Here is a 115343-nt window from a genome sequence, read left to right as displayed (position 1 = left end):
GTAGTGGCGGTAGTGCCAGCAATAACAGCAAAAGTTTGACTTCTAAAAGCGGACATACTTTAACCATGGATGACGGTGCGGGTATGATTATGCGGGATAAAGACAGCAATTTTATCGAGCTGGATGGAGCCGGTAAAGCAGTTTTCGAAACTAAAGAATCAATCCTGATTAAATGCGGAGAGAGCAGCATTTTTATGGATAAAACGGGAAAAATCATCATTAAGGGAAAGGATATTTTAACACTAGGAGAAAACATCGGAAATTCTGCCTCAATCAGTATTGGTATAGGTGTAGGGCCTGAAGATGGAACACCAACTTCTGGTATCGGGATAGAATCACAAACCTTGGATATTGGTACTAAAACGCTTTCGATGAGTGGCGAAACAGAGGCCAATCTGGCTTCGAAAAAGATTAATGTGGGAGGTGAAAGCGAAACGAATATCAGTAGCGGCACCATCAATCTAAACTAATTTTCGACATTAAAGCTCCATGAACCCGATACAACTGGAATTATTTAAGATAGATAAACAATGGCAACAAGTAGTAAGGCAACATCCATCAGAAACCCTGTTTCTCTGTTTGGGTGAGCGGCACGAAGTAAATTTATTCGAAGCTTATTTTAAATATCAATTAACAGAAGAAAGCAGAACTAACGATATGTTCCTGCTCCATTATCAGGAATTCCAGAACGAAAATGATTACGGTAAAAGTTTGGTTAAAGAATGGAAGGAGATTTTTGACTTATGGCAGAAGGATACAAGAGCCGGTGTTGTTTGGGATATTGAAGTTGGTGAAGGTGCCCGGAATTATAAAACTGATGCCTACTTGCCTGTTACAGCACTTATAAGGTTATGCAATCTTTATCCTGAATTAAAATTAAAGAAAATACATGTTCAGCTGGCACCAACTACCATCTATGATGTAGCTGGCCTATCTGAATGGATTAACGAATGGTGCAGCTGTGTTAAAGCGTTCGATAACCATAATATTAAACTGGTTTATACCGAGCACCATACACACCGTACCTTAAAAAAATTAAAACAGGGTACCGAATTCAGGATCAATATTGATGTGAGCCAGTTGATGCAAAATGCGGCAGCACATACCAACCGGGAGAAGAACGATCCTGAAAGTGATTACCAGCAGCAGATACTGATTGCAAGTAATTATTTAAGTAAAGGCAAACATGAGCAGGCCAATGCAGTTTTAGAACGGGCAATTGTAATCGCCCAGAAACAAGGATTGCACGAGGCGGTAGTGGCAGCAAGAATAATGCTGGCACAGAGTTTAGCCATAAAGAATAAAAGGAGTGAAGCACGCCAACAATATGAGATGGCTTTGGCCCGTGCTGGAGAAAACACACTATTGAGTGCGCATATCCACATGAGCTATGGCAGTTTCTTACTGGCACATTCGGGTAAAGATGAAGCTAAAAAGTACTTCGAAAAGGCAATTAAAATCGCAGAAATTATAGAGAACGATTTTATAGCGATGGAATGTACCCGCTTACTTGGTCAGCTTTCGGAGAGCAAAATAACCGGCTCTGCAAAAGCAATGAATTATTATTTGAAGTGTTTGGAAATTGCCAGAAAAATGCCGGTTGAAAAACGGCGACAAAGTTCGATGGCTTATACCGCATCGATCATGTTAAAAAAATATGGTGAGGAAAGCCTTGAGGGCAAAAAATTAGATATGGATATGCGGCAGGATTACGGAGAAGACTGGAAATCAATGGCTGAAGTACCAAAAAATCACGCCAATCCATTATCATAAAAAATATACGGATGAAAAAAGTAAAAGCGAGTAAACCGAATATGTCTACCGATAGGTCAATTAGCCTATCTGCAAGCCTAACCAAAGCCGAACCAAAAGCAGTTGGCGGCGGTGGTGGCGTTGCCCCTGGAAGTAATCCCCCTGCGGCAAAAAGCACCTTAAAGCTTGTAAAAGCTAAAAAGCCTGGAATGGCCAATACCGCGGTACAACATGTTAGCAAGCATTTTGATGTGGTACTGGCTATCGATTTTCACTGGACAACCATTCCCATTCCGCCATCTTTTGGGTTTATTCCTTTGCCTTTACCACATCCTTTTATTGGGATGGTGTTCGATCCGATGGATTACCTGCATTTCAGTATTCCTATTCCAAAATTTGCGCAAGGTTTAATCGGTACCGCCAGTATCCCGATGGGCGGCTCAATTTATGTACATGGTCGCCACAAAGCCACTACTACCACTACTGTTATGGGTGTTTTGCTCCCGTTTAGGCACATCAGTTCTATTCCAGTTTATTTTATTGTGAATATCCCCGGCTCGCCACATGAGGGCGAGGTATACTGGGGTTCTACTACTGTAAAAGGTCAAGGCTCGGAAATGAGCGGTTCTAATCCCGGCCAGGTGCTTACCTGCTGGTGCCCACCAATGGGTTTGAAACCCCTGCCAACTGTACCTGGTAAATTGAAGAAAAACCCATTGGCTTATTTCGCTTTTTACAGCGATTTATTGAGTATGTATGTACAGATTAATACTGGTAAACCCGTGTTGGTTGGTGGTACATTTGCACCCCATAATTATACGCTGAAAGAGTATTTAATGCGTTTTGCGGCCCTTGGTATTATGAGGGGGCTCACCAAATTAGGAAGTGCCTTATCAAAAGCGGCCTTAAAAGGTGTCAATAAAGTATTACGGGGACTTTTTAAAAATAATCCCATATCAAAAAAACTTTGTCATTGGGGGTTGGAACCTGTTAATTTTGTTACTGGTGCCATGTTTTTCGAATGGACCGATTTCGAACTGCCTGGTGGCCAAACACTGGCCTGGAACAATGTATGGCGCAGCGATAAGCCATATGCAGGTATGTTGGGCAATCAGGTTTACAATAATTACGATTTATATATTTATCCAGATCCTGAAGCTGAAATTGTTGGTTTTAGCCACCCGAAAGAAAATATGGTGATGCCTTTGCCCTATATCGAACCGTATTCAGGCAAACAGTACGATCGTGCACAAAAAATCTGGATGGAACGGCCCAATGAAAATACTTGGGTACTCACTATTGATCAGGATATTTATACCTATACGCTTTTTAGTGGCGCGGTTGATGGCGATATTTACCGCATAAGCAAAATTGAGTACAATAACGGCACCAACCTTACATTTTACTATCAAAAACAACTTTTATCCCGCATTGTAGAAAATTCTGGACGTGTGCTCGAAATGCAGCACAATGAGGCAAGTACGGCAATTAAAGCAGTTTATTATCAATATAAAAACACCAGCGATCTGTTGGTGAGTTACGATTACGATCAACGCGGCAATATGATCAAAGTATACGATCAGGCAGGTAAAGCTATCAGCTTTGAGTACGATGATCACGATCGTGTAGTGAAAAGAACAAACCGTAACGGGATGGCTTATTTCTGGCGTTATGATGAGGAGGGCCGTGTAATCCATACTGAAGGCAGAGATGGTTTTATGAGTGGATCGATAAGCTATTTCCCGGAAGAAGGATATAACGAAGTATATTATCGCGATGGTAAAGTAGAACGCTATTATTATGATGAAAACGATCTGGTGTACAAAAAAGTAGATGCTATGGGTGGCGAAACCTGGTATGAACACGATCGTTATAATGAAGAAAAAATGATTTCCAGCCCTGAGGGCAGGGTAATCGGTTATGAATACGATGAGAGGGGCAATATCACCACTTATCATACGGCAGATGGCGAGCAGTATCAGTATGCATATGATGACAATAATAACCTCATATTGCGCAGTGATCCGGCTGGGTCAAACGAAACATGGTTGTACAACGAGCAGAACCAATTGCTTAAACATGTTCAAAAAGATAATCGTATAGTCGATTTTTATTATAACGAAGGACAAAAATTACCCATATTTTGTCGCGATAATGATGGCTATGAAGTTCATTGGACATATAACAGTCTAAATCAACTAATCGAATCGGTTTCGAGCGAAGGTAATAGACGTCGTTGGACTTATGATGATTACGGTCGACTGATCCGTTTTAGCCCCGATGGTGATCAAACTACGATCTGGGAACGTGATGAAATGGGCCGCGTAATCCTTGTGAAAGATTTTGGAGAAGAGGCTTTACGTTTCAAATACGATGCCTATGATCTTCCGGTTTACGCCACCGATGGCCGCGAAGAATGGCACATGGCCTACACCCCAATGGGTAGCCTAAAAACACAAAAAAGAAGCAGCCAATCATCCAGTCAAAATGCCCAGGCCCTTCATTTTACCTATGATAAGTGGGAAAATTTAAAAGGTATTACCAATGAAAAAGGTGAAGAGTATACCTTTTTAAGGGATGCGAATGATGATGTGGTAAAGGAAATTGGTTTTGACGGGCAAGAGCAACAATATATCCGCAACCAGGACGGGCAGATTATTAAAACGATACAGGCCGATGGAAAGGCCGTGTACCACAATTACGATCTGAGCGGCCGATTGGTATACAGCAGCTATGAAGATGGTACTTACGAAGCCTTTCAATACAATAAACTTGGTTTGCTCATTACAGCAGAGAACGAACTTTCTTCGGTTAGTTTTAGGCGCAATCCGTTGGGTATGATCACCCAGGAAATACAGGATGGCTACCAGATTAATTATCAATACGATGTTTTTGGAAATCTGACAAGTTTAAAAAGTTCATTAGGGGCCGATATTAAATACGATTATAATGAAATTGGTTATCTGAATGGCATCGCAGCTAAAAGTGGCGGATCAGCAGAATGGACAGCAGCTATTGGCCGGAATAAAAACGGACAGGAAACCAGCCGCAGTTTAAGCGGCGGGGTTAGAGCGACATTCGATTATGACCATGAAGGCCATCCAATTAGTCAAAAGGTCGAAGCCAGTCGTTCCATCACAGCATTTAAACAATATGCCTGGGGGCCAAACGATAAACTGAATAGCTGCTTAAACAGCATTACGAGTGGCAGCATCAATTATAGATACGATACTTTTGGTAGTCTTTCTTCGGCAAGTTATAGCGATGGTAAAGTGATTTATAAGAATCCCGATGAAACAGGAAACTTATATAAAACAGGCGATCGCAGCGACAGACGTTACGATAAAGGTGGTAAACTGCTTAAAGATGACCAATGGTATTACCGTTACGATGCCAAAGGCAACCTGTTACAAAAAAGTAAACGGAATATTATCGGTCTGGCAAAAGAAGAAGTTGCTAAATCTGAAGACAATGGCCTATTTGGCAAAAAATTAAACTGGGGAATGGCCAACCCTGATGTTCCCAAAACTGAAATGCTTGATATCTTAGCCGATGCCGAACCCGATTTGCCAGAGTGGAAAAAAGGTGACTGGGCCTACGCCTGGGCAGCCAATGGCATGATGAAAGCGGTTAAAAATCCACATGGCGAGATCATCAGTTTCGAATACGACGCTTTAGGAAGGAGGAAAGCCAAAATTGTTAAAAATACGGTGTATCGTTACGTGTGGGATGGGAATTTACTCCTTCATGAATGGAACTACCCCTTAAACGACCGGCCAAATTTAGTAGTTAATGAAGACGGTCTACTCGGTTATGATAAAACAGAACCGCTGGGCAGTGATTTAATTACCTGGGTTTACGATCAGAATAAATTTAACCCAAGTGCCAAAATTGTTAATGGCCAGTGCTACTCCATTATTAGCGATTATTTGGGTACACCTGTACAGGCTTTTGATGACACAGGTAAAAAAGTGTGGGATTGTGAGCTTGATATTTATGGAAAAATCCGTAAACTTAGCGGCAGCAGGGAATTTGTTCCGTTCAGGTATCAGGGGCAATATGAGGATACCGAAACGGGGTTGTATTATAACCGGTTTAGGTATTATGATCCAGAGATTGGAGGGTATGTAAGTAAAGATCCAATAGGACTGGAAGGAGGGGATAAACTTTATTCCTATGTTGAAGATAGCAACTACTGGTTAGATGTTTTCGGTTTAATGCCATGGGGCGATTTCATGAATGGTGCAACTGCTAAAATAACTGCAGGAGGAAATTCGGGAATCTATAGTAGTTCTCCGAGCGGACATGCTGAAATAAATGGATTAAAAGATTTTTCTCGGAATGGGTGGTTAAATGGTCAAGATGTACATATAACTGATGTAACTGGTGATTTTAATCCAGGAGGAAGTAAGCCGGTAGGAGTTTGTACAAAATGTAGGTCAAATATCTTTAGCGAACTTCAAAGAGGTGGTGCCAAAAGCGTGACCATACCTATAACTAAAGGGAATGTTACAACAGGTACCGTAACAATTCATTCAAAGGATTTTGCCAAGATGCAAGCAGAGATTGATGCGATAAGAAACTCGTCCGGAACTAACAGAACTAAGTCTGACGCTGCATGGAAAGCGTTGCAGAGTTGTAAATAAAATTTTATGAAAATTATTAAGCCAAAAGTCTCAGGTATAACTTACGAGCCGAAAGTAAAAGAACTATGTTTAATCGCCGACCTTAAATTTAGTTACAGTTTAGATTTAAATAAATTTCTTTTAGATGAGAATCCTCATGGAGAACCATCATTAAAAGATATTTTCGATGTTGTTGTAGATGATAAATTCACAACATTATCTTTTAGGTCTATTTATAGAAACAAAGAAACCATCTTCAAACTGGAACGCCAACATGAGATTGACAGTTTAATTTTTGAAGCAATTTCTAGTTTTGATCTTAAGGCTATTGATCAGAATGAATTGGATAAGTTTCAACTCTTCTTTGAAGAAGGGAAATTTAAAGAATTGGATCTTTACAAACAAAATGAAAAATATGAATTAATTGATTCTTTAGCAGTTATAAGTGAAGAAGATGAAATTATTTTGATTAAGCAGAATCCATGGGGTAGGTTTAAGGTTGATAATTTAGCATGCGCTGATCAAAAACAATTAGATTATAGTTTGAATAACGGCGATACAGGAAGTTATCCGCTAGATATTAATAATACTGTTTATAATCTCTTTTCTAAATTCATTGAAATAGGTATTACAACCTAAACTTTATCCTGCAACAACAATTTGATTACATTTTTTAGTGCCGGGTTCCGGTTAGATTCTTTCCAGATCATGTAAAGTTCTGTTCTTTGCGGAATATGGGTAAGCTCTACAAACTTTACGTTTTCCTGATAGCCATATTGCAGGGCGGTGGGTACAATGGCAATGCCCAAACCTTCTTCTACCAGTTTGTAAATGGTTAACGCATTAACCGATTTGTGATAGGTTTTGGGTTTAAAGCCATGATCCTCGCAAATGCTCATCATTAGGTCGTAATAGAATGGACTGTCATCACTAGAGAAAAAGATAAAGGGTTCATTGCCCAATTTTTTTACCGCTTCAAATGATGCCTTTTTCATGGGATGACTTTTAGGCAATACAAGGGAAAAAGTATCCTGATGGATCATGTGTTTAGAAATGCCAGGTTTAAACTGTTGCATCCTTACAAAACCCATATCAAGCATGTCTTTTTCCAACAGTTCGATCTGTAACTTATTGGGCATTTCGTCCAGATTTGTTCTGATTTCTGGAAAATCTTTGTTCAGTTTAAATATAACTTCGGGGACGATTTTTTGTGCTGCTGAGCCTAAAAAACCAATTCGAAGTTCGCCCTGTTTGCCTTCATTAATATTGCTGATCTGTTTTTTAATGTTTTCGATATGGCTGAACAGAAAATCTACCTCATCTTTTAGGTACAGGCCTGCTTCGGTAAGCTCCACCTTTTTCTTATTGCGATCGAACAATGGGGCGTTAAAAATTTCCTCCATCTGTTTAATCTGCCGGCTCAGGCCTGGTTGAGAAATAAAAAGGCGATCTGCGGCCTTTCTAAACTTCAGTTCCTCGGCCAAAACCTGAAAATATTTTAAGTGCCTAAGTTCTATCTGATAACCCATGGTTATTACATGATGATGTAATTGGTATTTATAGGTATCAAATATAGAGCTTATTTTTGTTTAAAACCTTTTTAACATGAGCGAGCAACAGATTTTTAATTATGGAACAGATCATTTAACCGCTAAACTGGCTTTGGCCATCAGCAATGGCGAGATAAAAGGAATATTGAGCCAGGATACCCGCAATAAAGTACTGGAAAGTAGTAAGGTAGTTGAACGGATAGCGGTTTCAGGTAAAGCCGTTTACGGCATCAATACCGGTTTCGGACCACTGTGTACCTCCATGATTTCGGCGGTTGATACCCGTAAATTACAAGAGAATATTTTGAAAAGTCATGCTGTTGGTGTTGGAGAGCCGATAGATAGTGAAATATCAAAACTGATGTTGGTTTTAAAACTACAGGCTTTAGCGCAGGGATATTCAGGTATTAAAATCGAAACGCTCGATCGAATGATCTGGTTTTTAGAAATCGGTGCTATACCGGTAGTACCCAAACAAGGCTCTGTTGGTGCCTCCGGCGATCTTGCTCCTTTATCTCACCTCTTTTTGCCTTTAATTGGCTTAGGAAAAGTTCATTACAAAGGTGAAATTATTGCTACAGCTCAGCTTTTACAAGAATATCAGATGAGTCCGCTGCAGTTGGGGCCAAAAGAAGGCTTGGCCCTCATTAATGGTACCCAGTTTATCGCTGCGCATGCCGTTAAAGTGGTACAGCGATTAGAAAATGTGCTGGCTTCAGCCAATATCATTTCGGCGATGATGATCGAAGGACTACAAGGCTCTGAAAAACCTTTTCATGCACAGCTTCATCAGCTTAGGCCTTATCCGGCAAATATTGCGGTTGCCGGGCAAGTACGTAAACTGTTGCGAGGTTCTGAAATTATGAAATCGCATGCCGATTGCGCCAAAGTACAGGATCCATATTCATTAAGGTGTATTCCACAAGTACATGGAGCTTCCAGAACGGCATGGATGCATTTAAAAGAAGCTTTAGAAATCGAACTGAATTCGGTAACGGATAACCCTGTAATATTTAATGACGATTTAACGATCAGCGGCGGTAATTTTCATGGTCAGCCATTGGCCTTACCGCTCGATTACGCCTGCTTAGCCGCCTCAGAAATCGGAAACATCAGCGATCGTAGGATTTACCTTTCCCTGGAAGGAAATACGCCAGGTGTACCTAAACTCCTGATGAAAGAAACTGGATTAAATTCGGGTTTTATGATTGTTCAATATACCTCTGCTGCTTTGGCCAGCGAAAATAAAGGGCTTTGTTTTCCGGCTAGTGCAGATAGTATTCCAACGTCTTTAGGTCAGGAAGATCATGTGAGTATGGGTTCGATCAGCGGACGTAAAGCCCTGCAGGTGATCGAAAACGTAGAAAAAATCCTGGGTATCGAGCTGTTCTGTGCCGCACAGGCCGTTGATTATCATCACCCATTAAAACCGGGCAAAATACTGGCTGCGGTACACGATTTTGTGCGTACCGAAATTGATCATTTTGAAGAAGATCAGATTATGTATGATAGGATGGAGAATGCCATTAAAATGGTACAAAAAGGTGAAATTGTTGCCGTTGCAAGCGAGGCAGAATCAACATTAGATTAAGCGGTCAAAATTGTAAAACATGGATTTTAAAGCACAGATACTGGCAGGTATTCCTTCAACATTGCCTGCACACAAAAACAGAAATACAGAACTAAGCCATGCGCCTGTAAGAAAGGATGTTTTAAACGCAGGTGAAAAAAAACTGAGCATTAAAAATGCTTTGCGTTATTTTCCAAAAGCATGGCACCAGGCGCTTGCTCAAGAATTTTTGGCTGAACTGGAAAACTACGGACACATTTATATGTACCGTTTTATGCCCGACTATGCCATTTATGCAAGAGACATAACGGCGTACCCCTGCCATACTGTTCATGCTGCGGCAATTATGCTCATGATCCAGAATAATTTAGACCCGGCAATTGCACAGCATCCTGAAGAGCTGATTACTTATGGCGGAAATGGAAGTGTATTCCAAAATTGGGCACAGTATCTTTTAACAATGCAATACCTGGCTACGATGACCGATCAGCAAACGCTGAATATTTACAGCGGGCATCCACAGGGATTATTTCCATCAAGCACCGCTGCACCACGCGTTGTAGTTACCAATGGTATGATGATACCCAACTATTCTTCACCTGAGGATCTTGAAAAGTTTAATGCGTTAGGGGTAACCCAATACGGACAGATGACGGCAGGTTCGTACATGTATATAGGGCCTCAGGGTATTGTTCATGGTACGGCCATTACCTTAATGAATGCTTTCCGCAAAAAGGGTTTTTATGGAAAGGATACTGCTGGCAAAGTTTTTCTTACTGCAGGATTAGGTGGTATGAGCGGCGCACAAACCAAGGCGGGCAATATTGTGGGCTGTATTACGGTGTGTGCAGAGGTAAATCCTAAGGCTGCAACCAAAAGGCATCAACAAGGTTGGGTAGATGAACTTATCGATAACTTAGATGAATTGGTTAACCATGTAGTACTTGCCCAAAAAGGAAAAGAAACGGTATCTCTGGCATACATTGGCAATATCGTTGATGTATGGGAGCGGTTTGATCAGGAAAATATTGATGTGGCTATTGGCTCTGATCAAACTTCGTTACATAATCCGTATTCTGGAGGCTATTATCCGGTAGGTTTAAGTTTTATTGAGGCAAATGAAATGATGGCCCATGCAGCTGATCGGTTTAAAGTTTATGTTCAGGATTCGTTAAAAAGGCATGCCGCCAGTGTTAACAAACATACTGCCAAAGGAACTTATTTTTTCGATTATGGAAATGCCTTTTTGTTGGAGTGTAGTAGGGCAGGTGCTGATATAATGTCTCCAAATGGGATAGATTTTAAATATCCATCTTATGTAGAAGATATTTTAGGCCCATTGTGTTTCGATTATGGTTTTGGCCCATTTAGGTGGGTTTGTGCTTCAGGTAACGAAAAGGATCTCGATTTAACCGATCAAATGGCTAAAGAGGTGATGGAAGAGATTAAGCTTAGTGCCCCGGCAGAAATACAGCAACAACTGCAGGATAATATCAATTGGATCAGCGCGGCAAAGGAAAATAAACTTGTAGTAGGCTCAAAAGCCAGGATTTTATATGCAGATGCTGAAGGAAGAGCAAAGATTGCGCTGAGGTTTAACGAAGCGATTAATACCGGCCAATTATCGGCACCAGTTATTCTTGGGAGAGATCATCATGATGTAAGCGGAACGGATTCTCCATTTAGAGAAACGAGCAATATTTACGATGGAAGCAGGTTTACCGCAGATATGGCTATTCATAATGTAATTGGCGATAGTTTTAGGGGCGCCACATGGGTTTCGATCCACAATGGTGGTGGCGTTGGCTGGGGGGAAGTAATAAATGGTGGTTTCGGGATGGTATTGGATGGAAGCGAACAAACTGCTGAAAAACTACAAAACATGCTTTTTTATGATGTAAACAACGGCATTGCCAGAAGAAGCTGGGCACGAAATAAAGAAGCCCGCTTTGCCATCGAACGCGAAATGGAACGGACTGGTACTTTAAAAATTACACTGCCGAATTTGGTTGATGATGAGGTTTTGGAGGGATTAGAGATAGATTAAAGTTTTACAAAAGAAAAACGCCTTTTTGTCATTCTGAACGCAGTGAAGAATCTTTTCATGTAACAGCACATACAGAAGAAAGATTCTTCGTTTCACTCAGAATGACAAAAAAATATAGATCGTGCAAATTCCGTAACGACCATTTTTCCAGAAAAAACTTATCTCATTTTGCGAAAACCTTAGTGATCTTTGCGGTAAAAACTGTGCTAATTAACTCAATGGCAAAGTAAAATGAAAAACGGAACCCTTACCTTCTTCGCTTTCTGCCCATATCCGGCCGCCATGTCTTTCAATAATTTCGGCGCTTAAGTAAAGCCCGATCCCAAAGCCCGAAATGGTGTGGTTACCCTGCACGCGGTAATAACGTTCGAAAAGTTTATCAATATCTTCCGGCTTTATCCCTATTCCCTCATCTTTAATCTGAATTTCAACCTCAGTATGGTGCAATTTGCAGGTAATCTCGATACGTGTACCATTGTCTGAGTATTTTAAGCCATTGCTGATCAGGTTAGAAAGCACATTCCCGATTTTATTCCGATCGGCATTAATGTTAACCTCGCATGTTGGGTTTAATATAATTTGATGCGAAGATTGTGACACATAAGTTTCTTCGATGGTTTCTTTCAGCAGTTCATCTAAGCTAAAGTTTGTTTTTTCGATAAGCAGCTTGCCCGATTCTAAACGGGATACATTTAAGAAACCATTAATCATGGCGGTCATTTTCCTGATCTGGCTGTGCGCTTTATCTAAAGCAATAATGGCATAATTATCTTCATCTTTTTTTGCTTTGCGCTGCAAAACCTGCACAAAACCATTAATTGCAGTTAGCGGTGTTTTTAACTCGTGACTAACCATTCCGATGAAGTCGTTTTTTCGAATCTCATCTAATTTTTGCTCCGTAATATCGATGAAAAGGCCAGAGTACTCCGTTGGATTTCCCTGTTGATCTAAAAAAACACGCCCGGTTGCTCTAACCCATTTTTCCTGACCATTAATTAAATTGTTAATCGGGTATTCCGTATCACTAGGTAAATGGTTTTTTATGGCATTATCCAGCGCCGAAAAAAGCATGTTATGGTAATCCGGATTCACGGCCTTCATAATCATATCCATTTCTGCAGGTTTATCCAAAGGCAAGCCCAACAAGTCCTTAACAAAGCTCGACATCGTAACTTCAAGTGTTTTCGGATTGATGCTCCATGTACCCATTCTGCCGGTTTCTATCGCCTGTCTGAGTTTTTCCTCACTGTCTGATAGTTTATTGGTGTACTTGATAAGGTCATCATGCGTTTTAGCAAGCTCTTCATTTGTAGTGGCCAGCTCTTCGTTTGCTGCTGCCATTTCCATATTTATGCCTTGCAGTTCTTCCTGATAAAGTTTTCGCTCTGTAATATCAGGACTTACCGTAGCAATGGCAACTATTTCATCGGTTTCATTTCGAATGGCAAAGCCATTCCATTCAATCCAAAAAGGATGTCCTGTCTTTTCATTCCAGAATCGAATCTCCTGTCTGAAGGTATTATTCTTTAAAATCTCTGGTAGAATTTCCTTTGCCTTTAATCGATCTTCTGGAAAAATGCAATCTAAGATTGTTCTGTTCGAAATGCCAGACCAGCCTAGTTTTTGTACTGCGGCAGGATTTAGGTACTGGATTGACATATCCAATTCGGCAATGCCTATAAACTCTGAGCTCGCCTCTATAAGTTTATTTAGATTCAGTCGCTCTATTTCAATTAACTTCCGTTCTGTAATGTCAATGCAGGAGCTAATGTAACCAGCGAATGAGCCATCGGCATGAAAACGTGGAGGGCCGCTAGCAAGCAACCATCTGTAATCGCCTTTTTTGGTGAGTATTCTAAATTCGCCGGTAAAAGGTCTTTTTTCGGCAAGGGCCGAAAGGTAAATATTTATATACCTATCCCGATCTTCAGGATGAATTAAATCTGCCCAGCCAAAGTCGAGCAGATCTTTCATCGATCGGCCCGTGAGTTTTACCCACGATTTATTAAAATAAATGGCATTTCCACTTTCATCAGCAACAGCAATAAAAATATCGGTTCCTTCTGCCATGGTCCTAAAGCGCTTTTCGCTTTCCGAAAGCTGGTTAAAGCGCTCAATAACCCTTAATTCCAGTTCGTTGTTTAAAACGTGCAGCGTTTCTTGTGTTTCCTGGAGCTCTTCGTTGGTGGCCACAAGCTCTTCATTGGTTGTGGCAAGTTCTTCTACTGTTGCCGCCAGTTCTTCATTTAAAGTTTGCTCGCGTTGTAACGCCTCTTCTCTTTCAAGCGCCTGTTCTACAGCCTGCTGTCTAAGTACCCGCTCGCTTACATCAATTGCCGTATGTAAAATGCAGATGGTTTTACCCGCATCGTTTTTTATCGCCCGGTACTCGAAATCAAAATAGAAAGTTTGTAATTCGCCGTCGATTACTATATCGGCGGCAGTGCCTTTTCCCGAAATTACAAGCCCTTCCAACCATACTTTCCTGAACATATCGATAAAAGGTTGTCCTTTAAGTTCAGGTAAAGCCTCTTCTAACGATTTTCCGATTACGCTCCTGTCTTTTCCCCATATTCTGAGCATTGCATCATTTGCCGCCTGAATTATGGCCGTTTCGCCAACATGAACAGCTGTGGCCGTATGGGTCAAATTAAAAACTTCTAATAATTGATCGCTACTTAAAAGGTGATTAGGATAACTCATTATGGAAGCTTAAAGTATTATCTGAAATAATTATTTATCTATTGTTTAAGCAAAATTAAATCAGGGATCTAACCATGATCATTTTCAATATAAACTATATACTAACCATAACCTCCTTAAAAAGTTTTTTAATGATGTGGATTTCTGATGCATACTGGGTGTTTTTCCTACAACCAAAATATAAAGTGTTTGTCAGTTTTGAGGTGCCTTCCCAAATTACTTTTACTTTTTCTTCTTCAACTTCTTTTTTGCAAAGAAAATCGGGTATAATAGCCAGGCCTTTTCCTCCGGATAAGCAGCGTACAATCGAATTGAGGTTCGGTACAATGTAGTTAGGGCGAAAATCGGCATGTTTGCCAAAGTTAAGCTGCCAGAAACGTAGAAGATGTTCCATATCGCCGGCTGTTCCATACCATTTTTGTTGTTTTAACCAGGCTTCCATTCCGGCTAAATCGTTCTTTTTAACCAACGAATTAAAAGTTTGCCCATCAGTTTCTATTCCGCCTACTAAAACAATGGTTTCGGAGGAAAAAGCCTCGTGTTCTACATTGGCCGAATTGCCTTTTTGTGGGGTGATAATCAGGTCTAAAATACCTTTATCCAATTGGTCTAACATTTCAGGATATTCGCCGAAACGGATGATCACATTAAAAGGAAGTGTAGATATATATTGTTCGAGTGTAATCTGAAAAGTTTCGAAACACATGCCTACGCTAATGGTTGGTGTATGTTTCTCAGTGCTTTTTTGAAAATGTTTTTCAGCATCCTCAAGTTTTGTAAGCGGCTCTACAATGAAATTATAAAGCACTTTTCCTTTTTCGGTCGGAATCATCTTCCTGCCCGTACGCTCGAACAGCTTATAGCCGACGTAACTTTCTAAAGAACTTAAATGCAAACTTACCCCGGGCTGCGAAATAAACAGGTTCTCTGCTGCACCGGTTAAGGTTCCCGTTTTATAAATTGCCTTAAAACTTCTGTACCATTCTAAATTAACCATAATTTTGCTATTATAATTCTGATACAAAGCTATGAATTAACTTGTTTTAATAATAGATTTAGGCGCTGTAATTTTGTCTTATCAAATAGAAAAACGAAATGACAAAAATATTCATCATCAACGGGGGACAAAAATTTGGTCACTCAGGGGGCAGGTTTAACGAAACAATAGCTGATGCTACAGCCAGTTTCTTTTCTTCATTGGCAGATTTCGAAGTGAAAACAACTAACATTAATCATGATTATGATCCGAAAGAGGAAGTAGAAAAATATGTTTGGGCAGATGTTGTAATTTACCATACACCCATCTGGTGGTTTCAGTTACCATATGGGTTTAAACAATATATCGATGTTGTGTTTACCGAAGGGCATAAAAAAGGAATCTATGTAAGTGATGGCCGTAAAGCAGATAATCCGACAAGAAACTACGGCACCGGAGGGATGTTGCACGGTCGTAAGTACATGGTAACATCATCGTGGAATGCACCAAAAGAAGCATTTACCTTACCTGAAGAATTTTTTATGGAAACCAGTGTAGATGATGGTGTATTGTTTGGTTTTCATAGAATGAACGCTTTTACCGGAATGGAATGCATAGATGGCATTCATTTTCACGATGTAGAAAAGAACGCAGATATAACGAATGCACTTAAATTGCATGAGGAACATTTAACCCAAAATTTTTTAAATACAGCAGTATATGAGCATTTATCTAACAGCAATTGTTAAAAGTAAGAAAGAAACCACAGCAGCATTAAGAACTATGCTGCTGGATATGGTGGTAAATTCCCGCAAAGAGGAAGCCTGCATTCAGTATGATCTGCATGAATCTGCAATTGATAATACTTTTATTTTTCAGGAGGAGTGGAAAGATCAGGCAGGTTTGGATCTCCACGATCAGCAGCCTTATATTTTAGCCTTTGTAGCGCAAGCAGATACATTGACGGATGGCATTGTAATCTATAAAACAGAAAAACTGGCCTAATTACAGTTTTGCACGCCTGGCTGTTAACGAAGAACCCGCAGAAGCAATAACAACGAAAGCCACGGCAAAACACTCTTTTAAAGTGAGGTATTCTTGTAAAAAAACGAGTGCAGCTAATGAAGCCATGGCAGGTTCGAGGCTCATTAAAATACTGAAAGTCCGGGCAGGGAGCTGCTTAAGGGCTCTCATTTCGAGGGTAAATGGGATGGCGCTTGATAGTAGAGCAAGCGCTGCTCCTAAACCCAGTAATTTTGGATTAAGGCCACTTAAGCCGTCGCTAAAAACACCAAATGGCAAGATGACTATGGTAGCGAATAACATTCCAATGGCAACAGCATCACCACCTTTCATTATTTTTGAGATCCTACCACCCAGTATAATATAGGCTGCCCAAAAAATGCCGGCTAAAAGTGCCAACAATACACCCACAACATTTAGCCCTGTACTAGTCCAGGGGGCAATTAGTGCAATGCCGGCTGCGGCCAGTACTACCCAAAGGAAATCTATAGGTTTTTTAGATCCAAAAATAGCCAGGCCCAATGGGCCAACAAATTCTAAAGTTACTCCTAAACCAATCGGAATTCTTGCTATAGCCATATAGAATACCATATTCATTACCCCTAAACAAACACCGTATAGGGTAACATATTTCCATTGTTTGGCATTTAGTTTAAATAAGTTTGGCCTAAAAGCGATTAATAAGATGATCGCTGATAAACCGATCCGTAACGATGCGGTAGCAGCAGCGCCAATTTGTGGGAAAAGCCCTTTTGCAATTGCCGCCCCACACTGCACACTGATAATAGACAGTAAAACGGCTGGTATGGGTGGGATATTGATTTTGCTTTTCATCTGTCGCTGGTAAATGAGGCGCAAAATTACGGAATTATAACCTGCTAATATTTTAAAATACAAAAAGGGAGAATCAGATTACGCTAATTCTCCCTTCCAATAAAATTTTTAGGCTATTAACAGAAAAGTTCCTGTTCATCTCTATTTTCGGTAGGAATTTTCTTTAAGAAATCATCAAATGCCGGTCCTTCATTATCAGAGTAGATGCCATAAGCATCTAATATATACCCAATGTTTTTCTCCTGATCTTCTACCAGATACAATACTGAATTGTCTGCAGGATCTGAATCTCCTTCAAAGCGATAAGTTTTAACAATGGTTAAATCTTCGGGGCTATAAATTTTTCCGAGCGATTTACTTTGCATCTTACCATGATCAGAAATTTTTAATTCGTTATCTTTTCCTTTCAGCCTCAATTTCTCCAAAATTTGACTTAAAGTGTTCATTGCAATTGGCTGTTCCATAGTTATACGATTTTATACTGTTTAAACAAGTGGCATTCGAAATGGTTTTAGCATCCTTCTTTTTAAAGCAAACTAAATGATTGTCAATCTGTTTCTTATGTGAACTAAATTTTTATAAAATGAAAAAATATCTTTTAAGCTTAGCTATTGCAGGTGTAGCACTTATCAGTGCTTGTGCTAAAACCGACAAAGAAATTGCCCAGGCCACTTTGACCGAAACAGCTGATAATACAAAAACCATTGGAACGGCAAAGTTTTACGAATTAAGCGATGGAAAAATTAAGATGGACATCGAGATGAATTTTGCTGCACGTGCAGACAGTAATGTTGCGGTCCACTTTCACGAACATGGCGATTGTGGCAATATGGGTGAAAATACACACGGCCACTGGAACCCAACTAAAGAAGCTCACGGCAAATGGGGATCTGCCAATTATCACAGCGGTGACATTGGCAACATCATGTTAGATAATAAAGGCCATGCCACGCTTTCGGTTACTACCGATAGATGGAGCATTAAGGATGGCGATATTAAAAATATTATCGGTCGCGGAATTATTGTGCATGGTGGTACCGACGATTATACTACACAACCAACTGGTAACTCAGGGCCAAGGGTGGGTTGCGGTGTAATTGAAGCAGTGAAGTAATATTATATTAATATGATCGTCATTGCGAGAAGGCTTTTTCAGCCGACGAAGCAATCTTAATACGGTAGCCATAAACCCACAGTTGTAAGATTGCTTCGTCGTTCCTCCTCGCAATGACGACTTTTTCTTAAGCGATTAAATTTTTAATCGCTTTTTTTATGCAATTTGATAGCGCTTGTCATCATCATTAAAAACCTAAATTATTATGGCAACATTAAACGAATCTCAAAGCGGCAAGGCTGCGAAAGGAAGAACCAAAAAACCAGTCCCAAGGGTAGATCTTACCGCAATGGTAGATCTGATGTTTTTATTGACTGCATTTTTTATGCTCACCACTTCATTGGGTAGCTTAAATGCGGCAGATATTGCTAAACCAGTTAAAGATGAGGGTGTAGATATTGTACCCTATCCCGAATCACGTACCATGACCATCCTGCTCGGCAAAAACAACAAGGCCGTTTGCTACATGGGAACAATAGAAAAGGCAGATATGCACATTATACCTGTGGCAAATATTCAAAAAGAAATTAGTAAAAATGAGAAACTGGTTGCAGAAACACATCAGCACAATCCTGCCAAATACATGATCGTAATTATCAAGCCAGCTAAAACGGCCAAGTTCCAAAATTTTGTTGATGTAATTGATGAGATGAAGATTGGCAATATTAAATCGTATGCCATTGACGACGATCATATCGCAGAAAAAGAGATAGCATTTATGAAAATGAATGGCATCTGATCAAGCTATTTTTTTAAACCAGACTAATAAAAATCAGCGAATAAAAAGAATGCAAGGCGGTTTCAGGCTAATGAATAAATTGAATATGAAAACTAATACCCTAGTTTTTTGGTAGTGATTGCGTTTTTTATGTGATGGGGGCATTTTTTTGGGGTTATTAACGAATCGTTAGGTTTTTGTTAGGTGTTTAATACTACATCAGTATAGCTAATATTATTACATTCGTCGAAGTGTTTGGCCAAGCATCAGGCGCATCCCGAAAAGCCTTCAAAAGAGTAGGGATCTTAAAACTCAAAAAAAATCTAGTATGAAAAGTTTAGAATTAAAAAATCTTGGTGTTAAAGAAATGAACACAACTGAAATGTCACAAGTTGAAGGTGGTGGTATTATTAACAATACATTAAACGAACTTTTAACTTCTCTTGCAGGAACTTTAAATGCAGTTGGTGCAGACACTTCGACATTTTTAAGCAAAACAGTAACCAATGTTTTGAAACTTGTTTGGAGTCTATAAGCAATTTATTGTATCCGCTGTTCTGGTTTCCAGAATAGCGGATGCTTTACGATTTCAACACTATGGCGCTAACCAGTTACTCTACAGAAAGAATTTCAAATACTGCTCTCGTTTACCGTTCTCAAATTAGTAAATCAAGCCAATTAATTTATGTCGTTGCTGTGGCAGCCATTTTAATTGTTTTGATTGCCCTTCCATTTGTTAAAATACCCATTAGTATAAATGGGACAGGCGTTTTACAATCGACCATCGAAAAAACAGAACTTATTGTACCGGTTAATGGCCGGTTAATACAGTACAAACTTTCGGATAATAAAAGACTTAAGCAGGGCGATACGCTCTTAGCCATTGATGCGGGTTTACCCAAACAGCAGGATGCCTTGGTTGAAACCCGCAAAAACCAGATCACCCATTTTTTACAAGATATTAGCACGCTGTTATCATTTAACGGTGGGTCATCAAATTTGCAAAGCGGCCAATATGTAGCGTCCTGGCAACAATATGTGCAGGAGTCAAAAAATGCTGGTATTGCAAAAAGACAAGCCGCGAGCAATTTTGCGCGCTATAGTAAGCTCTATCAGAATAAAGTACTTACGCAATCTGAATACGAAAAATACAAATACGAACTAGAGCAGGCCGAATCGGTTTATTTAATGGTGCGTACCAAATATAAAACTCAATGGCAAACTGAAGCCAATGGTTACCGGAATGAGCTGCGTCAACTTTCGGGTCAGCAGGCAGAACTTAATGAGCAGAAAAAACAATATGTATTGCGTGCGCCGATAGATGGTTCAGTTCAGAATTTAGTCGGTTTGCAGAATGGCGCATACGTATTTGCCAACCAAAAAGTAGGAGAGGTTTCGCCCGATGCGGGTTTAGCTGCCTACTGTTATATCAATCCTTCAGATATTGGCCTGATTAGAAAAGGACAGGAAGTGCATTTTCAGATCAATGCCTATAATTATAACCAGTGGGGTTTGGCAGTAGGTAAAGTGATCGATATTTCGGACGATATTGTGATCTTAAATGGTAACCAGCCTGCTTTTAAGGTAAAGTGTTTAATGGATAAAAATTTTCTGATGCTCAAAAACGGTTACAAAGGATACCTCAAAAAAGGAATGAATTTTACGGCTCGTTTTAAAGTAACCGACCGTAGTTTATATCAATTACTTTATGATAAGGTTGATGATTGGGTTAATCCGAATTTAATCCAAAAAACATAGAAGCAATGAGTACAAAAGTTAAGCAACGAGATATAACAGATTGTGGTGCGGCTTGTCTGGCTTCAATTGCTGCTCATTATAAATTGGATTTGGCTGTTGCCCGCATCAGGCAGCTTGCCGGAACCGATAAAAAAGGTACAACCGTTTTAGGACTTGTTGAAGCGGCCCAAAAATTAGGATTTGAAGCGAAAGGTGTAAAGGCACCTTTTGACAGTTTATTTAAAATACCTACGCCCGCTATAGCACATATTATTGTGAATGATATCCTTCAGCATTATGTAGTGATTTACAAAGTAAACAGTAAGTTTATAGAGGTGATGGACCCTATAGATGGGAAAGTGCACCGTAAAACGCACGATGAATTCAAAAAGGAATGGACTGGTGCTTTAGTCTTATTGTTGCCATCAGAAGACTTTCAGATCGGCAATGAAAAAAAATCAATCCAGGGTAGATTTTGGAGTTTGATTAAACCGCATAAAGGCATTCTGACGCAAGTTTTATTTGGTGCTATTGTTTATACTGTACTGGGTTTATCCACCTCTATTTTTGTTCAGAAATTAGTCGATTTTGTACTGGTAGATGGTAACCATAACCTGCTAAACCTCATGAGCATAGCCATGATGGTTATTCTGCTGGTACAGCTGTTTATTGGCTCGGCAAAAACAATTTTTACCTTAAAAACAGGCCAGTTAATCGATTCGCAGCTTATTTTAGGGTACTACAAACATCTGCTCCGTTTGCCACAGCAGTTTTTTGATACCATGCGGGTGGGCGAAATTATTTCGAGGATTAATGATGCGGTAAAAATCAGAACATTTTTAAATGATGTATGCGTAAATTTTGTAGTCAACATTTTTATTGTTTTCTTCTCATTTATCATGATGTTTACCTACTACTGGAAATTGGCACTCATCACGCTTACGGTTATCCCGTTATACCTAATAATTTATGTAATTACCGATAAATTTAACAAACGTACGCAAAGGAGGTTAATGGAAGATGCTGCCGAGCTCGAATCGCAATTGGTAGAGAGCTTAAACGCTGTAGGTACCATTAAACGTTTCGGCTTAGAAGATCATGCTAACGATAAAACCGAAACCCGTTTCATCAAGTTGCTCCAGGCAGGCTTTAAATCGAATATAAATGCCGTTGTATCGGGTACTTCTACCGAGTTTATTTCGCGCATGATTACCATTGTATTGCTTTGGGTAGGTGCAGGTTATGTATTAAGCAATTCGATTACCCCTGGAGAACTATTGTCGTTTTATACGTTGATCGGTTATTTTACAGGACCAGTATCTTCTTTAATCGGGATGAATAAAACCGTACAGGATGCTGTTATTGCGGCCGACAGGTTATTCGAGATTATGGATCTGGAACGCGAAAGTGATGAGAACCAGATTGAACTGAGTGCCGATAAAATTGGGGATATTCATTTCGAAAATGTTTCTTTCCGCTATGGGGCAAGGCTACCCGTTTTCGAAAATCTGAATTTAACCATTCCACAAGGTAAATTTACAGCCATTGTTGGCGAGAGTGGTTCGGGAAAATCAACTCTAATGTCTATCCTGCAGAATATTTATCCGATACAGGCGGGCAATGTGCGTATAGGTAAATATGATCTGAAATACATTACCAACTCGTCGCTTCGCAGAGTGGTATCGGTAGTGCCACAGCAGATCGATTTATTTGCTGGTAACGTAATCGACAATATTGCCATTGGCGAAGAAGAGCCCGATATGCAAAGGATTATTGATATTGCCACCAAGCTGGGTTTAATTGGCTTTATTGAGGCTTTGCCTAGGGGCTTTCAGACTTATCTGGGCGAAAACGGTACATCTTTATCAGGCGGACAAAGGCAGCGGATTGCCATTGCAAGGGCTTTATACCGCGATCCGGAAATCCTGATTTTAGACGAAGCCACCTCATCGCTCGATTCGGTTTCTGAGCAACATGTACAACGCATGATCGAACTTTTAAAAGCCGAACAGAAAACCGTAATTGTAATTACGCACCGATCGAGCACGTTGAACAATGCTGATAAAATTATTGTATTGGATAAAGGTTTAGTGGTTGAGCAAGGCAGCCATCAGGAGCTGAAATACCACTTGGCCTAGACTTCGTAAGTTAGACTTACCTCTCTCTGCGTCACCCTGAATTTATTTCAGGGTCTTTCACTCAAAAAGAAAGTTCTTTGCCATAGACGTTTCTGCTGTTAGCCTAACTAGGAATACATAGTTAAGTATGTATTTGTATTGTTTTTGGAAAGCAATTGCAGAAGCTCTTTTTAATGTCGGTCCTGCTTTTCATTACAAATCCGCTCCCGGTGAAGGACCGGGCTTACGGGCTTTTCATTTCAATCAGGTTTGGGTAGGTAGGCCTTTGCTACTATTACCGGAGGTCTGCATAGTTTCAGTGTATTTATTTCTTACAAGGATTATCTCCCCAAGAGCCACCAGCCCAAGTTAACTAAACCCGATAGCAGCGGTACGAAGTATAGCGTATAGCGGGATTATCGGAGCCGATGTACACAGAAACCTGCTTTTCAAAAAAGTTATCAATGATTTTTCGGGTGGTGTAAGGTGTTACCACCTGACACAAATCTATTCAGTCAGCTGGAAACATCTGACCGCACGGTCAAACTCCGCAAGTTTTGCACCGGCCGCAACAAAAAAGGCGTTCTGCATAGCTGCAAGAACGCCTTTTCTATAATTTATTCGAAGAATTAAATACCGAAAGCAGCTTTAACCTGATCTACGTAATCTAATTTCTCCCAGGTAAACAAATCAACCGTAACTGTTTTTTCTTCACCATTCGGTGTCCTGAAAGTTTTGGTAACCGTTTCTGGCGTACGGCCCATGTGTCCGTAGGCAGCAGTTTCGCTATAAATTGGGTTTCTTAATTTCAAACGTTGCTCAATAAAGTAAGGACGCATATCGAAAATCGATTCTACAATTTTAGCAATCTCGCCGTCCGTTTTACCCACTTTGCCAGTGCCGTAAGTATTGATGTAAATACCCATTGGTTTTGCAACACCGATAGCGTATGATACCTGAACCAAAATTTCGTCGGCTACGCCAGCAGCCACTAAGTTTTTAGCGATATGGCGTGTAGCGTAAGCCGCACTTCTGTCTACTTTACTTGGATCTTTACCCGAAAAAGCACCACCGCCATGCGCACCTTTACCACCGTAAGTATCAACAATAATTTTTCTTCCGGTTAAACCAGTATCGCCGTGAGGGCCACCAATTACAAATTTACCGGTCGGATTAATGTGATATTCAATTTTATCATTAAATAAATGTGCGTATGCAGGATTACTTTTGATAATTCTTGGGATCAGGATATTCACTAAATCAGTTTTGATTTTAGCCAGCATTGTTGCCTCTTCATCAAAATCGTCATGTTGTGTAGAAATTACAATCGCATCGATACGTACTGGTTTATTGTTATCGTCGTACTCTAAAGTAACCTGGCTTTTTGCATCTGGACGTAAATAAGTGATTTCGTTATTTTCGCGGCGCAAAACAGCAAGTTCCTGTAATAATTTATGAGAAAGGTTTAATGCCAAAGGCATATAATCTTCGGTTTCGTTGGTGGCGTAACCAAACATCATACCCTGATCGCCAGCACCCTGTTCTTCTTTGTTGCTTCTATCTACACCTTGGTTAATGTCTTGAGATTGCTCGTGTATTGCCGATAAAATTCCGCAAGAGTTGGCCTCAAACATATACTCGCTTTTGGTGTAACCAATTTTCTTGATTACATCGCGGGCAATCTGTTGTACATCTAAATATGTTTTAGATTTTACCTCACCAGCCAAAATAACCTGACCAGTAGTTACCAAAGTTTCGCAAGCAACCTTTGATTCTGGATCGAAAGCTAAGAAGTTATCAATTAATGCATCCGAAATTTGATCGGCGATTTTATCTGGGTGGCCTTCAGAAACAGATTCTGATGTAAATAAATATGACATTTATTAAATAAATTAATGGTAAATAAACAAATTAATACTTGCCAAACCCCTTGGAAACAGGTGTTTAAATGATTGAAAGGAGGCATTAGCAATTTTTTTAAGTGGTTGCAATCCGGTCCCGAGGTGTCGGGATAGCAAATCAATCCACTTTTTTACTGCTGCAAAATTAGCATATTTTCTTTATTTCAAAAATTATAGATTATTTTGTGCACTCATTCTTACACTTTGCACACAAAGATCAATATCCTCTTTATTATAAACCCTATCTCTGGTGGGCGAGGAAAATTACGCATCCCTGATTTTATTGATCAATACCTGGATAAGGAGAAGTTTAGTCCGAACTTTGTTTTTAGCGAATATGTTGGTCATGCCGGCGAATTGGCAGACGAAGCCGCAACTAAAAATTTCGATGTAATTGTTGCTGCAGGTGGCGATGGCACCATTAACGAGGTGGCCAGTAAAGTATTAAAACACAAAAAGATTTTGGGGATTTTACCGCTTGGATCGGGGAATGGCCTTGCCAGATTTTTAAGAATATCGAAAAATTTAAGGTATGCACTTTCCCTGATCAATAATTTTAGGATTGATGAGATTGATACTGCCGAGTTTAACAACAAATGTTTTTTTAATCTGGCCGGTATGGGATTCGATGCCCATTTGAGCGCTGTTTTTTCGAAAGATAAAAAACGCGGTCTGTCAGGTTATGTAAAGCTGGGTTTTAAAGAGGTTTTTAACTATAAAGCACAAACTTATTTGCTAAACATTGATGGCGCCGAATATACCAGAAAAGCTTTTGCCATTAGCATTGCCAATTCATCGCAGTACGGCAACGATGTTTATATTGCACCTAATGCTTCGGTAAAAGATGGCTTGCTGGATGTTTGTATTATTAAACCTTTTCCGATAATAAAATTGCCATTATTGGGTTATGTAATGTTAAGAGGGAAGGCCGAAACATCAGACATGATTGAAATTATTAAAGGCAAAAACATTAAAATTACCAGAGAAAAAGCTGGTGCAGTGCATGTAGATGGCGAGCCCTTACAAATGGGGACTGAGATACACGCGGTAGTAAATCCGCTCTCGCTCAAAGTAATTGTTCCTTGAGTGTTGTGCTAAGCGTGCGGCGGTTGGCGTTGATTCCTGATCAAATAGATTGCTTAGCACACTCAAATCTTGCGCCGCAACTAATTGTTGGGCTATGCACCCAAACGAATGAACAAATGGCCAGTGAACCAATGAACCTTTTATAAAACATGAAACCAAAGAAAAATAGTTTAAGTGATCTTGGCGGAATTATGTATTCTACCAATCCAGAATTCGAATACGAAGAAGAAGTTGATGATACCGTTACTTCGCCAAATAATCAACAGGATTTAAGGGTAATGCTCGATAAAAAGAACCGTGGTGGTAAGGCGGTAACCTTAATTACCGGTTTTAGAGGGCGTACTGAAGATTTAGAAGTATTGGGCAAAATGCTTAAAACTAAATGTGGTGTAGGTGGCTCAGTTAAAGACGGCGAAATCATGATCCAGGGCGATGTACGCGATAAAGTAATGGGCATCCTGCAGAAAGATGGTTATAAAGTGAAAAAAGCCGGAGGATAATAGAAAAAGCTGTCATCCTGAGTGCTAATTTATTGTATAAAAATCAATACTATTGACAGCGGATTTTAATGAATTAATATATTGCTTGGAATCGTCATTCCCAACTTGATTGGGAATCGTAATGCAATAAGCTTTAAGATTCCCGCCTGTGCGGGAATGACGATCATTCTATTGGAGTCTGTCAATGGTAGTGAAGTGCAATATCTTCGAGAAACCTAATTCTTCCCGAATATAAATACTGTCTCAAATCCCTCTTTTACAAAGTTATTCATGCCATATCCTGTTTTAATGTTTCCTGAACAAATTTTTTGCAAGATGTTTATGAAAAATTAAACGCATGAAAAAGATAATTTACCTTATCATCCTATGTTTTCCTCTATACTCACTGAGCCAAGGGAAAAATAACACTTTTTTAAGTGAAGCGAATGGAAATTCAATGTTATATGGTATTACCAGTCCATATTCAAATTGTCCTGTATTGCTTCGAGTTGATGAAAGAACCAAGTGGATTTCTTTTAGTAATCATGAACCAAGTGATCCACTGAAAAATAGTGTTTTCCTTGGAGAGGCAAAAACAATACATCTGGAGATGAGGATACACAAAGACAGCCTAAAATGTTTTAGATATTCGATTGTAGAGAATGATAGCGTTTTCCTCGTAGATGACGCCATTCCAAGTAAGATAAATTTTAGATGGAATAGCAGAAGTGATTTTCCAAATTACCTTACAATGAGTTTAGGTGATTACAATGCAATTGATAAAAAGATTACTATCAAAATATATAAACTACCTCAAAAATTTAAGGTAAGTACCACTGTAATTTATAATCAGCCTCTATTACCAGCTAAGATATTAAGCAAGACTGTATTTTCAGAATCGATTAATACTAAGGGGTTATCGGTTAAAGAGATCGGTGATCTTGTTAAGAAAAAAGGAAGAAGTGCATTTTTCCTCAAAGGAAAGCCTTTTAAAGATGGCGAAACCATAGTAAATGATAGTATTCTGCGGATGTCAATAGGTATTAAAAATACTGGTGTTAATTTTATTTATAAAGTGAAAATAACGAGGTATAGCAATGATTATCCTGAAGAAACAGTTCTAACCGCTAGCAATTGGGAAAATTCGTATATACAAATTGATGCTGAATATTTTAAGAAACCAGGAAAATATAGGGTTTCAATTGCACCTGAAATATATAGATCGCTAGACTTACCACGAGGTTTACCCTTTACGTTAACCGAAACATCATTTAAGTTTACAATTATTGAAAAGAAAGAAAAGCTTTTTACCTCTCGAGAGTTATTACTAATTAGTGTTATAGTAGGCGGCCTTTGTGGTCTCATATCGGTTTTAATCCTTAATAATCGCAAAAAAAAGGCGGCTAAGATACTTGCTCAGAAATCTCAGGAAAAAGAAATCGCCAAACTCCAGCTAGAATCTGTCCGCTCACAGCTAAACCCACACTTTTTGTTCAATGCACTTGCAGGTATCCAAACGCTGATGAACAAAAACGAAACCGACAATGCCAACCGCTACCTTGTTAAATTTGCACGATTAACACGCAATGTGTTAGATCATAAAGAACTCATCAGCTTAACTTCTGAGAAAACCTTGCTTGATGATTACCTGCAGATGGAGCAATTGCGTTTTGGTTTTCAGTACCAGATCACAGCTTCACCTGATTTAGATGTCGAGAATATCGAAATTCCGGCCATGCTTTTGCAACCCTTTGTAGAAAATGCTGTAAAACATGGCATCGCAGAGAAAGGAAATGATGGTAAGATCGGAATTGGTTTTACAGCACAATCAGCAGATCTGGTTTTAAGTATAAAAGATAATGGAAGTGGTTTCGATGTAAGCCAAGATTACGAAGGTTTAGGTTTGGCTTTGACTAAAAACAGAATATCTTTACTCAATTCCATCTATAAAGAAAATCAGTTTTTATTGGATATGAAAGCAGATGCAGATGGGACAGTAATTAAGATCACACTAAGCCAATGGTTGTAAGATGCGGGCAATTTTAGTAGACGATGAAGCAGCGAATTTAGAAAATCTGAGGATTTTACTGGATAAGCATTGCCCCAATATTAAGGTGGTAGCCATTGCCAGTAATATTGGCGACGCCTTTAGCCAGGTTAATCTTCATCATCCGGATTTGCTTTTCCTCGATATCCAGATGGGTAAAACAACCGGTTTCGATTTGTTAAACCAGCTTACGGAGAAAACTTTTGAAGTAGTTTTTGTAACAGCTTACGATAATTATGGTATCCAGGCGGTAAAATTTGCTGCCTTGGATTATCTGCTGAAACCTGTAGATCCTGACGAATTGAAAGTAGCTGTTGAAAAGGCCGAGATCAGGATCAAAAACAAAATACATGGCGAGCAGCTCAATTTTTTACTGAGTCAGATCAAGAAGAACGAGCCAGGTACGCCGAAAATTGCATTGCCGCAACAGCACGAAATCCGTTATGTTTCGGTTGATGATATTATGCGTTGTCTTGCCGATAACACTTACACGTTTTTCTTTTTAAGCAATGGCGATAAAATCCTGATTTCGAAACCACTGAAAGAATATTCCGATCTGCTCAAACCCCACGGTTTTGTGCGGGCACACCAAAGCCACCTGGTTAACCCGAAATTTGTAAAAAGCTGGCTTAAAGAAGATGGTGGAACACTTTTAATGGATAGTGGCGATAAAATTCCGGTGAGTAAGCCGAATAGAGAAATGGTAAAAGAGGTGTTGGGGAAGTAACCAGTATAGGCAAATACTAAAGGATTACCTGTCAATCCTCACCATAAGCCAACCAATGCTCAATGTTGATTTTTAAATGAATAGCACATAGCTACTTTCGTTGAACATTTAAATCAATCAACATGAAACAGTTATTATTTTTACTCTTTTTTATCATTGCTTTTGGCTTACAGGTGGCGCATGCAGAATTTTTGAATCTTGGTGCGGCAGAGATAATAATGCTTTTGGTTGTGGGCTTTTTTACTGTAACCTTCGTTATAGGTTTTATTTTTTTATGTTTATATCTAATTAGACGTGTTAAGCCAGCTAAAAATGAAAAATAAGATAATCTTTGGGTTAGTTTTTATCCTCGCTTATGGTATTCATATTGCCTATGCCGATTTTCTAAATATGGGTAGTGCGGAAATAATTATGCTTTTGGTAGCAGGCCTTGTCTTTTTCGGATTTTTTGGTGGTATTTTTATGCTGATCTACTTTTTGATTAAAAAAAACCGTAATACGTCATCAAACGTTGCCCCGAATACCGTAGCCATAAACTTTGCACCTCCGCTTGATTATCAAAACCCTACTGTTGAAGAAAGAATCGACAAAAAGGATACCGTTAAAGGGGTTACCAGGATAGCGTTACCTCAACAGAATGAAATTAGATATGTTGGTATCGAAGAAATCATCAGGTGCGAAGCGGATAACAATTACACCAACTTCTTTTTTAGCGACGGTGATCAGCTTTTGATTTCGAAATCATTAAAAGAATATTCCGATCTGCTCAAACCCCACGGTTTTGTGCGGGCACATCAAAGCCATTTGGTTAACCCGAAATTTGTAAAAAGCTGGCTTAAAGAAGATGGTGGAACACTTTTAATGGATAGTGGCGATAAAATTCCGGTATCGAAACCAAATCGGGAGCTGGTGAAAGAGGTGTTAGGAAAGTAATTTATATAGCGTTAATTCGCGTTAGGGATTGTAAGGGTTAAGTACCGATTAAGCATATGTTTTTATTTAATCACGGTATGCTTGCTTGTTTCACAGGTCTTCATCGGTACCGAAGCGCAGCGTAGCCCTGAAAAGCAGGACCCTTGCGCAGCTTGGGGAACGCCCAAATAAGCTAACTGTTGGCAATTTACAATTACACCACGGAATTAATAACTTGAAGATTTTAAGAAAGCCACTAAAAACCTGCGAGGTTTAAACATTACATTTTTGTACTTTTGCGGCTATGTCAGTTATTAAACCCTCATTAGCAAAAGGTACCCGTGATTTTTCTCCGGTTGAAATGGTAAAACGCAACTTTATTTACGATACCATTAAAACGGTTTTCAGAAAATATGGTTACGCCGAAATCCAGACCCCAAGTTTCGAAAACCTTTCGACTTTGACAGGGAAATATGGTGATGAAGGTGATAAACTGATTTTTAAAATTTTAAACAGTGGCGAATTTCTTAAAGATCCAAAAAAGAAATCTTTCGATTTTGCAGATGAAGATAATAGCAATAAACTGATTCCGCTAATCTCTGAAAAAGCCTTGCGCTACGATTTAACGGTGCCTTTTGCGCGTTACGTAGTGATGCACCAACACGAAATTACTTTGCCTTTTAAACGTTTTCAGGTACAACCCGTTTGGCGTGCAGACCGTCCGCAAAAAGGCAGGTACCGTGAGTTTTATCAGTGCGATGTGGATGTGGTGGGATCTGAAAGTTTATTGAACGAAGCTGAATTTATTTTAATCTACAACGAAGCTTTGAGCAAATTGGGTTTGAAAGATTTCAGCGTAAAAATTAACAATAGAAAAATTTTATCTGGTATTGCTGAGATTATCGGTAAACCAGATTTAATTATTGATATGACCGTAGCCATCGATAAATTAGATAAAATCGGTTTAGATGGCGTAAGTAAAGAACTTTTAGAACGTGGTTTTACAGAAGCGGATTTAGAAAAACTTCGTCCTGTAATTTTGTTGGAAGGCACTAATGAAGAAAAGCTGACTAGTTTGAAAACTGTTTTGGCGCAATCAGAAACAGGTTTAAAAGGTGTTGCAGAAATTGAACAGGTTTTCGAATATGTAGAAAGTTTGATTTCTTATGGCTTGCCGTTAACGGCTAAACTGGAATTGGATATTACTTTAGCGCGAGGTTTAAACTACTACACCGGCTGCATTTTCGAAGTTAAAACCAACGAAGTAGCCATGGGCAGCATTGGTGGTGGTGGCCGTTACGATGACTTAACCGGTATGTTCGGTTTAAAAGATTTAACCGGAGTTGGTGTTTCTTTCGGTGCCGACCGCATTTATGATGTATTGGAAGAACTTAACCTTTTCCCTGCCTCAGCAGAGGTTGGAACAAAAGTGTTGATCAGTAATTTTGATGCAGAAGCTGAAAAGTATGCTTTGCCAATTGTTCAGCAATTCAGAAATGCAGGGATCTCGGCAGAGTTGTACCCAAGTTCGGCGAAACTAAAAAAACAAATGGCCTATGCCGATGCGAAGAACATCCCTTACGTAATTTTAATTGGTGGTGATGAAATTGCAAGCGGAGAACTTACCCTAAAAGACATGCAAAGCGGTGAGCAGAAGAAGCTTACTGTTTTGGGTATTCTGGAGTTGTTGAAATAATAATTTATATTAACCACAGAGATCGCTGAGTTTTCACAGAGGCGGGAGGTGCGGTCGTCATCCTGAACTTGTTTCAGGATCTATTTGGTAAGTACTATTCTCGCTTGAATACTTTTCTGGTTTTCCCCTCATTAAAGATCCTGAAACAAGTTCAGGATGACGGACTTGGCGAATTTTCTGTGCATTCGATTCCCTCTGTGGTTAAACCTACCGTCCAACTCGCAATAAAACCGGGAAATGAACGTCTTTCTCCGCATCATCTCCCCAGGCTTCTTTTAATTCGGTAAACATATACTCTAATGGGTTGCGTTCATTCGCCTTTTTATAATGCTGCAAAGAAGACCAGGTATTTAAATAGCCAATCAGTTGGTTAAAATTCCAGGTGGTTTTAATCTGAAAATGAGGAGCAATGATCTCTTCAAAGGGAAAGGGGATGGTTTTATACCCCTCTTCAATATAACGGCGTTCGCTGTCCCAATATTTGCCTAAAATATCTTCGTAAAGTTTATGTACAGCCTTATCTACTTTTTTATCGATAAACATTAGGCCATAACCAATCACTGTAAAAAGGCCATTTGGTTTTAGTGTTCGTTTTACCTCAGCGTAAAATGCTTCAAAATTAAACCAATGAATGGCCTGTGCCACCGTAATCAGATCGAAACTAGCATTACCCACCGATGTTTGTTCCGCAGGTTCCACTTTGTAAGTAATATTTGGCAATTGAAAAGCATTTTTTAATTGATTCTCGCTGATATCTGTTGCATAAACGGCATCGAAATATTGGGCCAATACACGCGCAACCTGTCCGTTACCAGTAGCACAATCCCACGCCGTTTCTTTGCTTTTTACCAGCGAAAACAGATAGTCATATAATTCTTGCGGATAAGTTGGCCGGTAGATAGCGTAATCGGCAGATTGGGTAGAAAAATTATCTTTCATTTTATTAATGATTGAATATTGAATGAGAGAAGGAGTGAGTGAATAAAGTGAAAAGGACTCAGCTCTTTCCTTATAAAATTATTATATTTTTGGTTAAGAACTGTTGTTTAAATTAAATTTCATTCAATCATTCAAAACTCTCTCATTCAATCATTATATATTATGGAAAAAGCATTACAACAGAACGAAATTAAAGATATAGAATATCGGTTGAAATCTATTTTTGGTGGTTCGGTCGGTAATCTTGTGGAGTGGTACGATTGGTATACTTATTCTGCTTTTGCGCTTTATTTTTCTCCTGCCTTTTTCCCTAATAGTAATCCAACTGCACAGTTATTAGATACTGCAGGTATTTTTGCAGTAGGCTTTTTAATGCGGCCTATCGGTGGCTGGCTGTTTGGCAGCATTGCAGATAGGTTAGGGCGAAAACGTTCGATGACACTTTCTGTACTCATCATGGCAATAGGCTCATTGATTATCGGTTTAACCCCAGGTTACAAACAGATTGGAATTGCGGCTCCTTTGTTACTCATTTTTGCAAGATTGATTCAGGGCTTGAGCACTGGTGGCGAATACGGTACTTCTGCCACTTACCTCAGTGAAATGGCCACTAAAAAACATAGAGGGTTTTATTCAAGCTTTCAATATGTAACCCTGATTGGTGGGCAGTTACTGGCTTTGGGTATTCAATTAATCTTGCAAAACTGGTTGCTTACACCTGCCGAACTGCACGATTGGGGCTGGCGGATTCCATTTTTTATCGGCGCGATACTTTCTTTCATCGCGCTGTACCTGCGGAGACATATCGACGAAACCTCGGCTTTTAAAAGCAAAAACTCGGGAGACAAAAAAGGTGGCATTACGGTACTGATGAAATATCCAAAGGAAGTTTTTACCGTAGTAGGCTTAACTTTGGGCGGAACGATTGCCTTTTATACATTTAGCACTTATATGCAGAAATTTTTGGTGAATACGGTTCACCTGAGTAAAGAAACCTCTACAACATTATCATTCATTTCTCTGTTGGTTTTTGCCATTATGCAGCCGCTGTTTGGCCTGTTATCCGATAAAATTGGGCGTAAACCTTTATTAATTGGTTTTGGTGTGCTGGGTACTTTATGTACTTATCCAATTTTAACCGGTTTGGCGGGAGAAACCAATACTACTATCATATTCTTGCTGATGATTGGCGCTTTGATTATTGTAAGCGGTTACACTAGCATTAATGCCGTAGTTAAGGCAGAACTGTTTCCCGCTGAAATCAGGGCTTTGGGCGTAGGTTTACCTTATGCTTTAACTGTTGCCATTTTTGGCGGAACGGCAGAATATTTTGCGCTTTGGTTTAAAAATATCGGCCATGAAAATTACTTCTATTGGTATGTAACCGGATGTATTTTAATCTCACTGATTTTATATACCACCATGAAAGATACCAAACACCATTCTAAAATTGAGGACTAATTTCTTGGAGCTTAATACAATATGGGGCGTCATTCCCAACTTGATTGGGAATCTTAATGCAATCAAAACATCCCTTTTTTGTAATGAAATGTTGATGTGTCAGTCTGAGCCTGTCGAAGACCTTTCTTTAAACAACTTAAGTAGTCCTCGTTTGTAACGAGGATTATCGAGATCTGCATTTGTAATGCAGATAAACAAACTAAATGGCGATAAAATCGCCTTTCTCCTCCATCCTCGTTGCAAACGAGGACGATGAAAGCGTTACAATCTCCGTGTCAATCTGTGCTTCCGTGGCAAAAAGTCTTTGCGAGGAGTTTACAAATAATTACTCACCTCAATTAAATTCATATCCGGGTCGCGGAGGTAAATAGAGATGATTTTCCCATTGGCGCCAGTGCGTTCTACAGGCCCTTCCTCAATTTCGATGCATTTTTCTTTAAGTTCCTGCATCACTTCGCGTAAGGGGAAATCGGTAATAAAACATAGATCGGCTGTTCCGGGCATGGGTTTGAAAGCTTTTGGTTCAAACTCACCTCCATATTGGTGCAGGTTAATTTTCTGATTCCCAAATTTCAAAGCCTTTCTGTTTTCGCCAAATTCAATAATTTCCATTCCCAGGGCAAGGCTGTAAAACTTGCAGGTGCTTTCTAAATTGGCAACCGTTAGTACAAGGTGATCTAAGTTTTTAATGTCCATAGTAATAAGTTAGAACTAAAGCATCCGTCCTTTTGTTTTAGCTAAGCGTTATGCTTTCAATATTTGGTTAGTAAATTATCGACAAACAAAATACTCAATTTTTATATATTTACCATTATGCAAAACCTGCCTCCTTTAGCCGAACGTATGCGCCCTCAAAATCTCGATGAATATGTTGGTCAACAGCATTTAGTTGGAGAAGGTGCAGTATTGCGCAAAGCGATCGAAAGCAGTCAGCTTCCCTCCATGATTTTTTGGGGACCTCCGGGTGTGGGTAAAACAACTTTAGCCTATATTATTTCGCAGGCATTAGATCGTCCTTTTTTTAACTTAAGCGCCATTAACAGTGGCGTGAAAGATATTCGGGAGGTGATCGACAGGGCCGCACAGCTGAAGGATAGTTTTTTAGGCCTACCCATTCTGTTTATCGATGAGATTCACCGTTTTAGCAAATCGCAGCAGGATAGTTTGTTGGGAGCAGTAGAAAGAGGTTTGGTTACCTTAATTGGTGCCACAACCGAAAATCCATCTTTCGAGGTGATCTCCGCTTTACTTTCCCGCTGTCAGGTCTACATTTTAAAATCGTTAACTGAAACGGAGTTAGCGGGTTTATTGGAAACAGCCATTAAAAAAGATAGCATTCTTTCAGAGAAGAATATTGCTATAAAAGAGCACGAAGCATTGATCCGTTTATCGGGTGGTGATGCGCGGAAATTGTTAAACGTGCTCGAAATTGCCATTAATGGCATCGGTGGAAATAAAATTGTACTTACCAACGAAAATGTGCTGGCGCATGCACAGCAGAACCTTGCGTTATACGATAAAGCCGGAGAGCAACACTACGATATCATTTCGGCCTTTATCAAATCCATCCGTGGCAGCGATCCCAATGCCGCCGTTTATTGGCTGGCCCGGATGATAGAAGGAGGTGAAGATCCGTTGTTCATTGCCCGTAGATTACTGATCTTGTCTTCAGAAGATATTGGCAATGCCAATCCTAATGCCCTGCTTTTAGCCAATAACTGTTTTACTGCGGTAAATGTAATCGGTTATCCGGAGGCGCGGATTATTTTATCGCAGTGTGTAACCTATCTGGCCAGTTCGCCTAAAAGCAATGCATCTTATGAGGCCATTAATAAAGCACAGGCTTTGGTTAAGCAGACTGGAAATTTGCCTGTGCCTTTGCATATCCGTAATGCACCGACCAAACTGATGAAAAATATCGGTTATGGAAAAGATTACCAATATTCGCATGGATATGAAGGCAATTTTTCACCACAAGAATATTTTCCAGAAGAATTAAGTGGCACTAAACTCTACGATCCGGGAAAAAACCCTGCAGAAGAGAAGTTGCGTGAAAAACTTAAGCAAAACTGGAAAGACAAATACAAATATTAGTGTAACATTTTTTGCTGAATGCATACTAATAGATATATTGACTAAAATCAAACACCTAAACTAAATATGCTGAGTACTTTTTTAAGCCATCAAAGAAAATCTTTCTGGCGTTCGCGAAACAGGGGCAGTAGTATTGCTGGCCAGATTGTTTTGGGCTTTTTTATGCTCTATTTCTTTGCTGTAGCCGTTGGAGTAGGCTTTGGAATGAGTATTTTTCTTCCGAAAATTTTTCCAGATCAAAACATTCTAACAAGCTTTAACGGCATTATCCTCTATTATTTTGCATTCGATTTTATCATGCGCATGCAGTTTCAGGAGTTGCCAACATTAAGTATCATTCCTTACCTGCATCTCAAAATCCAGAAGAGTAAGATCATTAAATTTTTAAATGTTAAAGCACTGTTCTCAGCATTTAACCTTTGGCCATTTTTTATTTTTCTTCCGTTCTGTTTCATCAAAATTGCTCCGAGCCTTGGTGCAGTTACCACCATCATGTACATCGTCTCTATATTTTCGATCATGATTTTTAATAACTACCTGGTGTTGTACATCAAGCGGAAATCGATCACCAATACACTTTATACCTTTTTAGGCCTGGTTGTTATTGCTGCCTTTGCTGCTTTAGAATATTATAAGGTTATTTCAATCATGGCAGGTTCTGATGTGGTATTCAGGGCCATCGCTGCACAGCCGTTATATGGTTTTGTATTTACAATTGCTGCCATTGGTATTTTTTACTTCAATTCTAATTTCTTGCGTAAAAATTTATATGTAGAAGAATTAAGTACAAAGCAAGAGAAAAAAGGCAGTACCGATTATGCTTTCCTTAACCGCTTTGGTAAAGTTGGCGAACTGGCAGCTTTAGAGCTGAAATTAATCCTTCGCCACAAACGCCCTCGTTCTTCGGTTATTCTTGGTTTCTTCTTCCTGTTCTACGGCTTTATTTTTTATAAAGAAAAAGCAATAGATCGCGATGCTTTCGGACAAATGATGTTCGGTGCAATTTTTATGACTGGTGTTTCTATTATTATTTATGGCCAGTTTATGTTTGCATGGCAAAGTGCCCATTTTGACGGGATATTAGCCAATAAAATCAATTTTAAAGATTACATCAGGGCTAAATTTTTACTATTTACCATTGGCTGTACCATTATTACCTTATTGGCGAGTTTTTATGGGTTTTTAAGTCCGAAGTTATTACTCTTACACTTGGCGGCCTATTTATACAATATTGGTTTCGGAACTGTAGTAGTACTTTACCTTGCTACGTTAAACTATAAAAGATTAGATATTACCAAAGCGGCAAGCTTTAACTATCAGGGTACGGGGGCTACGCAATGGCTATTAATGTTCCCTTATGCACTTACCCCCATTTTAATTTATTTGCCTTTTGGCAAACTCGATAAACCTTATTGGGGATTGGTTGCTGTATCTGTTTTTGGCCTGGCTATGTTATTGCTGAGGGGCTTTTGGGTTAATTATATTGCAAAAAGATTAGAATTACAACGTTATAAAATAGCCGAAGGCTTTAGAGAATAATTATGATTTTAGAAGTTAAGAATTTACAAAAAGTTTATGGCGATAAAACCGTTGTAAACATCGAAGATCTGCAGATTGCCGCTGGCGAAACCGTTGGCTTGGTTGGAAATAACGGCGCTGGTAAAACCACTTTCTTCCGGATGCTTTTAGATTTAATCCGTCCAACTAATGGAGAGGTTTTATCAAAAGGCGAAAATGTAATGCACAACGATAACTGGAAGAATTATACTGCATCATTTTTGGATGAAGGTTTTCTGATTGATTATTTAACCCCTGAGGAGTATTTTATTTTTATTGGCAGTTTGAATAACTTAAGTGTAGCAGATGTTTCTGCCTATCTAAGTCAATACGGTGAGTTCTTTAATGGAGAAATATTAAACAGTGGAAAATACATCCGCGATTTTAGTAAAGGAAATCAGAATAAAGTAGGAATTGCGGCTGCCCTGATGCAGAAGCCAGAAATTTTAATTTTAGATGAGCCTTTTGCCAACCTCGATCCAACCACGCAGATCCGTTTAAAGAAATTGTTGAAAGAGCAAACAGGCAACATGACTACCTTTATTTCCAGTCATGATTTAAACCACGTTACCGACGTTTGTAACCGGATCATTTTGGTTGAAAAAGGGCAGGTAATTAAAGATTTTAAAACAGACGAAAATACATTGAAAGAGTTGGAGAGTTATTTCTCTGCCTAGTTTTTGTACTAAGAATGATACATTATCGAAGAGTCTCCGTTATTCGGGAACTCTTTTTTTGTGCGTATAATTTTTATTTAGGGTAAAATTTGGTCAAAACAGACAGAAAATACAGTTCGGTAATTTTTTGGCATTGTGTTTGAATATAAGGAGTAGAAATTATAAATCTAGATTATTATGAGTATTTCAAAAGTAAGAATAGCGACATTAAGTATAGGGTTAGCAGTAGGTTCGATGGCATTCCAAAGTTGTGATAGTTTAACTAAAACACAAAAAGGAGCTGGTATTGGTGCTGCAGCTGGTGGTGTTATTGGTGCATTGATCGGTAAAAAAGCCGGTAATACAGCAGTAGGTGCACTAATTGGTGGTGCTATTGGCGGTACAGCGGGAGCTTTTATCGGCCGTAGAATGGACAGACAGGCAGCTGAAATTCAGAAAGCTATTCCTAACGCAGAAGTTATTCGTGAAGGTGAAGGAATTATTGTAAAATTCGACAGTGGTATTTTATTCGATTTCGATAAAACGGCTTTGAAAGATGCGGCTAAAACAAACATCCAGAGTTTAGCTTCTTCATTAAATCAATATCCTGATACTGATATCAAAATTATCGGTCATACCGATAGCCGTGGTACAGAACAATATAATATGGGCCTATCGGAAAGAAGAGCAGCAGCGGTTAAAGCTTATGCGGTATCTCAAGGTGTTCCATCATCAAGGTTAGTTACCATTGGTAAAGGTTTTGCTGAGCCAATTGCAGATAACGAAACTGATGCAGGCCGTGCAGCTAACCGTCGTGTAGAGATTGTAATCGTTGCTAACGATGCATTAAAAGCGACAGCACAGAAACAAGGATAATATCGCAATTTCCCTCTACCTATGAGGTCATTATAAATGCAGCCCCGGTGTACTCCACCGGGTTTTTTTTGTTGCCGCATGAAACTTACGAAGTCGGCTTGGGCTGCGAGTCTGATAGACTTCGTAAGTTTTCTTGCAGAGTTAGTTGTGGTGTCAGATGTTACCATCTGACACTAGATAATAAACTAGTCTGTTTTTTGAAAAGCAGGTTCCTGTGCACATCGGTTCAGAAAGCCCTGCTAGCCACTTCAAGCCTCCACTTCGTTACGGACTTTCCGTTTCTATCAGGTTTAGTTAACTTGGGTTTTGTGCTGGCCACGCCAAACTTACGAAGTTTTCTAACCGCCCTGCAGTCCCAAATACTTGCACAAACTGAATGATCTAAACGGGATTGAAGCGGCATCCTCCCGATCCCGATTCTTCATCGGATTGGGAGATATAGCGAAAAGCCCGGCTGACATTAAAAAAAGCAAATGGCCTTGCTTTCCAAAAAGAAAGAATCTTATATCTTTCCCTGTTCTTCACCATGACCTGTAGCGCAGCGAAAAGCTACGCAGTAAACCGAGGATTAAGCGAGCTCACCGAAGGTAATTTATTTCAGGGTCTATCTAGCAGGAAGGATGCTGAAACGAGTTCAGTATGACAATCGTGTTAGGCAAAAGTGGCTAAAAACTGCTTACTAAGAATAAATATCTTCGAAATAACTTACCACAAGCGATTTCATCAGCATTTCCTGCTCGAGCATGGTGTAGGGAGGTATTGCTTTAATTAATTTCCAGTGTGGCCAGCCATCCTGATCTAAGCCCTCAAGCTCATAAAAGCCCATTTCGCTCAATAAACGGCAGGTAGCAATGTGCATCAGTTCCTCTTTTTGGCGTTTGCTGTATTTCTTTGGCCCTTTGCCCAATTCCTGAACACCAATTAGAAAAAGCATTACTTTTAAATCAGGAAAATCCGAATCAAATTCCTTTGAAATCTTTTCCTGTAAAACTTTCCACTTGGCATTAATCTCCGACGGCTTCATATCTTGCAAAGATAATGTAAAAAGGTGTAAGGCATAAGTAAAAGCTTTGCTGTTTTAACATAAAGCTTGAATCGTAATTGTATTTTTAGCTACATTTATAACCTATGGATACGAATATCAATAAAACAATTAATGCCGGTTTATTAGCTTATGGCATGTCGGGGAAGGTTTTCCATGCTCCTTTTTTACAGGCACATAGTGGGTTTAATTTAAAGGCTATAGTAGAACGCAGCCATAAAATTGCAGTTAACGATTATCCCAATATTACAAGTTATAATAGCGTTGATGAGCTTTTAAATGATGCAGAAATAGAATTGGTTGTTATTAATACACCCAATAATCTTCATTATGAGCATTCGAAAGCGGCATTAACCAGGCATAAGCATATTCTGGTTGAAAAACCATTTACGGCAACAGCTGCGCAGGCAAAGGAGCTTTTTGAGCTTGCCGATAGTGTAGGAAAACAAATCTTTTTCTACCAGAACCGCCGTTGGGACAGTGATTTTACCTCGGTTAAAAAGGTAATTGAAAGCGGTAAACTGGGGAAATTGAACGAAATGCACCTGCGTTACGATCGCTACCGAAATGTAATTGGGCCGAAGGCATTTAAAGAAAACCCGGTAGAGGCCAGCGGACTTTTATACGATTTAGGCCCGCACTTGTTAGACCAGGTAATCTGCTTGTTTGGCAAACCATTGAGTTACCATAAAATTCTGGGTAAGAATAGGGTAGGTACTTTGGTCGACGATTATTTCTCGATCCAACTGAGTTACCCTAATAGTTTGTATGTTTTTGTTACTTCGAGCATGTTGGTGGTAAACCCACAGGCAGGATTTGTTTTACATGGCGTAAATGGAAGTTTTATTAAACAAAGAACGGATATTCAGGAAGAACAGTTGCTGGCGGGTATGAAATTAACCGATCCGGGGTACGGCGTTGAGCCCGCAAGTAAAGATGGTTTATTAACAACCATTGATGCTGAAGGCCATAAAACCGAGGAGACAATTCCATCAGAAGTAGGAAGTTATTTACCGCTTTTCGAAGCTGTTTATCAAGCAATAAACAACAATCAACCTTATCCGGTTACACGCGAGGATGTTTTGACCCAATTAGAAATTATCGAAAGCTAACCCTTATCTCTCCATCTGTTAAATTCTTATAATCACCCTAAATCTGTGCAATCCTTTAAATCCGTACAATCCTTATTATGAACTCGCTTCCACTTGCCTACTTAATTCCTATTTTTCTAATTGCCCTTTATCTCATCCTTAAAAAAAAGAAGGCTACTGTTGAGCCTTTAACGGATGTAGACCAAAAGATACTGGATGATTATGTAGGGTATTACCATAATCTCGATTCGACGGATAAGCTGAGGTTTGAGCAGAAAGTGGCCGCGTTTTTCAGCACGGTTAAGATAGAAGCGGTGGGTTTAGAAATGACAACATTAGACGAGTTGCTGATTGCCTCGAGCGCAGTTATCCCCATTTTTGGTTTTGACGATTGGCAATACAAAAACTTAACTAGCGTTTTATTGTATCCGGATACTTTTAATAAAGATTTTCAGTTTGAAGGTGGCGAAAGGAATATTATGGGTATGGTAGGAACGGGTTATATGAATGGACAGATGATTTTATCACGCTCGGCCTTGCGACATGGTTTTTCTAAAAGTGCAGGGAAAGAAAATACGGCTATACACGAATTTGTGCACCTTTTGGATAAATCTGACGGCGCAACAGATGGTGTTCCAGAGAATTTAATTGCACATGAATATACTTTGCCCTGGATTAAGATGATGCATGAGGAAATGGAAAAAATTGAAGACAATAAATCGGATATTAACCCTTATGCCATTACCAATCAGGCTGAATTTTTTGCTGTGGTTTCTGAATATTTCTTTGAAAAACCTGAACAGTTAAGGGAAAAACATCCGGAATTATATTCTCAGTTAAGCCGCATTTTTGCGCAACAGCCTGCAGGTTAAAATGGTCAATTATCAAATAAAAATATTTGCAACAATCATCTGGAGCCTGGTCTCTATAACTGCTTTTGCACAGAAAACCTATGTGTTAAGACAAAATTACCCAACGGGTTATAAGTACGATTTCACACTTACTTCCGAACAGATCATTAACCAGAAAATTGCTGGCCGCGATGTGCATTTAACCCAAAGCATTGGAACAGATTATACTTTTGATATTACCGAAGGTCATAGCGGCGAAAAGGATGTGAAAGTAATATACAACAGAATTTTCATGAAATCTGTAGCGATGGGCAACACCATGACCCTCAATTCAGATGATCAGGATAGTACCAAAAAGAATCCTTTTAGCGGCTTAAAAGGGGCGTCTTTTTATATGACCGTAACCCCAAATGGTGGGATTAAAACAGTTGCTGGTATCGATAAAATGCTCGATAATATGGCGGCAAGGATGACTAAGGATACCAGTCAGGTTAAACAGATTAAAAATGCTTTAAGTAAACAATTTAGCAACGAGGTGGTGAAACAGACCATGGAATCGTCATTTAAAATTTACCCTGATAAACCCGTTAAAATAGGCGACAGCTGGACGGTTGATACCAAAATGCAGATGAGTATGCCCATTGAAACAATTACACAATACACATTGAAGGAGGTAAAAGACGGCATTGCTATACTAGGCGTAAAAGGCACATTGGTTTCAAAAGGAAATTTTGAAGTGATGGGCAACAAAATGGAAACTGATTTACAAGGAACCAACTCCGGAGAAACTTCACTTGATATGAAAACGGGAATTGTACTTAACAGCCACCTCCGTGTTGAGCTGTATGGTAAAATGAAATCGATGGGGCAGGACATCGATTTCGAAATGCAGGGTATTAATAAAATTGTAGGGAAAGAGGTTAATTAACTCATTTAGACCTCGCAGGTTTCAAAAACCTGCGAGGTCTTATAGAAAACTACAAACTACCTGTCAAAGCCACCAGAAATTCCGTCGGAATTTCGATATGCGGAATATGTCCGCAGGCATCAAATTCGATAATTTTAGCGCCGATAATTTTGGCTGCAGTCTGCTTCCCTAAAAGTTTATATTGCCCGTGTAAAGCCTGTTGATCTGGCGTAAGCAGGCCTTTGCCGACGATGGTTTTATCTTCCTTACCAATGAACAAAACGGTAGGAACCTTTAAATTCTGAAATTCGTAGACCACAGGTTGTTCATAAATCATGGTGTAAGTTAGTGCAGCAACTTTAGCCCAGCGCGGGTAGTCGGAACTATTGGTTACCCCTCCCGCAATGCTCACCAGGTATTCGTATTCGGGTTTCCAATACGTAAAATAAGAGCCTTGGTAATACCTTCGTACGCTTTCAGGCGTGGTTTTAAGTTCCGTTTGGTACTGTTGTGCAGTGGTGATGTAAGGAATGAAAGTTTTATAATCTTCTAGCCCGATTGGATTTTCGAGCAAGAGTTTTTCAGTTGTTTCCGGGTACATCAAAGCAAAGCGTGTAGCCAGCATACCACCCATACTATGACCTAAAACTACGGTTTTTTGAACGCCCAAGGTATCTAGAAGCCTTTTATTCCAGGTAGCCATTTGGTGGAAACTGTAATGGATAAATGCCTTAGATGATTTGCCAAAACCAATTTGATCAGGTACAATAACCCGGTAACCGATGTTGGTTAATGCTTTAATTACATTGCCCCAGTAATAACCTCCAAAATTTTTTCCATGGAATAAGATGGCTGTTTTTCCATTGGCTGCTGCGGTTGGTGCAACATCCATATAGGCCATTTTAATATCTTGCCCTTCGGTATTGATAGGGAAATATTTAACTGGATATGGGTATTTAACGTTATCAAGGGTGATAGATAGGGTATCTATTTTTTGTGCACGTACATGGCTAAAAACGAACAGGCTGAGGGCAAATAAAAGAAAATATCTCTTCATAATGGGTAATGATGTAAAAACTAAAAAGCTAATTGGCCCAAGTTAAACTTTTGCCAATTAGTTAGCTTAAAAATCATGCCCTTTTTACATAAGAGGAATAAAAGGTATTTGTAAATACATTAAATCGTAAAAAATGAGTGTATCATAAATATAGAGTTGTCATCCTGAGCTTGTCGAAGGAACTGTTTAAGTGCTTTTGATAAAGCGTTTCGACAAGCTCAACGTGACGGGGCTTGAATTTAACCTTATGGTACAGCCTCATTAAAATTATTTCTTAAATAGCTGCTTAAGCAAAGGTGTAGGGATCTGTAATGTTGTTGCATCTGAAAAATCACCTGCAAAGGTTTTCACTTTAACGTTTTGCAGTTTTACACTCGATGTATCTGTTGTTTTGATACTCAGATTATCAAAAGGGAAAGGTTTTTTGCTATTGTCATCCGTGTTTCCGATTTCAATTTCTGATTTATTTGCCGTAATATATAAATCTTTAAAAGCGTTGGTAAAACCACTAAACTTAGTTTTGTTTAGATTGAGGTAAAGTTTTCCGATTTTGGTTGGGTTGATAACACTTGTTATTTTTCCTTTCTCATCGTTGGTTGTAATGTCTCCCGATAAGAATAAACTTCCTCCATTATCAATATCCAACAGTAAGGAATCTGAATGGGCACTAAATTCCAGGAGATCTGCGTTAGCAACTGAAGCTTTGTTAATTTTTGGACAATAAATAACGATAACAATTTTTTCAATGCCATTATCCTCACTAAAATTTTTAATCGATAGTTGAAGTACGCCGTTTGCATCTACCTCATACTTTAAATCATTTTTAAACTTTTCGGGAATCTTAAGGCCATACTTATTATCTTCTTTTACAAAAAGTTGTACACTAAAACCCTTTGCATCTTTAATCTGAACTGCATTGAAAGGCGATTGCAATGAAATGCTAACCCTTTCTTTTGATTTTTGTTCAAAAGACTCATTGTTGATGTTTTGTGTTCCTAAATAGGTGTCTTCAGGACCTTTTTCTTTATAATTTACCTTGATATTTATGCCTACCACTAAAATCGGTATAACAATTAATAGCACCGCCAGGCTAATTAATAGTTTATTGCTTGTTTTCATATTTTTAAGCGTTAAAATTTTCTTTTACAAATGTTTCGTATTTGCTTTTCAGTTCATCAAAGCCAATATTCAATAAATAAATGTTTCTGAATACTACGGGAAGCTCATCGTCCATAAATAGCACTTTTCTATAGCTTTTCACATGGTCAATGGCATCATCGCCAACAAAAAAGCCGATTCCCCTTTTATTATTGATAATGCTCTTATTTTGCAGTAATTCGTAAGTACGCATTACTGTATTTGGGTTAACCTCAAGTTCAACCGCTAATTCCCTAACTGAGGGTACTTTTTCTTCGGCTTTCCATTTTCCGAGCAAAATATGTTCACAAACGTATTCTGCAATTTGAAGGTATATTGCCTTGTTATCTCTAAATTCCATATCTATACCTTTTAATTAAACTTCTTTTTCTTTAAGACGGATGTAAGTAATCGTCCAAATAATTAGGGTGATGATGCTTGTTGCCAATAAAATTGTTAGCAAAACCCAGTCTTTATCTTCTTTTCTAAAATGATGATGATTAGCAACTTTACCCTCCATTAGCCATATCGAAAGTTTAACCACCAGGTAAGAAGCTAGGCCAATGAAAACCATAGCCGAAAGAGCCGTTTTGATATAGTGAAAACGGTTAAAATAGACAGATCCTAACAGGAACAGGCTGGTAATGAGAAAGGGGAAAGCAAAAAAGTAGCCGCAATATTTTCTATAGCCTTCATCATTAAATACCTGATAAGTAATCGTTTCAACTTCTCTAACAGCCCCGTTTTTTGGTAAGAGGCCTTTAAAGGCTTCAAGGTGACCGTTCAGGTATTTTACAAAGGCCAAATCTGTTAAATAAAAGATTAACAGATAGCTAAACAAACTTATTATTGCAGTGTAAACTACACCTGCCAGAAATTTTTCGAATACTGAAGCGGGTGTCATCAGTTCTAAAATGGCCCTCGATTTCTGTCCCAGGATATTAAAATAGCTACTGGCTACGATGCTGATAAAAACAAATCCCAAAATCAGGAAAAGAGGGTAGCGGAAACGCATATCGAGGTTGCCGTCGTAGTCAAAATTATTGTCTTTAAGTGGCGATGGAATACTATAACTATAAAAGCCTACTACTATTCCCAACAGCACAACAAGGCTGATCAGATAGATTTTCCCAAAGTCTAACCACTGTCTTTTAAGCAATAAGCCAAATCGGTTGATATTAAATGTGTTGTTCATCGCTTAACTGAATAAAGGTTTAAATTTGATTTTTTCTGCAAGTATGGCATTGAAAAGAAGCTCCATATCTAATTTGCTGTCTTCTTGATGATAATTTGGCATTACCGCATTATAACCAGAGAGTGATGCCTCTGCATAAATAATGCTGTCATCAATTTCCTTTACTTTTTTGAAAGTTAACTTTGCGGTAATTTCTTCTACCGAAGCTTTAAGTGCTACATCATTTTCATCGAGCATAATCACCGTATCGATCAGATTATCTAAATCCCTAACCTGGTGGGTAGAGATGATGATACACCGTTCGTCTGTCATCGCAGAAGCCATAATTTTTCTGAACTGCGCTTTAGAAGGAATGTCTAAACCGTTAGTCGGCTCATCCATAATAACCAGTTTGGCTTGTGTAGCCAGTCCAAAGGCGATAATTACTTTTTTCTTCTGGCCATAGCTCATGTTGATGAGTTTCTGTTCAACCGGAATATCAAATTCCTTAATCAGATCGGTAAAATACTGGTGATCGAAATTTTTGTAAAATGGAGCATTTGCTTTTAAATAGGCATCTATTTTTACTGAAGGCAAATAAAATTCTTCAGGTATAAAACAAATCTGCTCTAATAGTGCGGGTTGTCTTTTTGCTGGATTAAAGCCCATTACCTCCAAGGTGCCGCTCTGTGCATATACTAAACCGGCCAGATTTTTTAATAAGCTCGATTTGCCAGCGCCATTTTTTCCAAGCAAACCGTAAATATGACCATTGCTTAACCGCATGCTCATATTTTTAAATAATGGCTTATGCTTGCTGTAGCCAAAATTAAGATTGTTAATATTTATCATATCTACTGTATTAGTTAAATAATACACTAATGTATGATGTTGTTTGGTAATCTCCAAATTTTTGTAGAAAAAAGTTTAGCGGTAAGCGAATAGCGGTGGGCGTTTGACACGGAAAACGTAAAATGGATGAGGAAATTGATTTGCGATCTAAAACGATGCGCTTTGTGCCCTCTGTAATTTTCTCTGTGTTCTTTGTGGTTAAAAAATAGATATGCGCTCATCGCTCCACGCACTCCGCCATGGAAAGGTAAAATATGAGTTTAATAACTGTTGCATTAAAACATCCTTGATGAGGAGATTGTATGTTTGTGGAAAAGCAAATCACACGATATGTCTAAATTATTTTCTCCTTTTACCATAAAGGATGTAACCTTAAAAAATAGAATTGTTATTTCGCCAATGTGTCAGTATTCTGCTGTTGATGGTTTTGCAACCGATTGGCATTTGGTGCATTTAGGAAGCCGTGCCGTTGGTGGTGCAGGTTTAATTATCCAGGAAGCTTCTGCAGTAACTGCCGATGGAAGAATCACCTATGCCGATTTGGGCATTTGGAAAGATGAACATGTAGATAAATTGAAACAGATTGTTTCATTTATTCATAATAATGGGGCTATTGCGGGCATCCAGTTGGCGCACGCAGGTAGAAAAGCCAGTTGTGAAGTGCCCTGGAAAGGTGGCGAACAAATTGCCGCTGGTGAAAATAGCTGGAAACCAGTTGCGCCATCTCCAATTTCTTTTAAGCCAGGACAGGTTGAACCACATGAATTAACGATATCAGAGATTCAGGATATTGTTTTTGCTTTCCGGGCAGCTGCTAAACGTGCATTGGATGCAGGCTATAAAGTTGTAGAAATACATGCTGCGCACGGTTATTTACTGCATCAGTTTTTTAGTCCGCTGAGCAATAAACGTACAGATGTTTATGGCGGAAGTTTCGAAAACCGTATTCGTTTGGTAATCGATGTGGTTGAAGCTGTACAATCGGTATGGCCAGAAAATTTGCCTTTATTTGTTCGCATTTCTGCAACGGATTGGACGGAAGGTGGCTGGAACGAGAACGACTCGCTACAATTGGCAGCGGTGTTAAAAGATCGCGGTGTTGATTTAATTGATACCTCATCGGGTGGTAATGTGCCTGATGCATTTATCCCTGCGGGACCAAACTATCAGGTTCCTTTTGCTGATAAGATCAGAAATGAAATTGGCATTTATACAGGTGCTGTGGGGGTGATTGTAGGGGCGCGGCAGGCGGAAGAAATTTTAGAACAAGGCAAAGCTGATTTGATTTTTATTGCCCGCGAATCGTTACGTGATGCTTATTTTCCTACACATGCGGCGCAAGTGCTTGGCGATGATACCGAATGGCCAAACCAATACATTAGGGCCAAAAGGGAAATGGTTAAGAAATAATAATTGGTTATTGCCCTGTGCTAATTTTTCATCTGGTTAAGGGTTTACGTGCCAGAAAGACGCTGATCCCGAACATTCGGGACAGCATGACGATCTTAGAAAAAAAGACAAAGCTGGCATTTGCCGGCTTTGTCTTTTTTAATCAATTATGATGTAGCTGGCACATAGTACCTCAATCCAACCCACCTAAACCCGATATAAGTGGATGTCCCGATTTTCTATCGGGGCAGGAACATTAGCGGGACCGGAGCCAAGCTAAAAGGTACTGCCATTGCTTTCCAAATAAATAATATGATATTAATTGCAAAGCACAAAGTAAATCTATTTAGCTATTAATTTGCCTTTATTAGATTGCTTCGTGCCTCGCAATGACGGATTTGTTTGTTATTTTACCAGTGTAAAAGGAACATACAATCCGAAAGTGATATTTCTACCGGTATTGTACACGCCTAAATTAGGATTCTCCTGATCAAAACGACCTGGTTTAAATCTACTTAAAGCATCATAATATTTCTGATCTAGCAAGTTGTTGGCCGAAACAGATAATTTGATTGGTTGTTTGCCTAAATTAAATGTAGCACCAATACCTGCGTTTAATAGCGTATAACCGCTGGTTGGCGTTTCGAAAACATCATCCACACGTGTTTGTTTAAATGCCGAGTTGATACCAACAGATAGGTATGCATCATTTGTTCCTTTCAGTTTAGGCTCGAAACGCAACTCGTTTCTCAAAGTTCCTGCAGGAATAAATGAAAGTGGCCTGTTTAAAGTGTTATTCTGTGCATGAACGTATCCAAAGGTATTCTCGAAGTGGATAAACGGAACAGGGTGGATGGTTAAGCTTGCTTCAGCACCGTAAAGATTCGCGTTTACCTGTCCGTAACGGTAAACATCATAAAGTGTACCTTCAGCTTCTCTTTGTTCGCCATTGTTGGAAGCGTAAATATAATTGTGGATGTAGTTGTTATAAACACTTGCACTTGCACTCACAATTTTTCCTTCATATTCTAATGCCACATCTACCTGGTAACTGCGCTCAGGACTTAAACCAGAATTACCGATTTCATATCTAAAAGTACCTTCGTGCACACCGTTTGATCCTAGTTCTGCTGGATTTGGCGCACGGAAAGCAGAACCTACGTTAGTTTTAAAGTTCCACTCTTCGTTAAATTGGTGCGTAAAACCCAATGCACCACTTACATTGGAAAACTTATTTTTGAAAGGTGCAAAAAGTTCTTCACCATCATCAAATAATTGTTTTCCGTTGTTTTTTCTAAAATCGTAACGTGCACCGATGCTAAATGTATTGTTCTCCCAGTTTTTCTTGGCAAAAGCAAAAACACCTAAACCAAAAGTATCGTAAGCTGGGATTAAAAATTCTGTTCCTTTATTTTGGCTATGTGCATCATCTACACTTACCCCAAAAACGGGCTGCCATCCATTGGTTTCGTGTATATAATATTTCAGGTCTGCATTGTAGGTTTTAAGATCGAAGAATAATGCAGGGTCCGGTCCATCTAACTCACGGCGTTGGTTTTGTTGATAGCCAAAATCAGCTTTCAAATTGCCGTTACCGATAATGAAATTGTTGTTCAATGCAATTTTAAAGTGCCTGATATCCTGACGAGGGTATTCTAAAGTACGGTTTTTGTAATCATCGTTTGTAAAAGCGCTACCATCTTCTTTTACAAAATTTCCATTGTCATCTAAAGTTGGCTCATAAAAGCCAATATTGTTATGAAAGTTAGAAACGTTTAAGTGGGTATAACCCCAGCTTTTATTTAAACCTACCATACCACTTAAATCGGTTTCGTTAAACCCCGAATTAGGGAAGTAACCTGTTGGTGTTTTAAAAGAGTAAGCATTTTTATACGTTCCGCGAGCTCTCCAAACAAACCCGTTTTCGTTACCATTTAACATTAACGAGTTAGCGGTAAGGCCATTATTTGTAGAATAATTGGTAATAAATTCTCCTTTAATCTGCCCTTCGGGTGCGGTACTTGGCTCTAATAGGTTAATTACACCACCGAGTGCATCAGAACCGTACATTAACGATGCAGCGCCACGTAAAACTTCAATGCGGTCTGATTTAAACTGATCGATTTCAATACCATGCTCATCGCCCCATTGCTGGCCTTGTTGTTTTATCCCATCATCTAAAGTTACAATTCTGTTGTAACCCAAGCCTCTGATTACAGGCTTAGAAATAGATGGGCCAGTAGTAATTTGTGATACACCGGGTATTTTAGTTAAGGCATCAATTAAATTGGTTGAGGGCTGTAAAAGCTGATCCTTGCCAATTACTGCAGAAGAAGCACTATTTCTTTTGCTGGTACTGCTGATCAAACTTCCGGTAATTACAATCTCCTTTGTTTCTATGGCAGTAGGTTGTAAAGAAAATTCTAATCCGGCTGCGCTTGCAAAATTTACCACCTGTGTAGTGGTTTTATAGCCAATATAATGTACCTCAATAAGATAACTTCCTTTTGAAGGAAGGTTATTCAATGTAAATTCTCCATCATTGTTGGTTACTGCCGAAACTTTTAAATCAGGAATAAAAATGGTTGCCCCTGGCAACGTTTGTTTGGTGCTGGCATCAATAACCTTACCTGTTATATTCTTTAAAGCGGCAGCAAAAACAGTGCTGCTTAATAATGTATATAGAATTACCAAGCCAATAAGCTGTAATTTTTTCATGTGTTGTAGTAAATAAAAATGATAGAAAAACCAAAGCAATAGCTAAATGAAGCCAGTTTTAGTTTTTCAAATAAATAATTTGATTAAGCGCGGATGCGCTTGAAAAGAAAAAATTATGCTAAAGGGGGACCTCGTAAGCAAGTGCGCTTTATTTCGGTAAAAGCATTGTTTAAGGTAGGTTCGATTCGGCTAAAAATTTTGGCCGATAAGAAGATTCTGTAAATGTGGTGCGTTTGCACATAATTTTTTTCAAAACTAGCATTACAGATTAAACAGGTATCGCCATGGGCCTGCACGTGGCTAACATGTTTACAGTTGACCTCTTTCTGCACAACCGGAAGAGGGTTATGGTGGTGAAGTACACTCCACGGAGTTAAAGCAATAGCAAATACAATCAGCATAAATGCCGATAAATATTTCTTAATGTTTTGTCTATGCTTTTTCAACAGGCCAAAAGTAGTAATTCCTAAGCAATTATATATATTTACAAAGTAACATTGTATTTATGGTTTTATGACTCGCGATTTAGTCAATGGTTTAAGGGGAGTGATGAGTTTAGTAATAAGTTATGGACATGCCAGTTGTGCGTCAATTTCGTTGTTATACACAATAGGAGGATAGTAAATTATGAAGTTTATCAGGAAAAATATATTCAATGCACTATTTATCATTATCCTTTTGATAATTGTTTTTGTACCTGATGCAAAAGCATTTTTAATTAGGGGATTAATGGAAATTGGTTTTTATTCGCCAAAAGTTGAAAGCCCAAAGGAAATCGCAACGAGCCTTGACGGAATCCAGTTTAAGGATGTAAAAGGAAATGTGATTGATCTTGGCGATTTAAAAGGAAAAGTCATTTTTCTTAATTTCTGGGCAACCTGGTGTCCTCCCTGTAGAGCTGAAATGCCATCGATTAACAAATTATACACTCAGTTTAAAAATGATAAAAATGTTGTTTTCATTTTTGCGGATGCAGATGGCGATTTTGCCAAATCGGGCAAGTTTATGTCCGACCGTAAATATGCGATGCCCGTTTATAAAGTAGAAAGTGAGATTCCTGAAAAAGTATTTGCAGGCGCTTTACCAACCACAGTTATTTTTGATAAACAGGGCCGTTTGTCTTTCAAACATGAAGGCGTAGCCAATTATGCAGATAAAAAGATAGTCGACTTTCTCAATAAGTTAAAGAACACAAAATAACTTTCTCCAATAACCAAAACATTCCTAATCCTTCCTAAAATTTGAGGTTCAAATGATATTTCTATTTGCGATATATGTAGTTAACTACATATCTTTGGCAGATAATATTTAACAATGCAAAACGACTTTAAAATTGAACGGTTAGATAATCAATTCTGTGAAGCGATTATTGGGTTAATTCTACCTATCCAACAAATAGAATTTAATGTAGATATCGATTTGGCGGCACAGCCAGATTTGTTGGATATAGAAAAAAATTATAATGGCTCAGGTGGTGCTTTTTGGGGTGCCATACTAAATGGTGAACTGATCGGTACCATTGCCTTAATTGCTGTTCCTGAGCATCAATCGGGGGCAATCAGAAAAATGTTTGTTAAAAAGGAATTCCGAGGGAAAGATTTGGGTGTTGCGCAAGCTTTATTAAAAACACTTCTAGCCTACTGTGAGGATAATAACCTGAATGAGGTATATTTGGGTACAAAAGACGTATTGCAGGCGGCCTGCCGTTTTTATGAACGTAATGGATTTAAACCAGTTGCAATGGAAGATTTGCCGGTTTACTTCCCTCGGATGGCTGTAGACAATGTTTTTTATAGCCTGGATTTAAAATCTCTTTAATGGAACAAAATGTAATTGATGCTTCTGGTTTATTGGCCATTTCTACCCGATTGCAAAGGCTGAGCGATCAGATCCGTAAAGATGGTCTGTTGATTTATAAAGCATTCGGAATTGATTTTCAACCCAAATGGTTCCCTGTGCTTTATACTTTATATAAAAAATCGACGATGAACGTGGTTTCGTTGTCAGATGAAATTGGTTATGCACATCCTTCTACCATCAGTTTGTTAAAAGAATTGGAGAAGGAGAAACTGATCCGGTCTAAAAAAGATAAAATAGATACCCGTAAACGTTTGGTTGAACTCACAGAAAAGGGTACAGCACTTCTTTCCACTATGGAGCCTGTTTGGGATGTGATTATTAAAGCCACAGCAGAAATTACGAATACGGAAAATAACTTAATGAAGGCTATAAATGAGGTTGAGGCATCGTTAAAGGAAAAAAGCTTTCTGCAGCGGGCCGAGGTTTATATTAAGAAATAATTGAATTAGAGAATGATTGAATGACCGAGAAGGTTAACCAATGATTTTACTATTTTTGCCCCCATGATTTCATTTTTCGAGGCTTCACTTAAGCAACTTTCTATCCACCACACAGGCAATAAATTGCTTGAAGAGTATTATAAATTATCTGATGCTCCTTTAAAAATTGATGATGAAGTGTTGGGAAACCTGTTGATGCAGTATTTCTTAAAACCTTTCGAAAAGGTAAATGAGGCCTACCGTTTTTATCACCCCAACGATAACCTGGAGTTGAACGAAGTATTCCATTTCGTTCATGAAATTTTCGAAAACAACGAACTTTTTCACGAAGATTCGCAACAACTGGCCAAACATTTATACGATGTAGCCAATCACCCAAAAATTAAATCTGGCGAGCTATATGTCGCTTATTTTGAAAAGGTGCAGATAGAAGGCGAGCAATTGGATGTAGTTGGCATTTTTAAATCCGAAACAAAAGATACTTACCTAAAAGTTTACCCTGAGCAGGATGGCTTTAATGTAAGTTACGAGCAAGAAGCCATCAGTATTAATAAATTGGATAAAGGCTGCCTGATTTTTAACGTTGATAAAGAAGAAGGCTATAAAGTTGTGGTGCTGGATCAATCGAAAAGTAGCAACGATTCTGCTGTTTACTGGAAAGATGAATTTTTGAAGCTGAAAATCAGGAACGACAGTTATAACCAAACCAATAATGTTTTAGGGGTTTACAAAAACTTCGTTACACAGAAACTTGATGACGATTACGAAATCAGTAAAGCGGATAAAATCGATCTCTTAAACCGCTCGATGAAGTATTTCAAAGAAAAAGAAACCTTTGATATTGAGGAATTCGGTAATGAAGTAATTGGTAATGCCGAAGGGATTGAATCATTCAAAAACTATAAGAAGAATTACGAGCAAGAGTACGAAAGCCCGATTGCCGATAATTTTGAAATCGCCGAATCCGCTGTTAAAAAACAAGCCCGTGCCTATAAAAGCGTGTTAAAGCTGGATAAAAACTTCCACATTTATATCCATGGCAATAAAGATATGATCGAAAAAGGTTACGACGATGATAAATCGATGAACTTTTACAAGGTGTATTTTAGGGAAGAGGAGTAGGGACTTTAGAGTTGGGCGTTTGGGGTTTTTGAGTTACCTAGCATGTTTCAGTAGAACAGTGCCTCCAAACTCATCACCCTCAACTACAAATTAAATCCGCTGCTGTGCCTTTAATGCCAAATACTGGTTAATTACATTAACAGTAAGTTTTTGAGGTGGGGTAAGGATGGCTAAAATGCCATGTTTGTTGAGTTCTTTAACCATTAGTTTTTTCTCGTAGATAAATTTCTCGGCAATGGTTTTATGGTAAATGCCTTCTACATCTTTTGCAGGTGCTGTGCTTAATTCTTTTAGTTCAGTATTTTCGAAAAATACAACCACCAATAAGTGGTATTTAGCTATTCTTTTTAAATATGGCAACTGTCTTTGCAGTGCCGATAAACTTTCGAAATTGGTAAAGAAAACCAAAAGGCCCCTTTGTTTTACTACTGATCGTACCGCGGAATAAAGTGCTTCGAGATTACTTTCAAGGTATCTCGTTTTTTCCTTGTAAAGCACATTCATGATAGTGCCAAGCTGAGAAGCTTTACGATCTGCTGGTACAACAGCGCCGATATTTTCAGATATCGTAATTAAACCTGCTTTATCTTCTTTAAGCATGGCCACTTTCGAAAGTGCAACGGCTGCATTTATAGCATAATCGAGTAGGCTTAATCCTTCAAAAGGCATGCGCATTACACGCGATTTATCAATTACACAATAAATATTCTGCGATTTCTCGTCTGTATAGGTATTCACCATTAAACCACCTTTTCTGGCCGTAGCTTTCCAGTTAATGGTACGGATATCGTCGCCACCAACATAATTTTTAATCTGGTCGAATTCGCTGCTTTGTCCAACCTTTCTGATTTTTTTGATCCCGAATTCTGTTAAATAGCGTGAAGCGGCCATCAATTCGTATTGACCAAGGTTAATAAAAGAAGGAAAAACAGGCAGAATCTTGGCGCCATCAAAATTATAACGGCGGTTAATTAAGCCCAGAGGTGAACTGATGTACGCTCTAATAAAACCAAAATCATACTCACCACGTTTTGTTGGGCGCAGGTTGTAGTGGATCGATTTTACTTCTGCAGATTTTAGATGAAGTTTAAAATCTTTATCCCGGAGTTGAAACTGAAAAGGTACTTCATCAATCACCCTGGCATTTATCCCAAAACCATAACTATTCCTGATTTCGATTTGTATCGGATTTTCATCGCCATTACTCAAACGTTTCGAGGTAATTCTTTTGGCATCAATCCCTTGAGTATTTCGATATAGAATAAAAATATCGATAAAAAATAAAACAAATACGACGCCAGTGGCAATTTCAGGGATATCGCCCAGCCAGGCAAAAAAGAACTTCAACAAAAAAAGCACAATGCAGAGGCCTAAAGCTGCAAACAAGCGATCGCTTAGGAATAGATTGTTGTAATATTGCTGAAAGAATTTTTTCAATGTTGTTTAATCGGTTAATTGTTTAAACTGGTTAACTGTTAGTAGCCAACTGTAAACTGAAAATTGGCTACCGATAACTGACCTATCGCGGTACTTCAATTTTTTTAATAATCTGATTAACAATGTCGCTTGTGGTTAATCCTTCCATTTCTTTTTCAGGTGATAACAATATCCTGTGCGCCAATACAGGGCCTGCAACGGCAATAATATCTTCAGGTGTAACAAAATCGCGGTTTTGAATAGCAGCGAAAGCTTTTGCGCTGTGTACAATTGCTAAAGATGCCCTTGGCGAAGCGCCTAGATAAAGTGATGAATTGTTGCGGGTTTCATTTACGATTTTGGCAATAAACTCCAATAATTTTGGCTCTACAAACAAATTGCGGATGATTGCTCTAGCCTCTTGTATCTGTTTAACAGACAATACTGGTTTTACATCGTTTAATAATGTTTTATTAACTAAAGTGTGCTGAGCCATTAAAATCGCAGTTTCTTCGGCTAACGAAGGGTATTTAACTTCTATTTTAAATAAAAACCTATCCAATTGTGCTTCAGGCAGGCGGTATGTTCCTTCCTGCTCAATCGGGTTCTGTGTGGCCAATACCATAAAAGGTTCGTCCATGATATAGGTATGGCCATCTATAGTTACCTGGCGCTCTTCCATCACCTCGAACAAGGCCGATTGGGTTTTTGCAGGTGCACGGTTAATTTCATCAACCAGAATAATATTGCCAAAAATAGGACCTTTTCTAAATTCGAAATCTCCTATTTTGGTATTAAAAATCGGGGTTCCTAAAACATCAGATGGCATTAAATCGGGGGTAAACTGAACCCTCGAAAATTGTGCATCAATAGATTTTGCCAGCAATTTAGCGCTCAGGGTTTTGGCTACACCAGGTACTCCTTCAATTAAGATGTGCCCGTCGGCAAGCAAACCAACAATTAAGAAATCAATAACCTGTTTTTGGCCGATAATGATATTTCCAAGTACATTTCTGATTTGATTTACAGCTTCATTTAAGGCACTTAAATCGGTACGTGGGTTAAACTGTTCTTGTTCCATTACTTTGCGTATTTTTATAAAACTGTTCTATGCTTTCGTTTAAATTAATCAATTGGGTATCGCTTAAATCGCCCATTGTTGGCGTTTGGATAAAATGTTTAGTCAGGGTTTTGGCCAGCGCTTCATTAATCCCTGTTTTCTCCATTAGCACCTGAGCAAATTTGCTGTCGATATCGTTGGTCTTTACATAATACCTGGTTCTTAAGTACTCCATAAAGTAATTGATCTTTTTTAAGGCTATATCGAGGTTGTTCCGCTCGTGGTAATAAACACTGCCCACCACATTAACAAAGGCCAAAGAAGAATTAGTAAGCGGATCTGCGATTGGGATAATTCTTTGCCTGCGCTTAATGTCGTACAAGACAAAAACTATCAGGCTAAATATTGCCAGATAGTATGCAAACTCCAGTTCAGGATGTTTAAAGAATACCTTGAGTATATCGGTAGCGGTGTTCTTTTGTGCAGAAAAATATTCGTCGAAAATGAGCTGCTTATTTCCATGTAAATAGCTCAAGGTTTTAGCGGCATATTCTGCACCATATTTATCTAGCAGATTAAAATTAGTGTAAAAACCGGGTTCTGCGATGAGGTAGAGATTGCCTTTTCCGTAAGCATAACGGATAAAGTTAGGCTGGCCTTTCCCATTTACGCCAAGTATTGTCGTTTTGCTGCTGTCTACCTTACTAAAATACTGGCTGCCGATGCCTCTTTCAAAACCATAGTTTGCATCAGTTTTTAGTTCTGGATTGGTGAAATTTAAGGTACTTCCTTCGGGAGACATTGCGGTAGAAGTTTGCACTTTAAGTTCCTTCCTTATTTTTCCTAAATCATAAGTGGCTATAAATACATCATTGCCCGCTTGCATATATTTTATCAGCTGTTCAAGATCAGTTTTACTAATATCTGCCTTTTGTGCAACGATTATATAAGCCGTTTTATTGAATCTTTTAGATTTTAGCGTAGTATAAACAGCTGTTTTCGACTGTTGAATACTTGCCGAGGGCAAAATATCTTTAATTCTATTGTATAAAATATATGTTCCGTAAGGGATTTTATCTTTAATAGCATATGTTGGCGCCCAGTTTGTTGGCGTAGGCTTATTATACTGCGCAATTAAATAACCCAAAATTAGAATGGAACCGATAATCAGGTATAATTTGTAGCCTTTCATTTAATCTGGTTGTTAAACTGGTTAAACGATTGCTTAATAGGGTCGAATTTCACTTCATCGATAGGGAAATCGCCATACCAGATATAATCGAACTGTAGGGTAAGCTGGCTAAAATCGTTTCTCAGCTCTGGCTTACTGATTTCCATTAAATAATTATAATTGGTTTTATCGGGCTGCCATTGGATAATTTCGGCATCGCTCAATTTTTTTAGCGCCCTCAAGTATAAAAGCCTAACGGCCAAACGGAATTTTCTTTCGGCAACTAATCTTTGTAATTCCTGTTCATAATCTATCTCATGGATGTTTTCGGTAATTACATCGTATGGAAGAATTGTTTCTTTCGATTTTTTAGCGAAGATTTTTTCTGCTCCAATAACTTTAACCACAATAAATATGATCAGCGCAACACCAAGTCCGATAAAAATATACCTGGAAAAAATGTTGGATGCTGCTCCCTGAAATAGTTCGCCGATTATACCCCAGAACCATAACCAAAATTTGTCCCATAACGATAATTGTTGTTGACCTATTTCGTCGTATTGAAACTCTTTTTGTTCTTTATAATTGCTTATGGCCTCTTTATCAAATTTCGAGGCCACAACCTTACTGGTATCTGTTTTAATTACAACAGTTACAGGCTTAGGTTTAGCTGTCTGTGCTTTGTTGATTACCGGAATAAAAAACAAAAGTGAAACAAGAAGATATCGGAATAGTGCTGGCTGCATTTTAATATTCTTCAGGTCTGGTATCTATAGGTTTTTCGGTAATGCCAAAATTAGAAATCCGTTCCATTAGGCCGGGGCTTTCTTTTTGTTCAACCAAACTGAAATAGGCCAATGAAATGGTAATGATGGGGATGATGGTAAACACCTGGCATAATGACTGCAAAACTGTTGTAATCATGGTTAGTGTTAAAGACATGTGTGGGGTTTTATGCGTAAACATACCAATCATATTAAATAAACTTGTAGGTAAAACAATCATGCTCATACAGGCAGAAACAATAATCCAAACAACGGCAAGCGTACCGAAAGTAATCCAGAAATTATCTTTTATAATTTTGAAGCTTCTGCTAAAAGAGTAACCTAAAGAACCATTTTCGATTACCATAATGGGGAACATCATGGCCACATAAGGGAATAGCCAGAAGCCAGGTACAAGGCAAAACATAAAGGCTATGCATAACAGGATAATCAATACGATAGAACTGCCAAAAATCCGGAAGAAGTAATACTTAAAATATCCCCATACTTCATCGGTGGTTGGTGTTTGGTTCCCTTTCTGCACATATACAGCGACATAAGAAAGTATGGCAACACTCATACTGACGTAACTTGCCATGCTAAATAATAGTGATAAAAAGTATTCAATACCGTAAATAGACCCGAGTCCCGAGCTTTTGCCATATCTGTTCACAATGCCCGTATTTATTACATTAACCATTTTGTATTGTTGCAATAACATGGTTAACATACTAGCCAGTACAAATAGGCCACAAAATGTGAAATATATTTTAATGAGGGGCTTAAGATTTTGACGCATGAAGGTAAAGGTGTTGTTAATCACCTGTCCGAAATCTCTTCTTTTCTTAAATTCAATTTTCCCTGGCATGTTAATTTAGTGTTGCTTGTTTATTGTAGATTTTTATGGGGTATATAAATACATACCAAATAATGAAAGCTGCAGAAGATAATAAAATGAACATACTTAACCATAGCGGCATCTCAGTATGTCGGGTAACAAAACTCTCAAAAAATGCTGCAACTATAAAAATCGGTATCAGGCCAATTACAATTTTTAATCCATCTTTAGCCCCTTTTAAAACTGAAGCCATACGGGTATACGTTTTGGGAAATAAAAGGCTATTGCCCAAAATTAAACCAGCCGCGCCTGCCAAAACAATTGCCGATATTTCTAATGTGCCGTGAATCCAGATAACCAGAACTGATTGAAAGCCTAATCCCTTACTAAAAAAGAAATATTGGAATGAGCCCAGCATCACGCCATTTCTGAATAATGAAACAATAGAGCCAAATGAAAATATAATCCCCAAAACAAAGGTATATAGCGCAACATAAATATTATTAACCCCAATTTGCATAAACATCATAAACTCATTACTTTGTTTGTAAACCCCAAAAGGATCACCTTTGGCAATGTTTTCGTTTGTCATGTTTACATAACCATCACCCATAATCAATCGCACAAAAGTATCATCGTATTTTGCCGATAAAGCACCAATGGCACAAGAAACCAAGAAAAATGCCAATGCATAAAATACCTGTTTTCTGTGTTGTAGAAATATTAAGGGGAGTTCTGTTTTCCAGAAATGGATAAACCGGTTCGATTTTTCCTTTTTGTTTTTGTAAACGGATTGATGTAATTTAGAGGCTAAGCCATTGAGATAAGCGGTTGTTTTCGAATTTGGATAAAACGTTTTTGAGTAAGCCAAATCGTTAGTGATTTCGATAAACTGATTGGCCACTTCATCAGGATTTGCCTGTTGCATGGAATCATAATGTTGCCACTTCTTCGAATTCTGTTTAACAAATAATGCTTCTCTCATGTAAAGGCTTTACCAAATCTCGGGTTAAAATAGCTAATTTTTTATGGAAATGAAACCGGCATTATATTCAAATCAATTAACCAGGCTTAACAAATATACATAGATGAACAATCTAAATATGAAAATATAAGAAAACTTTAGTTTAAAAAATAAAGATCGGCCTACAGCTATTATCCTTAAAAAAAATTATGTTTGAATATGGATAGCATCAGAATTAGCACTGCTCAAAATATTGATATTGATTACGAAATTGCTGGCCTTGGAGAGCGTATAGCTGCAAGGTGTATCGATCTGGCTGGATTTCTAATTCTCGCTATAATTACTTTAGTGGTAATGGGAGCCGCACAGATGGCGATGTCGGGAAGTGCTGCAATAGTTGTTTTCTTTATTTTCCTTGCAATTTTTACTTTCTACGATCTGGTTTGCGAAATCACTATGGATGGCCAGACTTTGGGGAAGAAGGTGTTAAAGATAAAGGTAATTAGTATTGATGGTACACAACCAACACTTGGACAGTATATTTTTAGGTGGTTATTTAGGATGATTGATTTTGGTTTTCCTTTTGGATGGGGCGTTGTAGCACTGGTTTCTGTAGCAGTAACCAAAAACCATCAAAGATTGGGTGATATATTAGCAAAAACGACATTGATTAAAACTAAACCAAGAACCGAATTTTCTAACGTGGCTTTCAGTTTTAATTTACCTGAAGAATATGAACCGCAGTTTAAAGAAGTTCTGCACTTAAATGATAGAGATATAGAGCTTATTCATGAAGTGTTAACCGGCTATTACCAAACTGGGAATGCCGATTTAATTTATGCCATGGCAGCCAAAACCAAAGAACATATTTTCGTAACCATTCCGGCGGGGATGAATGAACTGCAGTTTCTAGAGGCGGTGCTAAAAGATTATAACCACCTTACTGCTACAATGGCCTAGTTAAGCAGCGAGATAGTTGAATGGTGTATAGGGCAAATTTCTGGCGATCCAGAATATCATTACGATAGCAAAAATTACTTTAGGTGTATTTGGGTTATACCAAAAGCGCATTACCAGGTTCTTCTTTGTTGAAAAAGAATAAATTTTGAAAGCCAGCTGGGTAATAAGTAGTGGTAAGCTGAGTACAAGGAGTAGATTATATCCTGCAGCTTTTTGAATATCGAGGTGAAGCAGGGCATGTATTGCCCTTTGTGAACCGCAACCAGGGCAATCGAGGTGTAAATATTTGTGAAAAGGGCATTCCGGAAAGAAATTGTACATCTCAGGATTAAATTTATAGTAAATTATCACAAGTGCTAACCCTATAACGATTCCTAAGATGTACATTAATTTCATCTATCTGTAATTACTCATCATGGCACCGCCAAAACCTAGCACCACAAAAAATAATATATATAAGACATAAACTCCAATTCCAATAAAGAATCCAATTTTTGTCCATTTGCCAGCGGCTTGAGAGGCTGCCTGAGCCCCTGCATAGTCGCCCATGGCATATTTACTATTAACATTAGCCGCATTTACAATACCAGCTATTCCAAAAGGCAGGCAGCAGAATAATGTAACCAGAATTGATTCTACAAGCCAGTTCTTTGGCGCTGGGCCTTGATTTCCGAATGGTGTTTGTCCAAACGGTTGCTGACCGAAGGGTGCTTGTTCTTGAGGTTTTTGATCTTCCATAGTATCAACTTTTAAGTGTATTAATTTAAATAGTTAAACTAAAATATATTTTTTAATTTAAAAACAGCATAAACAAACGTTTAATTATTTCAATACATTTGCCACTTTTGGTAATAAAGCGGTTGCCCATTCGGTGTACATTTTAGCGCTTGGGTGCAACCCGTCGCTCGCCACTAACGATAAATTTGTTGCAGCATTTCGAGATGCCGGTGTAATGTTGGTATAGTTTACGCCAGCTGAAAGCGTGATTTCTTGGTTTGCAGCGTTAAAGCTATCGATTTCATTGGCAATAGTTTGTGGATTTCGCCCCGAGTTTTTGCCAAAGGGCGTAGCGCCCCAATCTGGAATAGAAACTACAAAAACCTTATTCTTGTTGCCTCCGGCAAAAGCGATTGCCGTTTGTAACAATTCTGTGAACTCCTTTTTGTAAGTATTTATCGGATAACCCCGATATTGATTGTTTACACCAATTAAGAGTGTAACAAAACTATAGGTGCCTGTTAAATTCTCTTTTTTTATAGCGCCCTGCAGCTCATCTGTAGTCCAACCGGTAACCGCAATAATTTTTGGATTTGCTACAGTGCTGCCTTGAGCTTTTAATAAACTTTGAAGCTGATAAGGAAAAGATTCTGCCTGTTTAACCGATTCGCCAATGGTATAAGAATCGCCAAGTGCCAGATATGTAAAATCACCTTCTCCATTTGAAGAAGCGTTTGTTCGGTCGATAACGGGTTCAGTAGGCATAGGCTGTTGTTTTGTGCAGCCCGAAGTTAAGAAAGAAAATAAAATGGCGCTTAATAAAATCTTCATAGCTTAATCTACGAATTAGCGTTCGGTTTAGTTTTATTCAACCAATTAAATCAGCTGCATTTTAAAGAGCTCGGCAATATGATTCTTTAATTTTCCTTTTACCTCTTCCATATCAAGATGATAACCCAGCTCCTTTGCTAAAGAAGTTACAGCCTTATCATCGATGCCGCAGGGCACAATATTTTTAAAGTAATCTAAATCTACATTTACATTAAAGGCAAAACCGTGCATGGTAACCCAACGGCTGCAACGAACACCCATGGCACATATTTTACGAGCCTTTTCGTTATCGGCATCTAACCACACCCCCGTAAAACCGGGATAACGGCCAGCTTCTATCCCATAATCTTTTAAGGTAAGGATAACGGCTTCTTCCAGCGTGCGTAAATATAAATGTATGTCGGTAAAGAAATTATCAAGATCAAGAATAGGGTAGCCCACTAGCTGCCCCGGACCATGATAAGTAATATCGCCGCCCCGGTTTATTTTATAGTAGGTTGCCTGTTTATCTTTTAATCCCTGCTCATCCAATAATAAATTTTCGGGATGCCCGCTTTTACCTAAGGTGTAAACATGTGGGTGCTCGCAAAATACAAGATGGTTTGGGGTAGGCTTATTGGTATTGTTTACACGGTTTTCTGTCTTAATGGCCACCGTTTTATTTAACAGATCTTCCTGTTTATCCCAAGCTTCCTGATAGTCTGTTAAGCCCCAGTCTGTAAAAATAGTTGGCTTTAAATCTGTTGCAATTGCTTTTTCCGCTGTCTCGTTCATCTCCATTTATTTTAAGAATTGCTGGCTACATAGCCTAACATATAACTGTCTTTGGTTTTAAAGTAATTAACGGTCAGCTCTCGCGTACCTGTTGGCAGTTCTACCAATGCGTTTAGTGAGCCTTCGTTTTTTAGCTTAAAAGGTTTAATATGGATATGCTGTTTAAATTCTAAACCCTTTTTGCCATGCCACTTATAAATAGCTTCTTTAGCGCACCACGCAACATATAAGCCATCCGTATTATCGCCAATCTGTTTCTGGGCAAGTTCTACATCGCTTAAAAACTTGTGTTTAATGCTTTTTATCTTGTGCTTAATCAGTTCAATATCAACACCTACAGCATGATCTTTGCTAATCATTACGGCAGCATAATCATAAGAATGGCTTAACGAAATATGATAGTCGAAATTAACCAGATAGGGCTTGCCATGTTCATCAAACTGACAGTCGATATACTCGGTTGTATTAAGCATTGTTCTCAATAGTAATCTTGTGCTTAACCAGTGCAGTAACCGCTTGCCGTTATTTAATGACGAAATAATGTCATGTTCATGCTGCTTAAGCTGCAGTCCAGCCAACAATTCTTCCTCCGTTTCTTCAATTTTCCAAATTGCTAAAACAGAATGCTGATCAATATTTTTATTGTAAATTATTGGCATTGATTAAATTGGAGATTACATGCAAAATTATCTTAAATAAATGATAATTTAGGCCAAAAATACGTATAAAAATGATATTATCTGATAGCAGGATATTAGAAGAAATTGAGAAGGGAACAATCATCATTGAGCCTTTTAAACGCGAATGTTTAGGAACCAACTCGTATGATGTGCACTTAGGGAAATACCTGGCTACTTATAAAAGCCGTGTGCTCGATGCGAAAGCGCACAATGAAATCGAACATTTCGAAATCCCTAAAGATGGTTATGTCCTTCATCCAGGTACGCTATATCTTGGTGTTACTTTAGAATATACCGAAACACACGGGCATGTGCCTTTTTTAGAAGGTAAAAGCAGTACCGGCCGCTTAGGTATCGATATCCATGCAACAGCAGGTAAAGGTGATGTTGGTTTTTGTAATACCTGGACATTAGAAATATCAGTAGCACAACCTGTGAAAATTTATGCCGGAATGCCTATTGGCCAATTGATTTATTTTGTTGTTGAAGGTAAAATAGAAACGATGTACAATTCAAAAGGTAATGCTAAATACAACAACAAAACCACCAGACCAGTAGAAAGTATGATGTGGAAGAATAAGTTTTAGAGATTGCTTAACTGCCGACAGCCAATTCAATTGAAAACTGGTATCTTTTTCTTTTTTGGAAATGAAAGGGAGCGTGCTATGGCCGCTTTAGTCCCGCCATTCGCTGTGGTCCCGATAGAAGGAATCGGGAGCCGCCGCTGCTGTCGGGTTTATGATTGGCAGTCTGTTCTCCGGGGACCAAACATTGTTCCTAAACCCGATTGTCGTGAATGCCGATTTTCATCGGCAGAAACAAAAGCGGGGCTGGTGAGGCCAAGTGATCAGAACTCCTCATTTCCGAATCAATAGCCTAAAGAATATTTTTTGTTTTTGGAAATGAAAGGCAGTGTAACGTGGCCGCTTTAGCCCCGCCATTTGCTGTGGTCCCGATAGAAGAATTGGGAGCCGCCGCTGCTGTCGGGTTTATGATTGGCAGTCTGTTCTCCGTGGTCCAAACATTGTTCCTAAACCCGATTGTCGTGAATGCCGATTTTTTCATCGGCAGAAACAAAAGCGGGGCTGGTGAGGCCAAGTGATCAGAACCCCTCATTTCCAAATCAATAGCTAAAGGAATATTTCCGTTCTTGGAAATGAAAGCCTTGTGCTATGGTTGCTGTTGGGTTTATGAACAACGGACCGATAGAGTTAAGCACACTGAATCCTTCATTTTCAACGCCATATTGATAAATTAATGTGTTTCTGTAGTTATGAACTAAAAATTTAGATTGAAACTAAATTTCATAGTATCTTCATAAAAATATGCCTTAGGTTTTGTACCTTGACACGTATTTATTTGTTACCTGACCACATGAAACTCAAAATTACTCTCGCAATCAGTTTTCTATCTCTACTTATTGTTTTTGCCGCATTTAAAATGGATGATGATCCATTTAGTCAGCTCTTGCAAAAACTCGAAGATTACACCAGTAAAAATCCACAAGAAAAAGTTCACCTTCACTTAGATAAGCCTTATTATGCCATTGGCGATGATATTTGGTTCAAAGCCTATGTTGTAAATACCAAGACTTCGGCCCCTTCGGGCATTAGTAAGATCCTGTATGTAGAGCTGATAAATGAAAAAGATTCGCTAAAAAAACTAGTTAAGTTACCTATTATGGGAGGAATTACCTGGGGCGATTTTAAGTTAACAGATTCACTTGGCGAGGGCAATTATAGAATTAGGGCCTATACCAATTACATGCGGAATTTTGGTACCGAATTCTTTTACGATAAGACAATTAAGATCGGAAATAGCTGGGCTAACAAAGTTTTTACAAAAACTTCTTACAGTTTTATCAAAGAGAACAATGCAGATAAAGTAACGGCAACAGTTCATTTTGAAGATAAAAATGGCGTGGCTTACAGTGAAAATGAAGTAAGTTATGAAGTTCAGTTAGATTACCGTACCGTTACAAAGGGTAAAGTTAAAACAAGTTTAACGGGTGATGCGGTAATTAGCTTCACAAACAATCAATCTTTCCAAAATAAATCAGGGAAAATTATTGCGACCATCGCGCTGGATAATAAACAAAAAGTAATCAAATCTATTCCGATCACTTCCACCTCTAACAATGTTGATGTACAGTTTATGCCAGAGGGGGGAACACTTGTTGAAGAATTGCCCCAAAAAGTTGCTATTAAAGCTGTTAATGCCGATGGTCGCGGTGAAGATGTAGAAGGGAGTATAGTAGACGAAGGGGGAAATGAAGTAACCAGTTTTGCCACCAATTATTTAGGTATGGGTAATTTTGTGTTTAATAATCAGGCAGGTAAGTCATATTCGGCAAAGATTAAATTTAAGGATGGATCAGAAAAAACGTTTAAATTACCTGTGGCCGTTAAAAGTGGTTATGCACTTTCTGTAAATGCTTTAGATACAGGTAAAGTGGTGGTTAAAATTATGGGCAGTGCCGATCTTGTGAATGGCGATGAACTAAAAGTTGTGGCGCAGCATGGTGGCAATGTATATTATGGCTCGAAAGCTAAAATGGATAAACAGGTACTAGTGGCCAATATTCCAAAAAAGAACCTGCCAACTGGTATTGTGCAGTTTACTTTATTTTCAAGCAGCAATCAACCTTTGGCAGAGCGGTTGGTTTTTATTAATAACAAGGCCGAATTAATTGACTTATCGATTAATGCATCAGGAGTTTCTAGTTCAAAAAGAGGGAAAGCGGCCTTTACTTTCGATGCTAATAATGATAATAAACCCGTTTTAGGTAGTTTTTCGGTTGCTGTAACCAATACGGTAAAAGTAACGCCTGATGAAAATAACGAGTCTAATATCCTCACCTCGTTGTTACTTACCTCTGATTTGAGTGGCTACGTAGAGAAACCCAACCATTATTTTTTAAAGGATGATCTTCAAACACAAAAGGAACTCGATAACTTAATGCTTTCCCAGGGCTGGAGAAGATTTCTTTGGAAAAATATTATCAATGGTGTTGGTCCGAATATTACCTATAAACCCGAGCAGTCTATTACCATTAGCGGAACGGTAATGAAAGGCAATAAGCCTGTACCTGGTGGTAAGGTAATGCTAATGGCTACAAAAGGAACGATGTACATTTTGGATACGGTAACCAATGCCGAAGGAAAGTTTGTTTTCGATAATTTAAGTTTTGGCGATAGTACAAAATTTGTTGTTCAGGCCAGAACTAAAACAGAAAGGAAGTTTGTAGATATTAATCTTGATATCGTACCCGGGCAGATTGTAACCAAGAATAAAAATGGAGCCGATATCGATATCAATGTGAATAATACTTTGATGAAGTATATTAAAGAAAGCGATAACTATTTTAATGAGATGACACGTTTAGGCTTGCTGGAGCGGACCATTAAACTTGAAGAAGTAACCATTACTGAAAAGAAAAACCCAGCGAAGAATTCATCCAACCTAAATGGCGCAGGAAGGGCCGATTTCGTGATGACAGCCGATCAGCTCTCTACCTGTGTTACCCTTTCGCAATGTTTGCAAGGGCGGTTACCAGGTGTAATATTTAGAGGTAATGTGCCATATTTAATGCGCAGCCAAAATACTCCTATTCAACTCATTGTGGATGGAATGCCTATGGAAGCCGATTTTCTGGATAATGTTAACCCTAACGATGTAGAATCTATTGAGCTTTTAAAAAGTATCGGTAATACAGCCATTTATGGTTCGCAAGGTGGCGGAGGTGTAATTATCGTTACAACTAAACGTGGTGATGGAGGAAGAAGTACTACCCGTTATGCTCCAGGTATTGTAACCTTTAATCCAAAAGGATTTACGATTTCAAGAGAGTTTTATTCGCCAAAATATGATGCAACAAGCTCAAGCAGCAGGACCGATTTCAGAACAACTATTTATTGGAACCCACAGGTTGTTACAGATAAAGATGGAAAAGCACAATTCGAATTTTATAATGCAGACGAACCCGGAACCTACCGTGTAGTAATAGAAGGAATAGACGCTATAGGGCATTTGGCAAGAAAAGTTTACACTTATGACGTTAAATAGAGAAAAATAGATAAATTTGAATTAGTATGCATGCATAGTTTATGCTGCGGTATATTTATCTTGATCCTAGATTCTTAAATCTTGATACTATTTAAAATATGAATACAATAAAAGTAAGTGTTAAAGACCGCCTGGCAACCATTACGTTAGATAGAGGAAAATCGAATGCCTTAAATCGCGAGTTGATTACCGAGCTTGACGATATGCTTAAAAATATTACCGCCGATGATAACATTGGCGGTGTAGTTTTAACCGGTACAGCACCTTTCTTTTCTGCTGGATTGGATTTGGTAGAACTTTATAACTATAACGAAGAGGAGGCTAAAGTTTTCTGGCAGTTGTTTTTGGGTTTTACAGCCAATATGGTCTCATTTAAAAAACCGATGGTAGCGGCAATTAGTGGCCATAGCCCGGCCGGCGGATGCGTAATGGCATTGGCCTGCGATTATCGGGTAATGGCAGAAGGACAATATATTATTGGACTTAATGAGGTGCCGGTAGGTATTATTGTACCAAATAGTATTTTTCAATTGTATGCGTTTTGGTTAGGTAAGGCTGAAGCCAGTCGTAGTTTGCTTTCAGGTAAACTTTACAGCCCCGAAGAAGCTTTAAAAGTCGGTTTGGTTGATGAATTGGTGAAAAATGAAAGTTTGTTAACGGCTGCCGAGCGTAAGATTAAGAAATACATGGAGCTCGAAAGTAATACCTGGTCGCAAAGCAAGTTAAATATACGCGAGGAATTAATTGCTGCCGTAACTGCAGATCAGTCGGCTACTTTAGAAAAAATGTTAGCACAATGGTGGTCGCCGGCAACACGCCATATTTTAAAAACAATTTTAGCTAATCTGCAGAGAAAATAATCAGTTTGCAGTTGTCGGTTTTCAGTTAGCTAATTACAACAATTAACCGATTAACCAGTTTCAACAGTTAACCATTTTTAGCTTTAACCAATTAACCAATATACTATGTTCAGTTATAATGCACCAATGCTCAGAGAAGACGCTTTAAAAGGAAAAACCATTGTAATTACAGGTGGTGGAACGGGGTTAGGGAAAGCAATGGGCGTATATTTCTTGAAATTAGGAGCCAACCTCGTAATCACAAGCAGAAAACAGGATGTACTGCAAAAAACTGCCGATGAAATGGAAGAAAAAACAGGCGGCAAAGTATTGGCAGTTGCCTGTGATGTTAGAGAAGTAGCACAGGTAGAAAACGTATTGGCCAAAACTTTAGAAAGATTTGGTTCTGTTGATATATTATTGAATAATGCTGCGGGTAATTTCATCTCTCCAACCGAACGGTTATCAGCCAATGCATTTTCATCCATTATCGATATTGTTTTAAAAGGAACGGTTAACTGTACACTTACCTTTGGTAAACACTGGATTAAGGAAAAACAAGCGGCAACAGTTTTAAATATAATTACCACTTACGCTTTTACAGGCTCAGCCTATGTTGTGCCTTCTGCCTGTGCAAAAGGTGGTGTTTTAGCACTAACAAGATCTTTGGCCGTAGAGTGGGGTAAATATGGTATCCGTACCAATGCTATTGCTCCAGGTCCGTTCCCAACTAAAGGCGCATGGGAGCGTTTATTGCCCGGCGATTTAGCCAAAAAATTCGATTTCAAAAACCGTGTACCGTTGAAAAGAGTTGGCGATCATCAGGAACTCGCCAATTTAGCTGCATTTCTGGTGAGCGATTTCTCTGGATACATTAATGGCGAAGTAATTACCATTGATGGCGGAGAATGGCTGCAGGGAGCAGGCCAGATGAATGGTTTGGAAGCAATCCCGAACGAAATGTGGGATATGCTCGAACAAATGACACGAAGCGCTAAAGGAAGCTAGTATTTGATGACAAGTCTTATTACTTGATACTCGCTACTTGTTACTAAAATATTATCTTTGCCGATATGAATATCTTACTTTTAGGTTCAGGCGGCAGAGAAAGCACATTCGCTTGGAAAATGAGCCAGTCTTCGCACTGCGATAAACTAATTATTGCTCCAGGTAACGGTGGTACAGGAGCTTATGGTACAAACATCAACATCAATGTAAACGATTTTGATGCCATTAAAAAAGTAGTGCTTACCGAAAACATTGAACTCGTTGTAGTAGGCCCTGAAGAACCTTTGGTAAATGGTATTCACGATTTTTTCCTTGCCGACAAAGCCATTGCGCACATTCCAGTTATCGGACCTAAAAAAGAAGGAGCTATTTTAGAAGGGAGTAAAGATTTTTCTAAACAGTTTATGGAACGCCATGGTATTCCTACTGCGGCCTCAAAATCTTTCACGCCCGAAACTTTAGAGGATGGCTTGGCTTATTTGCAAAACCATGCATTGCCAGTTGTTTTAAAGGCCGACGGTTTGGCGGCAGGTAAAGGTGTGTTAATCTGTACCGAAACCATCGAGGCTCAGGAAGAATTAAAACTAATGCTTGGCGGTAAATTTGGTGCAGCCGGTGCAACAGTAGTAATCGAAGAATTTTTAAGCGGGATAGAACTTTCGGTATTTATTTTAACCGATGGTGAAAATTATATCACACTGCCTTCAGCTAAAGATTATAAACGGATTGGTCAGGGCGATACCGGTTTAAATACTGGTGGTATGGGCTCAGTTTCGCCAGTTCCTTTTGCCACACCAGAATTTTTGGCTAAAGTAGAAGAACGGATTATTAAGCCAACAGTTGAGGGTTTAAAGAAAGATAATATCGATTATACAGGTTTCATCTTCTTCGGACTGATAAAAGTAGGAGAAGAGCCATTTGTAATCGAGTACAATGCACGTATGGGCGATCCTGAAACAGAGAGTGTGATCCCTAGAGTTGAAAACGACTTGGTAGAGTTGTTTTTAGCTACTGCCAACAAACAATTAAACCAGGTGAGTTTGGTTATTTCTGAGCAAACAGCTGCTACTGTAATGATTGTGGCAGGTGGTTACCCAGGCGATTACCTGAAGGGTAAAGCCATTACTGGAATTGAAAACCTACGTCATTCTAACGCATTCCATGCCGGAACATTGTTAGAAAATGATGTCGTGAAAACAAATGGAGGAAGGGTAATTGCGATTACCAGTTTGCAAAAAGATTTGTTTACTGCCTTACAATCTGCAACTGCTGATGCTGGCAGAATTTATTTCGACGGGAAATATTTCAGAGAAGATATTGGTTTTGACTTAATTTAAAAATAACATAAGTTGAAAAAAGTACTTAAGAAGATCTCCGAAATCGCAATTAAACAAGGAGAGTTTAGTTTTACACCTGAGCAAACCGAAGCAAAGTGGCTAGGCAATCAACCCGCCACCTCAGCCGAAATACAAGAAGCTGAGGTAAGATTGGGCGTAACGCTTCCAACGGATTATAAGGAATTTCTGTTGATTACCAATGGATTTACCACGCCAAATGAACACGTTGATCCGTCGTTTTCAAAAGCAAGTGATATCGCATTTCTAAAGGATGTTGATCCACAGCTAATCGAGATTTGGACAGAAAATGATGAGTTGCTAGAGGTAGCCATTAAACTGGCCAGAAGCATTATTATTGGTGGCTTAGGAGAAGAGCAATATTTTCTTCTAATCCCGCCGGTAATTGAAAATGCAGATTGGGAATACTGGAAATTTGCTTCATGGATTCCGGGAGAAGATCCTTACGAAGGGCTTGAAAATTATTTCATTAACGTATTGGATTTCTTAAAATCTGCATAATACGTTTTCGTATAAACAAAGAAAGCCCCAATTTTAATTGGGGCTTTCTTTGTTTTGAACGCTTTTTTATTTCGATTTACTTCCCAGTAATTCTTGAAGTTTGTCTTGTAAAGCTTGTTCTCTAAGTCCCTTTGCAATAATTTTACCTGTTGGATCAATTAAGAAATTAGCCGGAATGGATTGAATGCCATACATTTGAGCCACTTCATTGCTCCAGCCTTTTAAATCTGATACATGTGTCCAGGTTAACTTATCAGCCTCAATGGCTTTCTGCCATGCCGTTTTGGTAGTTCTGGTATTTCCTCCATCTAAAGAAACACCCAAAACAGTAAAGCCTTTATCTTTAAATTTGTTGTAAGCCACTACCACATTTGGGTTTTCCTGGCGGCATGGGCCACACCAAGATGCCCAAAAATCTACCAGTACATATTTACCTTTAAAATCGGATAATTTAACAGGTTTACCTGCGGTATCAACTTGCGTAAAGTCCATAGCCATGGCACCTACAGCGGTTTTTCTTCCAGCGTCAAATATTTGAGCAATTTTTTTACCTGTAGTAGTTGCCTTCAAGTCTGGCGACAACCCAACAAAAGCTTTTTCTGCTGCTGTTGCCTGATCAGGATCTGCTGCCAATTGGCTAATTGCGCTTAAGCTGATAAATGATTTTGGATTGCCGTTTGCATACTGTAATAATAATGGAGCCATTCCAGCAGCTTCTTTTTCATAACGGGCACCTAAAGCCCCCATAACAGCTTTATCTTGTTTCTGCTCGGGTGTATAGGCTGCATATTCTGCATTAATTGCAGCAAGTTTATCTGCTACAGGTTTAGTTAATGCTTTTAATTTCTTTGCATCGTCATTAACTGGTGAGCCAGTAATTGTTGCTTTTTTTAAAGAATCTGCTGCGGCTAGCTTTATATTTCCTGGCTCTACGTATAGCGATAAAGCATCTAATTTCTCTCCCTGTGCCGGACGGTTTACGTAAGGGTTTTTGTTTAAGAAAAGACTTCCCTGTGCAGGATTTAACAATGTTCCTTTAAATGCAAAAGTGCCATTTGTTACAGTTGCCGAATCAGTAATGTTTTTACCATCTCCCTGATAGATCAGGTAAACCTTATCTCCGGTTTTCAATCCTTTTATATCGCCACTAACTGTAAATGGCTTCTGTGCCAAGGCTGCAAGGGGCAATAGCGCCATCGCAGATAATAATAGTTTTTTCATCTGTATAATATTTTTTTCATTGGTGATAAAGCTATCATGATTTGTTGATTTTACTTTGTGATATTGAAAATCATGATGGTTTCATGAGGTTAGTTTAATTCTGTCCAAATATAGAAATCTGTACCGCTAAAACGTAAATAGCTGTGTAAAATTATGATGGACTGTTTCAGGGATAGCTTTTAGTTAAGTTTTTGGTAGGTTCTCCACCATAAATCGGGCATTTCGCCATTAACAGCAGTCTGGTAATCATCATATCTGCAAGGCACCAGATGGTAACGCTCGTTTTTAGATTGTCCCGAAGGGTAAGGGACCTGCATCCACCAGCGGTCTGATTTTTTGCTTTTCACAAACATCATTTCTCCCGAACCGTCTTTTAAACTGGTTCGATAGATCATAAATTGTGATTTCGGTGTTAGCGGAAAATCCTTTTTGCGGGCATAAAATCCATCAACAAAATACCATACCATTTGAGCAAGTAAGAAGGCAGTTTGTCCATTATTGTCATAGGCCGGATTAAACTCGTAAAAACCAATTGAGGTCAACTTATCATTCATGCCAGCATAACGGGCAATACGACAGGCTTCTTCACCATCAAAACCATTCGGCGTGGTATTCGCATTTGCTGCGGCATCTGCAGAACGGATAGCGCCCATGTCAAAGCTAATCATGTTTGCATTACGGATAATAGGCTCTGTTAGGGTAATGTCCTGAGCAAATTCACCCAAGCGGTGTACATCAAAATATAATTTATCCATCACGCTCAAACTTTCTTGGTTTACAAAATAAGTTTGATAACCCACATTGCTAAAATTGAAAAGGTAATTGGGCTGGTGCAGGAAAATTTTGTTCAGGTAACAGTCTGAGCGGGTAGCAATTCCCTCATTGTCGTCATCGCCAATGTCAAATTGGTTATCAATAACCACCAGATCTACTTTTTGCTCTAAATCTTCATAACCCAGGTATTGGCCATAAGTTAAGTCTTGTCCACCGCCAATAATGATTGGAATAATGTCTTTTTTAATCAGTTCCGAAACCACCATCTTGATGGCAATATAGGTATCGGCAATGGTTGCGCCGTGTTTAATATTGCCTAAATCGACAATCCTACTATTAAAAGCACCTTCGTTGAGTTTATAAAATTTCTCTCTAAAATAATCGGGTGCCAGGGCAGAGCCTTCATTGTTAACGGCGCCTCTTCCATCAAGTACCCCAAAAATTGCCAGATCGTAGGTGTGCTCCTCAAAATCGGGGAACAATTCGGTGTAAATCTGCGCTTTTAACCCCAGCTGACTTGTGAAAAATCCTTGCTTGGGTGTAAAACTATCAGGGTTTATAGGGGAAAAGAAATCCGTTAATGACATATATTTAAAACTCTCGGCTCAAATATCTATTTTTGAATGCGTATTTCCACATATAGCTCGAAAAAAATAAAATGATACTGGTAACCGGAGGAACTGGATTTTTAGGATCTGAATTAATTAAGCAGTTAACCGATAGAGGTTTAACTGTTCGGGCCTTGAGGCGGGAGAAATCTAAAATTCCTTCACAAATCCAGAATATCCCACTCATTGAATGGTTTGAGGCTGATATTAACGAGCCTTCCGTATTGGAAGATGCCTTTATCGGGATTACCAAAGTTTACCATTGCGCAGCTTTTGTGTCCTTCAACCCAAAAGATAAAAAGCAACTTTTCCATGTAAACATAGAAGGAACCTCGAACATTGTAAATCTTTGTGCCGAAAATAATTGCCGTTTATTGCATGTAAGCTCAGTTGCTGCGTTGGGAAATGCTAAAAAGGGCAATAAAATTACTGAAAAAGACTTTTGGGAATATGATGCCAGAGCACACGCCTACGGTTTATCGAAATACGAGGGTGAGATGGAAGTTTGGCGGGGCATTACTGAAGGTTTAGATGCTATCATTGTCAACCCATCGGTAATTATCGGTAAAAATGCGGGCTTTGAGGGGAGTGGAGCAATTTTTAAACTGATAAAAGGTGGTTTTCCCTTTTACACCGATGGGGCTTCTGGTTTTGTAGATGTTGAAGATGTGGCCAAAGCGATGATCCTGTTAATGGATGCTGAAGTTTCGGGAGAACGGTATATCATTTCTGCCGATGATTATCATTATAAAGATCTGTTCAGTGAAATTGCTCAGGGTTTTGGCGTTAAAGAACCAAAAAGAGAAGCAAAACCATGGATGCTCGGAATAGCCTGGAGGGCGCTAAAATTTGCATCCATATTCACTGGTAAACAGCCTTCCATCACTAAAGATGCTGCAAAGAGCAGTTTAACATTAAGTTATTACAATAACAATAAAATAAAAACGGAAACTGGCATTACCTTTAAGCCGGTTGCCGAAAGCATAAAAGAAATTACCCAACATTTAAGATAATGCCCAAACAGAAAGCCTATTACATCATCGATTTTGATAGTACCTTTACACAGGTAGAAGCACTTGATGAACTTGCACGAATTTCGCTAAAGAACCACCCAGATAAAGAGGCGATTTTTCAAAAAATTGAAGATTATACCAATTTTGCCATGGAAGGAAAACTTTCCTTCTCCGAAAGTTTAGCACAACGTGTTAAGCTTCTTGAAGCTAACGAAGATCATTTAAAACAACTCATCAAACATTTGAAAAAGAAAGTGTCTACCTCTTTTTCGCGTAATGCTGAGTTTTTTAAGAAACATGCCGATGAGGTGCTGATTGTTTCTGGCGGATTTAAGGAATTTATTACTCCTGTAGTGAGCCAATACCACATTAAAAAGGAAAATATTTATGCCAATACCTTTGTAACCACTGGCGATGGTAAAATTATAGATTACGATCATACCAATCCTTTAAGTGAAGAGGGTGGCAAAGTAAAATTACTTCAGCATTTAAAGCTCGAAGGCGAACTATTCGGTATTGGCGATGGGTACTCTGATTTCCAGTTGCGCGAAAGCGGTATCATCAATAAATTTTTTGCATTTACGGAGAATATAGCCCGTGAAAGTATTGTTTCGAAAGCTGACCATGTAACACCAAGCTTCGACGAGTTTTTGTACGTAAACGATCTGCCGCGTGCAATTTCTTATCCTAAAAACAGAATCCTTTGCCTGGTAATTGGTGAAGTTGATCCCTTAACGATTTCTATCCTTAAAAATGATGGTTTATCAATTAGGCATAAGACTTCTTTTGAAGATAAATACGTAAAGGATGTGGGAATTATTCTTTTAGCTGATGGCGAAAAAATAAATAAAGAACAGTTAAAAAACGCAGCTAAGCTAAAAACTATAGGTTATTTAGGTAATGCGAAAAATAGAATAGACCTCGATTTATGTACCAAACAAGGTATTGTTGTTTTCGATGACCCTAAAAATAATCCACGTAATATCGATTTTATCCCGAAACGGGTTGCCGATTTTATGAATACCGGAGCAACTTATCTAAGCAGCAATTTCCCTAACTTACAATTGCCGAAAATTGAGAAATCGCATCGCTTAATTCACATCCATAAAAACGTTCCGGGTATTATGGCGAAAATCAACACTGTTTTTGCTAAGCACGACATCAACATTGTGAGCCAGTTTTTAATGACCAACCCTGAGATCGGCTATGCCATTACCGATATCAATGCAGAATATGATAAACAATTGTTTAAATCGCTTAAAAAGATCGAGCATACCATAAAGTTTAGGGTGCTATACTAATTGTGTTGATCGGAGGCTTTGACAACCTTATAGGCTATTTGCCAGTAGGTTGTCAAAGCTTTTTATAGCCTATTTTTAGTATATTGGTTTATTAAGCATTCTTATGGCAAAGACCGAACATTACTATACTAAATTTGAACAAGGAAAATTCTATCACATTTATAACCGATCTATAGATAGGCAACCACTTTTTAAATCAGATGCTAATTATAGGTTTTCCTAAAAAAATTCGATCTATACCTTTCCAATGTTTTAGATGTATATGCATATTGTTTATTAGGGAATCATTTTCATCTGCTAATCCGGGTTAAAGAAAGTTTAAAGGCTAATGACCCAATTAGTGAATTTTCAGTGCATGATATTGTAAGCAAACAATTCAGAATATTTTTCCAATCATACGCATTGGCATTTAATATCCAGCATAAAAGAATAGGTACATTATTTCAAACGCCATTTAAACGTGCTCAGATAAACGACGAATCTTATTTTACAAGGCTTGTTTATTATATTCATTCTAATCCTCAAAAGCATAATCTTATTTCCGATTTCAGAGATTGGAAATGGAGTTCTTACGGTCGGATTTTACTTGAAGCCAATACTAAATTAAAGAAACATTATGTGTTGGATTGGTTTGGTGGAAAAGCAGGGTATCTAAAATTTCACTCTGACATTCAGGATATTATCATGTTTGATGAACTTTGACAGCCTTCTTTGCAATCTCTAGAAGATTATCAAAACCAATTCGATAAGCTTTGACAACCTTCAGGCCTCTTGTTGAGAAGGTTGTCAAAGCTACCTCAAAAACTGATGCCTCTTCAACAACAAATGCTTAGGTGTACCTATCGTTTGCGACCGATAAATTCCCGTATGGCCAGAAAATAAGTAAGCAGTAACACAGGTTAAGGCGATATAAATTCCCGATGAGGTACCAAATAGCTCTACGCCCATAAAAATACAAGCCAAAGGGGTGTTCGCTGCCCCTGCAAAAACAGCCACAAAGCCCATTCCTGCCAACAGTCCAAGAGGTAAGGGGATAAAGAAACTCAAAAAACTACCCAGTGTGGCCCCAATAAAGAAAAGTGGAGTAACTTCGCCGCCCTTAAACCCTGCACTCAGGGTAAATGCTGTTAAAAATAATTTGATCGCAAATGTATAATACGCTTCTTGTTGAACAAAGGATTCTGAAATAACCGGAATGCCCAAGCCGATATATCGTGTATTCCCGATCAGGTAAATAATGGCGATTAAAACTAATCCACCAATAAATGGCCTTAATGGTGGGTATTTGATTTTACTGAAAAGACTTGATAAGCTATGGTTTAAGGCCGAAAAAGATCTCGCCACCAGTCCAAATAATATTCCAGCACCTAAGGATAACAGTAAATTGATCGAATTCATTTCCGGCACCAGAGAAATGGAATAATGGGTATGCCCAACACCCCAGCTTTTGCAGGCATAATCGGCAATAATTGCAGTAATAAATGAAGGAAGAATGGAACTATAGGTTAAACTTCCAATAACGAAAACTTCCAATCCAAATACAGCGCCTGCCAATGGTGTCCCGAAAACAGAGGCAAAGCCAGCAGCGATCCCGCAGATGAGGATCACTTTTCGATCTCTGGCTTTAAGTTTAAACAGTTTCGTAAACTGATCGGCAAAGGCTCCTCCAATTTGCACAGCTGTACCCTCTCTTCCAGCCGAGCCGCCAAATAAATGGGTAATAATCGTGCCTGCAAAAATGAGTGGCGCCATAATCAGCGGAATCACATTTTTGGGCGATTGTAATTCCTCAATCAAGAGGTTGTTGCCCTTTACAACGGCTGCACCCCAGTAATGGTAAGCCAGGCCAATGAGTATACCGGCAATTGGTAAAAAGGCGATAATCCAGAGGTGTTGTTCACGGTAATTGGTTGCCCAGTTTAAAGTTTCTAAAAACAGGGCAGAGGCAGAGCCTATAATCCCACCCAATATTGCAGAAATCAACAGCCACTTTAATGTGCTAATTAAGAGTAATCCGAAGTCGAGTTTAATAAAATGTTTAATAGACAGAAGAAATCCTTCTGTTAGTTTTTTAACAGGCATTTGAATTCAATTTTAAATAAAAATCGTAGGAGTCATCAGCCTGTTTGGGCGGTTTTGGCGGTACTCCATCGCCATTGTCCCAAATGTATAAAATTTAGTTATTTGTTGCAAAATCTTTATCACCTTTGTGCAGCTAACTTTAAACCATGGATTTCACACCCGAAATAAAAGACAAATTACATCAACTGCAAGAAAAGTATACGGCAATGGGGCAAGATATGGCATCGTACCTCGATGGACTCTTATATGCCGATTTCTTAACCTATTGGGACTACATTCATTTGGATACTTTACTGAGCTTGCAGAATCCTAAAACACCAATTCCGGATGAAGAGATTTTCATCATGTACCATCAAATCACGGAACTTTATTTTAAGCTCGCACTGCATGAATGCAGGCAGATTGCTGAACATGAAAATTTAACCGCCGAGTTTTTTACTGCACGCGTAAAACGGATCAACGCTTATTTCAATGCCTTAACCACTTCTTTCGAGGTGATGGTTGATGGTATGGAGAAAGAGCAATTCCTGAAATTCCGCATGTCGTTATTGCCTGCCAGTGGGTTCCAATCTGGCCAGTACCGGATGATCGAGATCTGTGCTACAGATTTTATCCAATTGGTAGATAAAAGCAAACGCGAAGAACTAAGTACTGCAACAATAGCAGAACAATTCGAAAATATTTACTGGAAATTCGGTGCAACCGAGCTGTCTTCGGGTAAGCAAACTTTAACCTTAAAGCAATTTATTAAAAAGTATGCTGCTCAGTTTCTACAACTGGCTAAAGATCGCACTTTAACTAATTTTTCTGCTTTATACCATCAATTGCAAGCGAATGGAGCTGATGTTTCTGCCCTTGCAGAGGAGTTGCGCAAGTTAGATTTGTATGTAAATGTAGAATGGCCTTTATCGCACTACAAATCGGCCGTACGTTATTTGGAGAAAGATCCGGTTGATATTGCAGCAACAGGTGGAACCAACTGGCAAAAGTATCTGCCTCCGCGTTTTCAGAAGAGAATCTTTTATCCGTTCTTATGGACCGGTGAGCAAATGGAAGAGTGGGGTAAAGGTTGGGTGCTTAGTGTACTTAAAACACTCAAAAACAAAGATTAATATTACAAAAAGCTATTAAAAAAGCCTGTTTTTTCTTAATTTGCGCGAAATAATTAATGACAGAATGAGCGAACTATTGAATAAGAGAATGAGCGGTAAAACACTCAACCATTCGATCATTCACCCATTCAAAATTCAAATACAATGACCGAGACATTAGATATAAAAATCACCAAAGCAGCGCAAACACGTTTGGCTGTTACTGATTTTTCGCAATTACCGTTCGGTAAGGTTTTTACCGATCACATGTTTACTGCCGACTACGAAGATGGCGAATGGAAAAATTTACAGATTCTTCCTTATGGTCCAATTCCGATGAGCCCGGCAATTTCTGCACTTCATTACGGACAGGCGATTTTCGAAGGATTAAAGGCTTACCGCCAACCAGATGGTAAAATTAGTGTTTTCCGTGCCGATAAAAACTTCGAACGTTTTAACAAATCAGCCGCCAGAATGTCGATGCCAGGTATTCCTGAAGAAATTTTTATGCAAGGTTTAGCCGCATTAATCAATGTTGATGAGAAATGGGTACCTAATCAAGAAGATTATGCTTTATACATCCGCCCGGTCATGTTTGCAATGGACCCTTATTTGGGCGTTAAGGCATCTGATACCTATAAATTTGCTTTGTTAACTACACCAACTGGTCCATATTACAGTAGTGCACTAAAGGTTAAAATTGAAACTGAATTTACGCGTGCAGACGAAGGTGGTGTAGGCTTTGCCAAAACTGCTGGAAATTACGCACGTTCGTTATATCCTTTCGAGCAAGCAAAAAAAGAAGGTTACGATCAATTGATCTGGACAGATTCGGTAACGCATGAGTTTATTGAAGAAGCTGGAACTGCCAACTTACTTTTTGTAATTAATGGCAAATTGGTTACGCCATCAGTACGCAGTACTGTTTTGGATGGTGTAACGCGTGATACTATTATTAAACTGGCTAAAGATGCTGGAGTAGAAGTTGAAGAACGTAGGGTTTCTGTTAAAGAAGTGATTGAAGGAATTGAAAACGGAAGCTTAACAGAGGCTTTTGCCGCAGGAACTGCAGCTACAGTAACACATGTAGGCGAAATGGGCTATAATGGTCAGAGCTATAAATTGACCGACCCATCTACAAGACATATTTCTAATGGCATTGCTAAAAAATTAAACGATATCCGTTACGGTTTAGCACCTGATGAATTTGGTTGGAACTGGGTAATCTAAGATCACCATCCATAAAAATAGAAACCCAGGTGCAGAATATGCATCGGGGTTTCTTATTTATATATCGTCATTTCGAGCGGAGTATAACGCAGTCGAAAACCCGAAGGCTCAGCGCGAAGCTAATCTATTATAGATCTCTCCATTTCGCTACGCTTCAGTCGAGATGACGACTTTCATATAGTATATTGTTATTTGTAATTTATTTTAGCAAAATTTAGCTCTTTAGGCTTGCCGCCGCTAACTTCGGTCTTCGCGGACCCCGGACTTTCTTTTATTTATCCAAAATCACTACGCCTTTAGCTTCGAAAGCCAATTCTTTTTTAGGATCGGTAATTTTTGCTACTTCTTCAGGAGATTTTTTAGCATCTTCCGCATAGTGGCGTAAAGTTTCTACAGAGATGGTTTGTCTCTTTGCCAATCCATCCAAAACTACTTTTTTGCCAACAATATCCATCGGCATAAAGAACGCATAATCTTTAAAAGTTACCCGCATTGGATCGCCATTAGGCATTTCTAAAGTCATCCAGCAGCCCTTTTTCTTACACACATCTACCACCTTGCCTTCGATTTTCATATCGGCAATTTTTTTATCCCCCATGGCAGCTTCCATCTTTGCAGCAGGTTTTACATCTCCTGGTTTAACTTCTTCTCCAAATTTTTGACCAGTATATGCGCTTTGAGCAAATGAAAATGCCGTAAATAGGCAAAAGCTGAAGCTTAGAATGATTTTTTTCATGGTTTTATAATTATCCGGTTAATGATCTAATCAAAGTTATTTAAAATTTTTCATTAATAATGAAAACAAAAAATCCCCGCTAACATCCATTAACGGGGAAAATCATCCCTATAATTGCAATCACATTTTATGATGTACATTTAAATTATTATAGGCAAACTAGAATCCAAAAGTTTAATTTTTTGTTTTTGGTATAGTTAATGTATTTATATTCAGTTAGTTGTTGTTTTTTTGCTGATTTGTTAATATTCAATGATGTTATAGGAATGTAGAATATTATCTTCTTTCTGTGGAAATTTGTTGAGTTGTTTCCCCACCTTTTATCTATCCAAAAACAAGGCTGAACACTTCTTCTATTTTACTTACTGCTTTAATCTCAAGGTTGTATTTGTTTGTATCAATTCCTTTCAAGTTGTATTTAGAGATGTAAATCGTTTCGAAACCTAATTTGTCTGCTTCGGCAATACGTTGTTCGATTCTGTTTACCGCCCTAATTTCTCCCGATAGGCCTACTTCTGCGGCGAAACAGTTTTTTGAAGAAACAGCGATATCCTGATGCGATGATATAATGGCAATTAATACGGCCAGGTCAATTGCAGGGTCTTCCACTCTAATTCCACCGGCGATATTTAAGAAAACATCTTGTGTACTTAATCTAAAGCCACAGCGTTTTTCTAAAACAGCTAAGAGCATGTTCATCCTTTTGGTATCGAAACCTGTTGCTGAGCGTTGAGGAGTTCCATATGCTGCCGAACTCACTAAGGCCTGTGTTTCAATCAACATCGGCCTTGCACCCTCTAAGGTTGCGGCTATGGCGATTCCGCTCAGCTCTTCATCACGTTGTGAGAGCAAGATTTCTGATGGATTGGAAACTTCTCTTAAACCACTGCCCTGCATTTCGTAGATCCCGAGTTCTGCGGCTGCACCAAACCGGTTTTTGATGGATCTTAGGATGCGATAAACGTGGTGCCTGTCGCCTTCAAACTGTAAAACCGTATCAACCATGTGCTCGAGTATTTTAGGGCCTGCAATAGCGCCATCTTTGGTGATGTGGCCGATAAGGAAAACAGGTACGCCGGTTTCTTTTGCAAAACGCAATAATTCGGCAGTACATTCCCTTACCTGCGATACACTACCTGGTGTTGAATCGATATGAGCGGAGTGCAAAGTCTGAATAGAATCTACAACTAAAATTTCTGGTTCAAGAATTTCGATCTGTTTAAATATATTCTGTGTAGAAGTTTCTGTTAAAATGTAACAGTTGGATGAGGGGCTTTCCTGAATCCTTTCTGCCCGCATTTTAATCTGTTGTTCGCTTTCTTCACCGGAGATATAGAGTAGTTTTTTGCCCTTTAAATTTAAAGCCAGTTGCAACATCAAGGTCGATTTCCCGATACCCGGTTCACCGCCGATGAGCACTAGCGATCCTTCTACTAATCCACCACCTAAAACGCGGTCTAATTCTTTATCGCCAGTTAATATTCTACGCTCAGTTGATGATTGTATTTCATCAACCTTACTTGGTTTGCTTAATTTGCGACTGGTATTATCGCTTTTCCAGGTTGGAACAGAAGCGGAGCTTTTTTCTACAATTTCTTCTACAAAGGTATTCCATTGGTTACAAGACGGACATTTACCCAACCATTTTGCCGATTCGTAGCCACAGCTCTGACAGAAAAATGCACTTTTTGATTTTGCCAATTGATTAAAATTTTAGATTACGAATTTAACCTTTCAGGATTGAAAGTGTTTTTATTTTTTTGAACAATTAATCGTTTGCCCGAATCGTGTTTACGTTAAACCTCGCAGGTTTTCAAAACCTGCGAGGTTCGAAACATCACTATAAAATGCAGCGCCATTGTTGATAAACCTGATAGAACGGAAAGCCCGGAGCGAAGAATGAGTGAGGACTTGGAGGGATAGCAGGACTAAGTGGCCAAAACGCACAGGACAGTTGTTTTCCAAAAATATTGACCACCTAAGTCATCTGAGCACAACTTAATGAGGCACTTAATTAATATTTTAGATTTGAAATACACTTAAACAACAGAAAGCCCAGATTTAAAAAATCCGGGCTTTCTGTTAAATGTGTTTTGAGTTATAACTTAATCTCTTCATCTTTTGCGGAGATGAAGTGAAACTCGGTTAAGTGATACGATGATTGTGCCTTAACTTTAATCCATTGGCCGTATTTAAAGAACCAGCGGCGTTGAAGGTTGAAAATGCCTTTTGTAATGTAAGCTTCGATGTATGGGTGTACGCAAAGGGTTACGCCTTTTTCATTCTGCTCTCTTAAAATATAATTAAGGTTGTTCTCAATATCATCCATTAAAACGATACTCGCTTTAATTTCTCCGGTCCCATCGCAGGCCGGACATTTTTCTACCGTAACAATATTCATTTCCGGACGAACACGTTGTCTGGTAATCTGTACCAAACCAAATTTGCTCGGAGGCAAAATAGTGTGTTTGGCTCTATCCAATAACATCAGCTCACGCAAATAATCGAATAGCATTTTACGGTTTGTTGGTTTGTGCATATCGATAAAATCGATTACCACAATACCGCCCATATCGCGCAAGCGCAATTGACGGGCAATTTCTTTGGCCGCCTCTTTGTTTACCTGTAAAGCATTCTCTTCTTGATTTTCTTTACTGGCAGTACGGTTTCCACTATTCACGTCTATAACGTGGAGTGCTTCAGTGTGCTCTACAACAAGGTAAGCACCGCCTGGTAAGTTTACTGTTTTTCCGAAAGCGTTTTTAATCTGCTTTTCTACACCAAAATGATCGAAGATAGGTTCTTTCTGTTTGTATAGTTTAACGATCTTTTCCATTTCGGGAGAGATGTCGTGAACATAAGAACGGATATCATCGTACAACTCTGGCGTACTCACGTAAACGTTTGTAAAATCAGGGTTCAGAATATCACGGATTAACGTTGATGATCTGTCCATTTCTCCCCAAACTCTTTTTGAAGGTTCGGTAGATGGCATTTTTTTAATGAAGTTTTCCCACTTAGCAATTAAATCTAAAAGATCTTTTTGCATTTCGGCAACCCCTCTGCCTTCAGAAACGGTTCTGATAATGACCCCAAAATTTTGAGGTTTAATACTTTCAATAATCTTTTTTAAACGATTACGTTCGGTATTACTTTTAATTTTTTTTGATACAGATATGGTATTGGAGAATGGCACCAGTACCACATACCTGCCGGCAATCGAAATGTCGGAACTTAAACGCGGTCCCTTTGTAGAAATTGGCTCTTTGGCAATTTGTACAGGTAGGAGCATGTTTTTACTGAGCACATCAGAAATTTTGCCCGCCTTGTTAATATCGGCTTCTAGCTTTAAATTATCTAATAATGTGCCTGTAACCGAGCCATTACGCTTGATCTTCGTTAGCTTAATTAAAGATTGCACCTGAGGGCCCAAATCAAAGTAATGCAAAAAAGCATCTTTTTCATAACCAACATCCACGAAAGCGGCATTCAGGCCAGGCATAATTTTTTTAATGCGGCCTAAATAAATATCGCCTACAGCGTAGTTAATATTGATTTGTTCTTTGTGAAGCTCAACAAGTTGTTTGTCTTCAATCAACGCTATGGTAACTCCGGCAGGAGTCGAATTGATAATTAATTCTTTTACCAACAGCTACAGATTTAAGGCTTTCGCCTATTAACAAATGGATAGTAAATAAAAACAGTGATGTAGCCAAAAACATATACAATAAAAAAATCATATAAATTGTTTAAACCTCATAGTGTTTACTATGAGGTTTAACTGGCTTTATCAAATAAGAAACTATTTTTTCTTATGTCTGTTTTTTCTTAAACGTTTTTTACGTTTGTGGGTAGCCATTTTATGTCTCTTTCTTTTTTTACCGCTTGGCATAGTTTTAAGTTTTAAATGTTTTTATTAATCTGTTAATTAATTTTTATTCTTTAGTTCAGCCACCTTCTTATCAATGAATGAAGATAAGGTTGGGTTAGCCGCTAATTTTTTGCTTGATAGGTAAGCATTTACTGCTTCTTTATTTCTGCCTAAATTTTCTAAAGCTGTTCCTAAATAAAAATAGGCTTCAGGAGTTGGAGCAGCGGCAATTACGGTATTAAAACGAGGAATTGCTTTATCAAACTGACCTGATTTTATAGAGAACAATCCTAAATTCATATTGGCCTTTACATTTTTAGGTTCTTTAGCAACAACTTCTAACAACATTGCAATACCTTGCATTGGTGCGCCTAAGCCGTTTACTATCGTTATACCTAAGCCTGTTTTAGCTTCAATGTTTGTAGAGTCTTTCTCTAATGCATTTTTGTAAGATACATTGGCTTTCTGCAATAAAGCAGGTTGCGCTATGCTATCTTGTGTGCTTTCAAAAGCTTTTATAAATTGATTACCGGCAGCTAACCACGATTTTGATGATGGTTCGCCTTCGGCTACAACTTCTAAATACAGTGCAGATGGCGTAATTTGCTCAACATCGTCCCATTTCTGAGCCAGTTGTTTAGCAAGTTCAATCTTCTCTGCGCCATTTGCGCCTTTGTAGCTGTTTTCTAAAGCTGTAATGTCTGTAGCCAAATTCTTATTGATTACATTCTTTGCAGCAGTAGACGAAGTTTCGAGGTTTAGTACCGATGTATTTGATGGAGAAGCTGCTCTGGCCATTGGGCCACTTGAAGGCATTTTTCCATTTTCTTCCGTTGGTTTAACCAAACCCTTAATGTCTCTTGTAAATAAGAATGCAACAAGCAATACAATCGCTCCAATAACTATGGTTTGTTTTGATCTGATATTGCTATTCATATATAAGACTTAGGCTTCTACGTTAATTTTTTTTGAATTGCTTTTTACTTTATCAACAAATACTTTTGCTGGTTTAAAGCTAGGAACGAAGTGTTCTGGGATAATTATTGCAGTATTTTTTGAGATATTTCTCGCAGTTTTTTGCGCTCTCTTTTTAACAACAAAGCTTCCGAAGCCTCTTACGTATACATTTTCACCGCCAATCATGCTGGTTTTGATAACCTTGAAAAATGCCTCAACTGTTTCCTGTACATCAACCTTCTCAATTCCGGTTTTTGTTGATATTTCTGAAATAATATCTGCCTTAGTCATATTTTATTATTTATTATATATTATGTTTTAATATTACTACTGTTTTGGGGTTGCAAAAGTATTGCTTTTTAATGAGATAGGGAAATAAAAGATGATTTTTTTATCACTAGACTTATCAGGCAATTGCAAGTTTTTTTTTAATCGGATAAATAGACCGTAATTTGCAGTAATGATATTTCAAAATGAACTCATCAATTGGTACCTGATAAATAAGAGAGATTTGCCCTGGAGGCATACCAATGATGCTTATACCATCTGGTTATCAGAGGTTATATTACAACAAACACGAGTAGAACAAGGGCTTCCGTACTTTAATAGGTTTTTAGAGAATTTCCCTACAGTTGCCGATTTTGCCAGTGCTACCGAAGCCAAAGTTTTGAAGCTTTGGCAAGGACTGGGTTATTACTCGAGGGGCAGGAATATGCATGCAACCGCTCAAATTGTGGTGAAAGATTATCATGGAATCTTCCCAAATCTGCATGATGAGCTCATAAAATTAAAAGGGATTGGTGAATATACAGCTGCTGCCATTTCCTCATTTTCGACTGGAGAAGCACGGGCTGTGGTAGATGGAAATGTATTTCGGGTACTCTCCAGGTTCTATGGTTTAGCTACGCCAATAAATAGCCCGGCCGGCAAAAAAGAGTTTTATGCGTTAGCAAATGATTTGCTCTACAAAGATGACCCTGCGCTATATAACCAGGCTGTTATGGAGTTTGGAGCCATGCAGTGCAAGCCAAAATCGCCCAATTGTAGCGTTTGCTCACTTAGTCAGGAGTGTTATGCTTTTAACCATGGCCAGGTAAATATGCTACCGGTTAAAATCCGCAAAGCCGAACAAAAACACCGGTATATTAATTATTTTGTTTGTTTTGAAGATGAAAAAGTATTGATCAGGGAAAGGCAAGCAGGGGATATATGGCAGCATTTATATGATTTCCCTAGCGTGGAAACTACAGAAGAATGCGAGTGGAGCGATTCATTATTCATCGATCGGGTAAAATCTGTATTCGGAAACAACGCCGATTTTACATTTATAAGAGCCAAAAAGCACATATTAACTCACCAAATAATCCATGTACAATTTTTTGCATTAAAAAATTATATATTTAACTTTAATAAACAAAAGGAACTTAATTGGGTTTCTTTAAGTAAATTAGATGAGTTACCGCAGCCAAAAGTAATCCATGATTTTGTTCTGGAATATTTTTATAAGAACAAAATGGAATAACTAACCATCTTATTCGGTGCGCACTTAGAAAACGAAACAACTAACCAAAAATATTTATGTCTGGGATTAACAAAGTTATTTTAGTAGGCCATTTAGGCAAAGACCCTGAAGTGCGACATTTAGACGGTGGCGTAACAGTAGCCAGTTTTCCATTAGCTACCTCGGAAACATACAACAAAGACGGTAAAAGAGTAGAACAAACGGAATGGCACAATATTGTGTTATGGCGTGGCTTAGCAGAGGTTGCTTCCAAATACCTTCAGAAAGGTAAACTGGTTTACATAGAGGGCAAATTAAGAACAAGATCCTTTGAAGACAAAGAAAAGGTTAAAAAATATGTAACAGAAATTGTGGCCGAAAACTTTACCATGTTAGGCAGAAAAAGCGATTTCGAGCAAAGTCCAACTACACCAACGCATCAAAGTTCTGAAGCTAAAATTGAAGATGAATTTACAATTGGTCCATCAGATGAGAATGGAGATCTTCCCTTTTAATTAAAGTTAAAATACATAAAAAAGCTACCTGATGAGAGGTAGCTTTTTTTATGCGCTTTTATTCCGTAGCCATAAAATAATGATACAAAAAAACTCCTGCCAGTTTTGCTAGCAAGAGTTTTTATGATTACACTAAAATCGTTAATTAATTTTAGTATAATAAATATTTAACTTTATCTTATTAGCAGTTGAGCTGCTAGCGCCTATAATCGATCTTTCTGCAGATGTAGCAGTAGGTGTTCTCTGGAAATCGGTATAAGATGTAGGAGCTAGGAATGTGCCATAATCTTCAACGTTTTTATCAATCAAGCTCTGAACGTAACTGGTTATGATAAAAATATAACGTTTCTTTAACGAATCGAAATAACCGCCAAAAAGTGCTGCACCCCCTGAAGCACTGCTTGAAAAAGTTGTAAAATCAGGTATATCGGCTGGTTGATGCGCAATATCCCAACGATATAAAGAAAGTCGTTGAGCAGCATTAAAAGGATATGCTGGTGCATTTTCACCTATCTCTACAACTAATTCTGCCTTATTGATAATTGCTTTCCCGTAAGTATCCTTAAAGCTTGTTAATGCTGGGAAGGTTAACTTGGTTTTTACACCGGCTAAGCCTTGTAAGTAAGTAACATTATATTGTTGAGCCGGATCTGTTGGAACTGCAACATCAATTTGTTTTTGCACTTCCGTGCCGGTATAATCGTGCTTAATGTTTGCGGCTATTCCGGAAATTGAACTGCCACTACTGCTATTTTGAACCAACGCTCCAATTGGAAAGTTAACACTATTGGTGTCTATTCCGCTTGATGAATTGGTTTTTTTCCAAACCAGTTGTAAATATGAATCGGTGCCTGTGAAATTGAAAAAGGCAATACCTCCAACCCCTGTTGAAGATGTTTTATTTACCTGAGCATATAAGCCTTTAAATGCGTCTATAAATTTTGCATTTGTGGATGTTCCTGCGGTGCCTAAGTTTAATATGGCGTTTTGTATAAATGCCTTGTTTAAAGGAATTCTGATCTGTGCAGGTACAGTTTTTAGAGTATCAGCTTTGCCTGGAACAATAATAGATATTTTTCTTTTAGTATTCGGCGCCAGTTTACCTGTAAAATTGCCTAAAAGTGTGTTGTTAATCGCTTGTACATCAGAGCTTTTATAATTCGTAACCTTATTAGCTAACTGATAAACATCAATACTGTATTTAGAATTGGTGGTATCGCCATAAAATTTGGTTAGTGTAGATGTTGTATCTAATTTTAATACCAAAACTGCAGAATCTAATACTGGAGTGGTACCGAAATCTGTATTAACAATTGGGTAAACCGTTAATGCTAAAGCTGCCTCGGTTTTTCCAAAGGTAGGGTCTACCATGTATCCCAATGGATAACGGTTTAATCCGTAGGTATTGGCAGCGTCTTCTTGTACAAGTTGAGCCTTAACCGGCGATACCACCAGCGTTCCGGTAATTGCAGCGTTCGGATCTACATCTAAACCAACACCATCAGGGTTTTTGCACGATGCAAAAAGAAAAAGACCTATCAACAGGGTTAATAAGTCTTGTTTTGTAAATTTCATATTTAAAATAATAATACCTTAATTAAGCAAGTGAAACCAGTTCGTCATTCGAAATTTCTTCATAAAAAGTATAGAAGTTTTCGAAATTCTCGGTTAAGTTAAAAGCTAATGTTGGCTTATTGGAATCTTTAACAAATTTTAACATAGCTGCATTTAGGTTTTCATCTGCTAAAACTACTGCATCAGAATGTGTTATCGCACCAATGTGCATGCTGTCGCAATCAGATGGCAAGAATGCTTTAGTATCATCCTCGGTCATATTGGCCATTACTGCTTTATTCGCGAAATTAGCATTTAATTTCTCTGTAAAGCCATCCTCATAAACAGAATATACTACTTTAGAATTTTTAAAAGTAGGATCATTTTTATAAGTTGTTTTGATATAGGCAGGAACTAATGCACTCATCCAGCCATGACAGTGAACAATATCTGGCGCCCAGCCTAATTTTTTAACGGTTTCCAATGCGCCTTTGCAAAAGAAAATTGTGCGTTCATCATTGTCGTCGAAGAATTTCCCGCTTGCATCTCTAAACACTTGTTTGCGTTGGAAATATTCTTCATTGTCTAAGAAATAAACCTGCATGCGTGCAGCTGGGATGGAGGCTACTTTAATGATTAAAGGATTATCGTTGTCATCGATAATGATGTTCATTCCTGATAAGCGGATTACTTCGTGTAAACGATTTCTTCTTTCGTTGATGTTACCAAATTTAGGCATTAAGATGCGGATTTCGAATCCTTTTTCTTGCATTGCTTGTGGTAATTGGCGCGTGATTTCAGAAATTTTAGTAAGCTCGAGGAAAGGCGACATCTCGTGTGTAACAATCAGCAGCTTCGTTTTGGCCATCTCCATATTCTAAGAAAATATTAAGTTAAATAAAAGATAATGAGCTGCAAAGGTAAGCATAATAATACTATTTATCAATATAGCAAGCATTTGTTTGGTTTCGTTTAGATTAATTTACACCTTTACGGCTTTAATTTAGTTTGTCCAAATTGGAAATATTTAAAACCAAAGCAGCACTTAAGGCTTTTTTAAAACCCTTAAAAGCATCAGGTAAAAAAATAGCACTTGTGCCTACCATGGGTGCCTTGCACAATGGTCATATATCGTTGATAAAAATGGCCCAACAAAATGCAGATATCATTATCTGTAGCATATTTGTAAATCCAACGCAGTTTACAGATCCCAAAGATTTAGAGAAATACCCGCGCCCAATCGAACACGATTTAGCCATGCTGGCCGATGCTGGTTGTAACGGTGTATTTATGCCTAATGTAGATGAAATGTATCCTGCCGGGGCCGACGAGGCTTGGCGCATTGATTTGGGTAATGCCGAATTTCTGTTGGAAGGCGAATTTAGAAAGGGCCACTATCAAGGTGTAACGCAGATTGTAAAAAAATTGTTTGATGCCGTTGAGCCAGATGTAGCCATGTTCGGACAAAAAGATTTCCAACAGGTATTAATGATCAAGAATATGCTGGCTTATTTTAAGCTGCCCATCACCATTATTACCTGTCCGATTATCCGCGAAGCCGATGGTTTAGCCATGAGCAGCCGAAATATCCATTTATCGGCCGATGATCGCAAACATTCGCTCGTGCTGAGTAAATCGCTGCAGTTCGTTGTTGATCATTTTAACGAATATTCACTATCCGAATTAGAAGATAAGGCCAAAGCATTTTACCATAATATTGATGGTGTTGAACTGGACTATTTTACCATTGCCAATGGCGATACACTGGAACCAGCCAAATCAAAACATGAAAATAACCTGATTGCGCTGGTTGCAGCAAAAGTAGGTTCAACCAGGCTGATCGATAATATGATTATTAAGTAAAGTCAAGATGTGCGTATCAAGAATCAGAATTTACCGATTTGCGAAACTCCAAACTGATGACTGAAAACTCCAAACTGATTACTAACTTTGCCGAATGGTTATCACAATATTAAAATCGAAAATACACCGTGTTAGGGTAACACAAGCCGAATTGAACTATGTAGGCAGTATTACGATAGATGAAGATTTGATGGATGCAGCTAACATTATCGCTAATGAAAAGGTGCAGATTGTAAATAATAATAATGGTGCACGTTTCGAAACTTATGTGATTAAAGGCGAACGCGGTACCGGAACCATCTGTTTAAATGGCGCAACAGCCCGTTTGGCTCAGCTTGGCGACATTCTCATCATTATGTCGTATGGCTCATTACCAATAGAAGAAGCCAAAAAATACAATCCAATATTGGTTTTTCCTGACGATAACAACCACTTGCTAAAATAACCTTGTGATATTCGACCTCAAAACAGCGCTAAAATATATCATCCTGTTTTTAATCGGGATAGGGGTTTTATATTTAGCTTTTAGAGGTCAGGATTTAGGAAAGATCTGGCAGGAAATTAAAACCGCCAACTACTTTTGGGTAATTACTTCTGCATTTGCCGTATGGATTGCACATGTATTACGTGCTTTGCGCTGGCAAATGCTGTACAAATCTATTCATTACAAAGTGAGTTTCTGGAATGCTTACCATGCCGTAATAATCGGCTATCTGGCTAACCTTGCTTTACCGCGCTTCGGAGAGATTGGCCGTTGTTCGGTTATTCACAAAGCCGAAAAGGTACCCATGTTTGCTTCTATAGGTACCGTAATTACCGAACGGCTATTTGATGTGCTGATGCTTTTTCTCACCAGTTTGGCAATGCTGATTTTTCAGTATGATATGGTAGCCGATTTTCTTTATCAAACCATATACGTCAATCTTATTAAAAAATTAAGTACGATTAATTATTTGTGGTTAGTTGGTTTGGGTATCATTATTTTGCTGCTCATTGCTGTTGCAATATATTTTCTCCGCCAAAAATTCAGTAAAAAATTCTTGCGTATTTTTGTAAGCCTGCGCCAGGGATTTGGCTCATATAGCAAGTTAAAACAAAAAGGATTATTTTTAACCTATACACTAGGGATATGGCTTTTCTACTCACTTTCTATGTATTTCGCCTTTTCTTCTATTCAAGCTACTTCAGGATTACATTTTAACGCTGCATTTACCGCAATTGTATTTTCTGGTTTTGCTATGGCAGCCCCTGTTCAGGGCGGTATTGGTATTTTCCACTGGATGGTTGCGCAGTCTTTGGTGCTGTATGGCATATCTTTTAAAGATGGTTTGGCTTACTCAACCATCATTCATTCTTCGCAGGTTTTATTGATTCTTGTTTTAGGAAGTTTAAGCCTTGGGCTCATCTTGACTAAAAGGGTGACTAAATAATCTTTTTGTGGGCGTTTTAACACGCTGTTCGCTGTATCTTTTTGGCTGCCCTTCTACTACGCTCCGGATGACAGCCAAAAAGGATGCCGCTTCCATCGTTAACGCAGATCATACAAGCAAATAAATATGGCTTAATAGTACAAGCTACCTTTGGTTAAATAAACCTGACCGACAGCGTTATCCCGGTTTAAGCACTATACTTTTTTATTTTTTTGTGTGCTTGCTTGTTTCACAGGTTTCACCGGATAAAGCACAGGGCAGGGCTATCGGAGCCCAAGAATTACTGCTCTTGCTTTCCAAAAAATAACCGAAACATCTGTTTAAAGCTATAATAGGCCGGTACTAAATACACCAATATAACAACCAATGAATTTAAAAATAAATTACTATGCAACCATAGTAATTTCGATCATTAATGCTACATTTGATTTACTAACCTTTTATACATAAATGTTATGCATTTTGAATTAAGTGAAGAGCAATTAATGATTCGGCAAGCTGCCCGCGATTTCGCGCAGCAAGAATTAAAGCCGGGTGTAATCGAACGAGACGAACATCAGAAATTTCCGGCCGAGCAGGTAAAAAAACTTGGAGAACTTGGTTTCCTGGGAATGATGGTGAACGAAAAATATAATGGAAGCGGACTCGATGCCATTTCTTACGTTTTGGTAATGGAAGAGCTATCTAAAATCGATGCTTCCGCATCTGTTGTTGTTTCGGTAAACAACTCGTTAGTTTGCTATGGATTAGAGGCCTATGGCAGTGAAGCCCAAAAAGAAAAATATTTAAAGCCGCTTGCAGCTGGAGAAAAAATAGGCGCATTTTGTTTATCGGAGCCCGAAGCCGGATCTGATGCTACCTCGCAACGTACGACCGCTGAAGATAAAGGCGATTATTATCTACTGAACGGTACAAAAAACTGGATCACCAACGGCGGTACTGCATCAACCTATCTGGTTATTGCGCAAACCCACCCAGAGTTAAGGCATAAAGGTATCAATGCTTTTATTGTAGAGAAAGGGATGGAAGGTTTTACCGTTGGACCAAAAGAAAATAAACTCGGCATCCGCGGATCTGATACACATTCTTTAATGTTTAACGATGTGAAGGTGCCAAAAGAAAATAGGATTGGTGAAGATGGCTTTGGTTTTAAGTTTGCCATGAAAACTTTAGAAGGCGGGAGGATCGGTATTGCGGCCCAGGCTTTAGGTATCGCACAGGGGGCTTTCGAGTTGGCCACGCAGTATGCTAAAGAGCGTAAATCATTCGGCAAACCAATTGCTGAACATCAGGCCATTGCTTTTAAACTGGCCGATATGGCTACACAGATCGAAGCCGCCAGGTTATTGGTTTATAAAGCTGCCTGGTTAAAGGATCAGGGTTTACCTTATACACAGGCCGGTTCTATGGCCAAGCTTTTTGCTTCAAAAGTGGCGATGGATGTAACCATCGAAGCTGTACAAGTGCACGGTGGTTACGGTTTCGTAAAAGAATACCACGTAGAACGGTTAATGCGCGATGCTAAAATTACCCAGATTTATGAAGGTACATCTGAGATTCAGAAAATGGTGATTTCGAGAGAAGTTATTCGTTAGTCGTTTAGTCAAAAGTCTGTAGTCCTTAGTCCAATCCGACTCATGACTACAGACTCACGACTTCGGACTATTCCTTCTCCCCAACTACAGCGCTAAACACTGCTTTAATTAAAGCTACAACTATAGCCAAAAATGCAGCAGCGATAAAGCCTGAAGTGTTAAAAGAGGTCATCATGTTATCAACCAATAAAATCATTAAAACGGTAATGATAAATGATACCAGTCCGAGCGTTAAAAAATTAACAGGGAATGTTAATAATCTTAAAATGAACCCAATGGTCGAGTTTGCAAGTGCAACCAGTACTGCAGCAATAATGGATGTTGCATAACTATCAACATGTACGCCAGGTACTATTCTTGCGCCGATAAAAAAGGCTAATCCCATCAAAAGGATTTCGATAATAAATCTCATAATTGTTTATTTTTGTAAATGTTCAAATGCTTTTTTAAATACCAGGCCATAATTGCTGTTGTTATATTTGCACTTTCATGTTCGAATACAAACAACAGGCCAATAATTAAGTTTTCTGGGGATAGTTCATCAATAATAATTAAAAATATTAATGAGGCGAGTCTGTTACAGGTTAAAAATGCCTATCAGGCTAACGCAGATACACTTAATTTGGTTTCTGTTTTGCTAAAACCGGGCGATCTGGACAGTATCCAGGATGAGCTGGAAGTGCCCGGCAAGGTTAAGATACTAGGCGATTCACTCGTATTTAATCCCGATCAGCCATTTCTTAAGGGTAAAGAATATCTGGTTGAGAGTTACATCGGGATAAAATTTGCAACCGTGGGCGATCTGATTATGGGGAAGGGTAAGCAGAATTTAAAAGCGCAGCAACAAACACTTAAACGGTAATAATCAGCATAATAATTAGCGCAAGTGTTTGATTTTTTCTAAAAAATTACTACATTTGCATCGTAATCGAAGAAAAGAGAAGGGGACAGTGTCCCCTTTTTCTATGAAATCAGGTTAAAATATGCAGGTAGAAAAGAGAGTTGCAGCCCTCGTTGAGGAAAAAATAGCAGATCGGCCAGAACTCTTTCTGGTTGAAGTAAAAATGTTGCCAAACAATAAATTAATTATCCATGTTGATGGCGACGAAGGTATTAGCATACAGGATTGTGTGGCCATAAGCAGGCATGTTGGTTTTCATCTCGAAGAAGAAAACGCAATAGAACAGGCTTATAATTTAGAAGTTTCTTCGCCGGGTGTTGGTGAGCCTTTAAAATTAATCCGTCAATACAATAAAAATATTGGCCGTACAGTAAGCATTAAGTTGAAAGAAGGATTAAAAAAAGAAGGGAAACTGCTTTCGGTTACAGAAAATAATCTGCTGATTGAAGAATCGGTTAAAGAAAAAGGGAAAAAGGCGGTAGCAATTCAAACAGATGTTCCGTTTAATGATATATTAGAAACAAGTGTGTTAATTTCATTTAAGTAAAAATGAGTACTACAACAATTAATTTGATCGACTCTTTTCAAGAGTTTAAAGATTTCAAAAATATAGATCGCCCAACGGTGATCAGTGTGCTGGAAGAAGTTTTTCGTAGCATGTTGCGTAAAAAATACGGAACAGACGAAAACTGTGATGTTATCGTGAATCCGGATAACGGGGATTTGGAGATCTGGAGAACTAGAAAAGTAATGGAAGATGGATTTTCTGAGGATGATGATTTAGAGATCGAGCTTGCTGAAGTTTCTAAATTAGATAGCACTTTAGAAGTTGGCGATGATTATATCGAGCAGATTACTTTAGAAAGTTTTGGCCGTAGAGCAATTTTAGCTGCCCGTCAAACTTTGGTTTCTAAAGTATTGGAATTAGAGAAAGACGAAATCTTCAAAAAATATAAAGATAGGGTAGGCGAAATCGTAACAGGTGAAGTTTACCAGGTTTGGAAGAAAGAAACTTTGGTTTTAGATGATGAAGGTAACGAACTTTTAATGCCTAAAACAGAGCAGATTCCAGCAGATTATTTCAAAAAAGGTGATTCTGTAAGAGCAGTGATCTCTAAAGTAGAAATGATCAACGCTAACCCGAAAATTATCATTTCGAGAACAGCACCAGAATTTTTGCAACGCCTTTTCGAACAGGAAGTTCCAGAAATTTTCGATGGTTTAATTACCGTTAAGAAAATTGTTCGCGAACCAGGAGAACGTGCTAAAGTTGCTGTTGAATCGTACGATGACCGTATCGATCCAGTTGGAGCGTGTGTAGGTATGAAAGGGTCACGTATCCACGGTATCGTTCGCGAATTGAAAAACGAAAACATTGATGTGATTAATTTCACCAATAATATTTCATTATACATTACCCGTGCTTTAAGCCCGGCAAAAATCACCTCTATTAAATTGGATGATGAAACCAAACATGCATCGGTTTACTTAAAACCAGATCAGGTTTCATTGGCAATTGGACGTGGCGGACACAATATTAAACTGGCTGGTAAGTTAACTGGCTACGAAATTGATGTGTATCGTGAAGCCGGAGAAGAAAACGACGAGGATGTTGATTTAGAAGAATTCTCAGATGAGATTGATAGCTGGATCATTGATGAATTAAAGGCTATCGGTTGCGATACTGCTAAGAGTGTACTAGCACTTACAGTAGAAGATTTGGTAAAACGCACCGACCTTGAAGAGGAAACCATTAAAGAAGTGGTTCAAATTTTGAAGTCAGAATTTGAATAAGTGGTGTAATTGCCAAATAAACACTACTTTTGTATTAAATAAAAAAACAATAACAGGAGCTAAATGTCAGACGACAAACCAATCATTTTAATTAAAGCTATTAAAGAACTTAATATAGGCATGGGTACGGCCGTTGAGTTTTTAAACAAAAAGGGATTCTCTGCCGAGAAGAGCCCTATGTTTAAACTTACGGGAGACATGTATAATGCCTTATTGAAAGAGTATCAGGGAGATAAGATCGTAAGAGAAGAAGCCAAACAAATAGTGATTGGTAAAATACGTCGTGACGAGCCTGAGACTGAAAAGCCAGTAGAAGCGCCGAAGAAGAATACCGATTTTGAGAAAAATGAAGAGATTTTAATTAAAAATGCTCAATCATTTACGCCTCCGGTAGAGAAACCAAAGGTTGTAGAAACCCCTAAGGCAGAAACACCAGCCCCTGCGGCAGCAGTAGAGCCAGTAAAAGAAACTAAGGCAGAAGATAAAGTTGAAGAAACTGGATTGCCAGGGGTTAAAATTGTAGGGAAGATCGATTTAAACGATTTTAACTCGAAAACACGTCCGGCTAAGAAAGAAGAAACACCTGCTGCACCTGTAGTAGAACAGCCAGTGGTTAAAGCACCTGAGCCTGTAAAACCAGTTGAACAACCTAAAGTGGAAGAGAAACCGGTTGAGGTTAAAAAGGAAGAAACACCTGCTCCTCCAGCGCCGGTTGTAGCGCCACCAGTGGCTAAAGCACCTGAGCCTGTAAAACCAGTTGAACAACCTAAAGTGGAAGAAAAACCAGCTGAAGCAAAACCGGTAAGCAACGAGCCTGAAGTAATTAAAGCACGTACCGTTAAATTAACCGGTCCGAATATTATTGGTAAAATTGTTTTACCAACAACTCCGGATAGAAGAAACGGTCCGGTAGCATCATCTAGCGATAGTGAAGCTGCTAAACGTAAGCGTAAACGCAAAAAAACTCCAGGAGCACCTGGCCAACCAGGTCAACACGGCGGTCAAGGCCAGCAAGGACAAAATAATCCTGCAGGTCAGGGCCAAGGTCAAAGTGGTACACCAGGGCAACCTCGTACACCTTATCAAGGTAACAGACCAGGCGGTGGAACTCCATACCAAGGTAACAGACCAGCGGGACAAGGCGGAACTCCATACCAAGGAAATAGAAATAACAACAATAACAGACCAGGTTTCCAAAATAGAAACGCTACACCAAGCGGACCTAAAGAAGAACCTACTGAGAAAGAAATTCAAGATCAGATCAAAGCAACACTTGCCCGTTTAAGTGGTGCTGGTAAATCGGGTAAATTTGCACAACGTGCTAAATTACGTCGTCAGAAACGTGATGATGTAGCATCGAATGCAGAAGAGGCTGCAAATGAGCTTGAATCTCAATCGAAAATATTAAAAGTAACAGAATTTGTTACGGCTAATGAGTTAGCGAGCATGATGGATGTACCAGTTACCAAAATTATTGGTACCTGTATGAGTCTAGGGATGTTCGTTTCCATTAACCAGCGTTTAGATGCTGAAACCTTAACCATTGTTGCAGATGAGTTTGGTTACGAAATTCAATTCGTTAAACCAGATGAGGATGAAGAAAATGTAATTGAGGAAGAAGATAACGAGGCAGATTTAATCGAGAGAGCTCCGGTTGTTACGATTATGGGCCACGTCGATCACGGTAAAACCTCATTGCTGGATTATATCCGTAAAGCAAACGTGGTAGCTGGTGAGGCAGGTGGTATTACCCAGCACATTGGTGCTTACATGGTAACTACACCAACCGGTAAAAAAGTAACCTTCTTAGATACTCCAGGTCACGAAGCCTTTACAGCGATGCGTGCACGTGGTGCTAAGGCTGCCGATATTGCCATTATTGTTATCGCAGCTGATGATGCGGTGATGCCTCAAACTAAAGAGGCGATTAACCACGCACAGGCTGCAGGCGTACCATTGGTATTTGCTTTCACTAAAGTAGATAAGCCAGGTGCAAATGCAGATAAAGTACGCGAGCAATTATCAGTAATGAATATCTTGGTTGAAGATTGGGGCGGTAAATATCAGTCGCAGGAAATCTCAAGCAAAAGCGGCTTAAATGTTGATTTACTTTTAGATAAAGTGTTATTAGAAGCAGAATTATTAGAGCTGAAAGCGAATCCGAATAAGAGAGCTACAGGTACTGTAATCGAGTCTGCATTGGATAAAGGACGTGGTATTGTAACTACGGTATTGGTTCAGGCCGGTACGTTAAGAGTGGGAGATCCAATCTTAGCGGGTAGTTATAGTGGACGTGTAAAAGCATTAACCAACGAGCGTGGTGCTAAGGTAGAATCAGCAGGCCCATCACAACCGGTACAGGTTTTGGGTATGCAAGGTGCACCTACAGCAGGCGATAGATTTAATGCTTTAGAAAGTGAAACCGAAGCACGTGATATTGCAAACAAACGTATGCAGTTACAACGCGAACAGGGATTACGTACGCAGAAACACATTACATTGGATGAGATCGGTCGTCGTTTGGCTATCGGTAACTTTAAAGAGCTTAACATCATTGTTAAAGGTGATGTGGATGGTTCAATCGAGGCATTGGCCGATTCATTGTTGAAACTATCAACTGAGCAAATCCAGATCAATATCATCAGTAAAGGTGTTGGTCAGATTTCAGAATCTGATGTGTTGTTAGCTTCGGCTTCTGATGCGATTATTATTGGTTTCCAGGTTCGTCCATCAACAGGTGCACGTAAACTTGCAGAAGCTGAGCAGATCGATATCCGCTTATATTCTATCATCTACGATGCAATCAACGAGATTAAATCAGCGATGGAAGGTATGTTGGATCCGGAATTCGAAGAGAAAATTGTGGCTAACGTTGAGATTCGTGAAACTTTCAAAATTACTAAAGTGGGTACCATTGCAGGTTGTATGGTATTGGATGGTAAGATTACCCGTAACAGCAAGATCCGTATCGTTAGAGATGGTGTTGTTGTATACACCGGTGAACTGGCATCGTTAAAACGCTTTAAGGATGACGTGAAAGAGGTTAATAAAGGTTACGAGTGTGGTTTAAACATTCAGAACTTTAATAACATCGAAGTTGGCGATATTGTAGAAGCTTACGAACAAGTAGAAGTAGCTAGAAAACTGTAATCGGTTCTCTGTTAAAATAAAGTAAGGGCATCAATGATATTGATGCCCTTTTTGTTGGAGAGAAATTATTTTGTGCTTTTCAAAATCTGATTGAATGATTATCTGATGAATCGGGATATTGTATAACCCAGCAATTTTATGCAATTGCGATATGGCAAAATCTACTTCATTATTTTCCCACTTTCGATAAGCAACCCTGCTTATTCCGATTACATCAGCAACATATTGCTGTGTATAATTGTATTTATCCCTATACCTTCTTAAGGTATTTCCTATATCTAACATGTTGAGAAGCGTTAATGACTATGTATTTGTATTATTTACTTATTGTATTATAATAAGTAAATAATGATAATAAAGGGTTGTCAAAATTAATATTTTTTCTTTGTCTTTTTGTGAAAAAAACAATTATGAAAAGAAAAATTTTAACCTGTTTTAAGTTGTTGATTGCAAGCACTTGGTGTTCGGAGCTTTGCAAGGATGTAAGAAAAACCAAAAAACCGATAATCAACCTATCACAATAGAGAAAAAAAGTGAGATTAATGAGATTATTACTTTTATTGCAACCACCACTGAAATGCCAAAAGAAAAAATCTCTTTTGATAAAGACAAAAAAGAATTCTACATCTCAGGTACCAACTTCAAAGAATCACTAGAAGATATGCAGAAAAGATATAATAATGCTAATGAATATAAGTTTAAAAATTCTAAATAACATGAAAAGAATTATATTTTTAGTATTAGTACTTATTACAGGTTTAAATGTATACGCTACGCCAGCCATCTCTAATTTTTCTATTGAAAGCACCTATCTACAAAATTCAAAAATTAAAGTTTATGGTGGGACAGATAGCTATTTCGTAGCCTCATACACACTCTCAAGATCTTACGTTAATGGCTCTGCGGTATTGGAAGAGGTAAATGCTCAGGTAAGGTTGATTGCTGGAGTAACCAATATCACTGAGTTGGATGACAATAATAATACTTTCCGCATAGTGACATCTTCCGATTTTGTTACACCCACGGGAAGTGTTTCGGATTATTCAAATGTGAAATATATACAGGGTGTCATACCTGAATCAATTAACACGTCAAATGTCTTTTTACAAATAAGATATTATAGTTCCTCAACTAATACATGGGGTGAGTGGATCACATCGAATGTTAATTTTGCAACAATAAATGTAGCACCAGCACCAGCAATAGACGCCCCAGTCGCAGATAGTTATCCATTATATTCCTATACAAATGAGAGGGGAGGGACACGCTTTTACACAACTTATAGAGGGCCTGTTATCTCTCGAGATTACCTTGGTAATGAGATATTTGCTGGAGTAATTGGGTATGTTTTTAAAGTTCAGAAACCTGGAACTATTCCGCTTTATGAGTTTTATCACAACTATGATACTGAGGAGATAATTAAGTATTACTCAACGGAACCTACTCATCCAGTTTATGGCGCTCCAACTATGATCATAGGTTATGTCTATAGTAATCAGGTAAGCAAGACACGACCTGTATATCAACATAAAAGCCAGTCTGCAAATAATTATATTTACGTTGACGGACCTGGGACATTCGATGGTTATGCACTTAATGGAATCGCTTTTTACCTTCTTATGAAACCTCATCCAAATCCGACGTTTCCGCTACCTGAAGAGGATGTAGAGGAACTATATCAATATTATAGTACAAGTGGTGATCATTTCTATACTACAATAAGGAAAGATAGGCCTGGTTACACATACGAAAAGGTTCTAGGATATGTTCACTCGATTCAAAAACCCGGTACTATCCCGCTTTATAGATATGTTGCCCATAATTCTCCATCTGGTGATCATTATTATACAACGAGCCAGCAAAATTATGGTGGATATACTTATGAGGGTATAGTTGGCTATGTTTATGGAAGCGCTGGTATAGCAGGTACGTCGGCTGTTTATAGTTACTTTGCGCCTGGTAATGGTGATCATTATTATAATACGCTTAATACATCATATGGAGGTTATGTCAGCGAGGGAATAAAATTCTACATGTTAACTTACAACCATTAACTGTAATATTTTACATACATAAATGTTAAAAGAGTTCCGAATTAATTCGGAACTCTTTTTTTTAACAGATATTTGACATTTATCTACCTATACTATTTAATGGATTTTGAATTAAAAACCTTACAAACACAGGAGAAAAAGAGTTTTAACTTCGTTGATACAATTCGGTGTATTTCAATGATAGGAATTGTTTTTGAGCATTCTGCAATACTTTGGGGGGCTAAATATAACAATACAACTGATGTTTGGCTACAAATTACTACTATGCAATTTTGGAAGTTTGCTACAATTGCCTTTTTCCTTATTGGTGGTTTTTTGATTAATTACAAATTTACAGAGTATACGCCAGGGCAATATTTATCTCGGAGATTTAAAAATACTATCAAACCATGGCTATTCTGGATTATCGTATTAGTTATCCTTAATCTAATCCATAAAATAGTATTAAACATTAAATCTGGTGACTCTATATTCAACGGAAATCCTATTGGTTATTTTGCCGAAGAATTTAGGTATATCTTGTTTGAAAGCAGTTTTTGGTTCATACTCAATTTCTTAATTTGTATAAGCATCCTACTTATTTTTAAAAGATATCTATATAAGCTTTGGTTTGGGTTAATTTGGGCAATTACATCGCTTCTATATAGCTTTAATTTATATCATGAGTGGTTTGTGACTCATCATTCAGCTGCCCTGTTTGGATTTGTATTTTATTTATGGCTTGGTGTTTATCTAAATCGCTATTTCGACAAAGTAATGGCTTATGTAAAGCAGTTAAAATGGTCTTATATTATTTTGGTTAATATTGTTTTTTTTGCATTGGCATGTTTAGAGGTAATGTACTTAAATCATCATGGTTCTAAAGATGAGTACAATACCCTTAGGGTTACCAATATTTTTTATTCATTAACCATGTTTACTTTACTTTTAAAAATGGGCGGAATAAAATTTATCGATAATATATTAAAGCCTAGACAATCTACATTTGGAATTTACCTTATCCATCAAATTTTAATTATTATATTACTTCCAGAGATCTTCAAATGGGATAAGTGGAATTTCAATTACTTTTCTGTAGAACAAAACATCTTGTACTCGATATTCAGATTTTTGATCGTTTATACGATTGCTTTTGGAATTACAAGATTGCTGCTTAAAACCAAAATTAAATGGACTGTTGGAGGTTAGTTAAGAGAAAAATACAACTGGAAATTCAGCCTTTTGGAGATTGTTATAAAAAAGATAAAGGTTAAATAATCTTTCAGAAAAGAAACCAAAAATTCGTCTTTGGTATTCATATTCACTTAATTTTACCGTTTTCTCTAACTCAAATAGTATTGGAAACAACCAATTACAATAATCAATTAGAACCTCTTTCCTGGCTATAAACATGTTATAGCAATGCATTTTTTTTTCTGTGTCGAAGAATTCATCGAATGCCTTTTCCATATCTGGATAAAGTTTTACAACCGCATCTTTCATCAAATACCAATCTTCCCTTATGTGATAAAAGATATAATGCATCTTTATTGATGCCTCTCCAGATAATTCAAACGCTAAGTGAGCTGCAGTAGGCACAACTACTTTTCCAGAATGAAGTTGATTAAACAGTGCATCTTTTAAACTCTCATTGCTTGTTATTTTTAAAGCCTCTTCGCTAAAAGGAGCATAATAAACATCTCGAGGATCAACAATGATTTTTGTGTTGAATAACTTCTTCTTAACTCGTACTTCGGGCAATGTGAAATATCGTCGATAATGACATAAGCCTATAAATTCCGAATCAACTTTTTCTATGTTTTTCCAAATCCAAAATAATGCCGTTAGTTCACTAAATGTTTTGTTCTTAACAGCTATATTTTCGCCTACATCATCAGATATAAAGCCTAATTCTAGTTTAGAAAAAGTTTTTCCAACTTGAATAGGCTGGATGTAATCGCAATGAGGAACAGCAAATTCTTTATGATAAACAGAGTAAATTGTTAAGTCTTTATTCACTTCTTAATTCTTTTTTTGATTTTGCTAGAGCAGATGCAATCACCTGATGCATGTCATAATATCTATATTCAGCTAATCTACCTCCAAAAATTACACCAGGTTCCTTTTCAGCTAACAATTGGTACCTTTTTAACATAGCCATATTCCTTTCGTCATTAACAGGATAATATGGTTCAGCATCTTTATTGTCCTTTAACGGGTATTCTCTTGTAATTACCGTTTTAGGTTGCGTACCAAATTCAAAATGTTTATGCTCATAAACCCTCGTATAAGGTGTATCTGCATCTGTAAAATTCATTACAGCATTTCCTTGATAGTTTTCCATGTCATGAATTTCCATCTCGTATCTCAAGCTCCGGTATTCTAATTCACCATATTCATAATCGAAGTATGCGTCGATCTTACCCGTAAAAACAATATTATTAGCTATACTTTTCCAATAATTTTTGTCGTCAAAAAAATCTGTATTCAATTTTACGGTGCAATTGGCTAACAAGCCATTGATTATTTTATTATATCCTCCAATTGGTATTCCTTGATATTTATCATTGAAATAATTATTGTCATAGGTAAATCGAACAGGTAATCTCTTTATAATAAATGCAGGAAGTTCAATTGCCTTTTTCCCCCATTGTTTTTCTGTATATTGTTTAATTAGTTTCTCGTATATATCAGTGCCAACCAACATTTGCGCCTGCTCTTCTAAATTTTTAGGCTCAGTTATAGCTAAATGTGCTATTTGTCTTGCAATTTCAGCTTTAGCCTCGATTGGTGTTTTTGTGCCCCAAAGCTTATAAAATGTGTTCATATTAAAAGGAAGGTTATATAATTCTCCCTTATAATTTGCAACAGGTGAATTTGTATATCGATTAAATTCAGCAAATTGATTCACATAATCCCACAAAAATTTATCATTAGTATGAAAAATGTGAGCGCCATACCAGTGAACATTTATGTCTTCGATTTTTTTACAATGAATATTTCCCCCAGAATGATCTCTTTTATCGATTACTAAACAGCTTTTTCCAGCTTTAGTCATTTCATGAGCAAAGGTAGCGCCAAAGAGGCCGGAGCCAACAACTAAATAATCATATTTTTCTTCACTTTTCATTTATTATTATGGCTTATTGATTCTGTTTTCGATAGTAGACCTCATCTTATCAACGGCACACTGGTAGGTGAGCTTCTCATGGGCAAATTTTAATGCGTTCTCCGTAATCTGTTTGTAAAGCATGGGATCTTTCTCGATCCGGTGGTATTGGCTTACCAGATCGCTCATGTCGTTTTTTACAGGGATATAGTGCTCGTAAGGCCTTAAATCGTAATGGAAGTATTCTTTCCACTTTCTTTCCTGTAAAAATACAACCCTCTGACTGTAAAAAAGAAATTTTAAGCGGGCAGAATAGCTATTGCCTTCCACGTCGATTAAATATTTGTACCGGGTATGTTGGGGCAGGGTAAAATATGGAACATCCTTTTTATGGATAAAATAATCATCCACATAGGTATTGTAAAAGTCAAAAATCTCTGGGGCCTGATTTCCGATTTCTATCAGTTTCTCTCTGATTATATTCGTTTTGACATTTCCGGCCCAAAATACGCGTGAGTCGCCCCAGGTTTCTTTTCCTTTGGTCTCAATTTCGGCTACTGTATCCGAAAAACTGTTGATCCCTGCTTCTTTCCAGCTTTCAAAGGCAAAATCAGGGATCAGAAAATCCTGCTTTTGATCGTCGTCTATGCAATAATAAAAGGAATCATCTTCATAACCACCGGCAGGTTTATCATTGATGAAAAATTTAAAGTGCAGGTCCTTGTCCGTAACCAGTTCTTTAAGGCAGTCGATCAAGATCTTTGCCGTAGCCTGTCCCCTGGTCTGACTCTTGCCTATTAGGTTAACTGCCGTAAAACCGTTCTTTTTTATGAGCTCTACATGCGGCCATAAGTTTCTGTATTTTTTTTCTAGAAACTTATGGGTAACACTTATTTTATTGATCTTCTTATAAAGAAATGATGTTAAACCCATGCCGAATTATAAATTTGGATGCAAAGGTATCTGATTTTCTACAATAGGTATTGTTTTTTATTTTATTTTTGAAGGAGATGATATCAATAATTATAGCCTCCGTAAATAAAGATCAGCTTTCTGATGTTAAGGAGAACATTGCCGCAACCATAGGAGCAGAACATGAAATTATCAGTTTTGATAATGCTGATGGAAAACGTGGATTATGCGAAATTTACAATGAAGGGGCAAAGCGGGCCAAATATAAGCTGCTTTGCTATATGCACGATGATATCAGTATTAAAACGAAAGACTGGGGTATTATTGTTGCAGATATTTTTAATGAAGACCAAAAAATAGGATTGATTGGCATAGCCGGAAATAGTTATAAAACTAAAGTTCCGTCTGGATGGTTTTGTAGCGCCGGTGAAAAAAAAATCAATTATGTGAATATCCTTCAACGCTATAAATTTAGTGAAGAGAAAACAAAACACATTTCTCAAAACGTAAAAAATGAAAAGTATTCAAGCGTAGTTGTTGTAGACGGCGTTTGGTTCTGTACCAAAAAAGAAATAGTTGAAGCCAATAATTTTGATGAGGAAACATTTAAGAAGTTTCATTGTTATGATCTGGATTTTTCACTTCAAGTACATAAAACACATCGTGCCGTTGTAACTTTTGAAGTATTATTAGAACATTTCTCAGAAGGAAATTATTGTAAAACCTGGATAGAGGAAACATTAAAATTACATGAAAAATGGGCCGCTGATTTACCGATAGATGTAGAAGGGTTATCAAAAAAAGAAAGTTTCTTTGCTGAAAAACATGCATTCAAATTCTTTCTAAAGCAGATGAAAATATCTGGGTATAAAAAGATAGAAATATTTAAAATATTTTGGCGAAGTAAACTAAGCAAAAACAACTTTAGTCTATTTTTAATGCTAAATAAAGAAATTTGGCGCAGTTAAATCTGATAACCTGCTTCTTTAAAGTAAGGTTTCCAAAAACGGATGTTTTTATCCCATGCATGGCAACCAAAAGGCATGTTTCCTTTAATTAAAGTCATTGCCCTTTGTGGAGCTGTTTCAATGGAAAAGTTCAATGCCACTTTGTAAGTAGGGATCTTTATTCTCTTCTTCTTTCGATTCACTTCTATGGTCCAAAACATGTCTTCATGATAATCGCTGCTGTTCCGGCCAACGTAATTTTCTACGAGTTCTTTTTCTTGAATACAGATATTATAAAAAGATTTAACTTTTCTCAATGAAAAGCCTCCATTGCCGACATGGTTGTATAATTGTCGCTCTATGTCAGGCCGACCTTGTTTATCAAGTAAATTATATCTTCTGTGCAGGTAGGATCTTAGCTTCTCTTTGGTCTTTTTAAATAAGGTTGGGAATTCTTTTTCTCTCAACCATGGAGCACCTATATAATCATAACCTAAGCTGCACCAATATTTTAATTCATTTTTAAATACGAAAGCATCCAATTGATAGAGGAGTAGGTAGTTATAATTCAAGAATTTCTCATAAAAGAGTTCCGAAAGCATTAAATCGTTGTAACTAAACACGCTTTTAAAATAAAAACTTGGGAAAGACACCTCACTATAAGAGAATCCTATCTGCATATTCGATATGTCTAAACCATCTGGTTTGAGTATTACAATATCATAATCAGACAATAACTTTCCACATTGGGTCAAAGCTATCTTTTCATAAATTGAAAGTTCGGACTTATAAATTGGTATTACAATTACGCAAGAACTATTCATTTTAGTTTCTATTAAATTTTGGCAAAAATAAAAGTATAATATTCATAAAGCCTTTCAAAATTTTATAGGCTATCGGATACTTTTTTATATGCATAAATTGTTCTGCCTTTTTAAACTTTATCTCTTTCAAATATTCATAGTCCTTAACAAATTCAGGGAAATATCTATTCAAAGAAGTATCTCTTTCTTTATCGATTTCTGGATGATTCTTTGAATTTGCGGATATTCCAGTTCCATCATAAGTTACAATTACACAATCTAAGTGTTTATATGAAGCCTCGCGTTTACAAATTGCATAAGTGAAGAATTCCCAATCAGCTACAATTTTGAGATTTTCATTATATAGAAAAATATCCTTAAACAGCTTCGCCTTAATAAAACTTGCTTGATGAGAGATGTTTTGTTCATAAAAAAAAGCGAAATTTAACTTTTCAGGAAAAGTGCGAATCTCTTTTTTTATTCCATCAATGTGTAGGATATCTCCATAGTAAATATCGTATTGACCATTTAATTCAGCATTCAATTTCTCTAAAATGGTATTGTCAATTAAAGAATCTCCACTATTTAAAAACATTAGATAATCACCTGTTGCAATCTTAATGCCCTTATTCATTGCATTATATATGCCACTATCAGGTTCAGATACATAATAGCTAAAAAATGAAGAATATGTATTAAGGACATCTTTACTTCCATCCAAACTATTTCCATCAATAACAATAAATTCAAAATCTTGCCAAGTTTGGCTTACCACGCTTTGAATTGTTGTTTGTAACCCCGCCTTATTGTTGTAATTGATAGTTATAATTGATAATTTTTTACTCATAATAAAAATTTTGAAAAAATGTACTTTTATCCACTATTAATGACTTCATTTTATTAAAATAATTTTGGCTAATACACGCTATCTAGGTATACTTTAGTTCATATCTCAATTAAATTATCTTGAAAAAACAGCCTTTCCATTACACTTCCTTACAACAAAAAGGTTATTAAATGCCCTCAATTTATTTTGAGTGATTAAACTATTTCGAAAACAGCATCAAGATTTTTGTAACAACGTTCTTTTTCATAATTAATGCTAAAAGCAGCAAAGGCATTTTCTGCCTGTTTTTTATATTCCGATTCGTCTGTTAATAGTTTCATGATGTTATTTCCGAATTCAACGGGATCATCACTAACCAAACAGCCATTGTCGGTCTTGTTGATCAGTCCATCGATCCCACGGGTATTACAAACGATTGGTAGACCATAAGATAGCGCTTCTACTACTTTTATCTTGGTTCCAGTGCCCGTAAGCATAGGGCACAGTGCTACTTTAGCATTTTGGTAATAGATTGATAAATCTTCGGCAAAGTTTACGGAAACAATATTCGGTGCCTTTATTGAAAGATGCTCATTTATCTGTCCAATGACGCATATCTGCACGCTGGTTGGTAATAACGGATACACATCCTTAAAAAACCACTTGGCAGCTTTTTGATTATGTATATTATTGCTAGCTATATATATCAGATCAAACGACTTTTCATTACTAGCATGAAGATTTTGTGGTTTATCAAGCATCATTGGAGCTAACACCACCTTGTTTTTGCAGAATTGACTAAAAATATACTGCTCTTCAACAGAAATGGTTAAAGCGATATCAAATAAAGAAATTCTCCTGATTTCTTCTTTAAAAGCCTGACCAATATTAACTTTTTTTTGAAGTTGAGCGGTTATAAAGTCGTGTGTATCAATTACTTTTATTGATTTTTTTGTAAAGTGGTTACCCTCTACCAATGTAGCCCAACTGGCATAATTGATAAAGATGTAATCGTAATCGTTGTTTTTTAGAATTTTTTTGAAAGCCCTCTTAAACCTTAAGGTCACCAATTCAGGGAATTGAAGCGGAAAGAACCAAGCCTTATTCTGATAGAAGAAATTAGGCAGTTTATAAAAAAGCAGGTAATAGAGTATGTTCTTTTTAGATGGTTTTTTTTTAATTACATAAGTATTACTGGCTAAGCCTGCTTGCTCAAATGCTTTAATATCTGCCTCGTTCCATTTTCCGGTGAAATACTCGCTTACAAAATCAATTTCAAAATTCCTTGATTTAAAATAGCTTAACATGCTTAAAACCCTGGTTCTGTTGCCCGCAATTTTTTTTAGCGGATTATCAGGCATAAAAAATAGTACTTTCTTCATCTAAATGTTAGTCGTTAAAGGCCTGCATGTCGATTAAGCGCCTATATAAACCATTTTTGTTCATTAACTCATTGTGGCTTCCGGTTTCTACTACGCTGCCTTTATCTATCACCACAATTTTATTGGCATGTTGTATTGTACTTAAACGGTGAGCAATTACAATTGAGGTGCGGTTTTTCATCAGGTTATTTAAGGCATCCTGAACTAATTTTTCAGATTCTGTATCTAAGGCTGAAGTGGCCTCATCCAACAACATGATTGGTGGATTAGCCAATACGGCCCTTGCAATACACACACGCTGTTTCTGTCCTCCTGAGAGTTTATTTCCTCTATCTCCAACAAAAGATTGATAACCATCTTCTGTATTTTCGATAAAATCGTGCGCATTTGCAATTTTTGCTGCGGCAACAACTTCTTCCATTGTGGCATCTGGTTTGGCAAACGCAATGTTATTAAAAATGGTATCGTTAAATAGAAAAGACTCTTGATTAACGGTTCCCATTTGTGCCCTGATGCTTTCGACAGTAAGTTCTCTATAATCGTGGCCATCAATTTTAATTGTTCCTGATTTTGGATCATGGAAACGTGGAAGCAGATCCATTAATGTACTTTTTCCACCTCCAGAAGGTCCGACAAGTGCTACTGTTTGCCCTTTTTCAATGTCGAAGGTTATCGAGTTAAGAATTTGTTTTTCCCCATAACTGAATGATATATTTTGAAGGCTGATTGTACTGTTAAAATCATCAAGAACTTTCGCATCTGGTTCATTAACCAACAATGGTTTAGTATCTATTAGGTCTAAAACCCGTTCGCCTGCTGCAATTCCAGAATGGATTCCACTAAATGAATCTGTTAATGCTTTTGCAGGACGCATTACCTGGGAAAAAATAGCGATGTAAGCAATAAAATCTGATGCGGTTAAGGCGTTTTTATCATTATGTAATATTAATGATCCACCATACCAAACGATAATAGAAATCATTAAGACACCTAAAAATTCAGAAACTGGTGAGCCGAGTTGTTGGCGCCTAACCATTTTGCGTGTTAAATTGGAATAGTATATATTTTCCTTATTAAATTTGTTTTTAATTCGTTCTGTTGCATTAAAGGCCTTTATAATTTTAATCCCACTTAATGCCTCATCTAAAAAGCCAATCATTTTCGCAAAGGATTCATGCGATTCTTTTGCCTGCTGCTTTAACCTTTTTACAATTTTACTGATAATAAATGCAGAAATTGGGATTACCAGTAAAGAGAATAAGGTAAGCTTTGCTGAAATATTAAATAAAAGAATAACATATACAATTAGTGTTACAGGTTCTTTAAAAACAACCTGTAATGTATTGGTAACCGTGAATTGAACCACCTGTACATCAGAGGCTACTTTAGAGATAATATCGCCTTTTCTCTCATTGTTAAAATATCCTACATGAAGGTTCATCACATTGTTAAATACCCGCTTTCTAAAGTTTAGCAACGTATGGACTCTCAAATCTTCCATGTAACGCTGAGAAAAATACCTGAACAAATTGGAAAGCAATACAGAGATAACAATGATAATACAGATGTACATCAGCGTACTCTCTATAGTGTTAACCTTTATTGAATAGTTAACAAAATCTCTTAACTTGCCCAATAAGCTAAATGAGGAGGCTGCTTTATCTGTTAAGCTTGGCGTTTGGCAAGCTTGCTTGTTTGCATTTAAAAGTGTTTCGAACAGCGGCGATAACAATGCCAAGTTAAAGGTTCCGAATAGAATAGAAAGTAAGGTTGCAATAACGTATGGTATGGCAAACTTTTCAATAGGCTTGGCAAATGATAATAAACGAAAATAAGTTTTCATTAAGTATTGTATATATAACAGAACCCAGGAAGTACCCAGTAGGAAAAAAATATAATAAAATCCGAGCAAATGTACGGTTTTTCATACATATGAATAAGATGGAGAAACCCAACAAAATTAAAATTACAATTCTTGGGTTATGGAATGGATTGAGATGCTGTTTTACGGAATGTTTCGCGTCAACCGTTGGGCTATAGAATACAGGTTAATAACTGTTATTCCAAACATTCCTGATATAAATTCAGATATTGGTTGGCTGCAATTTCCCACGAAAATTTTTCTGCTTGGGCAATTGCTTCTTTAGCGCGATTATTTTGAGCGAAATCATTCATTCCTTTTTTAAATACTTCCTGCATGTGTTCAGGTTCAAAATTATCGAAGTAATAAGCCACGTCGCCGCCAACCTCTGGGAGTGAGGTAAATTTGGAGAGGAAAACAGGTTTTCCAAAGTGCATGGCTTCTATTACAGGAAGACCAAAACCTTCCGCAACTGAAGGGAATAAAAAAGCATCGCAATTTTTGTAGTACCAGGCTTTATCTTCATCACTAATTGGCCCTGTAATGTGTACCCTATCCAGACAATTATGTTTTTCTGCTTCCTCTAAAATTCGCTGCTTGTGAGGTGTTTCCCTTCCAGAAATTACCAGTTCAAAATCGTTATCTTTTAATAATGCAGGTAATAAGTGAAAACCTTTTTGTACCGAAAGTAAACCAATGGTAAATACAAATTTCTTTCTGGGTTTAAAAACTGGCTGATGATTTTCATCTGAAACTAATTTATCGGCCCCGTTATAAATTACACTGATTTTATTTGCTGACTCAGGGAAATAGTGTTTTACATCATTTGCAACAAACTGCGATATGCATACAATTTTATCACACTGTGATATTAGCTTGCCTAGTTTTTTTAGATATACCTGGATTCTGTGTGGCCTGCTAAACTTTAAATGAACCTTATTCATGTCATGAATGGTCATTATTTTTTTTGCATTAACTTTTTTTGGTCTTAATCTGCAGGTCTGATCAGAGAGATGAACAACTTCGAAATCATTTTTTTTCTTAAAAAATAACCGATCTAATCTCGAAAGATAAATGATATCAACCAAGCCGTTAAAAAGATATTTTGTCTGTTTGAAAAGATAAAATTTTAATTCAAACTTTCCTTTGTTTTCCTGGATTAATGCGTCGCCTAATCCTTTTCCAAACGAAAAATAGCCACAATTGGCATCTTTCATCGAATCAAAAGTTACTAAGACCTTAGGCTTTTCCATTAATTAAATCGTGTATTTAGAAGAAAAAAAATTATGCAAATATAGACAGATTTAAATTGTAGACTACTTTACAATTTTATAATTCCGGTATTCGAACAAACGCATTCCTGTTAAATCTTCAATTTTTTGCAAAACCTTCCTACGGAAATTCATTTTTGGAGTTTCCTTGGTTAAATCTTTTTCAAATTTCCAGTTTGCAGCAGCAATTCTTTCTTGCATTACTTTTGGATGGCTACCTTTAAAATGAACT

Annotated in this window: 106 protein-coding genes and 1 riboswitch (2 of these 107 cut by a window edge); of the genes, 59 read left to right on the top strand and 47 right to left on the bottom strand. The window is 38.1% G+C overall.

Features of this window, described 5'->3' with window-relative positions; genetic code table 11:
* The 4 genes in view from AC1DNH_RS17575 to AC1DNH_RS17560 are tightly spaced (at most 19 nt apart) and all read left to right on the top strand, a layout consistent with a single transcriptional unit that may run on beyond the window.
* Nucleotides 1-470 carry the 3' portion of a type VI secretion system Vgr family protein gene (locus tag AC1DNH_RS17575; protein WP_477578638.1) on the top strand. 1348 nt of this gene lie to the left of the window's left edge, so only the last 470 of its 1818 coding nucleotides appear in the window; the start codon falls outside the window, past its left edge; the stop codon is at nt 468-470.
* A gap of 19 nt (nt 471-489) precedes the next feature.
* Complete coding sequence (locus AC1DNH_RS17570; RefSeq protein WP_477578640.1) at nt 490-1773, top strand: tetratricopeptide repeat protein; 1284 nt, start codon at nt 490-492, stop codon at nt 1771-1773.
* A gap of 11 nt (nt 1774-1784) precedes the next feature.
* Nucleotides 1785-6398, top strand: a complete 4614-nt coding sequence (locus tag AC1DNH_RS17565) for an RHS repeat-associated core domain-containing protein (protein WP_477625535.1) — start codon at nt 1785-1787, stop codon at nt 6396-6398.
* Between the two features lie 6 nt (nt 6399-6404).
* Nucleotides 6405-7016, top strand: a complete 612-nt coding sequence (locus AC1DNH_RS17560) for a DUF8184 family protein (protein ID WP_477578644.1) — start codon at nt 6405-6407, stop codon at nt 7014-7016.
* Here AC1DNH_RS17560 and AC1DNH_RS17555 read toward each other — a convergent pair.
* Nucleotides 7013-7906: a LysR family transcriptional regulator gene (locus tag AC1DNH_RS17555; RefSeq protein WP_477578646.1), complete on the bottom strand. Its 894-nt coding sequence runs from the start codon at nt 7904-7906 to the stop codon at nt 7013-7015. The two genes, AC1DNH_RS17560 and AC1DNH_RS17555, sit on opposite strands and share 4 nt — an antisense overlap.
* Nucleotides 7907-7982: 76 nt before the next feature.
* Between AC1DNH_RS17555 and hutH the strand changes: the two genes are divergently transcribed.
* Together hutH and AC1DNH_RS17545 are read left to right on the top strand one after the other, a co-directional pair.
* The gene (gene hutH, locus AC1DNH_RS17550) at nt 7983-9518 is read left to right on the top strand and encodes a histidine ammonia-lyase (protein WP_477578648.1); all 1536 of its coding nucleotides are present in this window, start codon (nt 7983-7985) and stop codon (nt 9516-9518) included.
* Nucleotides 9519-9537: 19 nt separating this feature from the next.
* Nucleotides 9538-11544: a urocanate hydratase gene (locus tag AC1DNH_RS17545; protein ID WP_477609090.1), complete on the top strand. Its 2007-nt coding sequence runs from the start codon at nt 9538-9540 to the stop codon at nt 11542-11544.
* A gap of 210 nt (nt 11545-11754) precedes the next feature.
* Here AC1DNH_RS17545 and AC1DNH_RS17540 read toward each other — a convergent pair whose 3' ends face one another.
* Together AC1DNH_RS17540 and AC1DNH_RS17535 are read right to left on the bottom strand one after the other, a co-directional pair.
* Entirely contained in the window at nt 11755-14247 is a 2493-nt protein-coding gene (locus tag AC1DNH_RS17540; protein WP_477578652.1) for a PAS domain S-box protein, read from the bottom strand.
* 94 nt (nt 14248-14341) lie between these two features.
* A complete protein-coding gene (locus AC1DNH_RS17535) occupies nt 14342-15244 on the bottom strand; it encodes a LysR family transcriptional regulator (protein WP_477609088.1) in 903 nt (300 codons plus the stop codon).
* Nucleotides 15245-15342: 98 nt separating this feature from the next.
* Between AC1DNH_RS17535 and AC1DNH_RS17530 the strand changes: the two genes are divergently transcribed.
* Together AC1DNH_RS17530 and AC1DNH_RS17525 are read left to right on the top strand one after the other, a co-directional pair.
* Nucleotides 15343-15972 (top strand): NAD(P)H-dependent oxidoreductase, encoded by a 630-nt coding sequence (locus tag AC1DNH_RS17530; protein WP_477578655.1) that lies wholly within the window; start codon nt 15343-15345, stop codon nt 15970-15972.
* Nucleotides 15944-16228 (top strand): putative quinol monooxygenase, encoded by a 285-nt coding sequence (locus AC1DNH_RS17525; RefSeq protein ID WP_477578657.1) that lies wholly within the window; start codon nt 15944-15946, stop codon nt 16226-16228. The genes AC1DNH_RS17530 and AC1DNH_RS17525 overlap by 29 nt, the downstream gene beginning before the upstream one ends.
* On the opposite strand, the gene AC1DNH_RS17520 is transcribed toward AC1DNH_RS17525, so the two are convergent.
* Together AC1DNH_RS17520 and AC1DNH_RS17515 are read right to left on the bottom strand one after the other, a co-directional pair.
* Nucleotides 16229-17080 (bottom strand): EamA family transporter, encoded by an 852-nt coding sequence (locus AC1DNH_RS17520; protein WP_477578659.1) that lies wholly within the window; start codon nt 17078-17080, stop codon nt 16229-16231. It abuts the gene before it with no gap.
* Nucleotides 17081-17196: 116 nt separating this feature from the next.
* Nucleotides 17197-17544, bottom strand: coding sequence for a hypothetical protein (locus AC1DNH_RS17515; protein ID WP_215129386.1), 348 nt, complete (start codon nt 17542-17544; stop codon nt 17197-17199).
* 119 nt (nt 17545-17663) lie between these two features.
* Between AC1DNH_RS17515 and AC1DNH_RS17510 the strand changes: the two genes are divergently transcribed.
* From AC1DNH_RS17510 to AC1DNH_RS17490, 5 genes are all read left to right on the top strand, one after another.
* Nucleotides 17664-18194, top strand: a complete 531-nt coding sequence (locus AC1DNH_RS17510) for a superoxide dismutase family protein (RefSeq protein ID WP_215129389.1) — start codon at nt 17664-17666, stop codon at nt 18192-18194.
* A 205-nt stretch (nt 18195-18399) separates the two neighbouring features.
* Entirely contained in the window at nt 18400-18933 is a 534-nt protein-coding gene (locus AC1DNH_RS17505; RefSeq protein WP_477578662.1) for an ExbD/TolR family protein, read from the top strand.
* A gap of 307 nt (nt 18934-19240) precedes the next feature.
* The gene (locus tag AC1DNH_RS17500) at nt 19241-19447 is read left to right on the top strand and encodes a bacteriocin (protein WP_215129392.1); all 207 of its coding nucleotides are present in this window, start codon (nt 19241-19243) and stop codon (nt 19445-19447) included.
* A gap of 62 nt (nt 19448-19509) precedes the next feature.
* Nucleotides 19510-20670, top strand: coding sequence for an HlyD family secretion protein (locus AC1DNH_RS17495; protein WP_215129394.1), 1161 nt, complete (start codon nt 19510-19512; stop codon nt 20668-20670).
* Between the two features lie 5 nt (nt 20671-20675).
* Entirely contained in the window at nt 20676-22787 is a 2112-nt protein-coding gene (locus AC1DNH_RS17490) for a peptidase domain-containing ABC transporter (protein WP_477578664.1), read from the top strand.
* A 608-nt stretch (nt 22788-23395) separates the two neighbouring features.
* Here the strand turns inward: AC1DNH_RS17490 and metK are convergent.
* Complete coding sequence (gene metK, locus AC1DNH_RS17485; protein ID WP_029277640.1) at nt 23396-24646, bottom strand: methionine adenosyltransferase; 1251 nt, start codon at nt 24644-24646, stop codon at nt 23396-23398.
* Nucleotides 24647-24871: 225 nt separating this feature from the next.
* Here metK and AC1DNH_RS17480 point away from each other — a divergent pair, with 225 nt between their 5' ends.
* From AC1DNH_RS17480 to hisS, 7 genes are all read left to right on the top strand, one after another.
* Nucleotides 24872-25753, top strand: a complete 882-nt coding sequence (locus AC1DNH_RS17480; RefSeq protein WP_477609389.1) for a diacylglycerol/lipid kinase family protein — start codon at nt 24872-24874, stop codon at nt 25751-25753.
* A 149-nt stretch (nt 25754-25902) separates the two neighbouring features.
* Nucleotides 25903-26253, top strand: a complete 351-nt coding sequence (locus tag AC1DNH_RS17475) for a translation initiation factor (RefSeq protein WP_230142598.1) — start codon at nt 25903-25905, stop codon at nt 26251-26253.
* Nucleotides 26254-26590: 337 nt separating this feature from the next.
* Nucleotides 26591-28261, top strand: a complete 1671-nt coding sequence (locus tag AC1DNH_RS17470) for a sensor histidine kinase (RefSeq protein WP_477578668.1) — start codon at nt 26591-26593, stop codon at nt 28259-28261.
* A gap of 1 nt (nt 28262) precedes the next feature.
* Nucleotides 28263-29006 carry a LytR/AlgR family response regulator transcription factor gene (locus AC1DNH_RS17465; protein WP_477609391.1) on the top strand — a complete coding sequence of 248 codons (744 nt, stop codon included), beginning with the start codon at nt 28263-28265 and terminating at the stop codon, nt 29004-29006.
* Nucleotides 29007-29128: 122 nt separating this feature from the next.
* The gene (locus AC1DNH_RS17460) at nt 29129-29329 is read left to right on the top strand and encodes a hypothetical protein (RefSeq protein WP_477585242.1); all 201 of its coding nucleotides are present in this window, start codon (nt 29129-29131) and stop codon (nt 29327-29329) included.
* Nucleotides 29319-29939, top strand: coding sequence for a LytR/AlgR family response regulator transcription factor (locus AC1DNH_RS17455; RefSeq protein ID WP_477585241.1), 621 nt, complete (start codon nt 29319-29321; stop codon nt 29937-29939). Before AC1DNH_RS17460 ends, AC1DNH_RS17455 begins: the two co-directional genes overlap by 11 nt.
* 283 nt (nt 29940-30222) lie before the next feature.
* Nucleotides 30223-31614: a histidine--tRNA ligase gene (hisS, locus tag AC1DNH_RS17450; RefSeq protein WP_477609392.1), complete on the top strand. Its 1392-nt coding sequence runs from the start codon at nt 30223-30225 to the stop codon at nt 31612-31614.
* Nucleotides 31615-31821: 207 nt separating this feature from the next.
* Here hisS and AC1DNH_RS17445 read toward each other — a convergent pair whose 3' ends face one another.
* Entirely contained in the window at nt 31822-32553 is a 732-nt protein-coding gene (locus AC1DNH_RS17445; RefSeq protein WP_477585240.1) for a class I SAM-dependent methyltransferase, read from the bottom strand.
* Nucleotides 32554-32715: 162 nt separating this feature from the next.
* Here AC1DNH_RS17445 and AC1DNH_RS17440 point away from each other — a divergent pair, with 162 nt between their 5' ends.
* On the top strand, nt 32716-34014 hold the full coding sequence (locus tag AC1DNH_RS17440; RefSeq protein ID WP_477611276.1) for an MFS transporter: 1299 nt from the start codon (nt 32716-32718) through the stop codon (nt 34012-34014).
* 315 nt (nt 34015-34329) lie between these two features.
* On the opposite strand, the gene AC1DNH_RS17435 is transcribed toward AC1DNH_RS17440, so the two are convergent.
* A complete protein-coding gene (locus tag AC1DNH_RS17435; protein WP_477579943.1) occupies nt 34330-34710 on the bottom strand; it encodes a VOC family protein in 381 nt (126 codons plus the stop codon).
* A gap of 117 nt (nt 34711-34827) precedes the next feature.
* Between AC1DNH_RS17435 and AC1DNH_RS17430 the strand changes: the two genes are divergently transcribed.
* From AC1DNH_RS17430 to AC1DNH_RS17415, 4 genes are all read left to right on the top strand, one after another.
* Complete coding sequence (locus AC1DNH_RS17430; RefSeq protein ID WP_477579945.1) at nt 34828-36108, top strand: replication-associated recombination protein A; 1281 nt, start codon at nt 34828-34830, stop codon at nt 36106-36108.
* Between the two features lie 66 nt (nt 36109-36174).
* A complete protein-coding gene (locus tag AC1DNH_RS17425) occupies nt 36175-37647 on the top strand; it encodes a DUF5687 family protein (RefSeq protein WP_477609985.1) in 1473 nt (490 codons plus the stop codon).
* 2 nt (nt 37648-37649) lie between these two features.
* Entirely contained in the window at nt 37650-38342 is a 693-nt protein-coding gene (locus AC1DNH_RS17420) for an ABC transporter ATP-binding protein (RefSeq protein ID WP_477579948.1), read from the top strand.
* Between the two features lie 177 nt (nt 38343-38519).
* On the top strand, nt 38520-39197 hold the full coding sequence (locus AC1DNH_RS17415) for a YiaD family glycine zipper/OmpA-like lipoprotein (protein ID WP_029274435.1): 678 nt from the start codon (nt 38520-38522) through the stop codon (nt 39195-39197).
* A gap of 679 nt (nt 39198-39876) precedes the next feature.
* On the opposite strand, the gene AC1DNH_RS17410 is transcribed toward AC1DNH_RS17415, so the two are convergent.
* Nucleotides 39877-40221: a hypothetical protein gene (locus tag AC1DNH_RS17410; RefSeq protein ID WP_131028267.1), complete on the bottom strand. Its 345-nt coding sequence runs from the start codon at nt 40219-40221 to the stop codon at nt 39877-39879.
* A 104-nt stretch (nt 40222-40325) separates the two neighbouring features.
* Between AC1DNH_RS17410 and AC1DNH_RS17405 the strand changes: the two genes are divergently transcribed.
* The 3 genes from AC1DNH_RS17405 (at nt 40326) to AC1DNH_RS17395 (ending at nt 43109) form a co-directional block, all read left to right on the top strand.
* Complete coding sequence (locus AC1DNH_RS17405; protein WP_477579951.1) at nt 40326-41351, top strand: Gfo/Idh/MocA family oxidoreductase; 1026 nt, start codon at nt 40326-40328, stop codon at nt 41349-41351.
* A 77-nt stretch (nt 41352-41428) separates the two neighbouring features.
* Nucleotides 41429-42202, top strand: coding sequence for a M90 family metallopeptidase (locus tag AC1DNH_RS17400; protein WP_477579953.1), 774 nt, complete (start codon nt 41429-41431; stop codon nt 42200-42202).
* A complete protein-coding gene (locus tag AC1DNH_RS17395; protein WP_477579955.1) occupies nt 42180-43109 on the top strand; it encodes a DUF6263 family protein in 930 nt (309 codons plus the stop codon). The genes AC1DNH_RS17400 and AC1DNH_RS17395 overlap by 23 nt, the downstream gene beginning before the upstream one ends.
* Before the next feature lie 49 nt (nt 43110-43158).
* Here the strand turns inward: AC1DNH_RS17395 and AC1DNH_RS17390 are convergent, their stop codons facing one another.
* From AC1DNH_RS17390 to AC1DNH_RS17370, 5 genes are all read right to left on the bottom strand, one after another.
* Nucleotides 43159-44145, bottom strand: a complete 987-nt coding sequence (locus tag AC1DNH_RS17390; protein WP_477579957.1) for an alpha/beta fold hydrolase — start codon at nt 44143-44145, stop codon at nt 43159-43161.
* A gap of 267 nt (nt 44146-44412) precedes the next feature.
* Nucleotides 44413-45264, bottom strand: coding sequence for a hypothetical protein (locus AC1DNH_RS17385; protein ID WP_477579959.1), 852 nt, complete (start codon nt 45262-45264; stop codon nt 44413-44415).
* A 4-nt stretch (nt 45265-45268) separates the two neighbouring features.
* Complete coding sequence (locus AC1DNH_RS17380; protein ID WP_116249211.1) at nt 45269-45643, bottom strand: GntR family transcriptional regulator; 375 nt, start codon at nt 45641-45643, stop codon at nt 45269-45271.
* A gap of 15 nt (nt 45644-45658) precedes the next feature.
* On the bottom strand, nt 45659-46477 hold the full coding sequence (locus AC1DNH_RS17375) for a hypothetical protein (RefSeq protein WP_477579961.1): 819 nt from the start codon (nt 46475-46477) through the stop codon (nt 45659-45661).
* A gap of 3 nt (nt 46478-46480) precedes the next feature.
* A complete protein-coding gene (locus tag AC1DNH_RS17370; RefSeq protein WP_477579963.1) occupies nt 46481-47308 on the bottom strand; it encodes an ABC transporter ATP-binding protein in 828 nt (275 codons plus the stop codon).
* 330 nt (nt 47309-47638) lie between these two features.
* On the opposite strand from AC1DNH_RS17370, the gene AC1DNH_RS17365 reads away from it, so the two are divergent.
* A complete protein-coding gene (locus tag AC1DNH_RS17365) occupies nt 47639-48718 on the top strand; it encodes an NADH:flavin oxidoreductase/NADH oxidase (protein ID WP_477579965.1) in 1080 nt (359 codons plus the stop codon).
* Between the two features lie 384 nt (nt 48719-49102).
* Here the strand turns inward: AC1DNH_RS17365 and AC1DNH_RS17360 are convergent, their stop codons facing one another.
* The gene (locus AC1DNH_RS17360) at nt 49103-51415 is read right to left on the bottom strand and encodes a TonB-dependent receptor (RefSeq protein ID WP_477625534.1); all 2313 of its coding nucleotides are present in this window, start codon (nt 51413-51415) and stop codon (nt 49103-49105) included.
* A gap of 627 nt (nt 51416-52042) precedes the next feature.
* Here AC1DNH_RS17360 and AC1DNH_RS17355 point away from each other — a divergent pair.
* From AC1DNH_RS17355 to AC1DNH_RS17340, 4 genes are all read left to right on the top strand, one after another.
* Nucleotides 52043-52615, top strand: coding sequence for a TlpA family protein disulfide reductase (locus AC1DNH_RS17355; protein ID WP_477584430.1), 573 nt, complete (start codon nt 52043-52045; stop codon nt 52613-52615).
* A gap of 114 nt (nt 52616-52729) precedes the next feature.
* Complete coding sequence (locus AC1DNH_RS17350; RefSeq protein WP_477584432.1) at nt 52730-53233, top strand: GNAT family N-acetyltransferase; 504 nt, start codon at nt 52730-52732, stop codon at nt 53231-53233.
* Nucleotides 53233-53715, top strand: coding sequence for a MarR family transcriptional regulator (locus tag AC1DNH_RS17345; RefSeq protein WP_477584433.1), 483 nt, complete (start codon nt 53233-53235; stop codon nt 53713-53715). Before AC1DNH_RS17350 ends, AC1DNH_RS17345 begins: the two co-directional genes overlap by 1 nt.
* 63 nt (nt 53716-53778) lie before the next feature.
* Complete coding sequence (locus AC1DNH_RS17340) at nt 53779-54837, top strand: nucleoid-associated protein (protein WP_477584435.1); 1059 nt, start codon at nt 53779-53781, stop codon at nt 54835-54837.
* 90 nt (nt 54838-54927) lie between these two features.
* Here the strand turns inward: AC1DNH_RS17340 and AC1DNH_RS17335 are convergent, their stop codons facing one another.
* The 6 genes from AC1DNH_RS17335 to AC1DNH_RS17310 form a co-directional block, all read right to left on the bottom strand.
* Nucleotides 54928-56274 carry a DUF58 domain-containing protein gene (locus tag AC1DNH_RS17335; RefSeq protein ID WP_477609096.1) on the bottom strand — a complete coding sequence of 449 codons (1347 nt, stop codon included), beginning with the start codon at nt 56272-56274 and terminating at the stop codon, nt 54928-54930.
* 82 nt (nt 56275-56356) lie between these two features.
* Nucleotides 56357-57334, bottom strand: coding sequence for an AAA family ATPase (locus AC1DNH_RS17330; RefSeq protein ID WP_215129456.1), 978 nt, complete (start codon nt 57332-57334; stop codon nt 56357-56359).
* Complete coding sequence (locus AC1DNH_RS17325; RefSeq protein ID WP_477585338.1) at nt 57315-58505, bottom strand: DUF4350 domain-containing protein; 1191 nt, start codon at nt 58503-58505, stop codon at nt 57315-57317. The genes AC1DNH_RS17330 and AC1DNH_RS17325 overlap by 20 nt, the downstream gene beginning before the upstream one ends.
* Complete coding sequence (locus AC1DNH_RS17320; protein ID WP_477609098.1) at nt 58502-59230, bottom strand: DUF4129 domain-containing protein; 729 nt, start codon at nt 59228-59230, stop codon at nt 58502-58504. Before AC1DNH_RS17320 ends, AC1DNH_RS17325 begins: the two co-directional genes overlap by 4 nt.
* A 1-nt stretch (nt 59231) precedes the next feature.
* Nucleotides 59232-60116, bottom strand: coding sequence for a hypothetical protein (locus AC1DNH_RS17315; RefSeq protein WP_477585054.1), 885 nt, complete (start codon nt 60114-60116; stop codon nt 59232-59234).
* Nucleotide 60117: 1 nt separating this feature from the next.
* The gene (locus tag AC1DNH_RS17310) at nt 60118-61071 is read right to left on the bottom strand and encodes a stage II sporulation protein M (protein ID WP_477585053.1); all 954 of its coding nucleotides are present in this window, start codon (nt 61069-61071) and stop codon (nt 60118-60120) included.
* 198 nt (nt 61072-61269) lie between these two features.
* Between AC1DNH_RS17310 and AC1DNH_RS17305 the strand changes: the two genes are divergently transcribed.
* Nucleotides 61270-62010 (top strand): RDD family protein, encoded by a 741-nt coding sequence (locus tag AC1DNH_RS17305; RefSeq protein WP_477625533.1) that lies wholly within the window; start codon nt 61270-61272, stop codon nt 62008-62010.
* Here AC1DNH_RS17305 and AC1DNH_RS17300 read toward each other — a convergent pair whose 3' ends face one another.
* From AC1DNH_RS17300 to AC1DNH_RS17280, 5 genes are all read right to left on the bottom strand, one after another.
* Nucleotides 62011-62331 (bottom strand): DUF2752 domain-containing protein, encoded by a 321-nt coding sequence (locus AC1DNH_RS17300; protein WP_477584322.1) that lies wholly within the window; start codon nt 62329-62331, stop codon nt 62011-62013. It lies immediately after the preceding gene.
* Between the two features lie 75 nt (nt 62332-62406).
* Nucleotides 62407-62748 carry a CD225/dispanin family protein gene (locus AC1DNH_RS17295; RefSeq protein WP_083488603.1) on the bottom strand — a complete coding sequence of 114 codons (342 nt, stop codon included), beginning with the start codon at nt 62746-62748 and terminating at the stop codon, nt 62407-62409.
* Between the two features lie 84 nt (nt 62749-62832).
* A complete protein-coding gene (locus AC1DNH_RS17290) occupies nt 62833-63558 on the bottom strand; it encodes an SGNH/GDSL hydrolase family protein (protein WP_477584320.1) in 726 nt (241 codons plus the stop codon).
* A 45-nt stretch (nt 63559-63603) separates the two neighbouring features.
* Complete coding sequence (gene lipB / locus AC1DNH_RS17285) at nt 63604-64332, bottom strand: lipoyl(octanoyl) transferase LipB (protein ID WP_477584318.1); 729 nt, start codon at nt 64330-64332, stop codon at nt 63604-63606.
* Nucleotides 64333-64343: 11 nt separating this feature from the next.
* Nucleotides 64344-64991, bottom strand: coding sequence for a 4'-phosphopantetheinyl transferase family protein (locus tag AC1DNH_RS17280; protein ID WP_477584317.1), 648 nt, complete (start codon nt 64989-64991; stop codon nt 64344-64346).
* Between the two features lie 71 nt (nt 64992-65062).
* Between AC1DNH_RS17280 and dcd the strand changes: the two genes are divergently transcribed.
* From dcd to AC1DNH_RS17250, 6 genes are all read left to right on the top strand, one after another.
* The gene (dcd, locus tag AC1DNH_RS17275; RefSeq protein ID WP_215129483.1) at nt 65063-65599 is read left to right on the top strand and encodes a dCTP deaminase; all 537 of its coding nucleotides are present in this window, start codon (nt 65063-65065) and stop codon (nt 65597-65599) included.
* Nucleotides 65600-66386: 787 nt separating this feature from the next.
* Entirely contained in the window at nt 66387-69077 is a 2691-nt protein-coding gene (locus AC1DNH_RS17270) for a carboxypeptidase-like regulatory domain-containing protein (protein WP_477608409.1), read from the top strand.
* Between the two features lie 98 nt (nt 69078-69175).
* Nucleotides 69176-69937, top strand: a complete 762-nt coding sequence (locus AC1DNH_RS17265) for an enoyl-CoA hydratase/isomerase family protein (protein ID WP_477581860.1) — start codon at nt 69176-69178, stop codon at nt 69935-69937.
* Nucleotides 69938-70042: 105 nt separating this feature from the next.
* Complete coding sequence (locus tag AC1DNH_RS17260) at nt 70043-70924, top strand: SDR family oxidoreductase (protein WP_477581861.1); 882 nt, start codon at nt 70043-70045, stop codon at nt 70922-70924.
* Nucleotides 70925-70989: 65 nt separating this feature from the next.
* Entirely contained in the window at nt 70990-72261 is a 1272-nt protein-coding gene (gene purD, locus AC1DNH_RS17255) for a phosphoribosylamine--glycine ligase (RefSeq protein WP_215129489.1), read from the top strand.
* 12 nt (nt 72262-72273) lie between these two features.
* Nucleotides 72274-72780, top strand: coding sequence for an SMI1/KNR4 family protein (locus AC1DNH_RS17250; RefSeq protein WP_477581863.1), 507 nt, complete (start codon nt 72274-72276; stop codon nt 72778-72780).
* A 66-nt stretch (nt 72781-72846) separates the two neighbouring features.
* Here AC1DNH_RS17250 and AC1DNH_RS17245 read toward each other — a convergent pair whose 3' ends face one another.
* Both AC1DNH_RS17245 and AC1DNH_RS17240 read right to left on the bottom strand, forming a co-directional pair.
* Complete coding sequence (locus AC1DNH_RS17245; protein WP_477581865.1) at nt 72847-74001, bottom strand: redoxin domain-containing protein; 1155 nt, start codon at nt 73999-74001, stop codon at nt 72847-72849.
* A gap of 179 nt (nt 74002-74180) precedes the next feature.
* Nucleotides 74181-75362 (bottom strand): formimidoylglutamase, encoded by a 1182-nt coding sequence (locus AC1DNH_RS17240; protein WP_477608405.1) that lies wholly within the window; start codon nt 75360-75362, stop codon nt 74181-74183.
* 71 nt (nt 75363-75433) lie between these two features.
* On the opposite strand from AC1DNH_RS17240, the gene AC1DNH_RS17235 reads away from it, so the two are divergent.
* From AC1DNH_RS17235 to AC1DNH_RS17225, 3 genes are all read left to right on the top strand, one after another.
* Nucleotides 75434-76396 carry an NAD-dependent epimerase/dehydratase family protein gene (locus tag AC1DNH_RS17235; protein ID WP_477582576.1) on the top strand — a complete coding sequence of 321 codons (963 nt, stop codon included), beginning with the start codon at nt 75434-75436 and terminating at the stop codon, nt 76394-76396.
* A complete protein-coding gene (locus AC1DNH_RS17230) occupies nt 76396-77697 on the top strand; it encodes an HAD-IB family phosphatase (RefSeq protein ID WP_477582574.1) in 1302 nt (433 codons plus the stop codon). Before AC1DNH_RS17235 ends, AC1DNH_RS17230 begins: the two co-directional genes overlap by 1 nt.
* Nucleotides 77698-78099: 402 nt before the next feature.
* Nucleotides 78100-78399: a transposase gene (locus tag AC1DNH_RS17225; RefSeq protein ID WP_477582573.1), complete on the top strand. Its 300-nt coding sequence runs from the start codon at nt 78100-78102 to the stop codon at nt 78397-78399.
* A gap of 90 nt (nt 78400-78489) precedes the next feature.
* Here the strand turns inward: AC1DNH_RS17225 and AC1DNH_RS17220 are convergent, their stop codons facing one another.
* Entirely contained in the window at nt 78490-79779 is a 1290-nt protein-coding gene (locus tag AC1DNH_RS17220; RefSeq protein ID WP_477610825.1) for a voltage-gated chloride channel family protein, read from the bottom strand.
* Nucleotides 79780-79798: 19 nt separating this feature from the next.
* A riboswitch (Fluoride riboswitch) is annotated at nt 79799-79861 on the bottom strand.
* A gap of 64 nt (nt 79862-79925) precedes the next feature.
* Here AC1DNH_RS17220 and AC1DNH_RS17215 point away from each other — a divergent pair.
* Both AC1DNH_RS17215 and AC1DNH_RS17210 read left to right on the top strand, forming a co-directional pair.
* The gene (locus AC1DNH_RS17215) at nt 79926-80891 is read left to right on the top strand and encodes a tryptophan 2,3-dioxygenase family protein (protein WP_477582570.1); all 966 of its coding nucleotides are present in this window, start codon (nt 79926-79928) and stop codon (nt 80889-80891) included.
* A 144-nt stretch (nt 80892-81035) separates the two neighbouring features.
* Nucleotides 81036-82100 carry a branched-chain amino acid aminotransferase gene (locus AC1DNH_RS17210; RefSeq protein WP_477582568.1) on the top strand — a complete coding sequence of 355 codons (1065 nt, stop codon included), beginning with the start codon at nt 81036-81038 and terminating at the stop codon, nt 82098-82100.
* 271 nt (nt 82101-82371) lie between these two features.
* Here AC1DNH_RS17210 and AC1DNH_RS17205 read toward each other — a convergent pair whose 3' ends face one another.
* The 5 genes from AC1DNH_RS17205 to AC1DNH_RS17185 all read right to left on the bottom strand — a co-directional run bounded on the left by AC1DNH_RS17205 (nt 82372) and on the right by AC1DNH_RS17185 (nt 87955).
* Nucleotides 82372-82836: a DUF4920 domain-containing protein gene (locus AC1DNH_RS17205; RefSeq protein ID WP_477609051.1), complete on the bottom strand. Its 465-nt coding sequence runs from the start codon at nt 82834-82836 to the stop codon at nt 82372-82374.
* 324 nt (nt 82837-83160) lie between these two features.
* Nucleotides 83161-84537 (bottom strand): DNA repair protein RadA, encoded by a 1377-nt coding sequence (radA, locus tag AC1DNH_RS17200; protein ID WP_477578899.1) that lies wholly within the window; start codon nt 84535-84537, stop codon nt 83161-83163.
* Nucleotides 84538-84934: 397 nt separating this feature from the next.
* Entirely contained in the window at nt 84935-86485 is a 1551-nt protein-coding gene (locus tag AC1DNH_RS17195) for an Rne/Rng family ribonuclease (protein ID WP_029274483.1), read from the bottom strand.
* Nucleotides 86486-86764: 279 nt separating this feature from the next.
* Nucleotides 86765-87643 carry a tetratricopeptide repeat protein gene (locus tag AC1DNH_RS17190; protein WP_477578897.1) on the bottom strand — a complete coding sequence of 293 codons (879 nt, stop codon included), beginning with the start codon at nt 87641-87643 and terminating at the stop codon, nt 86765-86767.
* Between the two features lie 9 nt (nt 87644-87652).
* Nucleotides 87653-87955, bottom strand: a complete 303-nt coding sequence (locus AC1DNH_RS17185) for an HU family DNA-binding protein (protein WP_025143406.1) — start codon at nt 87953-87955, stop codon at nt 87653-87655.
* A 169-nt stretch (nt 87956-88124) separates the two neighbouring features.
* On the opposite strand from AC1DNH_RS17185, the gene mutY reads away from it, so the two are divergent.
* Complete coding sequence (gene mutY / locus AC1DNH_RS17180) at nt 88125-89186, top strand: A/G-specific adenine glycosylase (protein ID WP_477578895.1); 1062 nt, start codon at nt 88125-88127, stop codon at nt 89184-89186.
* Nucleotides 89187-89242: 56 nt separating this feature from the next.
* Nucleotides 89243-89680, top strand: coding sequence for a single-stranded DNA-binding protein (locus tag AC1DNH_RS17175; RefSeq protein WP_029274486.1), 438 nt, complete (start codon nt 89243-89245; stop codon nt 89678-89680).
* A gap of 141 nt (nt 89681-89821) precedes the next feature.
* Here AC1DNH_RS17175 and AC1DNH_RS17170 read toward each other — a convergent pair whose 3' ends face one another.
* Entirely contained in the window at nt 89822-91255 is a 1434-nt protein-coding gene (locus AC1DNH_RS17170) for a DUF4270 domain-containing protein (RefSeq protein WP_477578893.1), read from the bottom strand.
* 22 nt (nt 91256-91277) lie between these two features.
* Nucleotides 91278-92102 carry a glycogen/starch synthase gene (locus AC1DNH_RS17165; RefSeq protein ID WP_477578891.1) on the bottom strand — a complete coding sequence of 275 codons (825 nt, stop codon included), beginning with the start codon at nt 92100-92102 and terminating at the stop codon, nt 91278-91280.
* Between the two features lie 149 nt (nt 92103-92251).
* On the opposite strand from AC1DNH_RS17165, the gene panC reads away from it, so the two are divergent.
* From panC to AC1DNH_RS17145, 4 genes are all read left to right on the top strand, one after another.
* Complete coding sequence (panC, locus tag AC1DNH_RS17160) at nt 92252-93097, top strand: pantoate--beta-alanine ligase (RefSeq protein WP_477578889.1); 846 nt, start codon at nt 92252-92254, stop codon at nt 93095-93097.
* A gap of 94 nt (nt 93098-93191) precedes the next feature.
* A complete protein-coding gene (gene panD / locus AC1DNH_RS17155) occupies nt 93192-93542 on the top strand; it encodes an aspartate 1-decarboxylase (protein WP_029274491.1) in 351 nt (116 codons plus the stop codon).
* 4 nt (nt 93543-93546) lie between these two features.
* Nucleotides 93547-94527: a lysylphosphatidylglycerol synthase transmembrane domain-containing protein gene (locus tag AC1DNH_RS17150; RefSeq protein ID WP_477578887.1), complete on the top strand. Its 981-nt coding sequence runs from the start codon at nt 93547-93549 to the stop codon at nt 94525-94527.
* 455 nt (nt 94528-94982) lie between these two features.
* On the top strand, nt 94983-96122 hold the full coding sequence (locus tag AC1DNH_RS17145; RefSeq protein ID WP_477578886.1) for an acyl-CoA dehydrogenase: 1140 nt from the start codon (nt 94983-94985) through the stop codon (nt 96120-96122).
* A gap of 67 nt (nt 96123-96189) precedes the next feature.
* Here the strand turns inward: AC1DNH_RS17145 and AC1DNH_RS17140 are convergent, their stop codons facing one another.
* On the bottom strand, nt 96190-96534 hold the full coding sequence (locus AC1DNH_RS17140; protein WP_057931556.1) for a phage holin family protein: 345 nt from the start codon (nt 96532-96534) through the stop codon (nt 96190-96192).
* An 18-nt stretch (nt 96535-96552) separates the two neighbouring features.
* Between AC1DNH_RS17140 and AC1DNH_RS17135 the strand changes: the two genes are divergently transcribed.
* The 4 genes from AC1DNH_RS17135 to infB all read left to right on the top strand — a co-directional run bounded on the left by AC1DNH_RS17135 (nt 96553) and on the right by infB (nt 101967).
* A complete protein-coding gene (locus AC1DNH_RS17135) occupies nt 96553-96984 on the top strand; it encodes a hypothetical protein (RefSeq protein ID WP_477578884.1) in 432 nt (143 codons plus the stop codon).
* 121 nt (nt 96985-97105) lie between these two features.
* The gene (gene rimP, locus AC1DNH_RS17130; RefSeq protein ID WP_477578882.1) at nt 97106-97570 is read left to right on the top strand and encodes a ribosome assembly cofactor RimP; all 465 of its coding nucleotides are present in this window, start codon (nt 97106-97108) and stop codon (nt 97568-97570) included.
* Between the two features lie 2 nt (nt 97571-97572).
* Nucleotides 97573-98817: a transcription termination factor NusA gene (gene nusA / locus AC1DNH_RS17125; protein WP_029274497.1), complete on the top strand. Its 1245-nt coding sequence runs from the start codon at nt 97573-97575 to the stop codon at nt 98815-98817.
* A gap of 63 nt (nt 98818-98880) precedes the next feature.
* Entirely contained in the window at nt 98881-101967 is a 3087-nt protein-coding gene (gene infB / locus AC1DNH_RS17120) for a translation initiation factor IF-2 (RefSeq protein WP_477625532.1), read from the top strand.
* A gap of 30 nt (nt 101968-101997) precedes the next feature.
* Here infB and AC1DNH_RS17115 read toward each other — a convergent pair whose 3' ends face one another.
* Nucleotides 101998-102252 carry a helix-turn-helix transcriptional regulator gene (locus AC1DNH_RS17115; RefSeq protein WP_477583840.1) on the bottom strand — a complete coding sequence of 85 codons (255 nt, stop codon included), beginning with the start codon at nt 102250-102252 and terminating at the stop codon, nt 101998-102000.
* Nucleotides 102253-102427: 175 nt separating this feature from the next.
* On the opposite strand from AC1DNH_RS17115, the gene AC1DNH_RS17110 reads away from it, so the two are divergent.
* From AC1DNH_RS17110 to AC1DNH_RS17100, 3 genes are all read left to right on the top strand, one after another.
* On the top strand, nt 102428-102682 hold the full coding sequence (locus AC1DNH_RS17110) for a hypothetical protein (RefSeq protein WP_477583842.1): 255 nt from the start codon (nt 102428-102430) through the stop codon (nt 102680-102682).
* Between the two features lies 1 nt (nt 102683).
* Nucleotides 102684-104021: a hypothetical protein gene (locus AC1DNH_RS17105; RefSeq protein WP_477609078.1), complete on the top strand. Its 1338-nt coding sequence runs from the start codon at nt 102684-102686 to the stop codon at nt 104019-104021.
* A 99-nt stretch (nt 104022-104120) separates the two neighbouring features.
* On the top strand, nt 104121-105209 hold the full coding sequence (locus AC1DNH_RS17100; RefSeq protein ID WP_477609080.1) for an acyltransferase family protein: 1089 nt from the start codon (nt 104121-104123) through the stop codon (nt 105207-105209).
* On the opposite strand, the gene AC1DNH_RS17095 is transcribed toward AC1DNH_RS17100, so the two are convergent.
* The 3 genes from AC1DNH_RS17095 to AC1DNH_RS17085 are packed head-to-tail and all read right to left on the bottom strand — an operon-like array spanning nt 105210 to nt 108042.
* Nucleotides 105210-106019, bottom strand: a complete 810-nt coding sequence (locus AC1DNH_RS17095; RefSeq protein WP_477584758.1) for a DUF4422 domain-containing protein — start codon at nt 106017-106019, stop codon at nt 105210-105212. It abuts the gene before it with no gap.
* Nucleotides 106012-107130 (bottom strand): UDP-galactopyranose mutase, encoded by a 1119-nt coding sequence (gene glf, locus AC1DNH_RS17090; RefSeq protein ID WP_477625531.1) that lies wholly within the window; start codon nt 107128-107130, stop codon nt 106012-106014. Before glf ends, AC1DNH_RS17095 begins: the two co-directional genes overlap by 8 nt.
* A 6-nt stretch (nt 107131-107136) precedes the next feature.
* A complete protein-coding gene (locus AC1DNH_RS17085) occupies nt 107137-108042 on the bottom strand; it encodes a glycosyl transferase family 90 (protein ID WP_477584760.1) in 906 nt (301 codons plus the stop codon).
* 77 nt (nt 108043-108119) lie between these two features.
* Here AC1DNH_RS17085 and AC1DNH_RS17080 point away from each other — a divergent pair, with 77 nt between their 5' ends.
* Entirely contained in the window at nt 108120-108989 is an 870-nt protein-coding gene (locus AC1DNH_RS17080; protein WP_477609084.1) for a glycosyltransferase, read from the top strand.
* Here AC1DNH_RS17080 and AC1DNH_RS17075 read toward each other — a convergent pair.
* The 6 genes from AC1DNH_RS17075 to AC1DNH_RS17050 all read right to left on the bottom strand — a co-directional run.
* Nucleotides 108986-109792, bottom strand: a complete 807-nt coding sequence (locus tag AC1DNH_RS17075; RefSeq protein WP_477584762.1) for a DUF5672 family protein — start codon at nt 109790-109792, stop codon at nt 108986-108988. The two genes, AC1DNH_RS17080 and AC1DNH_RS17075, sit on opposite strands and share 4 nt — an antisense overlap.
* A gap of 1 nt (nt 109793) precedes the next feature.
* Complete coding sequence (locus AC1DNH_RS17070; RefSeq protein ID WP_477584763.1) at nt 109794-110618, bottom strand: glycosyltransferase family 2 protein; 825 nt, start codon at nt 110616-110618, stop codon at nt 109794-109796.
* Between the two features lie 194 nt (nt 110619-110812).
* The gene (locus tag AC1DNH_RS17065; protein ID WP_477584764.1) at nt 110813-111979 is read right to left on the bottom strand and encodes a glycosyltransferase; all 1167 of its coding nucleotides are present in this window, start codon (nt 111977-111979) and stop codon (nt 110813-110815) included.
* A gap of 7 nt (nt 111980-111986) precedes the next feature.
* A complete protein-coding gene (locus tag AC1DNH_RS17060) occupies nt 111987-113822 on the bottom strand; it encodes an ABC transporter ATP-binding protein (protein WP_477609435.1) in 1836 nt (611 codons plus the stop codon).
* A gap of 215 nt (nt 113823-114037) precedes the next feature.
* A complete protein-coding gene (locus AC1DNH_RS17055; protein ID WP_477580354.1) occupies nt 114038-115093 on the bottom strand; it encodes a glycosyltransferase family 4 protein in 1056 nt (351 codons plus the stop codon).
* Nucleotides 115094-115156: 63 nt separating this feature from the next.
* Nucleotides 115157-115343, bottom strand: partial view of a glycosyltransferase family 2 protein gene (locus AC1DNH_RS17050; protein WP_477580352.1) — the 3' portion only. The gene runs 689 nt beyond the window's last position; the window shows 187 of its 876 coding nt (coding positions 690-876); its start codon lies off the right edge, out of view; the stop codon is at nt 115157-115159.

The organism is Pedobacter sp. 01N310, assembly GCF_056399805.1.
This window is presented reverse-complemented; position numbering and strand designations above follow the sequence as displayed.

Excerpts from the sequence above, each read along its gene's own strand:
- AC1DNH_RS17570 (WP_477578640.1), top strand. The coding sequence starts at position 490 with ATGAACCCGATACAACTGGAATTATTTAAGATAGATAAACAATGGCAA.
- AC1DNH_RS17565 (WP_477625535.1), top strand. The coding sequence starts at position 1,785 with ATGAAAAAAGTAAAAGCGAGTAAACCGAATATGTCTACCGATAGGTCA.
- AC1DNH_RS17560 (WP_477578644.1), top strand. The coding sequence starts at position 6,405 with ATGAAAATTATTAAGCCAAAAGTCTCAGGTATAACTTACGAGCCGAAA.
- AC1DNH_RS17555 (WP_477578646.1), bottom strand. The coding sequence starts at position 7,906 with ATGGGTTATCAGATAGAACTTAGGCACTTAAAATATTTTCAGGTTTTG.
- hutH (WP_477578648.1), top strand. The coding sequence starts at position 7,983 with ATGAGCGAGCAACAGATTTTTAATTATGGAACAGATCATTTAACCGCT.
- AC1DNH_RS17545 (WP_477609090.1), top strand. The coding sequence starts at position 9,538 with ATGGATTTTAAAGCACAGATACTGGCAGGTATTCCTTCAACATTGCCT.
- AC1DNH_RS17540 (WP_477578652.1), bottom strand. The coding sequence starts at position 14,247 with ATGAGTTATCCTAATCACCTTTTAAGTAGCGATCAATTATTAGAAGTT.
- AC1DNH_RS17535 (WP_477609088.1), bottom strand. The coding sequence starts at position 15,244 with ATGGTTAATTTAGAATGGTACAGAAGTTTTAAGGCAATTTATAAAACG.
- AC1DNH_RS17530 (WP_477578655.1), top strand. The coding sequence starts at position 15,343 with ATGACAAAAATATTCATCATCAACGGGGGACAAAAATTTGGTCACTCA.
- AC1DNH_RS17525 (WP_477578657.1), top strand. The coding sequence starts at position 15,944 with ATGAGCATTTATCTAACAGCAATTGTTAAAAGTAAGAAAGAAACCACA.
- AC1DNH_RS17520 (WP_477578659.1), bottom strand. The coding sequence starts at position 17,080 with ATGAAAAGCAAAATCAATATCCCACCCATACCAGCCGTTTTACTGTCT.
- AC1DNH_RS17515 (WP_215129386.1), bottom strand. The coding sequence starts at position 17,544 with ATGGAACAGCCAATTGCAATGAACACTTTAAGTCAAATTTTGGAGAAA.
- AC1DNH_RS17510 (WP_215129389.1), top strand. The coding sequence starts at position 17,664 with ATGAAAAAATATCTTTTAAGCTTAGCTATTGCAGGTGTAGCACTTATC.
- AC1DNH_RS17505 (WP_477578662.1), top strand. The coding sequence starts at position 18,400 with ATGGCAACATTAAACGAATCTCAAAGCGGCAAGGCTGCGAAAGGAAGA.
- AC1DNH_RS17500 (WP_215129392.1), top strand. The coding sequence starts at position 19,241 with ATGAAAAGTTTAGAATTAAAAAATCTTGGTGTTAAAGAAATGAACACA.
- AC1DNH_RS17495 (WP_215129394.1), top strand. The coding sequence starts at position 19,510 with ATGGCGCTAACCAGTTACTCTACAGAAAGAATTTCAAATACTGCTCTC.
- AC1DNH_RS17490 (WP_477578664.1), top strand. The coding sequence starts at position 20,676 with ATGAGTACAAAAGTTAAGCAACGAGATATAACAGATTGTGGTGCGGCT.
- metK (WP_029277640.1), bottom strand. The coding sequence starts at position 24,646 with ATGTCATATTTATTTACATCAGAATCTGTTTCTGAAGGCCACCCAGAT.
- AC1DNH_RS17475 (WP_230142598.1), top strand. The coding sequence starts at position 25,903 with ATGAAACCAAAGAAAAATAGTTTAAGTGATCTTGGCGGAATTATGTAT.
- AC1DNH_RS17470 (WP_477578668.1), top strand. The coding sequence starts at position 26,591 with ATGAAAAAGATAATTTACCTTATCATCCTATGTTTTCCTCTATACTCA.
- AC1DNH_RS17465 (WP_477609391.1), top strand. The coding sequence starts at position 28,263 with ATGCGGGCAATTTTAGTAGACGATGAAGCAGCGAATTTAGAAAATCTG.
- AC1DNH_RS17460 (WP_477585242.1), top strand. The coding sequence starts at position 29,129 with ATGAAACAGTTATTATTTTTACTCTTTTTTATCATTGCTTTTGGCTTA.
- AC1DNH_RS17455 (WP_477585241.1), top strand. The coding sequence starts at position 29,319 with ATGAAAAATAAGATAATCTTTGGGTTAGTTTTTATCCTCGCTTATGGT.
- hisS (WP_477609392.1), top strand. The coding sequence starts at position 30,223 with ATGTCAGTTATTAAACCCTCATTAGCAAAAGGTACCCGTGATTTTTCT.
- AC1DNH_RS17445 (WP_477585240.1), bottom strand. The coding sequence starts at position 32,553 with ATGAAAGATAATTTTTCTACCCAATCTGCCGATTACGCTATCTACCGG.
- AC1DNH_RS17440 (WP_477611276.1), top strand. The coding sequence starts at position 32,716 with ATGGAAAAAGCATTACAACAGAACGAAATTAAAGATATAGAATATCGG.
- AC1DNH_RS17435 (WP_477579943.1), bottom strand. The coding sequence starts at position 34,710 with ATGGACATTAAAAACTTAGATCACCTTGTACTAACGGTTGCCAATTTA.
- AC1DNH_RS17430 (WP_477579945.1), top strand. The coding sequence starts at position 34,828 with ATGCAAAACCTGCCTCCTTTAGCCGAACGTATGCGCCCTCAAAATCTC.
- AC1DNH_RS17425 (WP_477609985.1), top strand. The coding sequence starts at position 36,175 with ATGCTGAGTACTTTTTTAAGCCATCAAAGAAAATCTTTCTGGCGTTCG.
- AC1DNH_RS17420 (WP_477579948.1), top strand. The coding sequence starts at position 37,650 with ATGATTTTAGAAGTTAAGAATTTACAAAAAGTTTATGGCGATAAAACC.
- AC1DNH_RS17415 (WP_029274435.1), top strand. The coding sequence starts at position 38,520 with ATGAGTATTTCAAAAGTAAGAATAGCGACATTAAGTATAGGGTTAGCA.
- AC1DNH_RS17410 (WP_131028267.1), bottom strand. The coding sequence starts at position 40,221 with ATGAAGCCGTCGGAGATTAATGCCAAGTGGAAAGTTTTACAGGAAAAG.
- AC1DNH_RS17405 (WP_477579951.1), top strand. The coding sequence starts at position 40,326 with ATGGATACGAATATCAATAAAACAATTAATGCCGGTTTATTAGCTTAT.
- AC1DNH_RS17400 (WP_477579953.1), top strand. The coding sequence starts at position 41,429 with ATGAACTCGCTTCCACTTGCCTACTTAATTCCTATTTTTCTAATTGCC.
- AC1DNH_RS17390 (WP_477579957.1), bottom strand. The coding sequence starts at position 44,145 with ATGAAGAGATATTTTCTTTTATTTGCCCTCAGCCTGTTCGTTTTTAGC.
- AC1DNH_RS17385 (WP_477579959.1), bottom strand. The coding sequence starts at position 45,264 with ATGAAAACAAGCAATAAACTATTAATTAGCCTGGCGGTGCTATTAATT.
- AC1DNH_RS17380 (WP_116249211.1), bottom strand. The coding sequence starts at position 45,643 with ATGGAATTTAGAGATAACAAGGCAATATACCTTCAAATTGCAGAATAC.
- AC1DNH_RS17375 (WP_477579961.1), bottom strand. The coding sequence starts at position 46,477 with ATGAACAACACATTTAATATCAACCGATTTGGCTTATTGCTTAAAAGA.
- AC1DNH_RS17370 (WP_477579963.1), bottom strand. The coding sequence starts at position 47,308 with ATGATAAATATTAACAATCTTAATTTTGGCTACAGCAAGCATAAGCCA.
- AC1DNH_RS17365 (WP_477579965.1), top strand. The coding sequence starts at position 47,639 with ATGTCTAAATTATTTTCTCCTTTTACCATAAAGGATGTAACCTTAAAA.
- AC1DNH_RS17360 (WP_477625534.1), bottom strand. The coding sequence starts at position 51,415 with ATGAAAAAATTACAGCTTATTGGCTTGGTAATTCTATATACATTATTA.
- AC1DNH_RS17355 (WP_477584430.1), top strand. The coding sequence starts at position 52,043 with ATGAAGTTTATCAGGAAAAATATATTCAATGCACTATTTATCATTATC.
- AC1DNH_RS17350 (WP_477584432.1), top strand. The coding sequence starts at position 52,730 with ATGCAAAACGACTTTAAAATTGAACGGTTAGATAATCAATTCTGTGAA.
- AC1DNH_RS17345 (WP_477584433.1), top strand. The coding sequence starts at position 53,233 with ATGGAACAAAATGTAATTGATGCTTCTGGTTTATTGGCCATTTCTACC.
- AC1DNH_RS17340 (WP_477584435.1), top strand. The coding sequence starts at position 53,779 with ATGATTTCATTTTTCGAGGCTTCACTTAAGCAACTTTCTATCCACCAC.
- AC1DNH_RS17330 (WP_215129456.1), bottom strand. The coding sequence starts at position 57,334 with ATGGAACAAGAACAGTTTAACCCACGTACCGATTTAAGTGCCTTAAAT.
- AC1DNH_RS17325 (WP_477585338.1), bottom strand. The coding sequence starts at position 58,505 with ATGAAAGGCTACAAATTATACCTGATTATCGGTTCCATTCTAATTTTG.
- AC1DNH_RS17320 (WP_477609098.1), bottom strand. The coding sequence starts at position 59,230 with ATGCAGCCAGCACTATTCCGATATCTTCTTGTTTCACTTTTGTTTTTT.
- AC1DNH_RS17315 (WP_477585054.1), bottom strand. The coding sequence starts at position 60,116 with ATGCCAGGGAAAATTGAATTTAAGAAAAGAAGAGATTTCGGACAGGTG.
- AC1DNH_RS17310 (WP_477585053.1), bottom strand. The coding sequence starts at position 61,071 with ATGAGAGAAGCATTATTTGTTAAACAGAATTCGAAGAAGTGGCAACAT.
- AC1DNH_RS17305 (WP_477625533.1), top strand. The coding sequence starts at position 61,270 with ATGGATAGCATCAGAATTAGCACTGCTCAAAATATTGATATTGATTAC.
- AC1DNH_RS17300 (WP_477584322.1), bottom strand. The coding sequence starts at position 62,331 with ATGTACAATTTCTTTCCGGAATGCCCTTTTCACAAATATTTACACCTC.
- AC1DNH_RS17295 (WP_083488603.1), bottom strand. The coding sequence starts at position 62,748 with ATGGAAGATCAAAAACCTCAAGAACAAGCACCCTTCGGTCAGCAACCG.
- AC1DNH_RS17290 (WP_477584320.1), bottom strand. The coding sequence starts at position 63,558 with ATGAAGATTTTATTAAGCGCCATTTTATTTTCTTTCTTAACTTCGGGC.
- lipB (WP_477584318.1), bottom strand. The coding sequence starts at position 64,332 with ATGAACGAGACAGCGGAAAAAGCAATTGCAACAGATTTAAAGCCAACT.
- AC1DNH_RS17280 (WP_477584317.1), bottom strand. The coding sequence starts at position 64,991 with ATGCCAATAATTTACAATAAAAATATTGATCAGCATTCTGTTTTAGCA.
- dcd (WP_215129483.1), top strand. The coding sequence starts at position 65,063 with ATGATATTATCTGATAGCAGGATATTAGAAGAAATTGAGAAGGGAACA.
- AC1DNH_RS17270 (WP_477608409.1), top strand. The coding sequence starts at position 66,387 with ATGAAACTCAAAATTACTCTCGCAATCAGTTTTCTATCTCTACTTATT.
- AC1DNH_RS17265 (WP_477581860.1), top strand. The coding sequence starts at position 69,176 with ATGAATACAATAAAAGTAAGTGTTAAAGACCGCCTGGCAACCATTACG.
- AC1DNH_RS17260 (WP_477581861.1), top strand. The coding sequence starts at position 70,043 with ATGTTCAGTTATAATGCACCAATGCTCAGAGAAGACGCTTTAAAAGGA.
- purD (WP_215129489.1), top strand. The coding sequence starts at position 70,990 with ATGAATATCTTACTTTTAGGTTCAGGCGGCAGAGAAAGCACATTCGCT.
- AC1DNH_RS17245 (WP_477581865.1), bottom strand. The coding sequence starts at position 74,001 with ATGAAAAAACTATTATTATCTGCGATGGCGCTATTGCCCCTTGCAGCC.
- AC1DNH_RS17240 (WP_477608405.1), bottom strand. The coding sequence starts at position 75,362 with ATGTCATTAACGGATTTCTTTTCCCCTATAAACCCTGATAGTTTTACA.
- AC1DNH_RS17235 (WP_477582576.1), top strand. The coding sequence starts at position 75,434 with ATGATACTGGTAACCGGAGGAACTGGATTTTTAGGATCTGAATTAATT.
- AC1DNH_RS17230 (WP_477582574.1), top strand. The coding sequence starts at position 76,396 with ATGCCCAAACAGAAAGCCTATTACATCATCGATTTTGATAGTACCTTT.
- AC1DNH_RS17220 (WP_477610825.1), bottom strand. The coding sequence starts at position 79,779 with ATGCCTGTTAAAAAACTAACAGAAGGATTTCTTCTGTCTATTAAACAT.
- AC1DNH_RS17215 (WP_477582570.1), top strand. The coding sequence starts at position 79,926 with ATGGATTTCACACCCGAAATAAAAGACAAATTACATCAACTGCAAGAA.
- AC1DNH_RS17210 (WP_477582568.1), top strand. The coding sequence starts at position 81,036 with ATGACCGAGACATTAGATATAAAAATCACCAAAGCAGCGCAAACACGT.
- AC1DNH_RS17205 (WP_477609051.1), bottom strand. The coding sequence starts at position 82,836 with ATGAAAAAAATCATTCTAAGCTTCAGCTTTTGCCTATTTACGGCATTT.
- AC1DNH_RS17190 (WP_477578897.1), bottom strand. The coding sequence starts at position 87,643 with ATGAATAGCAATATCAGATCAAAACAAACCATAGTTATTGGAGCGATT.
- AC1DNH_RS17185 (WP_025143406.1), bottom strand. The coding sequence starts at position 87,955 with ATGACTAAGGCAGATATTATTTCAGAAATATCAACAAAAACCGGAATT.
- mutY (WP_477578895.1), top strand. The coding sequence starts at position 88,125 with ATGATATTTCAAAATGAACTCATCAATTGGTACCTGATAAATAAGAGA.
- AC1DNH_RS17175 (WP_029274486.1), top strand. The coding sequence starts at position 89,243 with ATGTCTGGGATTAACAAAGTTATTTTAGTAGGCCATTTAGGCAAAGAC.
- AC1DNH_RS17170 (WP_477578893.1), bottom strand. The coding sequence starts at position 91,255 with ATGAAATTTACAAAACAAGACTTATTAACCCTGTTGATAGGTCTTTTT.
- AC1DNH_RS17165 (WP_477578891.1), bottom strand. The coding sequence starts at position 92,102 with ATGGCCAAAACGAAGCTGCTGATTGTTACACACGAGATGTCGCCTTTC.
- panD (WP_029274491.1), top strand. The coding sequence starts at position 93,192 with ATGGTTATCACAATATTAAAATCGAAAATACACCGTGTTAGGGTAACA.
- AC1DNH_RS17145 (WP_477578886.1), top strand. The coding sequence starts at position 94,983 with ATGCATTTTGAATTAAGTGAAGAGCAATTAATGATTCGGCAAGCTGCC.
- AC1DNH_RS17140 (WP_057931556.1), bottom strand. The coding sequence starts at position 96,534 with ATGAGATTTATTATCGAAATCCTTTTGATGGGATTAGCCTTTTTTATC.
- AC1DNH_RS17135 (WP_477578884.1), top strand. The coding sequence starts at position 96,553 with ATGTTCAAATGCTTTTTTAAATACCAGGCCATAATTGCTGTTGTTATA.
- rimP (WP_477578882.1), top strand. The coding sequence starts at position 97,106 with ATGCAGGTAGAAAAGAGAGTTGCAGCCCTCGTTGAGGAAAAAATAGCA.
- nusA (WP_029274497.1), top strand. The coding sequence starts at position 97,573 with ATGAGTACTACAACAATTAATTTGATCGACTCTTTTCAAGAGTTTAAA.
- infB (WP_477625532.1), top strand. The coding sequence starts at position 98,881 with ATGTCAGACGACAAACCAATCATTTTAATTAAAGCTATTAAAGAACTT.
- AC1DNH_RS17115 (WP_477583840.1), bottom strand. The coding sequence starts at position 102,252 with ATGTTAGATATAGGAAATACCTTAAGAAGGTATAGGGATAAATACAAT.
- AC1DNH_RS17105 (WP_477609078.1), top strand. The coding sequence starts at position 102,684 with ATGAAAAGAATTATATTTTTAGTATTAGTACTTATTACAGGTTTAAAT.
- AC1DNH_RS17100 (WP_477609080.1), top strand. The coding sequence starts at position 104,121 with ATGGATTTTGAATTAAAAACCTTACAAACACAGGAGAAAAAGAGTTTT.
- glf (WP_477625531.1), bottom strand. The coding sequence starts at position 107,130 with ATGAAAAGTGAAGAAAAATATGATTATTTAGTTGTTGGCTCCGGCCTC.
- AC1DNH_RS17085 (WP_477584760.1), bottom strand. The coding sequence starts at position 108,042 with ATGGGTTTAACATCATTTCTTTATAAGAAGATCAATAAAATAAGTGTT.
- AC1DNH_RS17080 (WP_477609084.1), top strand. The coding sequence starts at position 108,120 with ATGATATCAATAATTATAGCCTCCGTAAATAAAGATCAGCTTTCTGAT.
- AC1DNH_RS17075 (WP_477584762.1), bottom strand. The coding sequence starts at position 109,792 with ATGAATAGTTCTTGCGTAATTGTAATACCAATTTATAAGTCCGAACTT.
- AC1DNH_RS17070 (WP_477584763.1), bottom strand. The coding sequence starts at position 110,618 with ATGAGTAAAAAATTATCAATTATAACTATCAATTACAACAATAAGGCG.
- AC1DNH_RS17065 (WP_477584764.1), bottom strand. The coding sequence starts at position 111,979 with ATGAAGAAAGTACTATTTTTTATGCCTGATAATCCGCTAAAAAAAATT.
- AC1DNH_RS17060 (WP_477609435.1), bottom strand. The coding sequence starts at position 113,822 with ATGAAAACTTATTTTCGTTTATTATCATTTGCCAAGCCTATTGAAAAG.
- AC1DNH_RS17055 (WP_477580354.1), bottom strand. The coding sequence starts at position 115,093 with ATGGAAAAGCCTAAGGTCTTAGTAACTTTTGATTCGATGAAAGATGCC.